Origin of the sequence: Streptomyces sp. NPDC090032 (genome assembly GCF_044748025.1) — a bacterium.
Taxonomy (GTDB): domain Bacteria; phylum Actinomycetota; class Actinomycetes; order Streptomycetales; family Streptomycetaceae; genus Streptomyces.
In genome coordinates this window covers 333,514-447,952 of sequence record NZ_JBIVFF010000003.1, presented here as the reverse complement: position 1 = coordinate 447,952, position 114,439 = coordinate 333,514, and the positions used below count along the sequence as shown (strand labels likewise).

The following is a 114,439-nucleotide window of genomic DNA, read 5'->3' as shown; positions in this document are numbered from 1 at the left end:
TCGGCGACCGTCGCGCGGGAGTTCTCGAAGAGGTCGGTCGACAGCTGCGAGAGGTATCCGGCACCGCGGTGCACGCTGCCGTAGTACGGCGCGTAGGCCGCCACGTCGTCCCAGACCCGCTGGAGCGCCGGGGCGCTGGCCGCGTAGTCGAGGGCCGCGTAGGTGACCTCGCCCCCGGTGACGAGCGGAACGGTGACATCCCGGCCCAGAACCGGCAGGGACCCGGAGATTTCACGACAAAGCGACTGGTCGGCGGCAGCGGTGGGGACAGACATGGCGAACTCCCGTGAGAGGCAAGCGAATTGACCGCACCGGAGCCGATGGCTCGACGGCGCAGCTGAAAAGGAAAAGGGTGTGCGGAGGTGGGGCGGAGATGCCCTATCGCATTCGCTTGCTCACGAGACTGCTCCCTTGAGGACCAGGACCCCAGGGTGTGCAGGGGTCCGCGCTTGCAGCGCACCTTGCTGTGCACTGCCTGGTCTTCACCCGGGGCACCCCGCCACGGACGGAGGGTTGCCGGACAGCGAGCCGGGGCCTAATCGCTGTCACTCATGACCTGCCGTGAAGTATGCCAGCTGATCGCTTCATCGCAACAGCGTGTCCGCATCCCGGACGCAGCGTGGTGGGGAGGCACCGGCCGGCACCTCCCCACCACGTCCGTGCCGCGCGCCTACGCGTTGCTGGCCGCCACCCAGCGCTCCAGCGTCCGCTTCGCCGAGCCCGAGTCGATCGACTCCGCGGCGCGGGCCATGCCGGCCCGCAGCTGCTCGGTCAGCGGGCCCTCGCCCGGCGTGAGAGCGACGAGCGCCGCCGCCGAGTTGAGGAGGACCGCGTCCCTTACCGGACCCTCCTCACCGTCCAGGAGGCGGCGGGCGACGTCCGCGTTGTACGACGCGTCCGCACCCCGCAGCGCGGACACCGGCACCAGGTCGATGCCGACGTCCCGCGGGTCGAAGGCCTCCTCGCGCACGGCGCCGTCCCGGACCACCCAGATCCGCGAGGTGGCCGTCGTCGTCAGCTCGTCCAGGCCGTCGTCGCCGCGGAAGACGAGGGAGGAGTGGCCGCGCTCCGCGAAGACGCCCGCCACGATGGGGGCCATCCGCGCGTCGGCGACACCGACGGCCTGGGCCCGCACCTTGGCCGGGTTGGTCAGCGGGCCGAGGAAGTTGAACGTCGTCCGGATGCCCAGCTGGCCGCGCGCGGCCGCCACGTACCGCAGCGCCGGGTGGAACTTCACGGCGAAGCAGAACGTGATCCCGGCCTCGTCCGCGACCTCGGCCACGCGCTTCGGCGTCAGCTCCAGGTTCACGCCGAGCTTCTCCAGGACGTCCGAGGCGCCGGACGCCGACGAGGCGGCGCGGTTGCCGTGCTTGACGACCTTGGCGCCCGCGCCGGCGATGACGATCGCGGACATCGTGGAGATGTTGACCGTCTTGGCGCCGTCGCCGCCCGTGCCGACGATGTCGACCGTGTCGCCCGGGACCTCGATCACGTTCGCGTGCTCGTACATCGCCCGTACGAGACCGGAGATCTCCTCCACGGTCTCGCCCTTGGCCCGCAGCGCCACCGCGAACCCGGCGATCTGCGCGTCGGTGGCCTCGCCGCGCATGATGCGGTCCATCGCCCAGGCGGTGTCGTCCGCGCTCTGGTCACGCCCGTCGAGCAGGCCGTTCAGTACCGAGGGCCAGGAACGGCCCGCCGCGGTATTGCCTCCTGCGGGGGTCACAGCATTCATCTGCCGCTCCTGGTTTTCAGTGTGTAAGGGAACAAGGCCACCCTATCCACCCCTGGGAGCGGCAAAGAGCCCCGTCCAGTGCCTGGACGGGGCTCTCACCGTGGCGACCATGGGGGTCGGATCAGGTGATCAGTGGTGGCCGTGGCCGCTGGTGATCTCCTTGTACTCCTCGACAGTCGGCTTGGGGATCTGGCTCTCCTCGCCGTACATCCCCTCGGAGAGCCTGGCCCGCAGCTTCTGCGTACCGGACACCTTGCGCTCCACACCGTTCTCGTCGACCGCCGGGCCGACCTCGAGCGGCGCGTACTGCTCGTGCGCGGTGAGGGTGTGCAGGGCCTCGGGCCCGAGCGGCTCGTGGACCTCGATGAACTCACCGTGCGGCAGGCGCTTGATGAGGCCGGACTCGCGTCCGTGCAGCACCTTTTCCTTGTCACGGCGCTGGAGGCCGAGGCAGATCCGCTTGGTGACGATGAAGGCCAGCACGGGCACGACGAAGAACCCGATGCGCACGAACCAGGTGATCGCGTTGATCGACAGGTGGAAGTGCGTGGCCCAGAGGTCGTTACCACCACCGAGGAGCAGGACGAAGTACCAGCTGATCCAGGCGGCACCGAACGCGGTCCGGGTCGGGACGTTGCGCGGGCGGTCCAGGATGTGGTGCTCGCGCTTGTCGCCGGTGATCCAGGACTCGATGAACGGGTAGACCGCGATCACCACCAGGACCAGCGGGAAGATCATCAGCGGGATGAACACACCCAGGACGAGCGTGTGACCCCAGAGGTTGATCTCCCAGCCCGGCATGAAGCGGATCAGGCCTTCGGAGAAGCCCATGTACCAGTCGGGCTGCGCGCCGGTGGAGACCTGGTCGACCCGGTACGGGCCCATGGCCCAGATCGGGTTGACCGACGCGATCGCGGCGACGACCGCGATGACACCGAAGACCAGGAAGAAGAAGCCACCCGCCTTGGCCATGTAGACCGGGAGCAGCGGCATGCCGACGACGTTCTTGTTCGTCTTTCCGGGGCCCGCGAACTGCGTGTGCTTGTGGTAGAAGACCAGGATCAGGTGAGCGACCACGAGACCGAGCATGATGCCCGGCAGCAGCAGGATGTGGACCGAGTAGAACCGCGCGACGAAGTCGCCGCCCGGGAACTCGCCGCCGAAGAGGAAGAACGACAGGTACGTGCCGACGATCGGCACGGACAGGACCGCGCCCTCCATGAAGCGGACACCGGTGCCGGAGAGCAGGTCGTCCGGCAGCGAGTAACCGGTGAATCCGGTGAACATGCCGAGGACGAACAGCAGGAAGCCGAACACCCAGTTGACCTCACGCGGCTTGCGGAACGCACCCGTGAAGAACACGCGCATCATGTGCACGAACATGCCGGCGAGGAAGATCAGTGCCGCCCAGTGGTGGATCTGCCGGATCAGCAGACCACCGCGCACCTCGAAGGAGATGTGCATGGTCGAGTTGAACGCCTCGGACATCAGCTGTCCCTGCAGCGGGACGTAGCTGCCGTGGTACTCCACCTCGTTCATCGACGGGTGGAAGAACAGCGTCAGGTACACACCCGTGAGGATGATGATGATGAAGCTGTAGAGGCAGATCTCACCGAGCATGAAGGACCAGTGGTCCGGGAAGATCTTGCGCATGTTGGCCTTGGCCAGGGAGTAGATCCCGAGCCGGCCGTCCGCCCAGTCGGCCACCCGCTCACCGGCGGGCGCCTTCTCGCGCGAGGACGCGTCGTTGGTCGTCGAAGTGCTCATCCGCGCTCCCAGAAAGCAGGACCGACGGGCTCTGCGAAGTCGCCGAGCGCCTGCAGGTAACCCTCGCCGTTCACGCCGATACGCAGCTGCGGGAGCGCGTGGCCGGCGGGACCGAAGATGACGCGGGCGCCGTCGGAGAGGTCGAAGGTGGACTGGTGACAGGGGCAGAGCACGTGGTGCGTCTGCTGCTCGTACAGGGAGATCGGGCAGCCCACGTGGGTGCAGACCTTCGAGTACGCGACGACACCCTCGTGGCCCCACGCGAGCTCTTGCTTGTCCTTGATCTCGTCCGGCTGGATCCGGACCAGCATCAGGGCGGCCTTGCCCATGACCTGCTGGAAGTCCTCGTCGTGCTCCTCCACGCCCTCGGGCTTGGCGAAGGTGAGCGAGCCGACCACGATGTCCGAAGGACGCAGCGGCTCGTTCGTGTTCATGTTGACGAGGAGCTTGCCCTTCTTCCACGCGGTGTGCCGGAGCTTGTCCTCCGGCAGCGGACCGAGGTCGCGGAGAAGGACGATGCCGGAGAGCGGGACCATCGCGACCGCGCCGAAGAGCGTGTTGCGGATCAGCTTGCGCCGGCCGAACTGCGACTCCTTGGCGCCCTGCTTGAAGTCCGCCAGGACCTTCGCCTTGACCTCGGGCTCGGCCGAGATCGCGTGACGGTCGTCGGCGACCTCCACGTCGGACATCAGGGTGCGGGCCCAGTGGACCGCGCCCGCGCCGATGCAGAACAGCGCCAGGCCGAGGGTCATACCGAGCGCGAAGTTCAGCGCGCTGATGTGCCCGATCGGCCAGATGAAGACGCTCTTGTCGGCCTTGATCGTCACGAACGCGGCGATGAAGGCGACAGTGGAGAGCATCGACAGCATGAACAGGAAGGCGACCACGCGCTCGGAGCGCTTGGCGGCCCGCTCGTCGATGTCCTGGATCCGGTGCTCGTGGGGCGGCAGCCCCGGATCGGCGAAGGGGTCTTCCTTCACCGCGACCGAGCCGTGCGGCTGGTCGGCGTCCTGCGCGCTGGGCAGGTTCTCTTCTGGAATCTCTTGACTACTCATGACTTCTTGGCCTTTGCGGTCCGAGCGGCGACCCAGACGGCGACGGCGACCAGGGCGCCGAGACCGAAGACCCAGGCGAACAGGCCTTCAGTGAACGGGCCGAGCCCGCCCAGCGTCAGCCCGCCGGGGCTCTCGGTCTCGTTGCCGTTGACCGCGTTGATGTACGCGATGATGTCCTTCTTGCTCTTCTCCGGCATCGTGGTGTCGGGGAAGGACGGCATGTTCTGCGGGCCCGTCTGCATGGCCTCGTAGATGTGCTTCGGGCTCACGTCCTCCAGGTTCGGCGCGAACTTGCCGTGTGTCAGCGCGCCGCCCTCACCGGTGAAGTTGTGGCACTGCGCGCAGTTGGTACGGAACAGCTCGCCACCGTTGGCGATGTCCGCACCCTCAGGGCTGACCTGGTTCTTCGTCGGGACGGTCGGACCGGCACCGAGCGAGGCGACGTACGCCGCGAGCTGGTCGATCTCGGCCTGCGAGTAGATGACCTTCTTCTTCGGGATCTGCGCGCCGGGCTGCTGCGCGGGCATGCGCCCGGTGCCGACCTGGAAGTCGACGGCCGCGGCGCCCACGCCAGTCAGCGGCGGACCGTCACTGGATCCCTGACCGCCGGTGCCGTGGCAGCTGGCGCAGCCCACGGCGTAGAGCTTCTTGCCCTCGTCAATGGCGAGGGACTGGGCGGTTTCGTCGGCCTGCGCCTTGCTCGCGGGTGCGAACGCGGCGTACAGCCCCCCGGTGACCGCCAGCGCGAGGAGTAGGACGACGACCGCCGCCAGCGGATGGCGTCGTCGTGCGGAGAGCTTTTTCACGGATTACCCCGGTGTCAGGATCTTCTGCGTCGGTGCTTACTGGACGAGTCGGTACGTCGGGATCGACGTAGCGGCTACTTGATCAAGTAGATCGTGGCGAAAAGGCCGATCCAGACGACATCGACGAAGTGCCAGTAATAGGACACGACGATGGCCGCGGTCGCCTGCTCATGGGTGAACTTGCTGGCCGCGTAGGTGCGGCCGAGGACGAACAGGAAGGCGATGAGGCCGCCTGTCACGTGCAGTCCATGGAAGCCAGTCGTCAGGTAGAACACGGAGCCGTACGGGTCGGAGGACAGCGAGAGACCGTCCTTCTTGACCAGCTCGGTGTACTCGAAGATCTGACCGCCGATGAAGATCGCACCCATGATGAAGGTGACGATGAACCATGTCCTGAGCTTCTTCACATCCCCGCGCTCGGCGGCGAAGACGCCGAGCTGGCAGGTCAGTGAGGAGAGCACCAGGATCGTGGTGTTCGTCGCTGAGAACGGAACGTTCAGCGACTCGGCCATTTCCTTCCAGTGATCTGGTCCGGTCACCGATCGCAGGGTGAAGTACATCGCGAAGAGGGCCGCGAAGAACATCAGCTCGGAACTCAGCCAGATGATGGTTCCGACGCTGGTGAGGTTCGGCCGATTGACCGACGGGTGCGCGTGCCCGGTTTCTACTGTCGTTGCTGTCGCCACGACCGACATTATGTCGGTCGCTTATCTCGCGCTCACTCCGGGGGGTGCCGTTCGGAGTGTCTGTGGGGTGTGTCCAGCCCGTATGGCCCATCAGGGCAGCGTCCGAACCGGTGTTGACGGGGTGTCGGGAGGAGTAGGCTCCGCGCAACGCTTCCCCACCTTGATGAGTCAAAGACGCCGAAGTCTCGGAGGAACGATGCAGTCGACCGCGACGGTCCTGGTCTACAGCGACAACGCAAGCACCCGCGAACAGGTCCGCCTCGCGACCGGGCGCAGGCCCGCCGCCGATGCCCCAGAAGTCGAGTTCGTCGAGTGCGCCACGCTCCCGGCGGTCCTCAAGGAGCTGGACCGCGGCGGCATCGACGTCTGCGTCCTGGACGGCGAGGCCGTTCCCGCGGGCGGCATGGGCGTCTGCCGGCAGATCAAGGACGAGATCTTCCACTGCCCGCCGGTCCTGCTCCTGATGGGCCGCCCGCAGGACGCCTGGCTGGCCACCTGGAGCCGCGCCGAGGCCGCGGTGACCCTGCCGGTCGACCCGGTCGAGTTCGCGGGCGCACTGGCCTCCCTGCTGCGCTCCCGGCGCGCCGTGGAGGCGTAGGGCGCTCAGGTACGCCGACACGGCGGCTCGCAGCGCTGCTGCGGGCCGCCGTGTGTGTTCCGGAGTCAGAAGTCTCACACCTCGGGACTCAGCCGGGCCGTCTGGACGGCGTTGCGGCCGTCGCCCGTGGCGACCGCCTGTACGGCGCTGCCCTTCTCCCACTTCTGCCAGCTGAGGTTCCAGTCGCCGAAGCCGTTGCCGAACGGGTCCATCTGGGCGCCGTTGCTGTTGACGACCTTCACGACGTCGCCGGTGCGGACGGTGTTGAAGAACCACTCGGCGTTGCTCATGCTCATGCCGGTGCAGCCGTGGCTGACGTTGGCGTACCCCTGCGAGCCCTGGGACCAGGGCGCGGCGTGCACGTATTCACCGCTCCAGGTCACCCGGGTCGCCCAGTACACGGGCATGTCGTACGACTCTGACGAACCCGCGGCGATGCCGATGCTGGTGCTGCGCATGCGTACGAAGCGTTCCTTGCCGAGTACGACCTTGACGCCGTTGCGGGTCTCGAAGCCGGGCTTGCCGGTGGTGACGGGGATGGTGTTGATCACTCGACCGTTGCGGTACACGGTCATCTGGTGCGAGCTGGCGTCGGTTATGGCCTCTATTCGGTCGCCGATGGTGAGGCGAAGCGACTTGGACGCGCCGCCCCAGAGGCGGTCACCGACCTTGATGCCGTCGAGGTTGCTGTGCGCCTCCACGGTGGCGCCTGCGGGCCAGTACTCCTGCGGGCGGTAGTGCAGCGTCTTGTCGTCCACCCAGGTCCAGGAACCCGACACGGCGGGCTGTGACTCGACCTTCAGGGACCGCTCCACGACGGCCCGTGCGGCCTTGTCCTTGACGGGGGCGCTGAGTTCGGCCGTGACCGGCTGTCCGACGCCGTACTTGCCGGCCTCGGGGCCGAAGGTGACCTTCAGGGCCTTCTTCTTGTCCGGGTGGGCCGTGTCGAAGGTGAGCACCTTTCGGCCCTGCGCGCCGTCTTCGTCCTCGGTGCTCACCTGCACCGTGTAGTGAGCGTCGGCGGCGAGCGGGGCCGTGCTGTGCCACCTGCTTCCGTCGGCGGACAGTTCGCCCACTACATAGCGGCCTATCGCATCGGTGGCCGTGACGTCGGTGATGCGTGCGTCGTCCTCCGAGGTGACTTCTATGGGCTTGTCCGGGTCGACTTTCTTGCCCCCGGACGGGGCGCTGAAGCTGATCTCGCCCGCCGCGTCGTACGGCTTGGCGGTGAGCGGGTGACTGGAGCTGCCGCAGGCCGTGGCGCTCGCACCGAGTGCGGCCACCAGCAGAGTGCAGCTCATTACCGTGCGAATTCTCGGTGAGTTGTTCATGAGACTCACGGTATGAACCATCACCGCTTCCGGCGCGCCGATTGGGCCGTCCGTGGCGCGGCCCGTACGGGACACGGGAAAGGGCCCGGACACTCCGTCAGGAATGTCCGGGCCCCTTCGGCGTCGGCCGGGCCCTACTGGGTCCGGTTCTCGCCGCGGTAGTACTCGAAGACCCAGCCCCACAGGCCGATCATGATGACCGGAGCCGAGAAGTACAGCAGCCACCAGCCGAAGACGACGCCCATGAAGCCGAGCGCACCACCGATGGCCAGCGCGAGCGGCTGCCAGCTGTGCGGGCTGAAGAAGCCCACCTCACCGGCGTCGTCCGCGACCTCGGCCTCCTTGTTGTCCTGCGCACCGGTGTCGAGCCGCCGGGCCGTGAAGGCCAGGTAGTAGCCGACCATGATGCACAGGCCGAAGGCCAGGAAGAGCGCCGTGGTTCCGGCGGGCTCCTTCGACCACACGCCGTAGACGATCGCCATGGCGAGCACGAAGACGCTCAGCCAGATGAACATCTTGCCTTGGACCTTCACTTGCCGGCCTCCTTGCCACCAGAGAGAGCCTTGTCCCCGTGGCCGCCGTTCTGGAGCTGGTCCATCGCGGCGATCTCCGGGTGGTGCAGGTCGAACGCCGGCGATTCACTGCGAATGCGCGGCAAGGTGAGGAAGTTGTGCCGCGGCGGCGGGCAGGACGTCGCCCATTCGAGCGAACGGCCGTAGCCCCACGGGTCGTCGACCTCGACCTTCTTGCCGTACTTGGCGGTCTTCCACACGTTGTAGAAGAACGGCAGGATCGACAGACCGAGCAGGAACGAGGAGATCGTCGAGATCGTGTTCAGCGCGGTGAAGCCGTCGGCCGCGAGGTAGTCCGCGTAACGACGCGGCATGCCCTCGACGCCCAGCCAGTGCTGCACCAGGAACGTGCCGTGGAAGCCGATGAACAGCGTCCAGAACGTGATCTTGCCGAGCCGCTCGTCGAGCATCTTGCCCGTGAACTTCGGCCACCAGAAGTGGAATCCGGCGAACATCGCGAAGACCACGGTGCCGAAGACGACGTAGTGGAAGTGCGCGACGACGAAGTACGAGTCCGAGACGTGGAAGTCCAGCGGCGGGGCCGCCAGGATGACGCCGGTCAGACCACCGAAGACGAAGGTGATCAGGAAGCCGATCGTCCAGAGCATCGGTGTCTCGAAGGACAGTGAGCCCTTCCACATCGTGCCGATCCAGTTGAAGAACTTCACACCTGTTGGTACGGCGATGAGGAACGTCATGAAGGAGAAGAACGGCAACAGCACGCCACCGGTGACGTACATGTGGTGCGCCCACACGGTCACGGAGAGACCCGCGATCGCGATGGTCGCGCCGATCAGGCCCGAGTAGCCGAACATCGGCTTTCTCGAGAACACTGGGATCACTTCGGAAATGATTCCGAAGAATGGCAACGCGATGATGTACACCTCTGGGTGTCCGAAGAACCAGAAGAGGTGTTGCCATAGCAACGCGCCGCCATTACTGGCGTCGAACACATGGGCACCGAACTTGCGGTCCGCCTCCAGGGCGAACAGCGCGGCGGCCAGGACCGGGAAGGCCAGCAGGACCAGCACACCGGTCAGCAGCACGTTCCACACGAAGATCGGCATACGGAACATCGTCATGCCGGGAGCGCGCATGCAGATGATCGTGGTGATGAAGTTGACCGAGCCGAGGATCGTGCCGAAGCCGGAGAAGGCCAGACCCATGATCCACATGTCGGCGCCGATGCCCGGCGAGCGGACGGCGTCCGAGAGCGGGCTGTAGGCGAACCAGCCGAAGTCGGCCGCACCCTGCGGGGTGAGGAAGCCGCCGACCGCGATGAGCGAGCCGAAGAGGTACAGCCAGTACGCGAACATGTTCAGCCGCGGGAACGCCACGTCGGGCGCGCCGATCTGCAGCGGCATGATCCAGTTCGCGAATCCGGCGAACAGCGGCGTCGCGAACATCAGCAGCATGATCGTGCCGTGCATCGTGAACGCCTGGTTGAACTGCTCGTTCGACATGATCTGGTTGCCGGGACGAGCGAGTTCGGCGCGCATGAAGAGCGCCATGATTCCGCCGATGCAGAAGAACGCGAACGACGTGACCAGGTAGAGCGTGCCGATCGTCTTGTGGTCAGTGGTGGTCAGCCACTTGACGACGACATTCCCCGGCTGCTTGCGCCTGACCGGCAGCTCGTTCTCGTACGAGTCGTCAGCTGCGGCGGCACCCTGAGGTTCGTTGAGGATGCTCACAGGTTGTTCGTCTCCCGGTTCTTCTCGTGGCTCGTCTGCGCGATGCCGGACGGGATGTAACCGGTCTGCCCCTTCTTCACGAGGTCCTTGAGGTGCTGCTGGTAGCGCTCAGGAGAGACGACCTTCACGTTGAACAGCATGCGCGAGTGGTCGACGCCGCAGAGCTCGGCGCACTTGCCCAGGAAGGTGCCTTCCCGGTTGGGAGTCACCTCGAAGGCGTTGGTGTGGCCAGGAATGACGTCCTGCTTCATCAGGAACGGCACCACCCAGAAGTCATGGATGACGTCGCGCGAGGTGAGGACGAACCTGACCTTCTCGCCCTTGGGGAGCCAGAGGGTGGGGCCGGGGTTCTTCGTCTGCGGGTTCACGGAGGCAGGCGTACCGGCCTCGTAGACGCCGCCGGCGTTCGCCGGGAAGTCCTCGATGAAGCGGTCCGGAATGCCGGCCAGTTCCTTCGAGGTCTTCGCGTCACCCGTGGAGCCGGGCACGTTCTCGACGTAGTTGAAGCCCCAGCTCCACTGGTAGCCGACCACGTTGATGGTGTGGGCCGGCTTGTCGTCGAGGCTGAGGAGCTTCGTCTCGTCTCGCGCCGTGAAGTAGAAGAGGACCGAGACGATGATGAGCGGTACCACCGTGTACAGCGCCTCTAGCGGCATGTTGTACCGCGTCTGCGTAGGTACCTCGATCTTGGTGCGGCTGCGCCGGTGGAAGATGATGCTCCACAGGATCAGGCCCCAGACAAGGACACCCGTGGCGAGCGCTGCCGCCCACGAGCCCTGCCAGAGGGAGAGGATCCTGGGACCTTCTTCCGTAACCGGGGTCGGCATACCAAGACGAGGAAAGTCCTTGTATGTGCAACCAGTAGCGGTTACCAGGATCAGGCCCGCAGTCAGCACCTGCGGCAGCTTCCGCCGCATCGGGCGCCGCGACGAGCGGTCGGAGCCGTTGGGACTCACGTAGCGCCTTCCCGAGAGTCTCGCCCGCGCTGGTTGGCTACGGCCGTCTCGCTGGTCGCTCGCCGCCCTGGCACACGGGCAGGGGTTTGGATGTTTATGCGGACCAAACCCTACTGGACGCTATTTGGGGTCGCGCGGGGAGGGTGCCTAACGCGCCGCGGGTCACTCAGAAGGGGTGGAACTTGCTGTTCCGGGGGGATCTGACGGGGGGTCGGGGGGATGTTCGGTGGGTGGTGGGCCCGGTGGTCGGGTGGGCGGCGGGCGCGGGTGGTCCGGGGAGCGCGGGCCCGGGTGGTCCAGGGAGCGCGGGCCCGGGTGGTCCAGGGAGCGCGGGCGCGGGTGAGGCGGCGCGTGCGGGCGCGGGGTGACGATGGCGGCCCAGGGTGAACTGCCACCCCGTTCTCCCGGCGCCCCTTGCGGGACACCGCGCTCACCCGGGGCTTTACCGTTGCGGTGTGTCCTACTTCGACGCTGCCTCCTCCGCCCCCCTGCACCCCGTGGCCCGGCAGGCGCTGCTCGCCTCGCTCGACGAGGGGTGGGCCGACCCTGCCCGGCTCTACCGCGAGGGGAGGCGGGCCCGGCTGCTGCTCGACGCCGCCCGCGAGGCCGCCGCCGATGCCGTGGGCTGCCGCCCGGATGAGCTTGTTTTCACCCCTTCGGGGACGCGCGCCGTACATTCCGGGATCTCCGGAGCGCTCGCGGGACGTCGGCGTGCCGGCCGGCACCTGGTGGTTTCCGCGGTCGAGCACTCCTCGGTACTCCATTCGGCTGCCGCGCTGGAGGCGGACGGGGGTTCGGTGACCGAGGTAGGCGTGGACCGGGCCGGTGCGGTCTCCCCCGCCGCGTTCGCCGACGCGCTCAGGCAGGACACGGCGCTCGCCTGTCTCCAGTCCGCCAACCACGAGGTGGGGACGGTGCAGCCGGTGGCCGAGGTCGCCGCGGCGTGCCGGGCCGCCGGGGTGCCGCTGCTCGTGGACGCGGCGCAGTCGCTGGCATGGGGTCCGGTCGAGGGTGGCTGGTCGCTGCTCGCGGGCAGCGCGCACAAGTGGGGCGGCCCGGCGGGGGTCGGGCTGCTCGTGGTGCGCAAGGGGGTGCGGTTCGCGGCCCAAGGCCCGGCGGACGAGCGGGAGTCGGGGCGGGCGGCCGGGTTCGAGAACATTCCGGCCGTCGTGGCGGCGGCGGCCTCGCTGCGGGCGGTGCGGGCCGAGGCGGCGGAGGAGGACGCGCGGCTGCGGGAGTTGACGGAGCGGATCCGGGCGCGGGTGCCGGGGCTCGTGCCCGATGTCGAGGTGGTGGGCGACCCGGTGCGGCGGCTGCCGCACGTGGTCACCTTCTCCTGTCTCTATGTCGACGGAGAGACTCTGCTGCACGAGCTGGACCGGGCCGGTTTTTCTGTTTCGTCCGGATCGTCGTGCACGAGCAGCACGCTGACGCCGAGCCATGTGCTCAAGGCGATGGGGGTGCTGAGCGAGGGGAACGTACGGGTGTCGCTGCCGCTCGGGACGGCGGCGGACGACGTGGAGAGGTTCCTCGAGGTGCTGCCGGGGACGGTCGCTTCGGTACGGGAGCGGCTCGGGGCGACGGCCGTGACCGCGCCCGCTCCCGCGCCGGCGAGCGCTCCCTCGCTCGTGGTCGACGCGCTGGGGAAGCGGTGCCCGATCCCCGTCATCGAGCTGGCGAAGGTGATCGGGGACGTGCCGGTGGGCGGGACCGTGACCGTGCTCGCCGACGACGAGGCGGCCCGGCTCGACATCCCGGCGTGGTGCGAGATGCGGAGTCAGGAGTACGTCGGGGAGGAGCCGGCGGAGCGCGGTGCCGCCTATGTGGTCCGCCGGCTCTCCTGAGGGGGCTACTTCAGGTGCTGCCGCACGTCGGCCGCGGCCTCATGGCCGTACGCCTTGGTGAAGCGGTCCATGAAGGAGCTGCGGCTCAGCTGGTACTCCTGCGTGCCGAGGGTCTCGATGACCAGCGTGGCGAGCATGCAGCCGACCTGGGCGGCGCGCTCGTGGCCGACGCCCCAGGCCAGGCCGGAGAGGAAGCCCGCGCGGAACGCGTCGCCGACGCCGGTCGGGTCGACCTTGGCCTTCTCCTCGGCGCAGCCGACCTCGATCGGGTCCCCGCCGGTGCTCTCGATCCGGACGCCGCGCGAGCCGAGGGTGGTGACGCGGTGGCCGACCTTGCCGAGGATCTCCTCGTCGGTCCAGCCGGTCTTGCTCTCGATGAGGCCCTTCTCGTACTCGTTCGAGAAGAGGTACGTGGCGCCGTCCAGGAGCGTGCGGATCTCGTCGCCGTTCATCCGGGCGATCTGCTGCGAGAAGTCCGCGGCGAACGGGATGGAGCGCGAGCGGCACTCCTCCGTGTGGCGGAGCATGCCCTCCGGGTCGTCCGCGCCGATCAGGACCAGGTCGAGGCCGCCGACGCGCTCGGCGACGGACTGGAGCTCGATGAGGCGGGCCTCACTCATGGCGCCCGTGTAGAAGGAGCCGATCTGGTTGTGGTCGGCGTCCGTGGTGCACACGAAGCGGGCGGTGTGCAGGACCTCGGAGATGCGCACGGAGGCGGTGTCCACGCCGTGCCGGTCGAGCCAGGCGCGGTACTCGTCGAAGTCGGAGCCCGCGGCGCCGACCAGGATCGGGTCCGTGCCGAGCTGCCCCATGCCGAACGCGATGTTCGCGCCGACACCGCCCCGGCGGACGTCGAGGTTGTCGACGAGGAAGGAGAGGGAAACCGTGTGCAGCTGATCCGCGACCAGCTGGTCGGCGAAGCGGCCGGGGAAGGTCATGAGGTGGTCGGTGGCGATGGAGCCGGTGACTGCGATACGCACGGCGTGGTCACGTCTTCCTGAGCGGAGGGGGTTGACGCTTTACGCTACCGGGTCACGCCCCGTCCGGCCGAAGCGGCAAAACTACCCGATAGTAGGGCTTTCTTCGCAGGGCCGTACCTGCTTAGCGTTCCTCTATGACGAACCTCAAGGTCCGCACCGCGTCCGCACCGCTCGACCTCGAAGGCGGCCTCGCCTCCCTGCGCGGCGACTGCGCCCGAATGGCCCCGCACTGGAGGGCCCCCGCCAAGGACAAGCAGACCCCCGTCGCCCCCTCCCGCATCCACGGCGTCGTCGTGCCCTCCAAGTCCGCGCGGCTCATCGACTCGATGTCCGAATACGGGGACTAGAGGGGACTGCATACGGGCCTGCTCGGCCCCCGGGGAGCCGGGAGGGAACCGCACGCTCCCCCGCCGCGTCCCATCGCTGTCCCCCGTAAAGGGGATACGGCGTACGACGCGACAGGCAAAGGAGCGATGCGGTGAGCACCGAGCAGACGCAGGATCGACACCGGGGGCGGTCTCCGCTGGCCGTCGCCTCGGTCGCGGCAGCGGTACTCCTCGTCGGTGGCGGTGGCGCGTATTTCGCGGCGACCTCGGCCGACGGCAGTGGCCGCGGCGGCACCCCGGCGGCCGGCGACGACTCCACTCCCCCGCCTCTCGCCCTGGACGGTTACCGGGCGGGCGGCACCGGCTCCACCTCGGGAATCGCGCCGGGTGAGCCCGACCCGAACGGCACCCGCTACCGGGCCGACGGCAAGCTCCCCACGGGTCCCGGCGACGCCCCCGTCTACCGGACCGAGGGCAAGGTGACCGCGGCCGATGTCGCCGCACTCGCCAGGACCCTGGACGCGCAGGGCACCCCGCGCCTGGAGAACGGCGCCTGGAAGGTGGGCCCGGCGAAGGACGGCTCGGGTCCCTCACTCCAGGTGACCGAGCGGGCACCCGGCGCCTGGACGTATGCGCGCTACGCACCGTCCGCGGGCCACAAGTGCGCGAGCCCGACGAAGTGCACCGAAGCGCCGGGGAACGGCAGCACCAAGGACGCCGTGAGCGAGGCCGCCGCGAAGGAGGCGGCCACCCCCGTCCTCAAGGCGCTCGGACAGGACGACGCGAAGCTCGACGCGCGCCAGCTGATGGGCGCGATACGGGTGGTGAACGCGGAGCCCCGCGTCGGCGACCTGCCCACCTACGGCTGGACCACGGGCGTCCAGGTCGGCCCGGACGGTCAAGTGGTCGGCGGCAGCGGCCAGTTGAAGGAGCCGGCCAAGGGCGACACGTACCCCGTGATCAGCGCGCAGAAGACGCTCGATCTGCTCAACTCCGCGGCTGTCGGGGCCGGTCGCGTCGGTATCGGCGGCTGCGCGAGTCCGGCGCCGGTGAAGGAGCGGGACGAGGCACCGTGCAAGGCGCCGACGAAGCTGCCCGCGGCGGAGCCCGTCCATGTCACGGGCGCGACGTTCGGGCTCTCGGCGCAGTTCACGCGGGGGCGGCAGATCCTCGTACCGTCGTGGCTGTTCCAGGTGAAGCCGCAGGGCGGGCAGGCGGCCTTCACGGTGACGCATCCCGCGGTGGACCCGAAGTTCCTGACGTCGCCGCACGCGCCGAAGCCGGCGGACAAGCCGAGCCCGCGGCCGAGCGTGCGGCCCGGCGACCCGGGGACCACCACCCGCGACGTGCGCCCCGACGGCTACACCGTGGACGGGCGGACGCTCACGGCGCACTTCACGGGCGGCGTGTGCAGCACCTACACGGCCTCGGCGACGCAGCAGGACGGCAAGGTCGCCCTGAAGGTCACCGAGACACAGAAGAAGGGCGCGGTCTGCGTCGCGATGGCGAAGTTCTACACGCTGCCGGTGACGCTGGACGAGCCGCTCGACGGCCGTAAGGTCGTGGACTCGAAGGACAAGGCGGTGCCGCACGCGGACAGCGGACGCGGGCACGAGCCGGCTCCGCAGAGCTGAGCGCGTGACAACACACGAAGCGGCGATTCCCCCTCGAGCAGGGAACCGCCGCTTCGTGTGTGTACAGGCTCAGGCTCAGCTGAACGAGTCGCCGCAGGCGCAGGAACCCGTGGCGTTCGGGTTGTCGATCGTGAAGCCCTGCTTCTCGATGGTGTCGACGAAGTCGACGGACGCGCCGCCCAGGTACGGGGCGCTCATGCGGTCGGTGACGACCTTGACGCCACCGAAGTCCTTGACGACGTCCCCGTCGAGGGAGCGCTCGTCGAAGAAGAGCTGGTAGCGCAGGCCGGAGCAGCCTCCGGGCTGAACGGCGACGCGCAGCGCCAGGTCGTCGCGCCCTTCCTGGTCAAGGAGGGCCTTGACCTTGGCCGCGGCGGCGTCGGACAGGAGGATGCCGTCGCTCACGGTGGTGGTCTCGTCCGATACGGACATCTGCTTCTCTCCAGGGTTGTACGGAGACTGCTTGCCGACGTTCCAACCGGCGGGGCCGCGGATTCATTCCGGCCCTGGCGCTCGTGTTTCGCCTCTCGGCGAGTTCGGCTTCCTTGCCCTTTCATGCTCGCACACCCCGCGCGCGGCGGACACGGGCCGGTCCACGCGGATTGCGTCACATCGACACGATGGCCATCGTCATTCTGACGTGAAGCAGTTATGATAGATAGCGTCATTTCGACGAGAAGCCTCGCCGCACGAATGTCATAACAAGAAAGGGTGCGTGACGTGACCACGGCCCAGACCCCCGTTGACCTGGACGTCCAGCCGACTCCGCTGGCTCTCCTGCTGCTCGGCCGCGAGGCCGACCCGCGGAGCGAGCGCGGCGTGGAGTGCCCTGGAGACCTGCCCTCCCCGTCCGACCCGGACCTGGTGGAGCGCGCCCGCGCGGCCAAGGAGAAGCTGGGGGACAAGGTCTTCGTGCTCGGCCACCACTACCAGCGCGACGAGGTCATCCAGTTCGCGGACGTCACCGGTGACTCCTTCAAGCTCGCCCGCGACGCGGCCGCCCGGCCGGAGGCCGAGTACATCGTCTTCTGCGGTGTGCACTTCATGGCCGAGTCCGCCGACATCCTCACCGGCGACGACCAGAAGGTGGTCCTGCCCGACCTGGCCGCCGGGTGCTCCATGGCCGACATGGCCACCGCCGAGCAGGTCGCCGAATGCTGGGACGTGCTGACCGAGGCCGGCGTAGCCGAGCAGGTCGTGCCCGTCTCGTACATGAACTCCTCCGCCGACATCAAGGCCTTCACCGGCAAGCACGGCGGCACGATCTGCACCTCGTCGAACGCGAAGAGGGCCCTGGACTGGGCCTTCGAGCAGGGCGAGAAGGTGCTCTTCCTGCCGGACCAGCACCTGGGCCGCAACACCGCCGTGCGGGACATGGGCATGTCCCTGGAGGACTGCGTCCTGTACAACCCGCACAAGCCGAACGGCGGCCTGACCGCCGAGGAGCTGCGGAACGCGAAGATGATCCTGTGGCGCGGGCACTGCTCGGTGCACGGGCGCTTCTCGATCGACTCGGTCGACGACGTCCGCGAGCGGATCCCCGGCGTACGCGTCCTGGTGCACCCCGAGTGCAAGCACGAGGTCGTCGCCGCGGCGGACGAGGTCGGCTCGACGGAGTACATCATCAAGGCCCTCGACGCGGCCCCGGCCGGGTCGAAGTGGGCGATCGGCACCGAGCTCAACCTGGTGCGGCGCCTCGCCAACGCGCACCCCGACAAGGAGATCGTCTTCCTCGACAAGACGGTCTGCTTCTGCTCGACGATGAACCGCATCGACCTGCCCCACCTGGTGTGGACCCTGGAGTCCCTGGCCGAGGGCAACCTGGTCAACCGGATCGAGGTCGACCGCGAGACCGAGCAGTTCGCCAAGCAGGCGCTGGAGCGGATGCTGGCGCTGCCGTAGGCATGAGCGCCTGAAAAGCCCGGAGCCCGGGTCCCGCCTCTCGGTGGGACCCGGGCTCCGGGCTTTGTGCCGGGTGCGTCAGACCTGGGCCGGCTCCGGCTCGCCGGACTCGGCCTCCGAGGCCTGCGCGGCCTCCTGCTCGGCCGGCACGCCCGCCTTCTTCGCCCGCTTCGCCTCACGCTTCTTGCTGCGCCGCTCCTTGCGGAGCTCCAGCATCGCGTAGAGCGTCGGGACGAGGAGGAGCGTCAGGAGCGTCGACGTGATCAGACCGCCGATCACCACGACCGCGAGCGGCTGGGCGATGAAGCCGCCCTCGCCGGTGACGCCGAGCGCCATCGGGAGCAGGGCGAAGATCGTCGCCAGGGCCGTCATCAGGATCGGGCGCAGACGGTGGCGGCCACCCTCGATGACCGCCTCGATCGTGCCGTAGCCCTCCTTGCGGTACTGGTTGATCAGGTCGATCAGGACGATCGCGTTGGTGACCACGATGCCGATGAGCATCAGCATGCCGATCATCGCCGGGACGCCCATCGGGGTGCCGGTGGCGACGAGCAGGCCGATCGCGCCGGTCGCCGCGAACGGGATCGAGACCAGCAGGATCAGCGGCTGGGCCAGCGAGCGGAACGTGGCGACCAGGAGCATGAACACGATCGCGATCGCGGCCAGCATCGCGAGGCCGAGGTTCTTGAACGCGTCGTCCTGGTCGGACGTGACGCCGCCGATCGTGGCCGTCGCGCCCGCGGGCAGCTTCAGCGCGTTGATCTTCGTCTGCAGGTCGGCGCTGACCGCGCCCGTGTTGTCACCGGTCGGCTTGGCCGTGATCGTCGCGGCGCGGGCGCCGTCGATCCGGGTCATGGAGACCGGCCCGTCGACCAGCTTCACGGTGGCGATGTCGCCGAGCTTCAGACCGCCGGGGCCCATCGGGAGCTTCTTGAGCTCGTCCATGGTGGTGGCGGGCTTCGCCGACTTCACGACGACGTCGCGCTCGGTGTCGTCGAGGATCGCCTTGCCGCTGGTGGTGCCGCGCACGGCCTGGCCGACGGCCGCGCCGAGCGTGGTGTCGTTGAACCCGGCCGCGGCGGCCTTGGAGTTGGCCTTGACCGAGATGCGCGGGACCGACTGCGACAGGTCGCTGGTGACGTCCGTGACGTCGTCCAGCTTGGCGACCTCGTCGCGTACCTCGTCGGCCGCCTTGCGCAGGACCTGACCGTCGGCCGCCTTCACGACGACGCTCAGGTCCTGGCTGCCGAAGCCGTCACCGGCCGCGATGGTGGTGCGGCCGACCCCGGTGAGCTCCCCGAGGCCCTTCTCGATGCGGTCCTGGGTCTTGTCGTACGACGCCTTGTCCTTCAGCGTCACCTGGTACGACGCCTGGTTGGTGTCGGTGCCGCCGCCGAAGGCCGCCATGAAGCCGGACGAGCCGATGGTGACCTGGTAGTCCTTGACCGAGTCGATGCCGTCGAGCATCCCCTCGATCTTCTTCGCCGCGGCGTCGGTCGCCGCCAGGCTGGTGCCCGGCTTCAACTCCTGCTTGATGGACAGGACTTCCTGCTCGCCCTGGTCGAAGAAGTTCGTCTTCAGCATGGGGGCCATGCCGAACGTGCCGACCAGGACCACGACCGCGATGAGGACGCTGGTGAGGCGGCGACGGGTCGCGAAGCGCAGGACGGGGACGTAGATCCGCTGGAGCCAGGAACGCGCCTCCTTCTCCTCGGCCTTGCGGCGCGCCTCCTCCGGGTCGACGCCCTTGATCGCCTTCGGCGGGCGCAGGAACCAGTACGACAGGACCGGCACGACCGTGAGCGAGACGATCAGGGAGGCCAGCAGGGCCGCCGTGACCGTCAGCGAGAACGAGCCGAACAGCTCGCCGACCATGCCGCCCACCAGGCCGATGGGCAGGAAGACGGCGACGGTGGTCAGGGTCGACGACGTGACGGCGCCCGCGACCTCGCGGACCGCCTTGAGGATCGCCTCCTGGCGCTCCTCGCCGTAGCCGAGGTGCCGCTTGATGTTCTCCAGGACGACGATGGAGTCGTCCACGACACGGCCGATCGCGATGGTCAGCGCGCCGAGCGTGAGCATGTTGAGCGAGAGGTCGCGGGTCCACAGGACGATCAGGGCCAGGACGACCGAGAGCGGGATCGAGACCGCGGTGACCAGGGTCGAGCGGATCGACGCCAGGAAGACCAGGATGACGAGGACCGCGAAGAGCAGACCGAGCGCGCCTTCCGTGGTCAGGCCGTCGATGGACTTGGAGACGGCGGGGCCCTGGTCGCTGACGACCGTGAGCTTCGCGCCGGTGCCGAGGTCCTTGCGCAGGCCGGGGAGCTTGTCCTTGACCGCGTCGGAGATGGCGACCGCGCTGCCGTCGTGGTCCATGGTGACCATGACGGCGAGGCTGGGCTTGCCGTCGGTGCGGGTGATCGAGTCGGCCTTGGCGGGCTGCTGCGCCACCTTGGCGACGTCACCGAGGCGTACGGGCTTCCTGACGCCCTCGCCGGTGACCATCAGGTCCTGGATCTGCTTCAGGGAGGTGAAGCCGCCGCCGACCTGGACGGTGCGGTTGCTGCCGCCCTCGTCGAAGGAGCCGGCCGGCACGGTCGCGCCACCCGCTTGGAGGGACTGGCCGAGCGCGGCCTGGCTGATGCCGGCCGCGGCGAGCTTCTTGTCGTCGGGGGTGACGGTGACCTGGAGGTCGCGCACACCGTCGACGGTGACCTGGCCGACGCCGTCGATGTCCTTGAGGGAGGGGACGACGGTCTTGTCGAGCTGGTCGGCGAGCGCCTGCTGGTCCTTGTCGGACGTGACGGCGAGGACGACGGTCGGTATGTCGTCCGTGGAGCCCGCGATGACCTGCGGGTCGACGTCGTCGGGGAGCTGGGCGCGGGCCCGGTTCACGGCCTGCTGGACGTCGGCGACGAGCTGCTTGGAGCCGTTGCCGTAGTCGAACTGGGCCATGATCACGGCGTTGCCCTCGCTCGCCGTGGAGGTGATGCCGGTGATGCCGTCGACCGCGTCGATGGTCGACTCGAGCGGCTCGATGACCTGCTTCTCGACCACGTCGGGAGAAGCGCCCTGGTACGGGGCCAGGACGGACACCATGGGCAGTTCGATGGAGGGCAGCAGCTGCTGCTTGAGCTGAGGGATCGCGATGGCGCCGAAGACGATCGCGATGATCGACATCAGCCCGATCAGGGCCCGTTGAGCGAGGCTGAATCTCGACAGCCAGGACATGGTGTGGGTCTCTCTCTGTGGCGAGCGCGGCAGGAGGAGGCCCCGGGAGTCCGGGGGACGCGGCTGCATCCTGAGAACGCGGTGCGTCCGCGGACATGTGCGGGGCCCCCTACACACTCAGTCATGCGCGAGGGTGGTTCCGTCGCTCCCAGGTCCCGTTCTTATGCGCCGCATACTGCGCCCGTAGTACGCGGAGGCCCCGGCTCACTCCACCCTTGGACGGACCAGGCCCGATTCGTACGCGATTACTACGAGTTGGGCACGGTCGCGCGCGCCGAGCTTGGCCATGGCCCGGTTCACATGGGTCTTGACCGTGAGGGGGCTGACCTGGAGGCGCTCCGCGATCTCGTCGTTCGAGTGGCCGCCGGCGACCTGGACGAGGACCTCGCGCTCGCGGGTCGTGAGCGCGGCGAGGCGTTCGCCGTGGGCGCCGCCGGGGCGCGCCCCCTCCTCCCAGTCTCCGTAACCTTCGCCCTGCGCGAGGAACTTGGCGATCAGCCCCTTGGTCGCGACGGGCGACAGGAGCGCATCACCCGCGGCGGCGATCCGCACGGCGCCGAGCAGTTCCTCGGGTTCGGCGCCCTTGCCGAGGAAGCCGGAGGCGCCCGCGCGCAGCGACTGGACGACGTACTCGTCGACCTCGAAGGTCGTGAGCATCACGACGCGTACGTGCGCGAGTTCGGGGTCGGCGCTGATCAGACGGGTCGCGGCGAGTCCGTCGGTGCCGGGCATCCGGATGTCCATCAGGACCACGTCGGCCTTCTCGGACTTGGCGAGGCGGACCGCCTCCGCGCCGTCCGAGGCCTCGCCGACGACGAGCATGTCGGGTTCGGAGTCCACGAGGACGCGGAAGGCGCTGCGCAGCAGGGCCTGGTCGTCGGCGAGCAGTACCCGAATGGTCATCCAGCGTCCCTCGTGTCCGTGGCACGGCCCCCGGTGACGTGGGCCTGGACGGGCAGGATCGCATGGACGCGGAACCCGCCCCCGTACCGCGGTCCCGCCGAGCAGCTGCCGCCGATCGCGGCGGCGCGCTCGCGCATGCCGAGGAGACCGTGGCCGCCGCTGTCGGCCGAGGGCTGCGCGGTGCCCGGCCCGTTGTCGAGGATCGTGACCTCGATGTTCGGGCCTACGCGCACGACGCTGACCTCGGCCTTGGCCTCGGCGCCCGCGTGCTTGCGCACATTGGTGAGGGCCTCCTGGACGATGCGGTAGGCGGCCAGGTCGACGGCGGCCGGCAGATCGACGGCCCGGTCGGCGCAGGCGACCTCGACGGGCAGGCCCGCGTTGCGGAACGTGCCGACGAGGTCTTCGAGGCGGTCGAGTCCCGGGGCCGGTTCGGTGGGGGCCTCGGGGTCGCCGGACTGCCTCAACAGGCCCACGGTGGCGCGGAGTTCGTTGAGCGCGGAGCGGCTCGCCTCACGCACGTGCGACAGCGCCTCCTTGGCCTGGTCGGGGCGCTTGTCCATGACGTGCGAGGCGACGCCCGCCTGGACGTTGACCAGGGCGATGTGGTGCGCGACGACGTCGTGCAGGTCGCGGGCGATGCGCAGGCGCTCCTCGGCTACGCGGCGCCGGGCCTCCTCCTCCCGCGTGCGCTCGGCCCGCTCGGCCCGCTCGCGGATCGCGTCGACGAACGCGCGCCGGCTGCGCACGGCGTCCCCGGCCGCGGCGGCCATGCCGGTCCAGGCGAAGACGCCGATGTTCTCCTGCGAGTACCAGGGCAGCGGGCCCGCCAGCATGGCGGCGGCGGTGAGGACGGTCATGGTGGCGAGGCCGACGCGCCAGGTGGTGGGGCGGTCGGTGGTGGCGGCGACGGTGTAGAGCGCGACGACGGCGCTCATCGCGACGGGCGCGCGGGGGTCGCCGGTGATGAGCTCGGCGAGGGTGACGGCGGATGTGGCCGCGAGGACCGCCATGGGGGCGCGGCGCCGCAGGACGAGGGCGGCCGCGCCGAGCACCATGAGGACGACGCTGAGGAGCTGGGGGCTGCGGGTGCCCCAGGTGGGGGTGCCGTCGTGGCCGCCGTTCGGATCGACGAAGGATGCGGCGACCATGCAGAACAGCACCGCTGCCGCGAGGGCCGCGTCCATGGCCCGGGGGTGGGCCCTGGCCCAGCGTACGAAGGGGGTCACCGGCGTCACGGTATCGCCCCCTCGTCCGTGCGCGGCACGCCCGTCCACTTGCGGAGAACGTGGCATTCCGCGTACTGCCGCCGGTGGCTCAGCCAGGGATCAGACCCTCGTCGCTCAGCATCTCCCGGACTTCTTCCAGCGTCGCGTCCGCGGACGGAAGGATGAGTTCCGAGGGTTCCAGGGACGCGTCGGGCAGCGGGGTGCCAAGGGAGCGCACCCTTTCGAGCAGGGCGTTGAGCGTGCGGCGGAAAGCGGGACCGTCCCCGTTCTCCATCTCGGCCAGGAGCTCGTCGTCGAGCTTGTTGAGCTCGGTGAAGTGGCTGTCGGCCAGCTCCACCTGCCCCTCCCCCATGATCCGTACGATCATGACGCCCTCCTCGGCGTGGCTACTGCTTGTCGAAGCGCGGGGTGTCCTGCGGCGTCTGCGCCGGGGACTGCTGGCCCTGCCCGCCCTCGATCGCCTGCTGCGAGGAGGAGCTTCCGCCGGACAGCTCGGCCTTCATCCGCTGGAGTTCCAGCTCTACATCCGTACCACCGGAGAGGCGGTCCAGCTCGCTCTGGATGTCGTCCTTGGCGAGGCCGGACTGGTCGTCGAGGGCGCCGGAGGCGAGCAGCTCGTCGATCGCGCCGGCGCGGGCCTGGAGCTGCGCCGTCTTGTCCTCGGCACGCTGGATGGCCATGCCCACGTCGCCCATCTCCTCGGAGATGCCGGAGAAGGCCTCGCCGATCCGGGTCTGCGCCTGGGCCGCGGTGTAGGTCGCCTTGATCGTCTCCTTCTTCGTACGGAAGGCGTCGACCTTGGCCTGGAGGCGCTGCGCCGCGAGGGTGAGCTTCTCCTCCTCGCCCTGAAGGGTCTGGTGCTGCGTCTCCAGGTCGGTGACCTGCTGCTGGAGGGCGGCCCGGCGCGAGAGCGCCTCGCGGGCCAGGTCCTCGCGGCCGAGCGCGAGCGCCTTGCGGCCCTGGTCCTCCAGCTTGGACGACTGGGTCTGGAGCTGGTTGAGCTGCAGCTCCAGGCGCTTGCGCGAGGTCGCCACGTCGGCCACGCCGCGGCGCACCTTCTGGAGCAGCTCCAGCTGCTTCTGGTACGAGTAATCGAGGGTCTCGCGCGGGTCCTCGGCCCGGTCAAGGGCCTTGTTCGCCTTCGCGCGGAAGATCATCCCCATACGCTTCATGACACCGCTCATGGGCTTCGCGCGCCCCCTTCTGACAGATCCAGCAGACGTCCAGCACCAGCACTGCGACAGAACCCACAGTACGGGTCCTGCCTCTATTACCGCACTGTTCAGGCGCGGATGCGCTCATCCCCAAGGACGACTGCGTCCGGTGCCGCTCCGGCGCAGGGAGTAGGTGTCCCCCTGGGGGCCGGATCGACGAGCACGCGGTGCAGCCGCCGGGAACGCTCAGCAACACTGACGCAGGGTGTTGCCGGATCGTTCCCCACTCGCCTCTGGTCCATGCGGCCGTACCCCGTACCCTTGGGTTTTGTGTTCCGTAGCCGATCCAAGGACGAGAAGGCCCAGGCCGCCAAGGCGCCGGTGACCGACTCCACGCAGCCCCGTGACCCGCAGGCCCCCAAGGGCCGCCCCACGCCCAAGCGCAGCCAGGCCCAGACCCAGCGCCGCAGCGTGGCCAATACGCCGACGAACCGCAAGGAGGCGGCGAAGCGGCAGCGCGAAGACCGCCGCACCGCGATGGAGAGGCAGCGTCAGGCCCTCGCCAACGGTGACGAGCGCTACCTTCCCGCTCGCGACAAGGGTCCGGTGCGCAAGTTCGCGCGCGACTTCGTCGACTCCCGCTTCTGCATCGCCGAGTTCTTCCTGCCGCTGGCGGTGATCATCCTCGTGATGACCATGGTCCGGATCTCCAGCCTGCAGAACATCGCGCTGCTGCTCTGGCTCATCGTGATCGTGCTGATCGTGCTCGACTCGGTCGTCACCGCGTTCCGCCTGAAGAAGCGCCTGGCCGAGAAGTTCCCGAACGAGCCGAAGAAGGGCGCCGTCGCGTACGCCCTCATGCGCACGCTCCAGATGCGCCGGCTCCGTCTGCCCAAGCCCCAGGTCAAGCGCGGGGAGCGGCCCTGAGCACGGAGGCCTTCTCCGGCGGCGCCGCGGCGTCCTGGCTCGGCAGGCTCGACGGTCTGCGCAACGCCGTACGCCAGGAGCTCGTGGCCCGGCAGCTCGACGAGCAGCTGGCCGCGCGCTACCCCATAGGCCGGCGGCTGCGGATTCTCGACGTCGGCATGGGCCAGGGGACGCAGGCCCTGCGCCTGGCGCGGGCCGGACATCAGGTGACCGGGGTCGAGCAGGATCCCGGGATGGTCGCCGCCGCGCGGGCCGCGCTCGCCGGGGAGCCCGAGGGCATCCGCGGCCGGGTGCGCCTCGTGGAGGGCGACGGCCGCGAGACCGGGGTGCACTTCCTGCCCGGCAGCTTCGACGTGGTGCTGTGTCACGGGGTCCTGATGTACGTCGAGGACCCCGACGCGCTGCTCGCGGGCCTGGCGCGGATGCTGGCCCCCGGCGGCCTGCTCTCGCTCCTCGTGCGCAACGGTGACGCGCTCGCCATGCGGCCCGGCCTCGCCGGGGACTGGCAGGCGGCGCTCGGCTCCTTCGACTCGCTCGCGTACCGCAACCGGCTCGGGCTCGACGTACGGGCCGACCGGCTCGACGCCCTGACCGCCACGCTGGCCGGGATCGGGGCTCCGCTGCACGCCTGGTACGGGGTGCGGGTCTTCACGGACACGGCGGGGGACGAGGCGCCCGTGCCGCCGCCCGGCGAGTTCCACACGCTGCTCGCGGCCGAGGAGCGGGCGGGCCGCACGGAGCCGTACCGCCGGGTGGCGGCGCTGCTGCACCTGTGCGGCGTGCGGGGCTGACCGCTCCGGGATCGTCTGCGACGACAAGGGGCACGTCGTCACCAACACCGACGCGCTCGTGGTCGGCGACAGAGGACAGAGGGGGCGGCGACCCGTTGCGGGTCGCCGCCCCCTCCTCCGCGTCCCGGAAGGGCTACGGACCTACAGGCGCGCAGGCCTACGCCGGCGCGTCCTCCGCGTGCAGGCCCATCGGGCCGTAGATCACCGCGTCGTCCTCGAAGAGGGTGACCTGGTCGGCGCCGCCTTCCGCGAGGGCCTTCCAGAACTCGCCGATCCACGACTCCGCGTCGCCCTGGGTCGTGAACTCCTCCGGCTGCACCGCCGGCTGGACCTCCGTCCCGTCCGACTTCTCGAACCTCCACGTCCACGCCGCCATGTCAGCCTCCAGAGAGTCAACGGACCAGCTCACCGTCTCAACTGCTGCCCGGAAGCCTAGCCGGGCGAGCGCCGCTCGCGGTGGCGCGGGAGGATCTTCCCGTGGAACTCACTCTGCTCGGCACCGGCGCACCCACCGGCCTGCCCCGCCCGGACTGCCCCTGCGCGGCCTGCGCCACCGCCCTCGGGCCGGGCGCGCGCGCCGCGACCGCGCTCCTGATCGACGGCGTGGTGCTGCTCGACCTCACGCCGGGGGCGGCGTTCGCGGCCGCCCGCTCGGGGCACAGTCTCAGCGGCGTACGGCAGGTGCTTCTCTCGCATCCGCACGACGGGCCGCCCGTCGAGGTTCCGGCGGGGCTCGTGTCGCCGGTCCGGGTACCGGACGGGAGCGAGCTGGCGCTGCTGACCGGGCACCGGGTGCGGGCCCTGCCGACGGACTCGCCGGGGACGGCCTACGAGGTGACCGGGCCGGACGGCGAACGGCTGCTGTATCTGCCGCCGGGCGCGGCGCCCGCGGGCTTCGAGGAGGCCGAGCGGCCGTACGAGATGGTGCTCGCCGACATCGTGGACCGCCCGGACGCGGCGGCACGGCTGCGGGCCGTCGGGGCGATCGGCGCGACGACCGATGTGCTCGCGGTCCACATCGACCACGACGTGCCGCCGGGGCCGGAGCTGACGCGCCGTCTGGCGGCGGCGGGCGCACGGGCCGTGCCGGACGGGACGACGCTCGTCGTGGGGGCGTACGAGGACGTACCGGACGTGCCCCGCAGGACGCTGGTCCTCGGCGGGGCCAGGTCGGGGAAGTCGGTCGAGGCCGAGCGGCGGCTCGAGGCGTTCCCGGGCGTGCTGTACGTGGCGACGGGCGGCACGCGGGGCGGGGACACCGAGTGGTCGCAGCGGGTGGCGCTGCACCGCGAGCGGCGTCCGGGCTCCTGGAACACGACGGAGACCTGCGACCTCGTGCCGCTCCTCGCGCAGGACGGGCCCCCGCTGCTCATCGACTGCCTGTCGCTGTGGCTGACGTACGCCATGGACGAGGTGCAGGCCTGGGACGACGCGGAGTGGGCGGGCGGCGGGGAGCGGGCGCTGCGGGAGAAGGTCGCGGCGCTGACGGAGGCCGTGCGCAACACCCCGCGCACGGTCGTCGCCGTGTCGAACGAGGTCGGGTCGGGGATCGTCCCGGCGACCGCGTCGGGCCGCCGCTACCGGGACGAACTGGGGCGCCTGAACGCGGCGTTCGCGGCCGAGTGCGAACAGGTGCTGCTCGTCGTGGCCGGGCAGGCGCTGGTGCTGCGCGGCTGACACGGGGCGATCGGCCGGGGTTCAGGCAGGGCTCGGTCCCGCTCGGGTCAGGGTCGCGGGCGTCTGCCGGGTCCTGGGGTGTTCTTGCGGGCGACGACCCGGTAGGCGTTGGAGAAGCGGGTGCGGCCCGCGAGCGGGGCGAGCAGCTGGTCCGCCGCGTAGGCCGCGGCGACGAGGGGCACGACGGCGTACGTCAGTGCCGTGCGCAGCCTGCGCTGGAGGGAGGTCGGGGCCTTGCTGCGCCAGGGGGCGTCGGCGCTCGGCAGCCAGTGGCCGAGGAACAGGGCGAGGCCTGCGGTGAGGTCGAGCGGGACGTGGGCCTCGCGGCGGTCGGTCGCGACGACGGTGTAACCGAGGCGCTCCAGCTCACGGCGGAGGTTGTCCATCGGGATGAGGTGCAGGTGCTGGGGCTGGAAGTACGACACCCACCACTTGCCGAGCAGCTTCGCGTAGCGGCTCTCGGGGTCGGGGACCTCGATGAGGAGGTGGCCGCCGGGGCGCAGGACGGTGCGGGCGGCCTTGAGTTCCTCGCGCGGGTCGGTGGCGTGCTCCAGGTAGTGGAACATGCTCAGCGCGTCGTAGCGTCCCGCGAGCGCGGGGGCGAGTTCGGTGAGGGTGCCACGGTGGGCCTCCTCGACGCGGCCGGCCCGGCGGCCCTCCTCGACGGCGGCTCCGGTGTCGAGCCCGTCGAAGGCGGTGTACGGGTGGACCTCCTTGGCGGCCGCCGGGAAGTGGCCCTGCCCGGTGGCGACGTCCAGCCAGCTCTCCGGCTCGACGAGGGCCAGCAGAGTGCGGGCGGCGGCACGGTGGCGCCGGACCGAGCGCCGTGCGGAGTGCTGGGCCTTCAGGAGTCGGGCGGAGTGGCCTGCGTTGAGCCCGTCGTAGAAGTCCCGGTAGTAGAAGGCCAGGCCCTCGGGGGTCAGGCGCGGGTTCTGGAAGGAGTGCGAGCAGGCGCGGCACTGGTCGACGACGAAGCTGCCCGGCTTGTGCTGGAGGAGGTCGGTGGTCCGCAGCCGGGTGCGCAGCCGGCTGGAGCCGCACCAGGGGCAGTCGGTCCTGCGCGGCTCGTGGAACCGGTCGGTGCCCTGGGCGAGTTCGGTGAGATAGGCGGGCCGCCGCTCGGCGACGGCCTCGGTCGTGGGGGTCATCACGAACTCCTGTGGGACGGTCCGGGGGGCGCCACACCACCCTGGGGCGATACGACAATCCGGGGCATCCAGGAACGTAAAGGATCACGGAGAGACCCGCAATGACGCTGCGGATCCGATGCATCGCATGGCGTAACACCACGTCATGCGCCGTGTCGGGGAACGGCCGGTACTGTTCGGCGAATGAGCTCGCTGAATCTCGACGACTTCACCGATCTGATCGAGCGCCCCGACGGCGGGACGCGTCGCGACGCCGAGGAACGCCGTGCCCGCTTCGCGGTGCCGACCGGCGCTCTGGGCCGCCTGGACGAGCTGGGCGAGTGGCTGTCGGCCGCCCAGGCCGCGGTGCCGGTCAAGCCTCTCGAGCGGCCGCGCGTCGTGCTGTTCGCGGGCGACCACGGGGTCGCCGGACTCGGGGTGTCGGCGCGGCCCGCCGGCAGTGCCGCGGCGCTGGTGCGCCAGGCCGTCGAGGGCGCGAGCGCGTCGGCGATCCTCGCGCGGCGCCTGGGCGTTCCGGTGCGGGTGGTCGACATGTCGCTGGACTGCGAGCCCGGCGAGCTGCCCGCCGAGGTCGTACGGCACCGGGTGCGCAGGTCGTCCGGGCGCATCGACATCGAGGACGCGCTGACGCCCGAGGAGGCGGAGGCCGCGTTCCGTGCGGGCATGGCCGTCGCCGACGAGGAGGCGGACTCGGGCACGGACCTGGTGGTGCTCGGCGATCTCAGCGTGGGCGGGACGACGGCGGCCGCGACGCTGATCGCCGCGCTGTGCGGGACGGACGCGTCCGTGGTGACCGGGCGCGGCGGCGCGCCGATCGACGACCTGGCGTGGATGCGTAAGTGCGCGGCCGTGCGGGACGCCCTGCGGCGGGCCAGGCCCGTGCTCGGCGACCAGCTGGCGCTGCTCGGCGCGGTGGGCGGCGCGGACCTCGCCGCCGCGACCGGGTTCCTGCTGCAGAGCGCGGTGCGGCGCACGCCGGTGATCCTTGACGGTGTGGTGTCGGCGGCGTGCGCGCTCGTCGGGCAGCGGATCGCGTTCCGGGCGCCGGACTGGTGGCTGGCGGGTCAGTCGAGCGGGGAGCCCGCTCAGGCGAAGGCGCTGGACCGGATGGCGATGGAGCCGCTGCTCGACCAGGGCGTCACGGTGGGCGAGGGAGCGGGGGCGCTGCTCGCGCTGCCGCTGGTGCAGGCCGCCGCGGCGCTGGCCGCGGAGCTGCCGGAGGTCCCGCAGGCCGCCGACGAGCCGGAGATCGCCGAGGCGGATGCCGAGGAGCCGGAGACCGCCGACGCGGGCGAGTAGGGCACCGGACACGCCTTTTTGACGGCGGGTTGCGGCGGGTTCGGCCCCGCCGCGACCCGCCGTTTCGCGTCCCGGCGACGTCAACCCGCCTAGCCCTGAATGCCCCATATGCTCCCTGCCTATGGCAGATGAACAGACGTCCGCTCCACCCGCGCGCCCCGCCCACGCCTCCACCCCCACCACGAAACGGGCGGCCGCCTTCCTCGTCTGGTACCTGCGCGTCGTCACGTTCATCAACTTCCTGAGCGCGGTCTGGGTCTCCCTCGGCCAGGACCTGCAACGGCACAACACCGACGACTACTTCACCCCGTACCTGCTGACGGCCGGGTTCGCGTCAGGGGTCTTCACCTGGTTCCTGGCGATCACCATGCGCCGCCGCAAGCGCGCCGCGTGGATCCTCAACCTCGTACTCAGCGGGCTCTTCCTGCTCCTGTTCATCGTCGTGATGTTCTTCCCCGAGGTGAGCCGCTACCCGCAGAACTGGATCTCGCTCGTCCTGACCGCCGCGTTCGTCGCCGCGCTGCTGCTCGGGCGGCGGGAGTTCTACGCGAAGGGGGACCGCTCGAACGCGAAGCTCGCGGCCGCGGTCGGGATCGGCGGACTCCTCGTGACGTCCCTGTTCGCGGCGTTCCTCGTGACCGTCACCAACCAGGCGCACGACGGCCACCACTCGACGTTCCTGGAGCGCTGGCGCTACGGCACCCTGCGCCTCATCTCGGTCGCCACCGACGAGTCCCGCTTCCCCGGCATCACGTCGCCGAACTGGGTCAACGTCGTCATCAACATCCTGAGCACCCTCCTCCTGCTCGCCGTCGCGTACGCCGCGTTCCGCTCCCGCAAGGCCGTCGACCCGATCACCCCCGACGACGAGGCGAAGCTGCGCGCGCTGCTCGACAAGGTCGGCGACCGGGACTCGCTCAGCTATTTCGCGCTGCGCCGGGAGAAGAGCGTCGTGTGGTCGCCGACCGGCAAGGCGGCCGTCGCGTACCGCGTCGTCGGCGGCGTCTCGCTCGCCTCGGGCGACCCGATCGGCGACCCCGAGGCCTGGCCCGGCGCCATCGCCCCCTGGCTCGTCCAGGCGCGCGAACACGGCTGGATCCCGGCCGTGATGGGCGCGAGCGAGGAGGCGGGCACCATCTACGCGCGGCACGGCCTCGACGCCCTCGAACTCGGCGACGAAGCCATCGTCGAGACGGGCGAGTTCACGCTGGAGGGGCGGGCCATGCGCACCGTCCGGCAGGCCTACAACCGGGTCAAGCGCGCGGGTTACGAGGTGCGGATCCGGCGCCACGAGGACATCCCCGCCGACGAGATGACGTACCTGCTCCAGCGCGCCGACGACTGGCGCGACGGAGCGACCGAGCGCGGCTTCTCGATGGCGCTCGGGCGGCTCGGCGACCCCGGCGACGGGCGCTGCGTGATGCTCGAATGCACCGACGGGAAAGACGAGTTGAAGGCGGTGCTCTCGTTCGTCCCGTGGGGTCCCGAAGGGCTCTCGCTCGATCTGATGCGGCGTGACAGGGACTCCGAGAACGGGCTGATGGAGTTCATGGTCATCGAACTGCTCCAGCGCGCCGAGGAGATCGGGATCACGCAGGTGTCGCTCAACTTCGCCATGTTCCGGTCCGTCTTCGAACGTGGCTCGCGGCTCGGCGCGGGCCCGGTGCTGCGCCTGTGGCGCTCGCTGCTCAGCTTCTTCTCACGGTGGTGGCAGATCGAATCCCTGTACCGGGCCAACGCGAAGTACCGGCCCATCTGGGAACCCCGCTTCCTGCTCTTCGAGAAGAGCGCCGACCTGCCGCGGATCGGCCTCGCCTCCGCGCGCGCCGAGGGCTTCCTGGAGGCGCCGGGCCTGCCGAACTGGATGCACCGCAGACATCTGGAGCCGCGCCCGTGAGATCCCCGGCCGCCCTGGCCCGCGCCGAGTGGGGCCCGCTGTGGTCGACGGTGCGCAGGGGGCTCGTCACGAAGCGGTGGCGGGCGGCGCCGATGACGCTCGGCGCGGTCTGCCTGGCGGCCCTGTTCCACTACGCCCAGAACCAGTCCTGGGGCTATCGGTTCGTGCAGGACATCGGCTCCGTACGGGCCGAGGACCCGCTGTGGCTGTCCCTGCTGCGCACCCCGCTGTCCCTCTTCGTGCCGGCGCTCGACCTGCCCGTGTGGGGCGCCCTCGCGCAGATCCTGATCGTGTTCGGCATCGCGGAGATCTGCCTCGGCCGGCGGGTCACGCTCGCCGTCGGATACGTCGCCACCCTCGCCGGCACCCTCTACGCCCGCCTCGGCACCACCCTCGGCCCCGACGGCCCGCTCGGCCTGCCCGCCTCGGACGCGCGGATCGTCGACAACGGCCCGTCGGCGGCGGTCGTGGGGCTCGCCGTGTACGTGTGCTGGCGCTACGGCGCCCGGTGCACGGCGGTCGTCGTGGTCGCCCTCATGGTGACCGAGGCGGCCGTGAAGCCGAACCTCGCCGGCAAGGAGCACCTGGCGGCGATCACCGCGGTCGCCCTGGCCGGCGCGGCGCGGGCGGCGTATGCCGCCGTATGTCACCGGGGCGCCGAGCGCTCCGGGTCGGGCGTGCCGCCGATCAGGTCCTGAAAGCCCCGGCTCAGCTTCGACCAGCGCCGGTCGTGCCGGTAGGCGCGCAGCCGCGATCTGGCCCTGGCCTTCGGGCGCCGCCGGTACCAGCGCTTCGCCCACGCCGACCCGGGCCGCGCGAGCCTGACGGCCCCGAACAGCGCGACGAACGGCACGAGTACGCCGACGACCGCGAGCCGGGGCTTCCCCTTGAACATGGCCAGCACGACGAACAAGAGGTTCACCAGGACCGTGGCGATCGCGGTGCCGCGCCCCTGTTCCTCCTGTCCCGTCACGTCGTTCACGCCGAGCGGCGAGAAGCCGCTGAGGACGAGGAGCCCCAGCGCCGCCGCGAGGACCACCACCTCGACGCTCTGCCGGCCCTGTTCGGTCCAGTAGACGTCGGCGAGGTGCAGGATCAGGGCGAACTCGTCGAGGACCAGGCCCGCGCCGATCCCGAAGATCACCGCACAGATCGAGGCGCCGACGCCGTGCCGCCCGCTGCCGACGGCCCCGAACCCGCCGATGACGGTGAGGATCACGCCGGGCACCACGTGATGGATGTGCATGCCGCCCGGGGCGACGTTGCGGAACGGTCCGCGCCCGGCGCGGATGAGGCGCGTGATCGTACGGGTCGCCGCGAAGGTCAGCAGGAACGCGGCGAGGGCGAGCAGCAGCGGCAGCTTCCCCGGCTCGCCGATGTTCCGGTACCACCACTCACCCATGCCGCCATCCTGCCGCCGGGGCCCGGGCGCCGCCCGCTGTGCTGGGCCCCCCGGGTAGCCTGCCGGGATGCCTGCAACCCCGGCCGACGGCCTCCGCTTCGCCTTCGGCACCCTCACCGTGCTCCCGGTCGAGGTCACCCGCTGGGACCGCGAGGCGGCCCGCGCCGGAATGCTCTGCGCCCCCGTCGCCGGGCTCGTCGTGGGCCTGGCCGCCGCCGCGCTCGGCGGGCTCCTGACGCTGCTCGGCGCCGGTCCGCTGCTCGCGGCCGTGGCGAGCGTGAGCGTCCCGGCCGCCCTGACCCGTGGACTGCACCTGGACGGCCTCGCCGACACCGCCGACGGCCTCGGCAGCGGCAAGCCGGCCGAGGACGCGCTGCGCATCATGAAGCAGTCGGACATCGGCCCGTTCGGCGTCATCACGCTCGTGCTCGCGCTCCTCGCCCAGGTCGCCGCGCTCGCCGAGCTGTACGCGGATTCGTGGGCCCGCGGCGCGCTCGCCGCCGTCGTCTCGGCGCTCACCGCCCGGCTCGCGCTCATGCTGGCCTCGCGCGCCGGTGTCCCGCCGGCCCGGCCCGAGGGCCTGGGCGCGGCCGTCGCCGGGACGGTGCCGGTGCGCGGGGCGCTGCTCGCCGCCGCCGTCACCGTGTGCGCCGCCGGGGCCGCGGGCGCCGTCACCGGCTCCGCGTACGGCGCCGTGCGCGGCGCAGCGGCCGCCGTCCTGGCCTGCTGCGCGGCCGAACTCCTGCTGCGCCACTGCGTTCGACGCTTCGGCGGAGTGACCGGTGACGTCTTCGGCGGCGTCGCCGAGACCGCCGCCACCGCCGCCCTCGTCGTCCTCACCTTCGGCTGACACGGCCCGCGGTCACCTACCGCGAGGCGCACCCGCGCGTACACGGGCGTAGGCTCCCCAAGGGGCCATACACCCCACGGCCCGTCAGAACTCGTTCAGACACCATGAAAGTAGGGACCTCACCACCGTGACTGCTCTGACTCTCAGCACCGCCGCCGCGTCCGGCCTGCGTGCCGACGCGATCGTCGTCGGTGTGGCGAAGGGTGCCGCGTCCAAGTCCGGAGGGCTCGTCGTCGCCCCCGGCGCGGAGGCCGTGGACAAGGCCTACGCCGGCAAGCTCGCCGCCGTCCTGGAGACCCTCGGCGCATCCGGCGGTGAGGGTGAGGTGACGAAGCTCCCCGCCCCCTCCGGTTTCAAGGCCCCGGTCGTCCTGGCCGTCGGTCTCGGTCCGGTGCCGGAGAAGGACGAGTCGTACGACCCGGAGGCCCTGCGCCGCGCCGCCGGTGCCGCCGCCCGCGCGCTGACCGGCGCGAAGAAGGCCGCGTTCGCGCTGCCCGTCGAGGACTCGGGTGACGCGGGCGCGATCGCGGAGGGCGCCCTGCTCGGCGCGTACTCCTTCGACGCCTACAAGGAGTCCGCCCAGGACGGCGGCAACGGCAAGGCGCCGCTCGGCGAGATCGCCCTGCTCGGCGCCAAGCCGCGCGACAAGGCGTTCAAGGCCGCCGTGGAGCGCGCCCTCGCCGTGACCGAGGAGCTCAACCGCGCCCGCGACCTGGTCAACACCCCGCCGAACGACCTCACTCCGGAGGCCTTCGCCGCCGTCGCCTCGGCCGCGGCCAAGGAGCACGGCATCAAGGTGCAGGTCCTCGACGAGAAGGCGCTCGTCAAGGGCGGCTTCGGCGGCATCCTCGGCGTCGGCGCCGGCTCCGAGGCCCCGCCGCGCCTGGTGAAGCTCTCCTACACGTCGTCGAAGGCGGACAAGCACCTCGCCTTCGTCGGCAAGGGCATCACGTACGACTCGGGCGGCATCTCCCTCAAGCCGGCCGGTCACAACGAGACGATGAAGTGCGACATGGCCGGCGCCGCCGCCGTGTTCGCCGCCGTCGTCGCCGCGGCCCGTCTCAAGCTGGACGTGAACGTCACCGGCTGGCTGGCGCTCGCCGAGAACATGCCGTCGGGCTCGGCCACCCGCCCGGGTGACGTCCTTCGCATGTACTCCGGCAAGACCGTCGAGGTCCTGAACACCGACGCCGAGGGCCGTCTGGTCCTGGCCGACGCCATCGCCAAGGCCTCCGAGGAGACCCCGGACGCGATCGTCGACGTCGCCACGCTGACCGGCGCGATGATGCTGGCGCTCGGCAACCGCACGTTCGGCATCATGGCGAACGACGACGCCTTCCGTACGACGATCCACGAGGTCGCCGGGGAGGTCGGCGAGCCGTCCTGGCCGATGCCGCTCCCCGCCGACCTGAAGAAGGGCATGGACTCCCCCACCGCCGACATCGCCAACATGGGCGAGCGCATGGGCGGCGGCCTCGTGGCCGGCCTCTTCCTCCAGGAGTTCGTCGGCGAGGGCATCACGTGGGCCCACCTCGACATCGCGGGCCCGGCCTTCAACGAGGCCGGCGCGTTCGGCTACACGCCCAAGGGCGGCACCGGTTCCGCGGTCCGTACGCTGGTGCGCCTCGCGGAGCGCACGGCCGCCGGTGACCTCGGCTGACGCGTAAGGCACGACTCGACAGCCCCCGGGTGCGACGGCACCCGGGGGCTGTTCGCTTTCGACGAAATCCGCAGCCTGCCGGACCTCCTCGGCCGGGTTTCAGGTGTAACCGCCGTCTCACCCCCGGGCCCGGCGTCCCGTCCGCCGTCGACAAGTGCGAGGATGGCCTCGGCAGGATAGGGCCCCCACCACAGGGCCGAAGCATAAAAAGCGGCCGGACACCAGCCGCCGCCCGGTCACCGCAGACCGGCGTACGGCGCACATGCATGGAGGACGTGACGTGGCGAACGACGCCAGCACCGTTTTCGACCTAGTGATCCTCGGCGGTGGCAGTGGCGGTTACGCCGCGGCCCTGCGCGGAGCGCAGCTGGGCCTGGACGTCGCCCTGATCGAGAAGAACAAGCTCGGCGGCACCTGCCTGCACAACGGATGCATCCCGACGAAGGCCCTGCTGCACGCCGGCGAGATCGCCGACCAGGCGCGCGAGGCCGACCAGTTCGGTGTCAAGACCTCCTTCGAGGGCATCGACATCGCGGGCGTCCACAAGTACAAGGACGACGTGATCTCCGGCCTGTACAAGGGCCTGCAGGGTCTCGTCGCCTCCCGCAAGGTGACGTACATCGAGGGCGAGGGCCGCCTGTCGTCCCCGACCTCCGTGGACGTGAACGGCCAGCGCATCCAGGGCCGCCACGTGCTCCTCGCGACCGGCTCCGTGCCGAAGTCGCTGCCGGGCCTGGAGATCGACGGCAACCGCATCATCTCCTCGGACCACGCGCTGACGCTGAACCGCGTCCCGCAGTCCGCGATCATCCTGGGCGGCGGCGTCATCGGCGTCGAGTTCGCCTCCGCGTGGAAGTCCTTCGGCACCGACGTCACCGTCGTCGAGGGCCTCAAGCACCTCGTGCCCGTCGAGGACGAGAACAGCTCCAAGCTCCTGGAGCGCGCGTTCCGCAAGCGCGGCATCAAGTTCAACCTCGGCACCTTCTTCGACAAGGCCGAGTACACGCAGGACGGCGTCCGCGTGACCCTCGCCGACGGCAAGACCTTCGAGGCCGAGGTCCTCCTGGTCGCCATCGGCCGCGGCCCGGTCTCGGCCGGTCTCGGTTACGAGGAGCAGGGCGTCGCGATGGACCGCGGTTACGTCCTGGTCGACGAGTACATGCAGACCAACGTGCCGACCATCTCGGCCGTCGGTGACCTCGTCCCCACCCTCCAGCTCGCGCACGTCGGCTTCGCCGAGGGCATCCTGGTGGCGGAGCGGCTGGCCGGTCTCAAGACCGTCCCGATCGACTACGACGGCGTGCCGAAGGTGACGTACTGCCACCCCGAGGTCGCCTCCGTCGGTATCACCGAGGCCAAGGCCAAGGAGATCTACGGTGCGGACAAGGTCGTCGCTCTGAAGTACAACCTCGCGGGCAACGGCAAGTCCAAGATCCTCAAGACCGCGGGCGAGATCAAGCTCGTCCAGGTCAAGGACGGTGCCGTGGTCGGCGTCCACATGGTCGGCGACCGTATGGGCGAGCAGGTCGGCGAAGCCCAGCTGATCTACAACTGGGAAGCGCTGCCCGCCGAGGTCGCCCAGCTCATCCACGCCCACCCGACGCAGAACGAGGCGCTCGGAGAGGCCCACCTGGCCCTCGCGGGCAAGCCGCTGCACTCGCACGACTAGGTCAGGCCGCAGGCTGGACCCAGTCGCCCCTGTCGTCCCCTGGGCGCGACGACCGACCACAGACTTCCGCACTCCCCCAAGCTCTCAACTTCGCTCGAGCAGGGGAGACCCCACTAAGGAGCAACAGAAACCATGTCGGTTTCCGTATCCCTTCCGGCGCTCGGTGAGAGTGTCACCGAGGGCACCGTCACCCGCTGGCTGAAGGCCGAGGGCGAGCGCGTCGAGGTCGACGAGCCGCTGCTCGAGGTCTCGACCGACAAGGTCGACACCGAGATCCCCTCGCCCGCCGCCGGCATCCTGGCCTCCATCAAGGTCGCCGAGGACGAGACCGTCGAGGTCGGCGCCGAGCTGGCCGTCATCGACGACGGCACGGGCGCGCCCGCCGCTGCCGAAGCCCCGGCCGCTGCCGAAGCCCCGGCCGCTGCCGAGGCCCCGGCCGCCGCTCCGGCCCCCGCCGCCGAGGCCCCCGCGGCTCCGGCCGCCGCCCCGGCCGCTCCGGCCGCCCCCGCCGGTGCCGCTTCCGGCACCGACGTCGTGCTGCCCGCTCTCGGCGAGTCCGTCACCGAGGGCACCGTCACCCGCTGGCTGAAGGAGGTCGGCGAGGAGGTCGCGGAGGACGAGCCCCTGCTCGAGGTCTCCACGGACAAGGTCGACACCGAGATCCCCTCCCCCGTCGCCGGCGTTCTCCTGGAGATCTCCGTCGCCGAGGACGAGACCGCCGAGGTCGGCGCCAAGCTCGCCGTCATCGGTGCTCCCGGTGCCGCCGCTCCGGCCGCCGCGCCCGCCGCCCCGGCTGCTCCCGCCGCCGCTCCGGCCCCGGCTCCGGCCGCCCCCGCAGCTCCGGCCGCCCCCGCAGCTCCGGCTGCTCCGGCTCCGGCTCCTGCTGCCGCTCCGGCCCCGGCGGCTCCGGCCGCCCCGGCTCCGGCCGCCACCCCCGCTCCGGTCGCCCCCGCTGCCCCGGCCCCCGCCGCGGTCTCCGGTGACGACGGCGCGTACGTGACCCCGCTGGTGCGCAAGCTCGCGTCGGAGAACGGCGTGGACCTGAGCACCGTCAAGGGCACCGGCGTCGGTGGCCGTATCCGCAAGCAGGACGTCATCGCGGCCGCCGAGGCCGCGAAGGCCGCCCCGGCCCCCGCCGCCGCTGCTGCTCCGGCCGCCGCGAAGGCCCCGGCCCTGGAGGTCTCCCCCCTCCGCGGCCAGACGGTCAAGATGACCCGCATGCGCAAGGTCATCGGCGACAACATGATGAAGGCGCTGCACTCGCAGGCCCAGCTGACCTCGGTCGTCGAGGTCGACATCACCAAGCTGATGAAGCTGCGCGCCAAGGCGAAGGACGCGTTCGCGGCCCGTGAGGGCGTCAAGCTCTCCCCGATGCCGTTCTTCGTCAAGGCCGCCGCCCAGGCGCTGAAGGCCCACCCGGTCGTCAACGCCCGGATCAACGACGACGAAGGCACCATCACGTACTTCGACTCGGAGAACATCGGCATCGCCGTTGACGCCGAGAAGGGTCTGATGACGCCGGTCATCAAGGGCGCGGGCGACCTGAACATCGCCGGCATCTCGAAGAAGACCGCCGAGCTGGCCGGCAAGGCCCGCGGTGGCGGCCTCACGCCGGACGACATGTCCGGCGCGACCTTCACGATCTCCAACACGGGCTCGCGCGGTGCGCTGTTCGACACCGTCATCGTGCCGCCGAACCAGGCCGCGATCCTGGGCATCGGCGCCACGGTGAAGCGCCCGGTCGTCATCAACCACCCGGACCTCGGCGAGACCATCGCCGTGCGGGACATGACGTTCCTGTCGCTCTCCTACGACCACCGTCTGGTGGACGGCGCGGACGCCGCCCGCTACCTGACCACGGTCAAGGCGATCCTGGAGGCCGGCGAGTTCGAGGTCGAGCTCGGCCTGTAACGCTCGTCTCATCAGCGCGTACGCCCCTGTCCGGAGGTCTTCCGGACGGGGGCGCCGCCGTATTGTCTAGAGGTCACCGCACCTTGGGGTCCCCGCCCCCTCTGGAGGAGCCATCATGACCGCGCCCGTCGTCCACTCGCTGCGCGAACAGATCCGCGAGCACATCGTCGAGGGGATCGTCAGCGGACGCTGGAAGCCGGGCGAGCGCATCGTGGAGCGCCGCATCGCGACGGAGTTGGAGGTCAGCCAGACGCCGGTGCGGGAGGCCCTGCGGGAGCTGGAGAGTCTGCGGCTGATCGAGTCCGCCCCCAACAAGGGCGTCCGGGTGCGGAATCTGACGGCCGCCGACCTGGAGGAGAGCTACCCGGTCAGGGCCGGCCTGGAGGCCATCGCGGCGGAGCTCGCGGCCGGGAAGCTGGCCGAGGACTGCTCGGCTCTCGAACCCCATGTGGCGGCCCTGTACCGCGCAGACCAGGAGGCCGACGGGACGGGCCAGGTGCGGCACACGGTCGGGTTCCACCGCGAGCTGGTGCGGGCCGCGGGGAACTCCGTACTGCTGCACACCTGGGAGGGCCTCGGCATCGAGGTGTTCACGGCCCTGTCCATCCGGTGGCTGGGCACCGTCCAGCAGTCGTACGCGGAGGAGCACGAGGCGCTCGTCGCCGCGTTCCGGCGCCGGGATCCGGCGATCGCGGAGCTGGTGAAGGCGCACGTGCTCGGCTGCGCCCCGCGCGCCTGAGCCACACCCCGCTCAGACGTCGTGGTGCCACCCCTCCCACCTGCATGAATTCGCGGTTCCGCCTTCGAAAACAAGGCACCCGGTGCCCCGTTCAATGGCACCGGATGCCCACTTTCTCCGTCTGAGGAAGTTTTCCCCTTCAACCCTTTGATCGATCATCGATCAGGGAGTTAGAGTCGCCGACGGGTCTCCACCAGGGACCCAAGCCCTGTCCTGCCAAAGACCTAGGGCACCCCCACCCTTTCCGCTAAGGGAACCCCCCTCCGACTCAGGAAGGCGGCGCAATGACCGACCCCTCCGCAATCCAGCCGAGCGAGCTCGACCAGCTCCCGGACCGCGACCCCGAGGAGACCGCCGAATGGCAGGCCTCCCTGGACGCCGTTACCAAGGCGGCCGGGCCGCACCGTGCCGCGTACCTGATGCGCCGCACGCTGGAGCGCGCCGAGGGCTCAGGCCTGGCGCTGCCGAAGCTCCTCGAGACCGACTACGTCAACACCATCCCGACCGCCGCAGAGCCGGCGATCGAGGGTGACGAGGCGCTGGAACTGAAGATCGCCGCGTGGAACCGCTGGAACGCGGCCGCGATGGTGACCCGTGGCTCCAAGTACGGCGTCGGCGGCCACATCGCGACGTTCGCCTCGGCGGCCTGGCTCTACGAGACCGGCTTCAACCACTTCTTCAAGGGGAAGGAGGGCGACGGCTCCGGTGACCAGCTGTACATCCAGGGCCACGCCTCCCCCGGCATCTACGCCCGCGCCTTCCTCGACGGCCGCCTGAGCGAGCAGCAGCTCGACCACTTCCGCCAGGAGTCCGGCGGCGACGGCCTGCCGTCGTATCCGCACCCGCGGCGCCTGCCCTGGCTGTGGGAGTTCCCGACCGTCTCCATGGGCCTCGGCCCGCTGTCGGCGATCTACCAGGCGCGGTTCAACCGCTACCTCACCAACCGCAAGATCAAGGACGTCTCCGCCTCGCACGTGTGGGCGTTCCTCGGCGACGGCGAGATGGACGAGCCCGAGGCCACCGCGGCCCTGGCGCTCGCCTCGCGTGAGGGTCTGGACAACCTGACCTTCGTCATCAACTGCAACCTGCAGCGCCTCGACGGCCCGGTCCGCGCCAACTTCCGCGTGGTCCAGGAGCTGGAGGCACAGTTCCGCGGCGCCGGCTGGAACGTCATCAAGACGCTCTGGGGCTCCGCCTGGGACGAGCTGTTCCAGCTCGACACGACCGGCGCGCTCGTGCGCCGGCTGCGCGAGGTGCCGGACGCCCAGTTCCAGACGTACGCGACGCGCGACGCCGCGTACATCCGCGAGCACTTCTTCGGCTCCGAGCCCGCGCTCGTCGAGCTGGGCCGGCTGCTCACGGACGACAAGATCGCCGAGTGCTTCAAGGTCTCGCGCGGCGGCCACGAGCCCCGCAAGGTGTACGCGGCCTACCGTGCGGCCCTGTCGCACGAGGGCGCGCCGACCGTGATCCTGGTCCAGACGGTCAAGGGCTTCACGCTCGGCAAGGGCTTCGAGTCCAAGAACGCCAACCACCAGATGAAGAAGCTGACGGTGGACGAGTTCAAGGACATGCGTGACCTCCTTGAACTGCCCATCTCCGACAGCCAGTTCGTCGACGGCCAGGTCCCCTACGGCCACCCGGGCGCCGACTCCCCCGAGGTCCGCTACCTCCAGGAGCGCCGCGCCGCCCTCGGCGGCCCCGCCCCGGCCCGCCGCACGCACGCCATCGCCCCGCTGCCGGCCCCGGCCGACAAGGCGTTCGCGTCCTTCGACAAGGGCTCAGGATCGCAGTCCGTGGCCACGACCATGGCGTTCGTACGCCTGGTCAAGGACCTCGTACGCGACAAGGAGACCGGCAAGCGCTGGGTGCCGATCGTCCCGGACGAGGCGCGCACCTTCGGCATGGAGTCGCTGTTCCCGTCGCTCGGCATCTACTCCCCCAAGGGGCAGACGTACGAGCCGGTCGACCGCGACCAGCTGATGTACTACAAGGAGGCCACGGACGGCCAGATCCTCAACGAGGGCATCACCGAGGCCGGCTCCATGGCGGACTTCATCGCCGCCGCCAGCGCGTACTCCACGCACGGCGAGGCGATGATCCCCTTCTACATCTTCTACTCGATGTTCGGCTGGCAGCGCACGGCCGACCAGATGTGGCAGCTCGGCGACCAGCTGGGCCGCGGCTTCCTGGTGGGTGCCACCGCGGGCCGTACGACGCTGACGGGTGAGGGTCTGCAGCACGCGGACGGTCACTCGCCGGTCATTGCGGCGACCAACCCGGCCGCGCTGTCCTACGACCCGGCGTTCGCGTACGAGATCGGCGCGATCGTCAAGGACGGTCTGCGCCGCATGTACGGCGAGGCGGCCCCGGGCGAGGACCGGGACGTCTTCTACTACCTGACGGTCTACAACGAGCCGATGCCGCAGCCGGCCAAGCCCGAGGGCGTGGACGAGGGCATCCTCAAGGGCCTGTACCGCTTCAACACCGCCGAGTCGGCCGGGGTGAACGTCGCGGCCGCCAACGCCCCGCGCATCCAGCTCCTCGGTTCGGGCACCGCCATCCACTGGACCCTCGAGGCGCAGAAGCTGCTCGCCGAGGAGTGGGGCGTGGCCGCCGACGTGTGGTCCGCCACCTCCTGGACCGAGCTGCGCCGCGACGCCCTGGAGGCGGACGAGGCGGTCCTGCGCGGCGAGGAGCGCACTCCCTACATCCGTACGGCGCTCGACGGCGCCCAGGGCCCGGTCCTCGCGGTCTCCGACTACATGCGCCAGGTCCCCGACCAGATCGCGCAGTGGGTCGAGCAGGACTACTCCTCGCTCGGTGCGGACGGCTTCGGCCTCTCCGACACCCGTGAGGCGGCCCGCCGCCACTTCGGCATCGACGCGCAGTCGATCGTCGTCGCGGCCCTGGCCCAGCTCGCCCGCCGCGGCGAGATCAAGGCCTCGGCCGTGAAGGAGGCGCGCGAGCGCTACGGCCTGTAGTCCCCCTTGTCATGCGTGCCCCGTCCCGATTGCCGGGGCGGGGCACGCATGCGTGAATGAGGAGGAGTCCGCAGGAGTTCCAGGGGGACGCCGTTCAGGGGAGATGTACGTCCATGAAGATCTCCAAAACCCCGTCAGCGCCTTGCTGGGCGGACCTCTCGACGTCCGACACCGACGCGGCCCGGCTCTTCTACGAGGGTCTCCTAGGCTGGCGCAGCGAAGTGGCGGACGGCTACGGCATCTTCAGGTCCGGCGGCGAGCCGGTCGCCGGCGTCGGCCCGCTCACGGGGCCGAAGGAACCGTCGGCGTGGCTGCCGTACTACCAGACGGTCGGGGTCGACGCGGTCATCGCGCGCGTGAAGGGCAACGGCGGCACGGTGGTCACGGACCCGGTGACCATCGAGGAGGACGGCGTCTTCGCGGTCTGCCGGGACCCGGCGGGCGCCGCGTTCGGCCTGTGGCAGCCGATCACGAACCCGGGCTTCGGCGTCGTGAACGCGCCGGGAAGTTTCTGCTGGTTCGAGCTCCTGACCCGCGATCCGGACGGGTCCAAGGACTTCTACCAGTCCGTACTGGGCTGGGGCACGAAGCAGCACCCCTACGGGGGCGGCGGCACATACACGGAGTGGAGCGTCGACACCGAGCCCTTCGGCGGCATGCTCGACACGACGTCGGACTCGTTCCCCGAGGAGCTGCCCTCGCACTGGATGGTGTACGTCGCCGTCGAGGACACCGACGCTACGGCGGCCCGCTGCAAGCAGCTGGGCGGGCAGATCCTGGTGCACCCGACGTCCATCGAGCCGGGCCGGTTCGCGGTGCTCGCCGATCGGCAGGGCGCCTCGTTCGCGGTCATCACGTACACCCCGCGCTGAAGGGCCCGCATCATGGGCGTATGCGCGCTGCCCGCCTGATCAAGATGGTGTTGCTGCTCCAGTCCCGGCCGTCGATGACGGCGGGTGAGCTGGCGCGCGAACTGGAGGTCTCCGAGCGGACCGTGACCCGGGACGCGCAGGCGCTGTCCGAGGCGGGCGTGCCGGTGTACGCGGACCGGGGCAGGGCGGGCGGGTACCGGCTGATCGGCGGGTACCGGACGCGGCTGACCGGCCTGGCGCGCGGCGAGGCGGAGGCCCTGTTCCTGTCCGGGGTGCCGGGCGCGCTGCGCGAGATGGGCCTGGAGGACGCGGCGTCGGCGGCGCGGCTGAAGGTGTCGGCGGCGCTGCTGCCTTCGGTGCGGGACGCCTCGCGGACGGCGGCGCAGCGCTTCCATCTGGACGCGCCGGGCTGGTTCAGGGAGCCGCGGGCACCGGAGCTGCTGCCCGCGGTGGCGGACGCGGTGTGGGACGACCGGGTGGTGCGCGCCCGCTACCGCCGTGAGGAGGCCGGGGCCGAGGTCGAGCGGGAGCTGGAGCCGTACGGGCTCGTCCTGAAGGCGGGCGTCTGGTATCTGTGCGCCCGTGTCGCCGGCGGTGGGACCCACCGGGTGTACCGGATCGACCGGTTCACCGGCGTCGAGGCGGGCGGGGAGCGCTTCGTACGCGACGAGGAGTTCGATCTGCCGGGGTTCTGGGAGGAGCGGGCCGAGCAGTTCGCGCGGTCCATCCTGCGCGCGGAGGTCGTCCTGCGGCTGTCCCCGGCGGGGCTGCGGCAGCTTCCGTACGCGACCGATCCCGCGTCCGTGCGCGCGGCGCGGGAGTCGGCCGGCGAGCCGGACGGGGAGGGGTGGGTGACGGTGACGCTGCCGGTCGAGTCGGAGGACATTGCGTTCGGGCAACTGTTCGGGCTCGGTCCCGAGGCGGAGGTCGTCGCACCGGCTGCGCTGCGCGAGCGGTTCGCCGAGGCCGCGCGGCGGCTGGCGGACCGCTACCGGTGAGCCCCGGGCGCCGTGCCGTCGGCATGTGCGCGCATAACGAACTGACGCAGCTCCGGCACTCGGCGTGCGTCCCCGATCCCCAAGGCAGATGCTTGTCCCGTGATGGACGAGACGGAGTTCTGGGAGATCGTGGACCGCACCCGCGAGGCCGCCGAGGGCGACCCCGAGGACCATGCCGAGCTGCTCGTCGACCGGCTGCTCCAGGCCGATCCCGACGCCGTGCTCGACTTCGCCCGTCACTTCGAGTCCCGCTACCACCGCGCCTACCGCTGGGATCTGTGGGGCGCCGCGTGGGTGCTGCTCGGCGGGGCGAGCGACGACGCGTTCGACTACTTCCGCTGCTGGCTGATCGGCCAGGGCCGGGAGGTCTTCGAGGGCGCGCTGCACGAGCCGGATGCGCTGGCCGATCTGCTGGGGGACTTCGACGAGGAGATCGACGGTGACGGCGAAGAACTCGGCTACGCGGCGGACGAGGCGTACGAGGAGCTGACCGGGGCGGTGGCGCCGGACCTCGGCATTCCGGCCGCGCCCGCGGAACCGGAGGGCACGCCGGTCGACTTCGAGAACACGGCGGAGCTGGAGCGGCTGTACCCGAAGCTCTCGGAGCGCTTCGGGTCGCAGGTGCCGTAGGCGTCGCAGGCGTCGCAGGTGCCGTAGGCGTCGTAGGCCTTCGGCCGGTTCACTTCCCGGCCGCCCGGATCGATTCCTCGATGCCGGGGAAAGCGAAGGTGAAGCCGGACTCCAGGAGCCGGACCGGCACGGCCCGCGTGCTGCCGAGGACGTCGCCCGCCATCTCGCCGAGGACCATGCGCAGGGCGGGCGCGGGCGCCGTGAACAGGGTCGGGCGGTGGAGCACGCGCCCCATCGCGGCGGTCACCTCGCCGTTCGTGACGGGGTGCGGGGCGGTGAGGTTCACCGGGCCCGACAGCTCCTGCGTGTCGATGATGTGGCGCACGGCCGCGATCTCGTCGTGCAGCGCGATGTACGACCAGAACTGGCGGCCGTCGCCCATGCGTCCGCCGAGCCCGGCGCGGAACAGCGGGAAGAGCCGCGCCCAGGCCCCGCCGGCCCGGGACACGACGAGCCCGGACCGCGCGAACACCGTGCGGACACCGGCCTCCTGGGCGGGCGCCGCGGCCTCCTCCCACTCCACGCACAGCTGGGGCAGGAACCCGTCCCCGGGCGGCGCGCTCTCGTCGACGACGCGCGTGCCGGTGTCGCCGTAGTAGCCGACGGCGCTGCCGTTGACGAAGACACGCGGAGGCTCTTCCAGGGTGGCGACGGCCTCGGCGAGCGTCGCGGTGCCGAGGACCCGGCTGTCGCGGATCTTCTTCTTGTACGCGTCGGTCCAGCGGTGGTCGCCGACGCCCGCGGCGGCGAAGTTGAGGACGGCGTCGCATCCGCAGAGCGCGGCCGCGTCGACCGTCCCCCGCTCCGGGTCCCAGCGGACCTCGTCCGCGGCAGCCGGCTCTCTGCGGACCAGGCGGACGACGTCGTGCCCGTCGGCGCGCAGGGACCGGGTCAGGGCGGAACCGATGAGTCCGGAGGCGCCGGCGACGGCGAACCGGGAGCGTCGTGCGGGTGCGGAATCGCTCTGGGTCATGGATCCATCCTGCCGCGTGAATCGCGCGGCGGCCGGTCGTGACCCGGTCGTACAGTGGCCCCCATGTCACAGCCGCACATACGGTTCGCCCGGGTCGACGACGAGGACGGGCTCGCCCGGCTCGACCGCGCCGCCTGGTCGACGCTGCACGCCGTCCAGCCGAAGCCGCTGCCGCCGTACGACCCCTTCTTCTCGGAGCGGTTCGGTCCGCGGGACCATCTGGTCGCGGAGCTCGACGGGCGGCTCGCGGGTTACGTACGCATCGCCTATCCGACCGCGCTCGCCGCCAACACCCATGTGCGGCAGATCCAGGGCCTGGCGGTCGCCGCGGATGCGCGGGGCGCCGGGATCGGCCGGGCGCTGGTCCGTGCGGCGCTGGAACACGCCCGCAAGGCCGGCGCGCGCCGCATGACGCTGCGGGTGCTCGGGCACAACGCCCCAGCGCGGGCGCTGTACGAGTCCGAGGGGTTCACGGTCGAGGGCGTCCTGCCGGAGGAGTTCCTGCTCGACGGGACGTACGTGGACGACGTCCTGATGGGCCAGGCCCTGTGAGCGGGGCACCCGGGTTCTGACGGACCACCCGGCGTGCGGCGACGGTCCTCCCGTAGGAGCGTGAAGGGGTCCATGGGAAGGAGCCCGCCGATGACCGGGGCGTTGCCGCGTCGCCACGACGGCAAGGAGCGGGCCTGGCTTCGCGGCGCGCCGCCCCCGCGCTGGGTGCGATGGCTGCCGATCGTGCTCCTCCTCTCGCTGTGCGCGGCCCAGCTGCTCACCGAGGAGAAGCTGGACCTCGGTTTCCTGCTGGGGGCGATCCCGCCGCTGGCCGCCCTCACCTACGGGCCCGCCGCCACGGCGCTGCTCGGCGGGATCGTGATCGTCCTGCTGAACGTGCCCTTCATGAACCTCGGGCACCCCGGCAACAGCGACGTGCTCACGGTCTCCTTCGTGGCGCTGCTCAGCGTGCTGATCGGCTGGGTCCGCAGCAGACGCGACGCCCAGCTCGTCACCGTGCGCACGGTCGCCGAGGCGGCCCAGTTCGCCGTCCTTCCGCCGCTGCGCGACCGGGTCGGCACGGTGCGCTGCGCGGGCCTGTACCGGGCGGCCCAGCGCGGGACGCTGGTCGGCGGTGATCTGTTCGACGTGCGCAGGGGGCCGACGAGCGTGCGGGCGGTGATCGGCGATGTGCAGGGGCACGGTCTGTCCGCGGTGGCCACGGTCGCCGGGCTGCTCGGCGCGTTCCGTGAGGCCGTGCTCGACCAGTCGGATCTGTTGGGGGTCGCGGCGCGCCTCGACCGCAGGCTCGTGGTCGACTCGGCCGAGGTCGAGCACGCCGAGCTGTTCGCGACCGCGCTGTTCCTCGAGTTCCCCGACGACTCCCCGGTGGTACGGGCCGTTTCGTACGGCCATCCGCGGCCGCTGCTGCTGCGCGGCAAGGAGGTCATCGAGCTGCCGGTGCCGTCCGGAGCGCCGCTCGGGCTGGGGATCTCGGGCCTCTCGCCGCCGGAACAGATCACGGTGCGGCTGCGGTCCGGAGACCGGCTGCTGGGGCTGACGGACGGACTGATCGAGGCCCGGGACCCGTCCGGCGCCTTCTATCCGCTGCGGGAGCGCCTGGTCCAGTTCAGCGCGGACGACCCGGCGGAGCTGACGGACGCGCTGTGGCGGGACGTGGTGCGGTTCGCGGGGACGGTACGGGACGACCTGACGCTGCTCGTGTTCGCTCCGGAGATCGACCCGGCGGACGACTGAGCCCTTATCGGGCTCCGCCCGTGCCTTCCCCCAACAGGCTGATCCCGCCCGTCAGTTCGCGCAGGCAGCGGAGCGCGAGGACCGCCGGGGAGCCGGTCGCGCCCGTCGCGGGGGCGTCGGTGACGGCCCAGGCCTCCAGGGCGATCCGGATGGCGTCGGTGGCCGCGGCGGCGGCGAGCCGTACGTCGAGGGGGTCCGCCTGCTCTCCCGCGAGCCGGGCGAGGACGGGGACGAGGCGCTCCTCCGACTCCTGGTTGACCCGGTACCAGACAGCCCGCAGCGCCGCGTCGTCCTGGGCCGCGCGCAGCAGCCCCCTGGTCGTCTCCAGCTGTTCCCTCCCGTGGTCGCCGGGGGCGGAGAGCGTGGCGGTGACGGCCGTCTCCAGGGTGATGCGCAGGTCGGCGCCGGGCTCCGCGTCCGCGAGGAGGGCGCGCCAGGCGTCGCCGCCCGCGGCGAGGAGCGGTCCGACCGCGTCCTGCTTGCCCCGGAAGTAGCGGTAGAAGGTGCGCAGCGCGACGCCTGCCCGCTGGGCGATGTCCTCGGCCGTCGTGCCGTCGGGGCCGTGCTCGGCGAAGAGTTCGGCGGCGGCGCGGGCGATGTCCAGCTGGGTGGCGGCCTTGCGCCGCTCGGTCAGGGAGGGCTGCGGACTGCGCTGATCGTTCGTGGGGCTCACCGGGGAAGCCTATGCGCCAGGGAACAAGTCTGCACGTTATGACGTTATGGCAAAATGTGCCACCTAGGCGTACGGTGGACAGGGAGTCGCAGCGATCACCGGGATCACGGCGGATTCCAACGGAACCCGGCGATCCCAGTGCCGCGGATCGCGAAGAGAACGAAGTGGAGTAGCACATGAGCCCGAACCTGAACCGCTACGAAGGCCGTCGCGTACTCGTCACCGGCGGTGGCTCCGGCATCGGCCAGGCCACCGTGCTGCGCGTCCTCGCCGAGGGCGCCCGCGCGGTCGCCGCCGACGTCAGCGAGGCGGGCCTGAAGGACACCGTCGAGAAGGCGACCGCGGCGGGCACCGCGGACCGGCTGACCACGGTCGTCGTGAACGTCGCGGACGAGGCCTCCGTGCGCGCGGGCGTCGCCGCCGCCACCGAGGCGCTCGGCGGCCTGGACGTGCTGGTCAACGCGGCCGGGATCCTGCGCTCCTCGCACACCCACGAGACCTCACTCACCGACTTCAACCAGGTGCTCCAGATCAACCTGGCCGGCACGTTCCTGATGATCCGTGAGTCGGTCCCGGCCCTCCTCGCCGGCGACGGGGCCGCCGTCATCAACTTCAGCTCCACGTCGGCGACCTTCGCGCACCCCTACATGGCGGCGTACGCGGCGAGCAAGGGCGGCATCCAGTCCATGACGCACGCCCTGGCGAGCGAGTACAGCAAGCAGGGCATCCGGTTCACGGCCGTACAGCCCGGGTCCATCTCCTCCGGCATGACCGACGGCTCCGGCGCCAGCCGCCAGAGCAGCGGCCCCGGCCTGCCCGAGGACGCCGACATGAGCCTGTTCATGAAGCTGGCCCCGGCGATAGGCCAGGGCTTCGCGGGGCCCGAGAGCGTGGCGTCCGTCGTCGCGATGCTCGGCTCGGACGACGGCAGGTTCATCACCGGCACGGAGGTCAGGGTCGACGGCGGCACGCACTTCTGACCAGCGACGGGGCCCGCACGGATCCACTCTTACGGCGCACCATGTGAAGCGGGCCCCGGCCGCACGGCGGAGAGTGTCACGTATGCGCGTCTTCCGTATGACGTTGTGCTGCGCACCAGCGGCCACGGCCTTCGGCCTGCTGCTGATGTGTGCCGTGACCGTCGGGCCCGGGGACGGCGGTTCAGCGGCGAAGTCGGGCCGGGCGGCGGGCCCCGCCCCCGCCGACCGGGCCGCGCCGGTGCTGCCGCCGGCCGCCGCACCGGTGAGCCGGCCGCCGGTACTGTCCGTACCGGTGCGCCGGCCTGCCGGCCGTCCGCACGCCGCCGCTCTGCCCCGGATCGTGCCGCGAGCCGCCTGGCTGGCGGATGCCGCCTACCACAGGCCGCCCGCCCGGTACGCCGACCGCGTCACGGCGGTCTTCATCCACCACACGGACTCGCCGAACGGCTACGACTGCGCCGACACGCCCCGCATCATCCGCTTTCTGTACGCGGGCCAGGCGGGCGGCCAGAACTGGGACGACATCGGCTACAACTTCCTCGTCGACAGGTGCGGCACGATCTACGAGGGCCGGGCGGGCGGCGTCGACAAGGCGGTCGTGGGGGCGCACGCCCAGGGCTTCAACCAGGGCACGGCGGGCATCGCAGCCATCGGCACCTTCACCGCGGGCATCCCGGTGCCGTCTTCCATGGTGAAGTCCATCGCGGCGCTCTCCGCCTGGAAACTGGGCCTGGCGGACATCGACCCGCGCTCCCGCGTCCGCCTCACCTCGACCAACAGCCGCAGCCGGTTCCCCGAGGGCAGGACGGCGGAGTTCAACGCCATCGCCGCGCACCGGGACGAGTTCGAGACGTACTGCCCGGGCCAGGCCCTGATGGCCGCGCTCCCGGAGATCAGGCAGCGGGCGGCGGCGCTCCAGGGGCGGTAGGGCTTCGTTCGCTCCGTTCCGATCGGGCCGGCCTCGCGTCCGGCGGCCCCGGGCGCCCCCCGTGCGACCGTGCCCGGGTCACGCGCGACTCCCCCGGCCGGGGCCCGGACCTACCCTCGACGGACTCGGGTACAGCCCGGGTGTGCGGAGCCGTACGCGGGTTCGCCGGGGGGTAGGACGCCTTCGGGGCCCGCCTTCGTGCGCCGGCCGGACGGCCCGGGACACGAGCGACGGCTCTCACCAGCCGCACAACCGCCAGGGAGGCGCACGTGCCTGAGCCCGCACAGCAAGCGGACGTCGTCATCGTGGGAGCAGGGGTCGCGGGACTCCTGGCCGCCCACCGCCTGACCAGGGCGGGCGTACCCACGCTGGTCCTGGAGGCCGCCCCCTGTGTGGGCGGCCGCATGTCCACCGAGAAGGTCGACGGATTCCGGCTCGACCGGATCGGCCGGCTCCTGTGCACCTCGTACCCCGAACTGCGCCGCACCCCGGGCCTGGACACGCTCGTCCTGCGCCCCTTCTCGCCCGGGGTGCTGGTGCACAGCGACGGCCGCCGCCATCGCGCCGGGGAGCCCGCGACCACACGGCGCGCGAAGGGCGCACTCACAACGGCGCGCGCCCTCGCGAGCGCCCCGAGGGTGCCCCGCCCCCGCACCGCCAGGAGCCCGCGCCCCGCCGCCCCGCTCGGCAGCCCCCTCGACCAGGCCCGGCTCGCCAGGGCCCTGGCCCGCCTTGCCGCGACACCGGTCCCCCGCGTCCTCGCACGCCCCGAACTCCCCGCCGCCGACGCCCTGACCGGCCGTGGACTGCCGGCCCGCACCCTCGACGGCTTTGTGCGCCCCCTCCTGTCGGCGCTCCTGTGCGACCCGGACCTGACCTCGTCGAGCCGGTGCGCGGACCTCGCCCTGCTCGCCTACGCCCGTGGCCGCCTCTGCGTCCCCGAGGGCGGCGCCGACGCGCTGCCGGAGCTGCTCGCCGCCGGTCTCCCGCCGGGCACGGTCCGCACCGGCGTCCGCGTCAGCGCCATCTCCGCGAACTCGGTGGCGACCGAGGAACACGGTGAACTCCGGTGCCGCGCAACACTGTTGGCGACCGGGGCGCGCGCCGCGGCGGAGCTGCTCCCGGGGCTGCGGGTGCCGGACTTCCAACCCGTCACGGTCGTCCACCACGCGGTCCCCGAGCCGCCGCTCACCGACCCGGCGCTGCTCCTCGACGCCGACCGCCTCGGCCCCGTCGCGTACACCGCGGTGATCAGCCAGGTCGACCCGACCCGCGCCCCGGCCGGCCGCGCGCTCGTCTCCTCGACGGTCCTCGGCCCGCCGCCGCCCGAGCGCGAGCTGCGGGCCCAACTGGCCGCTCTCTACGGCACATCGACCTCCGACTGGGAGACCCTCGCGGTCCACCACGACCCGGAAGCGGTCCCCACGATGCCGGCCCCGCACGACCTGCACCGTCCGGTCCGGCTCCTCGACGGGCTCTATGTGTGCGGCGACCACCGCGCCACGAGCTCGGTGCAGGGCGCCCTCCACTCGGGCCGCCGGGCCGCGCAGGCGATCCTCGCGGACCTGGGAGTCCAACTGTCCCCGAAGGCAGGCGCGTTGCCGGCCGCCGCCTGACCGACCCGCACGACTACCCCGGATAACCCGAACCGTACGGGTCAAGCCGTACGGGCCAACCACAGCCCAGCGACAGGAATCCCCAGCTACCCTCATCACACATCCGACCTCTACAGGTCCCCCATACGCGCCCGTCTCCGTGGCACATTCCGGAGGCGGGCGCTCTCATTTCCCTCACGCGCACTCTTGCCACCCCAGCAACTCCCCTCTACGGTCCCCACGTCCCCACCCCTGCCCCTGGAGGCCGCAGTGCGAAGAACGGCGTCAGCCCTGCTGTTCGTCCTAGCCCTTGTCGCTGGATTCATCGGATCTGTAGTGCCGTCATCCGCAGTCCAGCCCGAGGAGCAGTCCCCCCAACCGCTCACCGGGCAGCCCTCCGTGGTCCCCCGCCCCACCGATTGGACGTCCCTCGGCGGCACGGTGGAGATCACCCCCCGCACCCGCGTCCTGGTCGACCCGCGCGCCCGCACCGAGTCCGCCCTGCCGGCCGGCCGCGCCGAGTTCCCCGGTCCGGCCCGCCAGAACGTGCAGCAGCTCGCCGCCCAGCTGCGCACGGAGCTCGGACAGGTCTCCGGTATCTCGCCGCGCATCGCCGGCGACGTGGCCCACGCCGGGCCCGGCGACATCGTCCTCGGTCTCGCCGACGACCGTGAACTCGGCGCGGAGGGATACCGGTTCGACAGTTCGGACGGCGCCGTGCGCATCCGGGCCGCCTCCACGCACGGCCTCTTCTACGGCACCCGCACGCTCCTCCAGCTCCTTCGCTCCACCGCCGACGACCACCGCGCGCTGCCCCGGGCCCGCGCGAGCGACGTCCCCGCGCAGCCGGTCCGCATGGTCCACCTGGACGCCGGCCGCAAGTTCTGGAAGATCCCGTACCTGGAGAACCTGATCCGCAGGATGGGCGACCAGAAGCTCAACACCCTGCTGATGCACCTCTCCGAGTCGGAGGGATTCCGCCTCTACAGCCCGAAGTTCCCGGGCCTCGCGGACCCCGCGCACAGCTACAGCCGCGCCGACATCGAGCACCTCAAGTCCTTCGCGGCGCGTCACCACGTACAGCTGATGCCGGGCCTGGAGATTCCCGGCCACGCGACGGCGATCAGCGACGCGTTCGGCATCGGCTTCGGGTCTGGTACGAACCCCTGCACGGCCGCGCACACGCACTCCCACCTCACGCCCGACTGGATCATCGACATGACCAGCGAGAAGGCGGTGGCGAAGACGAAGCAGATCGTCGACGAGTTCACCGGCTGGTTCGACGCGCCGCTGTTCTCGATCGGCGCGGAGGAGGTCCCCGGGCAGCTGGCCGACTGCCCTCGCGTCAAGGACTACCTGGCGTCCGCGCCCGACGTGTCGACGCTCGGAGACCTGCTCAACCGCTACATCAACACCCTTGACGACGTGGTGACTTCGCACGGAAAGCGCACCGCCGTGTACAACGGCTCCGAGCACCTGGCCGCGCCCCAGCAGACCGTCCACGGCCCGGTCGTCTTCCTCACCTGGGAGGGCACCGGCGCGGAGCCGGAGATCCCGGGACACGACGAGATCGCCATCGGCCCGTTCTACGTGACGCCGAACAACTACCACCACCTGTACCCGGACGAGCCCTGGATGTACGACACCTGGGCCCCGAGCAGCTCCCCCGACATGCTCGGCTCCGGCCTCACCAACTGGGCCGATTACAACTTCTGGTCGGACGACGCGTACTTCGAGCAGCAGATGGCCGGCGCGCGGGCGATCCTCGCCGACCGGGCCTGGAACCTCTCCGCGACCCCGGACACCCTCGCCGACTTCCGGGCCCGCGCGGCCCGCATCGGCGACCCGCCCGGCATCACGCCCACGCCCGTGAAGCCGCGGGTGGACGACGGCCGGCCGAGCCACCACTGGACCTTCGACCCGGCCGCGTACCCGAAGGGCTGGACGTACGCGGGCAGCCCTGGCAACACGATCTTCGCCAAGGACACGGCGGGTGACCTGCCGGGCACGTCGTACATCATCAACAACCCGGCGCCGGTGGCCGACGGCGTGCGCGGGCAGGCGTGGCGCTTCGACTCGGACCGGGACGGCGTCGGCTTCGGCGGCCTGGACGTCGCCGAGCCGTGGACGGTGTCGGTGCAGGTCCGCCCCACGGCCCGCACCGCCGACCAGGTCCTGCTCAGCTCGAAGGCGGGCGCGCTCAAGCTGATGCAGTACGGCACGGGCAAGGTCGGCTTCACCCGGTACGGCTCGGCCGACCTCAGCTTCGACTACACGCTGCCGCTGGACCGCTGGACCCGGCTGACCTGGGTGGCGACCCCGGGCCACACCACGCTCTACGCCGACGGGAAGCGGGTCGGCACGGTCGACGCGTCGATCCCCCTGCCCCTGCGCTCGATCGGCACGGAGAAGGCGAGCCTCCGCGGCGACCTCGACGAACTCACCACCTGGGACGAGCCGTTGACGGCCGACCAGATCGCCGACCTGTCCGGGAAGGACACCAAGTGACACACCTCAGACCGCGCCCCGCGCGAAACGCCCGGCGCCGCGCCTGTGCCGCCGTCCTCGCGGCAGCCTGCGCCGCGCTGCTCGGCCTGCCCGCGACGGGCGGCCCCGCGGCCGCCCAGGACGCACCCCCGGCCAAGGACTACGAGCCCACCGTCGACTCCCTCAACAGCCATACGACGCCGAGCTGGTTCGAAGACGACAAGTTCGGCATCTTCATCCACTGGGGCGCGTACTCCGTGCCCGCCTGGGGCCCGCGCGGCAGCTACGCCGAGTGGTACTGGGCGTACATGAACGACGCGGGCAGCCCCACCAACCAGTACCACAAGGACACCTACGGCACGGCAGCGAACTACGACGACTTCATCGGGCAGTGGAAGGCTCAGAAGTACGACCCCGACGCCTGGGTGAAGCTCTTCAAGGACGCCGGCGCCAAGTACTTCGTGCTGACGTCCAAGCACCACGAGGGCGTGGCCCTGTGGGACTCGAAGGTCAGCGGGCGCGACACCGTCGACCTGGGCCCGCACCGCGACCTGGCAGGCGACCTGTTCAAGGCGGCGCGCAAGGAGAAGGGCCTCAAGGCCGGCTTCTACTACTCGCTCTACGAGTGGAACAACCCGTCGTACACCGGCCACCCGGTCACCAACCCGTACACGGGCGCCCCCGTCCCGTACACCGGGGCACCCGCGGTCAAGGACTACGTGGGCGACTACATGGCGCCCCAGATGCGGGAGCTGGTCGACCAGTACGACCCGGACCTGCTGTGGTGCGACGGGCAGTGGGAGAAGCCCGCGTCCTACTGGAAAACCGCTCCCGTCCTCGCCCATTACTACAACCAGGCGAAGAACCGGAAGCACCCCAAGGAGGTGGCGGTCGCCAACCGCTGCAAGATCGACACGGGCGCCCTCGACTCCACCGAACTCGACTTCCAGACCCCCGAGTACACGGTCAAGTCGGACATCGACCCGAACAAGTGGGAGGCCAGCCGCGGCATCGCGCACTCCTACGGCTACAACCAGAACGAGCCGGAGGAGGACTACCTCACCTCCGACCAGCTCGTCGACTCGCTCAGCGACATCGTCAGCAAGAACGGAAACCTGCTGCTCGACATCGGACCGCGCGGGGACGGCACGATCCCCGAACTCCAGCAGCAGCGCCTGATGGACATCGGCGCCTGGCTGAAGACCAACGGCGAGGCCGTGTACGGCACCACGTACTGGCACCACGCCGAGGAGCCGGCCTCCGACGACACCGTCCGCTACACGGTCAAGGACGGCGCGCTGTACGCCACCGCTCTGAAGTGGCCCGGCGAACAGCTGACGCTCGGCGCCGACACCCCGGTGAGGAAGGGCACGCGCATCTCGCTGCTCGGCTCGGACGCGGGGCCGCTCAAATGGCACAAGGACGAGCGCGGCCGGGTCGTGGTGGACACCCCCGCCGAGACCGGCAAGTACGCGTACGTCTTCAAGATCGAGACGCCGGGCGTGCACAGCCTCGCCCGCACCCGCACCGAGCTGCCGAAGGAGCTGAACCCCGGCCGCACCGCCGACGGCACGCTCATCGTCACCAACACCTCCCGCAAGAAGGCACCCGGCACCCAGGTGACCACCGGCGCCCCGGACGGGTGGACGGTCACCCCGAAGGCGGCCGGCGTTCCGCCGCAGGACCCCGGCGCCTCCGCCGAGGTGCCGTTCAAGGTGACGCCGCCGCGGTCCGCGAAGCCCGGCACGTACGAGCTGCCGATCACGCTGCGGCACGCGGGGATGACGGTCACCACGACCGTGAAGGCGACGGTCGCCGCGGAGAACCTGGCGCTCGGCAAGAGCGCCACGCAGAAGTCCACCGCCTGGGACGCCCCGGCCTCGCGTGCCGTCGACGGCAACACGGACGGCACCTTCGGCGCGGGTTCCGTCAGCCACACCGCGGAGCCCTCGAACCAGGCGTGGTGGCAGGTCGACCTCGGCGCGAAGGCCGATCTGAGCAGCATCGACATCTGGAACCGCACCGACTGCTGCGCCGAGCGCCTGTCCGACTTCTGGGTCCTCACCTCGGACTCCCCGATCACCGCGGACAGTCTCGACGAGGCCCGCAAGAGCCCCGGCGTGACGGCCGTACGGATCGCGGATCAGGCGGGCAAGCCGTCGAACGTGGCGCTGCCGTCCGGGACGACGGGCCGCTATGTGCGCGTACAGCTGGAGTCCGCGGCCGACCCGCTGTCCCTGGCGGAGGTACAGGTGCGCGGGAGCGCTCAGCCGTAGTCGACCGGCGGGCAGGGGCGGATGCGCACCGCCCCCGTCCCGTCAGTGACTGAGGGCGGCGATGCGGTCCCGGTATCCGCGTACCGGGGCCGCGTCGCGATAGGGCTCCAGGCGCCGCTCGAACTCCCGCACGTACTCGTGCGCCCGCACGGAGCGCATCTCGGAGGCGGCCTGCGCGGCCTCGGCGCCGAGCACGCACGCCTGGTCCAGCTCGCCGAGCCCGAGCCGCGCGGAGGCGAGCACCACCCGGCAGAACAGCCGGCTGCGCGCGAACCCGGGCGCCCGCAGCTGGAGCGAACGCTCCGCGTGCTGGGCGGCCGCGCGGTACTGCTGGAGATCCCGGTGGCAGTGCCCGAACTCGTCGGCCAGCTGCGCCTCGTCGAAGAACCGCGCCCAGTGCGGCACGTCGTCCCCGGTCCGCACCCCCTCCAGGGCCCGCTCGGCCCGCACCAGCGACGCCGTGCACGCGCGCACCTCGCCGAGCACGCCGTGCCCGCGCGCCTCGGCCGCGTGCAGGAGCGCCTGCACGGCGGGCGGCGCCGAGGACCCCACGCCCTGCTGGGCGACCCGCGCCAGCTGGACGGCCTCGCGCCCGTGCCCGAGATAGACGGCCTGACGGCTCATCGTGACCAGGACGTACGCCCCGTACGTCCGGTCCCCGGCCGCCTGCGAGAGCCGCAGCGCCTGCACGAAGTACCGCTGCGCGAGCCCGTGCGCGGCGATGTCGTACGAGGTCCAGCCGGCGAGCCGGGTCAGATCGGAGACGGCCGCGAAGAGCCGCCGGCCGGCCTGCTCCCCGTAGGCGCCCCGCAGCATCGGCTCGGCCTCGTGCTCCAGGTAGCGCACCAGCGCCTGGCGGGCGTGGCCGCCGCCGTAAGCCTGGTCGAGGGAGCGGAAGAGTTCGCCGACGGAGCGCAGGGCCGCGATGTCGCCCGCGGTGACCCGCTGGCCGGGCCCGCGCTCGGCCTGGCCGCGCTGCCGGGGCAACGGAGGCACCCCCTGTTCGAGCCCGGCCTGGACTCTGGCCGAAGGGCGTCCCTGGGCAGGGATCCGTACGCCGCCGGGACCGCCCTGGTCCCCGTGGGCCACCCGGTCGTCGGCCCGCCCGATCAGCCAGTCCCGGCTGGGCACGACGAGCCCCGCCGGGGTGAACGCGATCTTGCGGAGCTCGGCATGGCTGCCCGAGTCCTTGCGCCACAGGCCGCTGACGATGTCGACGGCCTCCTCGGGCGAGGCCGCGAACTCCAGGCCCGCGTAGACCGGGGAGCAGGCGTCGAGGCCCAGGTCCTGGGCGGAGAGCCGGCGTCCCAGGCGCCGGGTGAACACCTCGGCGATCAGAGCGGGGGTGGTGCCACGGGGCTGCTGACCGCGCAGCCAGCGCGTCACGGATGTCTTGTCGTAGCGCAGGTCGAGACCGTGCTCCAGGCCGAGCTGATCGACTCGGCGGGCCAGTCCGGCGTTGGAGAACCCTGCCTCCGCGATGAGCGCGGCTAGCTGGCGGTTGGGCGTGCGCTGCGGAGGTCGTTCCGTCATCAGCTGTGCGGTCTCCTGCCTTCCGGGCCTTTGGTGCAGCCCACATGGAACGGCGCGAATGTAACGGCCATCACAGGCCCCATCCTGGCCTTCGGCATCCCTTCATCCGATCGTGTGACGATTGGCCGGAGAACTGACGAGAAGAGTCGGCCCGTACAGTGGCTGGGGCGCGATATGTGCATGCTGAAGGTTCTAGGGAGGCACTGACCGTGAATGAGTTGCGGTTCGTCCGCTTGGGTTTCGGAGCGGACTCGGTCGACTACCAGGAGGCCTGGGACGAGCAGCGCCGTGTGCACGCCGCCCGTTTCGCCGACGAGGTCCCCGACACCTGCCTGCTTCTCGAACACCCGCCGGTCTACACCGCGGGCCGCCGCACCGCGCCCGAGGAGCGCCCGCTGGACGGCACTCCGGTCGTGGACGTGGACCGTGGCGGCAAGATCACCTGGCACGGTCCGGGCCAGCTCGTCGGCTACCCGATCCAGAAGCTGCCGCGCCCCGTGGACGTCGTCGCGCACCTGCGCCGCCTCGAAGACGCGATGATCGCGGTCTGTGCCGAGTTCGGCGTGGAGACCTCCCGCGTCGAGGGCCGGGCGGGCGTGTGGGTGCTCGGCGACCCGGTCGAGCAGCGCCCGAAGCTCGGCGGCCTGTCGCTGGACTTCGACCCCCGGGTGAACGACTCCGAGTTCGACCCCCGCCTCAACGGCCCTGAGTACGCGCCTTCGAACGCGGGCCAGCGCCGCGAGGACCGCAAGATCTGCGCCATGGGCATCCGCGTCGCCAAGGGCGTCACGATGCACGGCTTCGCGCTGAACGTGAACCCGGACACCTCGAACTTCGACAAGATCATCCCGTGCGGCATCCGCGACGCGGGCGTCACCTCGCTCTCGTACGAGCTGGGCCGCGAGGTCACGATCGACGAGGTCCTGCCGGTCGTGGAGCGCCACTTGCGCGACGTCCTGGAGAACGCGGCCCTCGCCCCGCGCGTCATCGAGCAGGCGCCCGAGAAGGAGCCCGACAAGGCCACGGCCTGAGCGGGAATGCACCCCGAAGGCCAGAGGTTGGCCACACGTAAGGCCCATGAAGACCACGGGCGTACCCTGAGGTACGCCGAAGAATCAAAGCTGTAGGGAGCCGGTCGTGTCCGCAGTCGCACCCGACGGACGCAAGATGCTGCGCCTGGAGGTCCGCAACAGCCAGACCCCCATCGAGCGCAAGCCCGAGTGGATCAAGACCCGGGCGAAAATGGGTCCCGAGTACACGAAGATGCAGGGCCTCGTGAAGAGCGAGGGCCTGCACACGGTCTGCCAGGAGGCGGGCTGTCCGAACATCTACGAGTGCTGGGAAGACCGCGAGGCCACCTTCCTCATCGGCGGCGACCAGTGCACGCGGCGCTGTGACTTCTGCCAGATCGACACGGGCAAGCCCGAGGCGCTCGACCGTGACGAGCCGCGCCGCGTCGGTGAGTCCGTCGTCACGATGGACCTGAACTACGCCACGATCACCGGCGTCGCGCGCGACGACCTGGAGGACGGCGGCGCCTGGCTGTACGCGGAGACCGTGCGCCAGATCCACGCGATGACGGCCGAGCGCGCCGAGGGCTACACCAAGGTCGAGCTGCTCATCCCGGACTTCAACGCCGACCCGGACCAGCTGGCCGAGGTCTTCTCCTCGCGCCCCGAGGTTCTCGGGCACAACGTCGAGACGGTGCCGCGCATCTTCAAGCGGATCCGTCCCGGATTCCGGTACGAGCGCTCCCTCGAGGTCATCACGAAGGCCCGCGAGGCCGGCCTGGTCACCAAGTCCAACCTGATCCTGGGCATGGGCGAGGAGCGCGCCGAGGTCAGCGAGGCGCTGCGCCAGCTGCACGAGGCGGGCACCGAGCTCATCACCATCACCCAGTACCTGCGCCCGACGCCGCGCCATCACCCCGTCGAGCGCTGGGTGAAGCCGGCCGAGTTCGTGGAGCTGAAGGAGGAGGCCGAGCAGATCGGTTTCTCCGGCGTCATGTCGGGCCCGCTGGTCCGCTCCTCGTACCGCGCCGGACGCCTCTACCAGATGGCCGTCGAGAAGCGCGGCGCGTACGTGGCCTCGCAGGCGGTCTGATCCACTCGCACCCGCACGGCCCGCCAGCCGTGTGAAATCACGCACAAGTAGCTACCGGCCGGTAATGGCCGAGAGAACGCGGCCCTGACAGTCCCCGCAGATGGGGGCACCGTCAGGGCCGCGTCATCGTTCGGCCCTGCCGCATCAAGGCTTCATAGGCGTTTGACCCTTCGGTCACGCACTGGTAACACCAAACAGTGACGCTGTACTCACGCCACGTACGCCCGTAGCCAGAGCTGCTCCCGAGGGGGATCTCCCAATGCAGGCCGCGCCCGTTCGCGCCACCGCCATCCCGACCTTCACCGACGCCCTGCGCGCGGTCGAGTCGCTGCTCATGAGCAGCGGACAGCGCACCGCACGCCGCAACGCCTGGACCTCCGTGCTCGACGACCGCCGCCGCGCCAAGGACCGGGTCGAGGCGCAGCGGGTGCTCGAGGAGGCTGTGGCAGCCCGCACGTCGTAGCCACTTGCCCGGACACGTAGACTTCAAGGCATGGCGAGGAAGGAAACCGCAGCGGACGCTGCGAACCCCGGGCGACTCAAGCAGATCGCTCTGACCTTTAAGATGACCCGCAAGGCCGATCCGATGATCGCTCTTGTACTCGCGGCTGTGGGAATCGTCACCTTTGGTGTGTTCCTCGCGATCGGTTTCTTGATCGGTCACCCGGTATATCTCGGAATTCTCGGCTTCCTGCTCGCCTTCCTCGCGATGGCGATCGTCTTCGGACGCCGTGCCGAGCGAGCAGCCTTCGGGCAGATGGAGGGTCAGCCCGGCGCGGCTGCCGCGGTACTCGACAACATCGGCCGTGGCTGGACCACGACCCCGGCCGTGGCGATGAACCGCAGCCAGGACGTCGTCCACCGGGCGGTCGGCAAGGCCGGCATCGTCCTGGTGGCCGAGGGCAACCCGAACCGGGTGAAGACGCTCCTCGCGGCGGAGAAGCGGAAGATGGCCCGCATCGTCTCCGACGTCCCGGTCCACGACATCCTCGTCGGCAACGGCGAGGGCCAGGTGCCGCTCAAGAAGCTCCGCACGACGATGCTCAAGCTCCCCCGCGTTCTCGCCGGCCCGCAGGTCACGACGACCAACGACCGCCTCAGGGCGATGGGTGACCTGATGAGCAACATGCCGCTCCCCAAGGGCCCGATGCCCAAGGGCATGCGGATGCCGCGCGGCGGCGGCAAGGGACGCTGACCCTTCTTCTACTACGACGATGAGGCCCCGGAACCGATCGGTTCCGGGGCCTCATCGTCGTAGTGGCCGGGCTCATCGTCGTCGCAGTAGGGCGCGCTCGGCGTCCTGGTGGGGGCCGGTGTCAGGTGAGACCCGGACCGCCGGTGTCAGATGCGGACCTGGACCGCGCGGGCCAGGCGGTCGTGCAGGCCGCGGCCGTCACGGTCCCAGATCAGGGCGGGGACGGCGACGCACACGAGCAGCGTGCGGACCAGGACGCGGCCGAGGCCGAGGCGGCCGGAGCCGTCCTGCGCGACGACGCGCAGCCCCATGATCCGCTTGCCCGGCGTGAAGCCGACCGTGCCGACGGTGAGCAGGCCGAGGGCGAAGAAGATCACGAGGGCCCAGTTCCCCGTCGCCTGGTTGTAGCCGTGCGTGAGGAGCCCGTATGCGATCAGCATGCACAGGGCCCAGTCGATGACGAGGGCGACGATGCGCCTGCCGGGGCGGGCGATGGAGCCCGGCCCCTGTTCGGGCAGCCCCAGCTGCTCACCGCGGTACCCGAACTCGACACCCGCGTCCTCCGCCGCCGCCCGCGGTCCGGAGAGCCACGATCCCATTACTTGCCTGTTGTCCACCCGTCCACGGTACTGCGCTCGGCCACACGGCCCGTCCCGGCCCCCGGCCCGGTTAACTTCGGCGAAACAAATGGGTCATGCTTGAGAAATCCCCCGTCCCTATGGTCGGGTCCCAGCGTGTGCCACCGCACTGGCCGCACCACCGAGCTGCAACCCCGCCCCTCCCCGGGTGGGAGTAGGAGGAGTTGGATGTTCCAGAACGCCGATGACGCCAAGAAGTTCATCGCGGACGAGGACGTCAAGTTCGTCGACGTCCGGTTCTGCGACCTGCCGGGTGTGATGCAGCACTTCACGGTGCCGGCCGCGGCGTTCGACCCCACCGAGGAGCTGGCCTTCGACGGATCCTCGATCCGGGGCTTCCAGGCCATCCACGAGTCCGACATGGCGCTCCGCGCCGACCTGTCCACCGCGCGCGTCGACCCCTTCCGCCGCGACAAGACGGTCAACATCAACTTCTTCATCCACGACCCGATCACGGGCGAGCAGTACTCCCGTGACCCGCGCAACGTCGCGAAGAAGGCCGAGGCGTACCTCGCCTCGACCGGCATCGCCGACACCGCGTACTTCGGCCCCGAGGCCGAGTTCTACGTCTTCGACTCGGTCCGCTTCGAGACGTCGGCGAACCGCTCGATCTACGAGATCGACTCCGAGGCCGGCGCCTGGAACACCGGTTCGGAAGAGAACAACCGCGGCTACAAGGTCCGCTACAAGGGCGGTTACTTCCCGACCCCGCCGGTCGACCACTTCGCCGACCTGCGCGCCGAGATCTCCCTCGAGCTGGACAAGAACGGCCTCCAGGTCGAGCGCCAGCACCACGAGGTCGGCACCGCCGGCCAGGCGGAGATCAACTACAAGTTCAACACGCTGCTCGCCGCGGCCGACGACCTGATGCTCTTCAAGTACATCGTGAAGAACGTCGCGTGGCGCAACAACAAGACCGCGACCTTCATGCCGAAGCCGATCTTCGGTGACAACGGCTCGGGCATGCACGTCCACCAGTCCCTGTGGGCGAACGGCGACCCGCTGTTCTACGACGAGCAGGGCTACGCGGGCCTGTCGGACATGGCGCGCTACTACATCGGCGGCATCCTGAAGCACGCCCCGTCGCTGCTCGCCTTCACCAACCCCACGGTGAACTCGTACCACCGCCTGGTCCCGGGCTTCGAGGCGCCGGTGAACATGGTCTACTCGCAGCGCAACCGCTCCGCCGCGATGCGCATCCCGATCACGGGCTCGAACCCGAAGGCCAAGCGCGTCGAGTTCCGCGCGCCGGACCCGTCCTCGAACCCGTACCTCGCCTTCTCGGCCCTCCTGATGGCCGGCCTCGACGGCGTGAAGAACAAGATCGAGCCGGCCGAGCCGATCGACAAGGACCTCTACGAGCTGGCTCCCGAGGAGCACGCGAACGTCCAGCAGGTCCCGACCTCCCTGCCGGCCGTCCTGGACGCCCTGGAGGCCGACCACGAGTACCTCCTGGCCGGTGGTGTCTTCACCCCCGACCTGATCGAGACGTGGATCGACTACAAGCGCACGAACGAGATCGCCCCGATCCAGCTCCGCCCGCACCCGCACGAGTTCGAGCTGTACTTCGACATCTAAGAACGCCACAGGTCGGAGCGGATTCCGCTCGCCTGGGACGTCTGTGGGCCGTCGGCCGTGTTCTTCCACCCCTGGAAGGCACGGCCGGCGGCCTTTTGCGTGGGTGCTGTTCAGGCTGCGAGACCGAGGGCAGCGCCTGCACCGCCGGAGGCATGGCGAGGCCGGTGCACCCGTCGTCCCGTGACATCAGCCACACGGACTTTTGGCTCTCAGGGCATCGAATAGTAGATCGAGGCTTGACGGCATAGAGCGTTTTATCCGTCTTGATGCAGACATTCTCCGAGCCGCGTCGAGCGGTGTTCGGCCCGCTCAACACTTTCGCCCGTTCGGCTGGCGAGCAAGGGCTTCTGACGGACCGACGGATTTCTTCGCGGCCCGGGGAGCCGGACCAGCACGCCTGCGCGCCCGTTTCAAGGGCCGTCCATGACTACGAGCCGAGGTAGTACCACCGCTTGTTGCCGCGCCCCGACACCAGTTCCAAGAATGTCGGCCGCAAGGCGTCTCCGCGGCCCTGGTGCAGGGACTGGGCAGAGTCGGACCCCCTGGGGGCGCTCCGCGATCACCGAACGAGGTCACGCATGAGTAAGCACCGCAGGAAGTCGCACCGCCGGCCAATAGCCATCGCTGTCATCGCCGTAGGAGCCGTGGGTGTGCCCTCCGCCGCCATGGCCTGTATGGGGAATCAGGACGATGCGGGCGGTCGCCCCTCCGGCCACTGGGAGAAGGTCAGTTCCCATCAGCGGTGGACGGGCTCGTCCTGGGGTCACGGGGGTAATGAGCCGACTGCGGGAGCGTCGAAGAGCCCCACCGCGACTCCCAGCGCACGGCGGACCACCGCGACTCCCAGCGCACCCCGGACCACTGCGTCTCCCAGCGCACCCCGGGCCACCCCCTCTCCCAGCGCACCGAAGACCACCACGACCCCCAGCGCGCCCGCCACGGCCGCACCGGCATCCGGGGACGCGGCTCGCGTACTGGCGCTCGTCAACAGCGAGCGCAGCAAGGCCGGATGCTCTCCGCTGACGATGAACGCGAAGCTGACCAAGGCCGCTCAGGACCACAGCAAGGACATGGCATCCCACGCGAACATGTCCCACACGGGCTCCGACGGGTCGGCGCCCGGCGACCGGATCACGCGTGCCGGTTACAGCTGGAGCTCCTACGGCGAGAACGTCGCCTACGGCTACTCCACGCCCGAGAAGGTCATGGACGGCTGGATGTCCAGCCCGGGCCACAAGCGCAACATCCTCGACTGCTCGTTCAAGGAGATCGGCATCGGCCTCGCGCAGCCCAACAGCTACTGGACCCAGGACTTCGGCACGGCCCGATAGGAACACTGCAGGGACCGTCGCCTCCTTCGGGAGGGGCAGGAGCTTCGTTCTGCGGAGGGTCGCAAACGCTCATAAACTCGGGCGAAGTTGAACAGACTTCCGAGGAGTGTCGCATGAGCAATCTGTTCGTCGTCGCCTATGAAGACCTCGCCACGGCCCATCAGGTGCGCGAGAAAATGCTCGATCTGGCCAAGCAGCACCTCGTCGAGCTCGAGGACATCGTGGTCGTCGAGCGGCGCGAGGACGGGAAGATCAAGCTGCATCAGGCCGTGAACTACACGGCGACGGGTGCGGCCGGCGGGGCCTTGTGGGGCGGTGTCATCGGGCTGCTCTTCCTCGTGCCGCTGCTCGGCGCGGCCGTCGGTGCCGCGGCCGGGGCCGCCGGTGGTGCCGTGACCGACACCGGCATCAACGACGACTTCATGAAGGAGCTGAGCCAGAACCTCCGGCCCGGTGCCGCCGCGCTGTTCGTCCTGGTGAAGCAGGCCTCTCCGGACAAGGTCATCCCTCAGATCGCGTCCTTCGGCGGTCAGCTCGTCCAGACCTCGCTGAGCAACGACGAGGAGGAGCAGTTGCGGGCGGCGCTGAAGGCGGCCAAGGGGGAGGCGGCGGCACAGGAGGCCTCGAACGGGGCCTCGGAGGAGGCCTCGAAGGAGGCCTGACGTATCCGTACGGTCCTGTTGGTGCGGCCGCTCCCGTCCGGGGGCGGCCGCACCGGCGTTCTCAGACGCCCGGAGCGATCGTGATCAGGCCCTCCGACGCCGCCTTGCGCAGGGCCGTGTGGTCGATGGCGTTCTGGTCGGCGTAGCGCAGCGCGAAGTCGGCCACGGCGCGGTCGAAGATGTCGGTGCGGCCGAGGTAGCCGGCGATGGCGATGCGGTCGCCCGAGCGGGCGTGGGCGCGGGCCAGGGCGGTGCCGCACAGTTCGGCGTAGGCGCGCAGATCGTCCGGGCCGAGGCCTGCGACGTCGGCGGAGCCCTTCATGTCGCGCAGCTGACGCCAGTAGAAGGCGCGGCCCTGGGGGCCGGTCATCCAGCCGAGGAAGATGTCACCGGTGGCCTGGAGCAGGCGCTGGCCCGCGACGACGCGGTGGCCCGGGTGGACGTAGGGGCCCTGCGGCAGGTGTTCCTCGATGACGGACCGGGTGGCCTCCTTGATCTGGAGGAACAGCGGGTCGTCGGCGTCGCGCCCTTCGAGCAGCACGATGAAGCAGCGGGTGCCGACGCTGCCGACGCCGACGACTTTGCGGGCGGCCTCGATGAAGCGGTAGCGGTCGAGGAGGCGGCGGCGTTCCTCGGCGAGGGTGGAGCGGTAGTCGCTGAACAGTTTGCGCACCGTGGCCGTGTCGGGGGTGCTCGCCGGTTCGAGGAGCGGCGGGTCCTGGACGATGCGGCGGCGCCCGTCGACGACCTCGGTGAGTTTGCCGAGCGCGTGGAGGCTGGTGCGGCGGGTGGCGCGGGCGAGGGTCGCCTGGACGCGGCGGCGGCTGCTGCCTGAGCGGATGAGGGGCAGCAGCTGGTGCGCGTTGGTGTGCTCGTACCAGACGGCGAGTTCGCCCATCCCCGCGAGCCGGTGTATCGCCGTGCGGTACGCGGCGGCGGCCGCGCCGGCCGATCTGAGGGCCTGGGTGTCGGTGTGCCCGTTGTCGCGGGCGGCGACGGCCACGCTCGCGGCCAGCCGTTTCACGTCCCATTCGAAGGGGCCCGGGCTGGTCTCGTCGAAGTCGTTGACGTCGAAGAGCAGGGTCCGTTCCGGGGACGCGAACAGACCGAAGTTCAACAGGTGGGCGTCGCCGCAGAGTTGGACCGTGAGGCCGGTGGCGCGCTGGGTGGCCAGGTCGGCGGTCATGACGGCGGCGGCGCCGCGCAGGAATGCGAACGGCGAGGCCGCCATCCGTCCGTACCGGATGGGCAGCAGTTCCGCGACGCGGTCGGCGGCCTGCCGTTCCAGTACGACGACGGGGTCGGTGCGGTCGGCGGCCGGGATCCACGCCCCGTGCGAGGAGCGTGACGCGCGCTTGCGGGCCGCCTTGCCCAGGGCGGCCCGGGCGTTCGGGGTGGTCACGCGGCACCGTCCGCGTGGCGGGCGGGGGCGGCCACGGCTAGTGCCGCAGCGCTCTGCCGACGTCCGCTTTCACGTCGCCGGTGAGGGTGCGGTTGCTGCGGGCCGTCGCCTTCTTGGACTTGCCCTTGTCTACGTCGTCGATCGTCACGACGACCGTGTCGAGGAGGTTGCCGCCGCTGTCGCGGAAGTTGACCTGTACCGCGTACGAGGCCTGGGAGCCGGAGCTGTTGGTGGCGGTGACGGGAACCGTGCTCCGGTCGCCGTCCTTCGCCACGGTGCCGAGGCCGATGTCGCCCTTGGCGTTCACGCCGCCCTTGACGCGGTCCAGTTCCTCCTGGGCCCTGGCCGTGGCCGAGGCGACGACGTCACCGGCCCGTGACCCCACGGACGACGCGGCGGACGCGGCCTTGGACACCGCGTCGGAGGGGCTGGTGTCGCTGCCCGAGCACCCGGCCGCCGCCAGCAGCACCGCCGCCACGAGCAGCCCGGCCTCCGCACCGCCCCGTATGCCACGTCTCGACATCACGCCTCCCGCTGCTCGTTCCGCTCCCCGTCAGCTCAGTCAAGGCGGCCAGGGCCCGGGCGGCATGCCGGATACGGCAAACGGGTGAAGCCGTGGGGCCCCGGGGGCAGGATGGGGGCACAGTCGAAGCACAGCTCTGGGAGGTCCTCTTGAGTGGTCGGCGGCGGCACATCGGGGCGCCTGAGCGGCGGGCCAGGCTCGCGGCCGGGCAGCGGCTCGCGCCCGCCGCGCGGGCCGGGTCCGCCGAGGAGGTCGCCGGGTCCCTCGTGGCGCTGCACGGCACGGACCCCGCCACCGTGTACCTGGCGGTCGGCGCACGGCTGCGGGACTCCTCGAAGACGGTCGCCGACGTGGAGCGCGCTCTGTACACGGACCGCTCCCTGGTGCGGATGCACGGCATGCGGCACACGGTGTTCGTGTTCCCCGCCGCGCTCGCCGCCGTGGTGCACGCGTCGACGGGTGTGGCGGTCGCCGCGCGGGAGCGCGCCTCCTTCGTCAAGCATCTGGAGGCGGGCGGCGAACACGACGCGGCGTGGCTGGCCGACGTCGAGGCGGGCACCCTGGCGGCGATGGCGGCGCGCGGCGAGGCGACCGCGGCGGAACTCGCCGAGGACGAGCCGCGGTTGCGTACGCAGCTGCTGTACGCGCCGGGCAAGAAGTACGAGGCGTGGCAGTCGATCTCGACGCGGCTGCTGCGCGTGCTCGGCATGGAGGGGCGCGTCGTGCGCGGGCGGCCCCGCGGGTCGTGGACGTCCAGCCAGTTCCGGTGGGCGCTCATGCCCGCGCACGCCGAACTCCCCGTGGCCGAGGCCCAGTCGGAGCTGCTGCGCCACTGGCTCGGCTCGTGCGGTCCGGCCACGGAGGCCGACCTGAAGTGGTGGACGGGGTGGAAGGTCAGCGACGTGCGCAAGGCGCTGGCAGCGGTGGGGGCGGTCGAGGTGGAGCTGGACGAAGGGGCCGGGTTCGTGCTCCCGGATGCCGTCGAGCCGGTCACCGCCGACACCGCGCCGTGGGCGGCCCTGCTTCCCGGGCTCGACCCGAGCCCGATGGGATGGCAGCAGCGCGACTGGTATCTGCCGCCGGAGCTGCGCGCGCCGCTCTTCGACGGGGCGGGCAACATCGGCCCCACCGTGTGGTGGGACGGGCGGATCGCCGGCGGGTGGGCGCAGGGCAAGGACGGCACCGTCCGGTGGCGGCTGCTCGCGGACGTGGGCCGGGAGGCCGCGGCCGCCGTCGAGGCGGAGGCCGCGAGGCTCCAGGAGTGGGTGGGCGAGGCCCGCGTCACGCCCCGCTTCCGTACACCGCTGGAGAAGGAGCTGGCGGGACCGGCGGCTCCGGCAGAGAAGTGACTGAACTGCCGTGCGCCGCCCGCCCGTTGGGCAAGACCACGGGCGGGCGGCGCACCTGGCCGTCAGCAGCTGAGGCGGATCAGCGGCCGTGGCGCATCAGCGGCTGTAGCGCATCAGCGCGCGCACCATGTGGCAGGTGATGTCCGACGGCGGATGGATACCGACGCGCTCCGCCGTGCTCCGTATCGTCCGGTTGTGGGCCTGGTTCGGGAGGTAGACGCCCGAGTCGAGCAGGGCGATCGCGAGGCGCATGGCCTTGAGGCGGCGGTTGTGCGCGATGTACCAGTCACGCGGCCGCCCCGCGGGCAGGGCCTTCTTTTCGAGCTTTTCGAGCTTTCCGAGTGGCTTGCAGGGCAGGTCGACGAGCATCGGTGCGGCAGCGGGCACAGGCATCCTCCTGTCGCGGGAGGGAGACCTTCCGAGGCCCTCCGCGGCCCCGGACGCTCCCTCGAACACTGCTTCAATTCTACTGCCGGGCACTGACAATAGCCGCTGGCCAGAAGGCCTTTCCCGTACCTTTGGCCCCATGGAGATCTGGATCAACCCCGCCTGTTCGAAGTGCCGCAGCGCGCTCACCCTGCTCGACGCGGAAGGCGCCGACTACACGGTGCGGCGCTACCTGGAGGACGTGCCGTCCGAGGACGACATCCGCGCCGTCCTGGAGCGGCTCGGGCTCGAACCGTGGGACATCACGCGGACACAGGAGGCCGACGCGAAGGAGCTCGGCCTGAAGGACTGGGCGCGGGACGCGGGTTCGCGCGACCGGTGGATCGCGGCGCTCTCCGCGCACCCGAAGCTCATCCAGCGGCCGATCATCACGGCGGAGGACGGTACGGCCGTGGTGGCGCGCAGCGAGGACGCCGTCCGGGACGCGCTCGGCCGCAAGTGAGCCGCTGCCGGGAGGCGGCGGGGTCGCCGCCGGGCCCTCGCCGAGACGCGGCCGGGTCGCCCGGATCCCAACTCTCATGTGACGTACGTTACTTGAGCTTCCCTTGGGTCAGTTGAGTTCCACCCTCCGGTTACCCGTACGTATCGGTGCGCGCACCGACGTTCGTAACGACGGCAGGAGGCGGACATGTCCCGCAGGAGAAGGATGGGCCCCCGGAAGAAGGCCGCGCTCGCCGTGAGCGCGGCCCTCGTCGCCGGTGGGGCGGCATTCGCGTTCGCGAGTACGGGCAATGCGGCGCCGGTCGCGCAGAACGCCCAGGTCTGCCAGGGCCTGGAGACCGCGATCGCCAACAACCAGAAGTTCATCGACGGGCAGCGGGCCGCCCCGGACGCGCAGTCCGAGGCCCGCATCGCCAACCGGGAAGCGGTCATCGCGGAGATCCGGCGCAAAGAGGCGGCGTCCGGCTGCGAGGCCGGAGCGGGGGCCGATGACGAGGCAGGGGCCGGGGCCGGTGACGGAGCAGGGGCCGGAACCGGTGCCGGTGACGCGGCCGGCGGTATGGAGACGGTGACGGCCGCACCCCCGGCCACGGTCACCGCCGCCCCCGACCCCGAATCCACCGACGCCGCCGCCGGAGGGGACGCCGCCGGTGAGCAGGTCTGTGCCGGTTCGACCGTGACGCTCTCCGGTGAGGGCGGCGCGCCCGCCGCGTCCAGCGGTCAGTTCCCGGCGGGGACGAGGCTCAAGGTCACCAACCTCGACAACGGCAAGTCCACGTCCGTCGAGGTCACGTCCGCCTCCGGGAGCTGCGTCCTGCTGAACAACACGGCGTTCGAGCAGGTCCGCGAACCGGGCAAGTTCCTCATCCGCAACGCACGTGTAGAGAAGGTGGGCTGACCTCAAAGGCAACACCAAGTCCACCAGGTCCAGAAGGCCCACCAGGCCCCGGCCCCGGCCCGCGCGCGTGCCCCCATGACGCGTGCGGGCCGGGGCCGTCCGGCGAAATGAAACGAAACGTGACTCCGGCCACAAAGGGCCCGGGTAACACGGGGTTCACATTCGGGCAACGGACGGGAAATCGCCTGTTGACAGTCTGCGGAGCAGCACACAGAGGCGCCGCACCCGCACATGTCCGCGCCGTACAGACCCACCCGAAGGATGTGGCCCCCCGTGACGTTCAAGGCTGAGTACATCTGGATCGACGGCACCCAGCCGACGGCCAAGCTCCGTTCGAAGACGAAGATAATCGCGGGTTCCGCGCCGGCACTCGAAGAGCTGCCGATCTGGGGCTTCGACGGTTCGAGCACCAGCCAGGCCAAGGGCCACGCCTCCGACCGTGTGCTGCGTCCCGTCGCCTCCTACCCGGACCCGATCCGCGGCGGCGACGACATCCTCGTCATGTGCGAGGTCCTGAACATCGACATGACGCCGCACGAGTCCAACACGCGTGCCGCGCTCGCCGAGGTGGCGGAGAAGTTCGCCGCACAGGAGTCGATCTTCGGCATCGAGCAGGAGTACACGTTCTTCGAGGGCGAGCGCCCGCTCGGCTTCCCCGTGGGCGGCTTCCCCGCCGCGCAGGGCGGTTACTACTGCGGCGTCGGCGCGGACGAGATCTTCGGCCGTGACGTCGTCGAGGCGCACCTGGACAACTGCCTCAAGGCGGGCCTCGGGATCTCCGGCATCAACGCCGAGGTCATGCCCGGCCAGTGGGAGTTCCAGGTCGGCCCGCTCGCCCCGCTCGAGGTCTCCGACCAGCTGTGGGTGGCCCGCTGGCTGCTGTACCGCACCGCCGAGGACTTCAACATCTCCGCGACCCTCGACCCGAAGCCGGTCAAGGGCGACTGGAACGGCGCGGGCGCGCACACCAACTTCTCCACCAAGGCGATGCGCGAGGGTTACGAGGCGATCATCACCGCGTGCGAGTCGCTCGGTGAGGGCTCGAAGCCGATGGACCACGTCAAGAACTACGGCGCGGGCATCGACGACCGTCTGACGGGTCTGCACGAGACCGCCCCGTGGAACGAGTACAGCTACGGCGTCTCCGACCGCGGCGCCTCGGTCCGCATCCCGTGGCAGGTCGAGAAGGACGGCAAGGGCTACATCGAGGACCGCCGTCCGAACGCGAACGTCGACCCGTACGTCGTGACGCGCCTGATCGTCGACACCTGCTGCACCGCCCTGGAGAAGGCCGGCCAGGTCTGATCCGCGGCTCCAGATCGCCGAAGGGCGCCCACCGGTCCGGTGGGCGCCCTTCGCGTTGCCGCGCACCTCGGGGAACGGTTGCGGCGCACCTCGGGGAACGCTGGAACGTCAAGTTCGCGCCAAGGTGCCGTCCGACCGGTGAGAGGGGGGTCCTGCCCCGCGAGCCCGTCTGCTTCAATGGGTCCATGGCCAGCTTCCAGAACACCGCGCCGGGTCGCCACGACCTGGAGCCTTTCTGGCCTTCCCGTCAGCACCACGACTTCGACCGGGTGTGTTGCCGCGCGGAGAACGCGCAGGCCCTCTAAAGCCGACTCACCCCGGCGTTCGGTCCGCGCGCACGACGCAGGTCCTTCTGTGACCTCGCAGTTCTCGACGATCTCGATGACTCCTCGCGCGAAAGAGTTGACCACTCATGGCGAACACCCGTTCCTTCTCCACCGCTTCCTCCGCGACCGCGGCCCCCTCCCCCGTCGTCTCCGGCCGCCACCGGCTGCGCGCCGTCGACCGGGACGAGGTGGTCGACGTCGCCGACTTCCTGCCGCCGGGCGCGACCTGGCTGCCCGCTCCCCCGCACACCCTGCCCACGCTGCCGGGCCGGCCCCCGATGATCGGCTACCTGGTCCTCGTACCCGCGGACCAGCAGCCGCTGCTCCCGGTACCCGACGAGCCCGAGCGGCAGCTCGCGGACGCTTCGCAGGACCGCGGCAACGGCAGCAGCAACCACAGCAATGGCAGCGACGCACTCGTCCGCATCGACGGCGTGCAGCGCACCGCGCGGGTCGACGGACGCCAACTCGACCTGACGTACCTGGAGTTCGAGCTGCTCGCGCACCTCGTCGCGCATCCGCACCGGGTGCACACCCGCGACCAGCTCGTGACCACCGTGTGGGGCTACGGGCACGTGGGCGACGGACGGACGGTCGACGTCCATGTCGCGCGGCTGCGCCGCAAGCTCGGGGCCGAGCACCGTCAGGCGATCCAGACGGTGCGGCGGGTCGGGTACAAGTACGCCCCGCCGGCCACGCGTTGACCGACGGGCGAAGCTCCGCCCCCTGGCCCCACCCGGCCTCCCCGGCCGAATCGTTCTCCCCCGGGCAGAAACGGATTCCCTGACGCGCCACGAGCGGGCAGAGTCACCGGTATGAGACTTCTGGTGCTCGGCGGTACGGAATTCGTGGGGCGCGCCGTGGTGGAGGCCGCGGTCGCCCGGTCCTGGGACGTGACGGTGTTCCATCGCGGGCGGCACGCGGCGCCCGAAGGGGTGCGGTCCCTGCACGGGGACCGCACCCTGTCGGACACCGACGGCGGGCTCACCGCGCTCGCGGAGAGTGAGGGCGAGTGGGACGTCGTCGTCGACACCTGGGCGGCGGCGCCCCGTGTGGTCCGCGACTCCGCCCGGCTGCTCGCGGGGCGCGCGGGCCGCTACGTCTACGTGTCGAGCTCGTCCGTGTACGCGTGGGCGCCCCCGCCCGGCTACACCGAGGACGCGCCGGTCGTCGACGGTGCCTCGCCCGACGCGGAGCAGACTGACTACGCGCGGGACAAGCGCGGCGGTGAGCTCGCGGCGGTCGACGCGTTCGGCGCCGGGCGTTCGCTGCTGGTGCGGTGCGGGCTGATCCTCGGCCCGTACGAGAACATCGGCCGGCTCCCGTGGTGGCTGGCGCGGATCGCGCGGGGCGGCCCCGTGCTGGCGCCCGGCCCCCGCGACCTGCCGCTCCAGTACATCGACGTACGCGATCTCGCCACCTGGGTCCTCGACGCGGCGCAAGCCGGCCTGAGCGGCCCGTACACCGTGATCAGCCCCTCCGGACACACCACCATGGGCGGGCTGCTCGACACCTGTGTCCAGGTCACCGGGGGCGACGCCGACCTGCGCTGGACCGCCCCCGAGGTGATCGCCGCGGCCGGGATCGAGCCGTGGATGCAACTGCCGGTGTGGGTGCCGCCGGGCAGTGACATGCATGCCGCGCTGCACAGCGGCGTCGTGGCGAAGGCGGTCGCGGCCGGGCTGCGGTGCCGGCCCGTCGAGGAGACCGTCGCCGACACCTGGGCGTGGCTCGAATCCATCGGCGGGGCGGCCCCGCAGCGCCCGGACCGTCCGGTGCTCGGCCTCGACCCGGCGACGGAGGCCAAGGTCCTGGAGGGCTGAGGCCCGAGGGCCAACGAGGGGCTGAGGCCCGGGGGTCAACGGGGGGGCTTAGGCCCGGGGGTTCCTGAGGGAGGCCGACGCCCGCGGGTCCTTGGGGTGGTGCCAGATACACCCCCAGCCGGGTGCCTCACCCCATGCCCCGTACGGTCCCGGCCGGGGAGACTGGGGGCGTACGGGTCGGGCGGTGGACGGAGAGCGGGATGGACGCGTCGAGTGCGTTCGGCGGGCGGGCGCGGCGGGCCCTGGTGGCGGGGGCGCGCGGACTGGCGCTCGCGGTGGTGGGGTTGGCCGGGTCGCTCACCCTCTTCGTGCTGTCCGTCCTGTCGATCGTGTTCATCGTCCTGGGTGTCGGCGTGCTCACCACTCCTGCCGTGCTCTCCCTGGTCAGGTCCTGGGCGAACTGGCGGCGCGTCCTCGCCGCCGAGTGGTACGGGATCCGCGTCCCGGCGCTGTACCGGCCCTTCCCCGCCGATGTGCGGACCGGGCTCGTCGGGCAGGCGGAGCGGTGCCGGCTGATGCTCGGTGATCCGGCGACCTGGCGGGACCTGCTGTGGCTGCTCGTCGACATGACGGCCGGGTTCGTGACCGCGCTCCTGCCGGCCGCGGTCGTCTTCTATCCGCTGGAGGGGTACGCCCTCGCGGCCGGCCTGTGGCGGGTCTTCACGGACGGCACGTACGTCGGCTGGTGGTACGGGTTCGTACCCATCAGCGGTCAGGGCTCCGCGTTCCTGGCCGCCGCTCTCGCCACCGCGCTGCTCGTGGCCGGATACTTCACGGCCCCGCTCCTGCTGCGTGCCCACTTCCAGCTGACGCGGGCGATACTCACCCCGGACGAGGGTGAACTGGCCGCCCGCGTCGAGGTGTTGACGCAGACGCGGCGCGACGCGGTCGACACCTCGGCCGCGGAGCTGCGCCGCATCGAGCGCGACCTGCACGACGGCGCGCAGGCCCGCCTCGTCGCCATGGGCATGGACCTCGGCACGATCGAGACGCTGATCGAGAAGAACCCGCAGAAGGCCAAGGAGCTGCTCGCGCAGGCCCGCAGGTCCTCCGCCGACGCCCTCACCGAGCTGCGCGACCTGGTCCGCGGCATCCATCCACCGGTCCTCGCCGAGCGCGGCCTCGGTGACGCGGTGAAGGCGCTCGCGCTGCGGCTGCCGGTCGCCACCGACGTCGACGTGGACCTGCCGGGCCGCGCCGAGGCGCCCGTCGAGTCGGCTGCGTACTTCGCCGTCAGCGAGGTCCTCACGAACGCCGTCAAGCACTCGGAGGCCGACCGCGTCTGGGTCGACGTGCACCACACGGGGGCGACGGGCATGCTGCGGATCTCCGTCACCGACAACGGGAAAGGCGGCGCGAGCGTCGGGGCGGGGTCGGGGCTGAGCGGGATCGAGCGCCGGCTCGGTACATTCGACGGCGTCCTCGCCGTCAGCTCCCCCGCGGGCGGTCCGACCATGGTGACGATGGAGCTTCCTTGCGCGTTGTCCTAGCCGAAGATCTCTTCCTGCTCCGCGACGGCCTGGTGCGGATGCTGGAGGCGTACGACTTCGAGGTCGCCGCGGCCGTCGAGAGCGGGCCCGAACTGACCAAGGCACTGGCCGAGTTGGAGCCGGACGTCGCGGTCGTCGACGTCCGGCTGCCGCCCTCGCACACGGACGAGGGGCTGCAGTGCGCGCTGGCCGCGCGGCGGGCGCGGCCGGGACTGCCGGTCCTCGTCCTGTCGCAGCACGTGGAGCAGCTGTACGCGCGCGAGCTGCTCGCCGACGGGAACGGCGGGATCGGCTATCTGCTGAAGGACCGGGTGTTCGACGCGGACCAGTTCGTCGACGCGGTGCGCCGGGTCGCCGCGGGCGGGACCGCGATGGACCCGCAGGTGATCCAGCAACTCCTGTCGCGGCGGGCCGCGGACGAGCCGCTCGGCGGTCTGACACCGCGCGAAATGGAGGTTCTGGAACTCATGGCGCAGGGCCGGTCGAATGCGGCCATCGCGGGCCAACTCGTCGTCACGGAACGGGCGATCGCGAAACACACCTCCAATATCTTTCTGAAGCTGGGACTTCCGGTGTCGGACGACGACAACCGGCGCGTTCTCGCCGTCATCGCCTATCTGGATCAGGGCCGTTGAGAATCCGCCGGGAAATCACCGGCGCTCTCTTTGAACAAGGGGCCCGTGTGTTGCGTACGTAGCTCCATGGGACGCACATCACGAAAACGGCGCTCGTCACTCGCGACGCGCATGACGGTCGCGTCGGCCGCACTGCTCCTGGGTGGAGGAGGGCTGGTCGCGGTGAACGTCTACGCGTCCGCCCACGAGGAGAACCCGGCGCAGCGCGGCGACGGCGCGCAGCAGCAACAGCAGCAGGTCGCCACCATCGACTGCCCCGACGTGGGCAACGGGCTCTCCGACGTACCGGACGCCGCGCGGTCGGAGGTCGACGGCGAACTGGCCACGATGGACAGCCAGATCACCGAGTCGTACCAGCGCCTCGCGGCCTCGCGGGACGCGGCGGCCCGGGATCCGCAGTTCGTACAGAACAGCATTCTGCAGCCGTTGAAGGAGCGGCGTTCGAACCTCATCGACCGGATCGGCCTGGAGATCAGCCGGGCCGGCGGCACGGCGCCCGAAGGCATGAAGGACCTCGCGGCCTGTACGGCCAGGTCGGCCGGCACCGACGGCAGCCCCCCGGCCGGCTCCGCCGCACCGTCCGCCCCCGCGGACGGCGGCCAGCAGAACGGCGGTCAGCAGGACGGCGGTCAGCAAGGGGACGGCGGTCAGCAGGGCGGCGGACAGGACGGCGGACAGCAGGGCGGCGGCCAGCAGAACGGCAACGGCCCCGACGCCTCCGACTTCGTCGACATCAACTCCGTCCAGCCCAACGTGCAGACGCCGCCCAACCAGCAAGCCGCCTCCCGCGGCACGTTCACCACGAAATGCGGGCGGAACGAGAACGGCAAGTTCAATCCCGACAACGTCATCGTGGCGCCCGGTGTGAGCAATGGCGCGCACCATATGCACGACTACGTGGGAAATCAGGCGAACGACGCTTTCGCCAGTGACGACGATCTTGCGAATGGCGACACGAGCTGCCGCAATCAGGGTGACAAGTCGACCTATTACTGGCCTGTTCTGCGCCTTCAGAACGGAAAGGACGAGAACGACGCGCAGGCCGACGGCGGCGGCAAGGACCAGAATGTCGGCGAGATCCAGACCCCGGCCTCGGTCACGCTGAAGTTCGCGGGAAATCCGGCCGGCAAGGTCGTCGCCATGCCGCGGTTCCTGCGCATCATCACGGGTGACGCCAAGGCGTTCACCAACGGCGACGCGAACGCGAACGCGTCCTGGAGCTGCACCGGTTTCGAGGACCGTCAGCTGAAGGACAAGTACCCGATCTGCCCTGAAGGCAGCAAGGTCGTGCGGTCCTTCAAGTTCCAGAGCTGCTGGGACGGGCGCAACACCGACAGCGCCAACCACCGCACGCACGTCGCCTTCGCCGACCCGAACAGCGGCGCCTGCCCGCAGGGCTTCCAGGCGATCCCGCAGCTGCAGCAGCGCATCGTGTACGACGTGCCTCCGGGCCCCGGCTTCGCCGTCGACTCGTTCCCCGAGCAGCTGCACAAGCCCGTGACCGACCACGGCGACTTCATCAACGTCTTCGACGACGGCCTGATGAAGCGCGTCGCGAACTGCATCAACCGGGGTCAGCGCTGTACCTGACGGCCTGACCCCCCGTCGACTGCTGCGCGGTCAGCTCGCGCGGTGACCGTTGTGCCCGGAGTGCCCGTCCGCCTCGTGACCCCCACCACCGCTACTCCCCATGTGGTGCGAGGAGGACTTCTCCACGGTCCCGCCGAGCCGGCCGCGCAGCGCTGTGACCGCCTTGTCGTCGCCGACGGCGATCCAGCGGCGGCCGACCAGATACGTGCCGCCGTAGTCGTCGGCCTGGTCGAGCCACTCGGCCTGGCCGCGGTCGGTGGCGAAGGTCGCGAGGATGTAGCGGTCCCGGCCGTCGCCGCAGGTGGCCTGGCGCAGCTCCTCGGCGTCCGTCTGGATGTCGGGCCTGCACTTCGCCTTGGCGGCGAGCTGTTCCAGGCTGCCGGTCGCGGTCTTCGGCACGCTGTCGCCGCCTGATCCGCAGCCGGTCAGGACCGCCAGAGAGACCATCGCCCCGGTCACCCATATGGGTCGCATGCGTCGCGTCATTCCCGTCGTTTCCTTGCCTCTCGTGCGGCGACACGAACTCGCCGGCTGCGTACACACCGTTGAGCGAAGGGGGTCACAGCGTTACCGTGCGCCGCATCATCCGACGCAGGGGGCACACCTATGACCGCACCGTCGCGACGTTCCGTCCTCGGCACCGCCGGCGCCATCGGCCTGGGAGCCGCCGCGGGGTTCCCTCTCACGGCTCGCGCCGCCGAGGGCCCTGCCTTCGATACGGCTCCCGTACGCTCCGCACTCAACAGACTCCTCCCGGAACACGCGGACCAGTTCACCCTCAGGCTCCTCGCTCCGCAGGGCGGCGACCGGTTCCGGGTGACCGGCACCCGGGGAAAGATCGCGGTGTCCGGCACGACACCGGCCGTGCTGCTCACGGGAGTTCACTGGTATCTCAAGTACGTCTGCGGGGCGCACATCGCGTGGAACGGCAGCCAGCTGGACCTGCCGAAGACCCTGCCGGCGCCCCCGCGCCCGCTGGAGAGATCCACCGCGCTCCCCCACCGTTTCGCGCTCAACGACACGAACGACGGCTACACCGCGCCGTACGCCGACTGGCCGTACTGGGAGCGGATGATCGATGTCCTCGCGCTGCACGGCTGCAACGAAGTCCTCGTCATCGCGGGCACGGAGGCCGTGTACGAGCGTGTCCTCAAGGACTTCGGGTACAGCGACGCGGAGTCGCGCGCCTGGCTGCCCGCGCCCACGCACCAGCCGTGGTGGCTCCTGCAGAACCTGTCGGGGTACGGCGGACCGCTCTCGCCCGAACTCATCGCGAAACGCGCGGAGCTGGGCCGGAAGATCACCGGCAGGCTGCGCGAGCTCGGCATGTCGCCCGTGTTCCCCGGCTACTACGGGCATGTCCCCCACGGCTTCGTGGAGCGTAACGGCGGCGACGCGCACGTCGTGCCGCAGGGCACCTGGCACGGCTTCGACCGGCCCGACTGGCTCGACCCGCGCACCCGGTCCTTCGCGGACGTCGCCGCCTCCTTCTACGGGCACCAGCGGGACCTGTTCGGCGCGGCCGGGCACTTCAAGATGGACCTGCTGCACGAGGGCGGCACAGCCGGTGACGTGCCCGTGCCGGACGCGGCGCGCGGCGTCGAGAAGGCCCTGCAGAAGGCGCACCCGGGAGCCACGTGGGTGATTCTCGGCTGGGAGGCCAACCCGCTGCCCGCGCTCATCGACGCGATCGACAAGAAGCGCATGCTGATCGTCGACGGTGTCTCCGACCGCTTCACGACCGTCACCGACCGCGAGAAGGACTGGGGCGGCACGCCCTACGCGTTCGGCACGATCCCGAACTTCGGCGGGCGGACCACCATCGGCGCCCGCGCCCACATCTGGAACGAGAAGTTCTTCGCGTGGCGCGACAAGGCGGGCAGCGCGCTCACCGGCACGGCCTTCATGCCGGAGGGCACCGACCGCGACCCGGCCGCCTTCGAGCTGTTCTCCGAACTCGCGTGGACCGACGGCAAGGTGGACCGGGCGGCCTGGTTCTCCGGGTACGCCGACTTCCGCTACGGCGGCCGGGACGCGGACGCGCGGGCCGCCTGGAGCGCCCTGCACGACACCGCGTACCAACACACGGCGGTGGAGCGCAGCGACGCGCACGACTCGCTGTTCTGTGCCCGGCCCGACCTCGCCGCGAACCGGGCCGCCGAGTACGCGCCCCGCGCCCTGGCCTACGACCCGGGCCGCTTCGACGCGGCCCTGAGCGGGCTGCTCGGCGTGGCCGGCGGGCTGCGGAGTTCCGCCGCGTACAAGTACGACCTGGTGGACGTGGCCCGGCAGGCGCTCGCGCACCGCTCGCGCCAGCTTCTGCCGCAGCTGCGGGCCGCGTATGCGAGGAAGGACCGGGACGCCTTCCGGAGCCTGGCGACGCTGTGGCTGAAGCTGATGCGCCTGTCCGACGACGTCACGGGGACGCATCCGGCGTTCCTGCTCGGGCCGTGGATCGACGATGCGCGGCGGCTGGCGACGAGCGACGGCGAGCGCGCCGAGTTCGAGCGCACGGCGAAGGTGCTCATCACGGTGTGGGGCGACCGCGCCACGTCCGACCCGGGGAACCTGCACGAGTACGCCAACCGCGAGTGGCACGGCCTGATGTCCGACTTCTACGTGCCGCGCTGGCAGAAGTGGCTGGACGCCCTGGAGGACGCGCTGGCCACGGGGTCGGCGCCCGCGGCCGTCGACTGGTACGCGTTCGAGGAGCCGTGGACCCAGGAGCGCAAGGACTATCCGCTGCGGCCCGTCGGGGACGCGTACAAGACGGCCGCGCGCGTACGTGACGTGCTCGCGCGGGCGCCCTACCAAGGCGCGCTGACCGTCACCGCCCGGCCGACCGCGTTCCCTCCCGGCGGGCACGCGCGCGTGGAGGCCGCTTTCCGTAACGTCAACGGGCTGCGGGCGACCGGGCGCGTGGACTTCACGCTGTCCGGCATCGACGCCGCGCCCGAGGGCCCCACGTCCCTCGCGAGCGTCGCGCCCGCGGGCACGGGCAGGGTCCGCTGGCAGGCGAGCGCTCCCGGAACGCCCCTGGACCGGCCGCTGCGCCCGCTGCCGTACGAACTCGCCGTGCGGTACGGGCCGCAGGGCGAGGACCGGGTGACGTCGGTCCACGCGGGGACACTCTTCGAGGCCGGGCCGCTCGACGGCACCTGGCGGACCGTCACCGACAACGGCGCCGTCTTCGGGCAGTTGGGCGACCGGTACGCGATCGACGGGGCCGGCGCCGACCTGTGGAAGGGGACCACGGAGTTCGGCTCGGCGTACCGCGAGGGCGTCTTCGCGGGCGGTTCGTCGGCACAGGTGAAGGTGGTCTCGCAGGCCGTCACCGGCCCGTGGGCGCGGGCGGGGCTCATCGTCCGTAACTCCCTGGCGGTGCCCGGCTCCCCGGGGTTCCTGAACCTGTCCGTGACGCCGTCCACCGGGGTCGTGCTGTCGTACGACACGAACGGGGACGGGACGCTCGACACGTACAAGCGCGTCACCGGGATCAAGGCGCCGGTGACGCTGCGGCTGAGCCGGTCCGGCGGCTCGTACACGGGTGAGTTCTCTACGGACGACGGGGCGACCTGGCGGACCGTCGCGACCGTGGCGGTGCCGGGGTCGGCGGCGGCGCAGGACGTGGGGCTCTTCATGACGGCGACGAACGGGGGCGGCGGGGCGCGCGGCACCGTGGAGTTCGAGGGCTGGCAGCTCGGGTAGCGGCGGGCCCTGGGCCACAATGGGCGGGACAAAAGCCGTGAATACGGTCACGGCTACGACCCCTGGAGTCCCGCCCATGCCCGCGATCCCCGCCACCACCGTCGCCAACCTCCGTGACCTCGGCGGGATCCCGCTGTCCGGCGGCCGCACCGTACGGCCGGGCCTCGCCCTGCGGTCCGGGCAGCTCGACCGGCTCGACCCCGGCGCCGATACGGAGTTCGCCGCGCTCGGCATCCGCACGATCGTGGACTTCCGCACGAACGCCGAGCGCGCCTCGCACCCCGATCACGTCCCCGAAGGCGTCCAGGTCCTGGTCGCGGACGCGCTCGCCGACAAGATCGCCCAGACCGGGGCCGCGCCCGCCGCCGCGCAGCTCAAGCACGTCCTGTCCGACCCTGCGCTCGCCGACGAGAAGCTCGGCGGCGGGCGCGCCGAGACACTCTTCGCCGACACCTACCGCTCCCTCGTCTCGACGAAGTCGGCGTGTGCCGCCTACCGCACGCTCCTGACCGAACTGGCCGACCCCGACGCGGGCCCGCTGCTCTTCCACTGCACCGCGGGCAAGGACCGCACCGGCTGGGGCGCGACGGTCGTCCTGACGCTCCTCGGCGCGGACGAGACCGCCCTGGAGGCGGAGTACCTGTCGGTCAACTCGGCGGTACGGGAGGCCTTCGCACCGCTCGTCGAGGGGTTCACCGCGCAGGGCGGCGACCCGGAGATCGCGCTCGCGCTCATCGGCGTACGGGCGTCGTACCTGCACGCCGCGCAGGACGAGGTGGCGGTGCGGTTCGGGGACTTCGAGACGTACGTGCGCGAGGGACTCGGAGTGCCGGACGAGGCCGTGAAACGGATCCGGCAGCGGCTGGTGGCCGGGTGACGCGAGGCTCGTAGAGCTCGTGAGGAACCCCTGTACCGCGTGGGCGCATCCGTGCCAAGGTGACCCGATGAGCAGCGAAGACTGGGAAGCGCGCCTGGCCGCGGCATGGGCGAGCATCGACGACTACGACGAGTCCACCGCGGGCGACTTCCGCGCCGCCATCGACGCGCTCGTCGCCGAGCTGCCGGACGTCAGCCCGGTCGGCCCCTTCGAGCGCGGCAGCGCGTTCGACTCGACGGGCCACTCGGACCGGGCCGTGCCGCTGTACCAGGAGGCCCTGAAGCTCGGCCTGTCCGGCTACCGGGGCCGCCGCGCGAAGATCCAGCTCTCCAGCTCCCTGCGGAACACCGGCCGCCCCGAGGAAGGTGTGGCGCTCCTCACCCCCGAACTCGACGCGCCTTCCGACGAGTTGGACGACGCCGTGCGTGCCACGCTGGCACTGTGCCTGTCCAGCCTGGGCCGGGACCGCGAGGGCCTGTCGCTGGCGCTCGGCGCGCTGGCGCCCCATCTGCCCCGGTACCAGAGGTCGATGGCGAACTACGCCCGCCTGCTGGTCGAACCGGAGCCGGAGCCGGGGTGACACCGTGAAGTGACCATCCGACGATTCGCTCGTTCAGATGAACGTGCAGTCGAAGGTGCAGTCACAGGATGTCGTCCCCCGTCCCGGTCCGGTCGTCGACGTGGAGCAGGCCGAGGCCGCTCTCGTCGAGCACTACCCGCGGCTCGTCCGGCTCGCCTATCTGGTGCTCCCGCCCAGCCTCGGCCGTAACCGCCGGGTGCTCACGGCGCACTCCCTGACCCAGCGCGCCCTGCCGCGCGCCCGCACCTCGGCCGACGCCGCGGCCGTCCCGGCACCCCGCACCGCCGAGGGGCGGGGTGGCGATCCGGGCTACGGCTTCGTACGGCTCAGGGTCCTGCGCACCGCGCTCGACGCGGGCCGCCCGCTGCGGCGCACGGCCTGGCCCCGGCGCTCCCAACTGCCTCCGCTGCTCCCCCAGGTGTGGGGCCTGCGGCTCTTCCCGCGCTCGGGCGGGGCCGATGAACTGGCCCTGGACCAGGGGCTGTCCGCGCTCAGCGGCCCCGGCCGCGCCGCCTTCGTCCTGCGCGGCCTCGAACGGCTCGACGACAGCGCCGTACGGAACATGCTGGCCGCGGCCGGTGCCGAGGACCCGGACGCGGCGCTCGCCGAGGCGGACGGCGTGACCATGCCGGCGGGGAAGGACGCGCTCGCCCTCCTGGAGTCGACGGAGTTCGACCCCTGCTCGCTCCAGGCCAGGCCGCCGGACCTGATGCGGCGCAGGCAGCACGTGAAGGCCGTGATCGCGGCAGCCGCGGCGACGCTGGTGTGCGGGGCGCTGCTCGGCCTGCCGGGCGGCGGCTGGGGCCCCGAGGGGGCCGCGGCGCCCGCGTACGCGCGGAACCCGGCGGGCGTGGCCGCCCTGGATCCCGGCAAGTTGACGAGGGTCCCCGCCACGGCGTGGCAGACGTCGGCCCGCACGGACTTCTCCGTGTGGCCCGCGCGCGGCTCCCTGACCGGCGACCGGCCGCTGCTGCGGCGCGCCCTCGCGGTCTGGGCGCGGCCGGGCGGCTCCGTGCAGGTCTCCGCGACACCGGGCACCCAGGCCGGCGCCCCGCCCGGACCTCCGCAGCTGCTGTACGCGGGCGAGGTCGACCAGGCGCGGATCGTGCTGTTCTACGACGGTCTTCGCATCGTGCGGTACGCGGAGCCGAAGGACGGCACGAGCGGCGCCGCGCTCGACTTCGCGCGGGCGGACGGCGCCACGGGCCCGGAGTCGGGCGCCCTGGTCGTGGACCGGGCCGACGGCAACGTCCGCTATCTGACAGCCCCTTGGGTACGCGCCGCCACCGTACGGAACCTGCTGGATCCGGCGGCGGCGCCGATGCCGCTCGACCGCGCGCCGGACGGCGTGACGGCGCCGTTCGCCAGCCCCGCGCTCGCCCGCGACTGCGCGTCGTGGAACGCGCTCGCCCTGCGGGACGACGCGGGCACCCGGCTCTCCACCGACCTCGGCGAGCTCGTGCCCGCGCATCTCACGGCGGGCCGTCCCGGCGCGCCGCGCGAGGCGGTCGCGGCCGACTGGCAGCACTCGGCGTGCTCCCTCACCTCCGTACGCTCGCACGGCGTGCGCACCGTCAACTCCTGGGCGTACGCGCGTCAGCAGCTCCCCGAGGGCAACGGCGCCGCGGACTGGGCGTGCGCGCGGGCCGACACCTGGCGGGGCGGCGGGGCACGGACGCTGGCCCTGTTCACGGCGCCCGGCGGGACGACGGCGGCGGTCGCCGCGAAGTCGGAGGGGACCCCGGCCTGCGGCAGCCGGGACCCGCTGGTCCTCGCGGGTGTGCTGTGGAAGTCGCGGGGCGGCGCCTGGTACGTGGTGGCCGCCGCGAGCAAGCAGGTCACGTCGATCGCGTCGTCGGGCGGCGCCCGTGCCGCGGACAACGTCCTGGCCGCGCCCACCCGGCACGGAGCCAGGACCAAGCTGACCGGCCGCACGGCGACGGGCCGCGAGGTGAGCGCCCTGCGCTGAACCCCCGGCGCCCCGACGGGAACAGCCGACCGGAGCCCCCGGGACACCCCTTGCTGACACCTCCGTAAAGAAAACGGTGCGCGAGGGGTGTACCCACTCCCTACCCGTCAGTACATTGACGCCATGTCTAATACGCAGAGCCGGGCACCGCGGCCCGTCGCTGACGAGCGCGTCGCGCTCAAGGCACGCAGGGTCTCCTTCTCCTGGGACAGGACTCCGCTGCACTGGATCCCGGACGACCCGTTCACCACGCACACGATCAACGTGCTGCATCTCCTGCTGCCCGCCGGAGAGCGCTGGTTCGTGCACGTCTACAAGCAGGTCCTGCCGTACATCTGCGACGACCGGCTCCGCGAGGACGTGATCGGGTTCATCGGCCAGGAGGCCATGCACTCGCAGGCCCACGACGAGGTGCTGCCGCACCTGAAGGAGCAGGGGCTCGACCCGACCCCGTACACCGCGCAGGTCGACTGGTTCTTCGAGAAGCTGCTCGGTGACCGGACCCTGCCGCCGGGGCGGGCGCGCGAGTGGTGGCTGATGGAGCGGGTCGCGCTCATCGCCGCGATCGAGCACTACACGGCGTTCCTCGGCGACTGGGTGCTGAACGCGGACGAGCTGGACCGCAAGGGCGCGGACCCCACGATGCTGGACCTGCTGCGCTGGCACGGTGCGGAGGAGGTCGAGCACCGCTCGGTCGCCTTCGAGGTGTTCGAGCACGTCGACGGCGGCTACCGGCGCCGGGTGCGGACCTGGGCGCTCGCGTTCTCGGCGCTGATGTTCCTGTGGCAGCGCGGAACGCGCTTCTTCATGGAGAACGACCCGACGGTGCTCGACGGCAAGGCGTCGTTCAAGGAGTTCTACCAGGGCGGGAAGCGGGGCGTCCTGCCCTCCACGGGCGCCATGGTGAAGTCCATCCCGCGCTATCTCAGCCGCTCTTACCACCCCTCCCAGGAGGGCAGCACCGCGCAGGCCGTCGCCTATCTGGCCACCTCCCCCGCCGCGACGGCGGCGGACGCCCGGACCTCGAACGGAGCCGTCTGACCATGCCCCGCCCGATCACCCCCCGGCTGCGTACCGTCCTGCTCGTCACCGGATCCGCCCTGCTCGCGCGCCGCGCCCTGCGCCGCCGCGTCCAGGCGTCCCCGCTGTGGCCGATGCCCGCCCTCGCGGAGCCCGTCTCCGGCCGGCCGCGCGCGCGTGCCCTGCGGCTCCTCGTCACGCGGCACGAGTCCGTCGCCGACGGTGTCGTCCAACTGCGCCTGGAGGGGCGGGACCTGCCCGCCTGGGAGCCGGGCGCGCATCTCGACCTCGTCCTGCCGTCGGGGCTGATCCGGCAGTACTCGCTGTGCGGTGACCCCGAGGACACCTCGTCGTACACCGTGGCGACGCGGCTCGTCGAGGACGGCAGGGGCGGCTCGCGCGAGGTGCACGAGCAGCTCCAGGAGGGGTCGGAGGTCGAGGTGCGCGGCCCGCGCAACCGCTTCCCCCTCACCGCCGGCGCCCCGTCGTACGTGTTCGTCGCGGGCGGCATCGGCATCACGCCGATCCTGCCGATGCTGCGGACCCTCGAAGCCCGTGGCGCGGACTGGCGGCTGCTGTACGCGGGCCGCACGCGCGCGTCGATGCCGTTCCTGGAGGAGGCGGAGAAGCTCGGCGGCGAGCGGGGCAGGGTGCGGGTCGTCGCCGAGGACGAGGACGGACGCCCCGATCTGGCCGCCCTGCTCGCGGACGCGGCGACGGAGACCGCGGTTTACTGCTGCGGGCCCGAGGGGCTGATGGAGGCGGTGGCCGCGGCGCTTCCCGGCCACTGCGAGCTGCATCTGGAACGGTTCGCCCCGCACACGTCGGCCGACGGGAACGGTCCGTTCGAGGTCGAACTGCGCCGCAGCGGCCGTACCGTGCCCGTACCGGCGGGCACTTCGGTGCTCGCGGCGGTGCGCGCCGAGGTGCCGAATGTGTCGTACTCCTGCGAGCAGGGGTTCTGCGGGACGTGCCAACAGCGGGTCCTGGAGGGCGAGATCGACCACAGGGACGAGCTGCTCACGGACTCGGAGCGTGACGACTCGATGCTGATCTGTGTCTCCCGGGCGCGCGGTGAGCGCCTCGTGCTCGACCTGTGACCCACTCGTGCGGACCGGCTCCGCACGGGGCCGGAATCGCTCGGTAGGGTGTTCGTATGACAACCGGGGTGCGCCGCAGGATGGGAGTCGAGGAGCGGCGGCAGCAGTTGATCGGGGTCGCACTCGAACTGTTCAGCCACCGCTCCCCCGACGACGTCTCCATCGACGAGATAGCCGCGGCCGCGGGCATTTCCCGGCCGCTGGTCTACCACTACTTCCCGGGCAAACTCAGCCTGTACGAGGCGGCGTTGAGGCGCGCGGCGGAAGATCTCGCGCAGCGCTTCGTGGAGCCGCACGACGGCCCGCTCGGGGCGCGGCTCGTCCGGGTCATGGGGCGGTTCTTCGACTTCGTGGACGAGCACGGTCCCGGCTTCTCGGCGCTGATGCGCGGCGGGCCCGCCGTCTCCACGGGCGGGGCCTGCTCGATCAGCACGGCGTCGACGACCAACGCGCTCATCGACTCGGTCCGGCAGGCCGCCTACGTCCAGATCCTCGCGCACCTCGGCGTCACCGACCCGCCGCCCCGCCTCGAACTGGTGGTGCGCTCGTGGATCTCGCTCGCCGAGTCGACGGCGCTGCTCTGGCTGGACGGGCGGCGCATCCCGCGTGGCGAGCTGGAGGCGCAGCTCGTGCACGACTTCGCGGCGCTGACCGCGGTGAGCGCCGCGTACGACGAGGAGATGGCGGGGCTGCTGCGCCACATCCTGGCCGACGAACCGGCCGACGGGACGTTCGGCGACCTCATCACCCGGCTTGTCGCGCTCGCGCCCGCTCCCGCCCCTTCGGGATCCTGACTCCATGACGCCGCGACTCACGTTCCGCAGGGCAGCCGACGGACCCGACGACCTCGCCGCGCTCGTCACCCTGTACGACGGGGCGGCCCGCTGGATGGTGCAGCAGGGCATCGACCAGTGGCAGCCCGGCGAGAAGACCGAGGACCACTTCCGCCTCCGGATCAAGGAGGGCGAGGTGTGGTTCGCCGACGACGCGCCTTCTGAAGAGGTCGGCGCGTACGAGCTGTGGTGGGACGACGAGCCCGCGTGGGGTGCCCGGCCGCCCGAGGCCGGCTATGTGCACCGCCTCATGGTGCGCCGCGGCGCCCCGGCCGGTACGGGCCGCGCGCTGCTCGCGCACGCCGAGGAGCGGGTCGCCGCCGCGGGCCGCGCCCTGTGCCGCCTGGACTGCGTGTCGACGAACCCCCGGCTGCGGGCCTACTACGAGAGCGCGGGCTACGCGGTCGTGGGCGAGCAGCCGTTCAAGTCGGGCGCGGGCGGCAGCAAGTACGCGGTGACGCTCATGGAGAAGCGGCTCGGGTGACGCGAACGCCCGGTACGGCAGGGCGTGCCACCCCTGTCGCACCGGGCGCCCGGCCTTTCCTCCGGTCAGCGCGTGAACACCGCCACCGTGCGTGCCGGGACCTGGAACGTTCCCGAACCGGCGTCGTACGAGGCCGACTTCACTACCCGATCGGCGCCCGCCGCCTGCACGGGATGCAGCCGGTACGAGGTGCCCGCGACCGTGCCGACGCGCTGCTCCTGTGTCTTCGGCGTGGCGTTGAAGACGACGACGAGGTCACCGAGGCGCATGGTGATCACCCCGGGTGTCTCGTCCTTGCCGGAGAGCGGGAAGGACAGCTTCTCCTGCACCTGCCCGGCCGTGGCGAGGTCGAATGCCGGCTCCGTGGTGCGGATCTTCAGCAGGCCCCGGTACGCGGACGAGGTCCCCTCGATGTCCGCGCACTTGGCGGCGGGCACCGAGGTCAGCAGGGGGGTGGCGTAGGGCCACTTGTCCTTGTTGTCGGCGGCCGGGGGCAGTCCGCGTCCGAAGCCGTTGCCGTCGCGGCAGTCCCAGTGGATGGCGTTGAACCAGTCGCCGCTGTCGAAGGAGTTGCGGTCGAGGGACTTGGACCGCAGGAGGTCGGTGCCGGCCTGGGACAGCGCGGGTCCCTGCGAGAGCGCGGCCGTCGCGAGGGCGAGGACCTGCATGCGCGAGCGGTCCGCCGGGGCGGTGGCGGCGGGCAGCTTGTAGGTGAGCGCGTCGTAGAGGGACTCGTTGTCGTGGGCGTCGGCGTAGGCGAGGGCGTCGCCCGGCGCGTCGGCGTATCCGGCGGGAGCGCCGTTGTAGTCGACGTCCGCGCCCTTGACCGTGCGGCCGTCGCTGGCGGTGAAGGTGTAGGCCGCGAGGTTCCCCGTCAGGCCGACCTTGATCAGGTCCTGGTAGTGCAGGAGGCGGGCCTTCTGCTCGGCCTCTGTGCCGTTCGCCTTCGAGGAGTTGGGGTCGGTGTAGAGGCCGGAGGCGAAGCCCTGGACGCCGGGGTCGGCGTCGAAGGGGCTGCCGCCGCGCACGGCGTCGCGGGCCCGGTCGGAGAAGGTGGCGATGCCGGTGCCCGCCATGTTCTTCTGCGTGGCCTGCACGAAGCGGGCGTCGTCGGCCACCTCGCCGAAGTTCCAGCCCTCCCCGTAGAGGATGATCTTCTTGCCGTCGACGCCGTCCTTCGCGACGGTGAGCGCGTCGAGGGCCTTCCTGACGGCGAGGATGTTGGCCTTGGGGTGGTGCCCCATCAGGTCGAAGCGGAAGCCGTCGACCTTGTACTCCTTGGCCCAGGTGACGATCGAGTCGACGACGAGCTTGCCCATCATCACGTTCTCGGTGGCCGTGTTCGCGCAGCATGTGGAGGTGGCGACGGAGCCGTCGGCGAGCAGGCGCTGGTAGTAGCCGGGCACGATGCGGTCGAGCACCGACGTCTTCGCCTGGCCGCTCGCGGCCGTGTGGTTGTAGACGACGTCCATGACGACGCGCAGCCCGTCCCCGTTCAGGGACTTGACCATCTGGCGGAACTCGACCGTGCGCGCGGTGCCGTCCGGGTCGGTGGCGTAGGAGCCTTCGGGGACGGTGTAGTGGTACGGGTCGTAGCCCCAGTTGTAGGCGTCCTTGGCGGCGCTCTCGCCGACGCACTCCTGCTGCCGCTCGGAGGCTGCGTCGAAGGAGTTCAAGTCACAGTCCGGGGTGGCCTGTTCGGACTTCTTCTCGGGGATCGTGGCGATGTCGAACGCGGGCAGGAGGTGCACGTACGAGGTGCCGGCCTTCGCCAGTTCACGCAGGTGCTCGCTGCCCTTGCTGTCGCGGTCGGTGAACGCGAGGTAGGTGCCGGGGTGCTTGGCGGTGCGGTCCTCTACGGAGAAGTCGCGGATGTGGAGCTCCTGGATCTGCGCGTCGCGCAGCGGCACGGCCTTCGGCTTCCTCAGCGCCGACCAGCCGGACGGGGCAAGGGACTTCGCATCCAGGTCGACGACGAGACTGCGCTCGGAGTCGGCGGTGAGGGCGGTGGAGTACGGGTCGGTGACCTTGTTCGTGACGACCTTCTGGACGCTGGGCGCCCAGACCTTCACGGAGTACCGGTACGGCTTGCCCTGCCAGGAGCGCGGACCCGTCACGGACCAGACGCCGGTCGCGCCGTCGCGGCGCATGGCGACGGCGCGACCGCCGAGGTCGAGGGCCACGGCCTGAGCGGTGGGCGCCCAGACGGACAGGGTGGCTCCACCCTTCGTGAAGACCGGACCGAGTGACGCCTTGCCGGCCCTGTGCGCGTACAGGTCGTCGAGAACTCCCGCCGTCTGTACGCCCGTTGCGGTGACGAGGGCGCCGTCGGCGATGCGGCGGGTGAGGATCAGCTGGCCCTTGAGGGCGTCGCCGACCCGGTCACGGTCGCGGGGGTCGACGGTGTAGGCGTCGTAATTCTTCAGCTGCGGGAAGCGGGCGAGCTGGGCGTCGGTGAGCCCGCCGGTGGCCTTGTGCAGCCGCAGCCGCCGCCCTTCGCCGCTGAGCGCGCCGTCCTTGACGGTGATGCCGCCGTCGCGGTCGTACACGAGCTGGGCGGACAGGGCCGCCGTGCTGTCGGCGGGCAGGGCGACCGTGTCGCGGTCGATCCACTGCGCCTCGGACTTCGTCAGGTCGAGGTCGGTACTGCTCGCGGAAGCGGCGGCGGGCCGTGCGTCGGACGGGGGTGCGGGCGGGTTCTGTGCGGCGGCCGCCTGGGGCAGGGCCGGGGCGAGGGCCGCACACAGGGCGGCTGCGAGGACGGCCGCTGTTCTTCGCGGCAGGGCGGGGCGTATCACGGGAAACTCCTCGGCGGGTAGGCGGCGGAAGTGACGCGGGGCGCGCGGACAGGGCCGCCCGGCGCGAGCGGGGAGGACGCGCCGGGCGGCCGGAACGGGGGTTACGGATAGGGGGCCGTGGTCCGGGTCAGCAGCCGGACTTGCCGGCGTACAGGGCGAGGGCCGTGTTAGAGGCGAGCGTCGCCGTGAACTGGCCCGAACTGTTCACGCTCACCGCCTTGTTGCTCTGCACGTCGCAGTACGTGCCCGCGGCGAGCGACGTCTGGTAGGTGCGGGTGAGCGCGGACGACTCGTGGTTGATCGCGACGTAGCCCTTGCTGCCGCGGCCGAAGGCGACGGCGTCCGCGCCGTTGTCCCACCAGTCGGTGACGGACTGGCCGCGGGTGGTGTTGCGGAAGGCGACCATGGACTGGATCTCGGGCCAGGCGTGCTGGCACTTCCAGCCGTCCTGCCAACAGGCGTTCACCGTGCCGCCGTTGGGCGGTCCGGCGTCCTTGTCGGTCCATTCGTAGCCGGAGTTGATGTCCGGCGATCCGTAGGGCCAGGCCAGCATGAAGACGTTGGCCAGGGTGTAGTCGGCGCCGTCCTTGTAGTTGAGGGTGTCGCCGCCGCGCTCGGTGTCGTGGTTGTCGACGAAGACGGCGGACTGGCCCGATGCCATGTAGCCCCAGCCCTCGCCGTAGTTCTTCAGGTAGGCGAGGTTCTCGCTCTGGAAGACGCGCTTGAGGTCGCGGGCGTAGCGGAACTCCTGGACATCGCCGGTGCCGAGGTACTCGCTGGGCGAGACGGCCTCACCGGCGCCGTAGATCGCCTCCTGTTTCCAGTAGGCGTTCGGGTTGCTGAGCCGCGACTTGATGTTGGCGAGGTCGGCGGCGGCGATGTGCTTGGCGGCGTCGATCCGGAATCCGTCGACGCCGAGCGAGAGGAGGTCGTTCATGTACGCGGCGATCCGGCCGCGCACGTACTCCTCGCCGGTGTCGAGGTCGGCGAGGCCGACGAGCTCGCACTCCTGGACGTTGAAGCGGTCCTGGTAGTTGCTGATCTGCGCGGTGCAGTTGTCCATGTCGGCGGCGGAGTAGGTGCCGGGGTAGTCGTACTTGGAGTACGCGGAGCCGCCGGTACCGGTCCCGGATCCGGCCGCCATGTGGTTGATCACGGTGTCCGTGACGACCTTGACGCCGGCCGCGTGACAGGTGTCGACCATGTTCTTGAAGGCCGTACGATCCCCGAGCCTGCCCGCGATCTTGTAGCTGACGGGCTGGTACGAGGTCCACCACTGGGAGCCCTGGATGTGTTCCTGGGGCGGCGAGACCTGGACGTATCCGTAGCCCGCGGGGCCGAGCCGGGCGGTGCACTCCTTCGCCACCGAGTCGAACCGCCACTCGAAGAGGACGGCGGTGACGTCCTTGGTGCCGGGCGGGGCCGCCTGGGCCGGCCCGGCGGACCCCAGGCCGGAGCCTATGAGGGTGCCGGCCGCGAGGGCGAGCGCGGCCGCACGCGATCTGATAGCCATGTTTCCTCCTGCACGTCGGTGTGCTGATGAGGTGTCCCTGCCAATCGCAGGGGGCTGTGGGGGGATGCTCTCCCCGGCCGAGCGGGGGCCGGGGAGAGCGGTTCAGAACGTCAGACGGTCCACCACACGGTCGTGTCGGCGGGAACGACCGTGTGACCGTCGCCGTTCTCGATGGCGTCGGCGTTCTCGATGGCGTCGGCGGCCGAGCTGGTCAGCAGGATCCGGCCCGGCACGGCCATGCGCACCGCGGCGCCCGTCGTGTTCGCGACGCACACGAACGCCTCGCCGCCGTGGCCCGGCTCCCGCCGGAACGCGAGCACGCCCTCGGGCGCCTTCAGCCACTCGACGGAGTCACCCGCGCCGAGCGCCGGGTGCTCGCGCCGCACGGCCAGCGCGGAGCGGTACATCTCCAGCGTCGAGCCGGGCACCCCGGTCTGTGCCTCCACGCTCAGCGCGCCCCAGCCCGCGGGCTGCGGCAGCCACGAGCCGCCCGCCCCGAAGCCGTACGAGGGTCCGTCGACGGTCCACGGGATCGGCACCCGGCACCCGTCCCGGAAGCCGTCCTGCCCGGCCGCGCGGAAGAACGAGGGGTCCTGGCGCACCTCGTCCGGCAGGTCGACGACGTCGGGCAGGCCGAGCTCCTCGCCCTGGTATACGTACGCGGAACCGGGGAGCGCCAGCATGAGCAGGGTCGCGGCGCGGGCGCGGCGCAGGCCGAGGGCCGGGTCCGCGGCGACGCGCTGCTGGGTGCCGAGGCCGGGCGGGTTGGCGTAGCGCGTGGTGTGCCGGGTGACGTCGTGGTTGGACAGGACCCAGGTGGCGGGGGCGCCGACCGGGCGCATCGAGTCCAGCGAGCGGTCGATGATGTCGCGCAGCTCGACCGCGTCCCAATAGGACGACAGGTACTGGAAGTTGAAGGCCTGGTGCAGTTCGTCGGGGCGTACGTAGTTCGCGGTGCGCTCGACGGTCGGGGTCCACGCCTCGGCGACGAAGATCCGCTCGCCGGCGTACTCGTCGAGGATCAGGCGCCACGCGCGGTAGATGTCGTGCACGCCGTCCTGGTCGAAGAACGGCATGACGTCGTTGCCGAGCAGCTTCAGCTGTTCGTGGGCGCCGAGGTCAGGCAGGCCCGCGGCCTTGACGAGGCCGTGCGCGACATCGATGCGGAAGCCGTCGACGCCCATGTCGAGCCAGAACCGCAGGATGGAGCGGAACTCGTCGCCGACGGCGGGGTGTTCCCAGTTGAGGTCGGGCTGCTCGGGCGCGAACAGGTGGAGGTACCACTCGCCGTCGGCGACGCGGGTCCAGGCGGGGCCGCCGAAGATGGACTCCCAGTCGTTGGGCGGCAGTTCGCCGTCCGCGCCCTTGCCCTCCCGGAAGTGGTAGCGCTCGCGCAGCGGCGATCCGGGCCCCTCGGCGAGGGCCCGCCTGAACCACTCGTGCTGGTCGGACGAGTGGTTGGGCACGAGGTCGACGATGACGCGCAGGCCGAGTCCGTGGGCGTCGCGGATCACGGCGTCCGCGTCGAGGAGGGAGCCGAACATCCGGTCCACGGCGCGGTAGTCGGCGACGTCGTAGCCGGCGTCCGCCTGTGGGGACGCGTAGAACGGGCTGAGCCACACCGCGTCCACCCCGAGGTCTCTGAGGTGCGGCAGCCGGGCGCGGATGCCTTCGAGGTCACCCATACCGTCGGCGTTGCTGTCGGCGAAGCTGCGCGGATAGACCTGGTAGATCACCGCGTCGCGCCACCAGCCGGTGGACGCCTGCGCGGGAACGGAGGTCGGGGCGGAGGCCGCGCCGGCCTGCGCCGTGTCGGCAGTGTGCTGACTCATGGTGTCCTTGCTGCGTCAGGGGTTTGCGTACATACGGAGGGGGGCGGGGCTCAGCCCTTGGTGCCGCCCGCCGTGAGGCCGGTGACCAGGTTCCTCTGGACAAGGTAGAAGAACGCGGACACCGGAATGGCGATCAACACCGCGGTCGCCGCCATGTAGTTCCACTGCGCGTCGTGCTCGCTGACGAAGCTGCGCAGACCCACGGCGAACGTGTACTTCTCGTCGTCGAGCATGAACGTGGAGGCGAAGGCGACTTCGCCGAACGCGGTGATGAAGCTGTAGAACGCGGCGACCGCGAGGCCCGGCTTGGCCAGCGGGACGATGAGGCGCGCGAAGGTGCCGAACGGCGAGAGTCCGTCGATGCGGCCGGCCTCGTCGATCTCGTACGGGATGGTGTCGAAGTAGCCCTTGAGGAGCCACGCGCAGTACGGGACGGCGGTCGAGCAGTACACGAGGATGAGGCCGCCGTAGGTGTCGATCAGGCCGAGGTCACCGAGGATCTCGTACATCGGCACGATCAGGACGGCGATCGGGAAGGCCTGCGTGAGCAGCAGGACCCACATCAGCTTGCGGTAGCCGGGGAAGCGCATGCGCGAGACGGCGTAGCCGGTGGTGGCGGCGAACAGGACGCCGACGACCGTCGTGCCCAGGGACACGATCAGCGTGGACTGGAGCCACTTGAAGAAGTTGGTGTGCTCCAGGACGAACGAGTAGTTCGAGAAGGTCGCCTTGTCGAGGATGCGCCCGGGGTGGAGGTAGTCGTCCTTGTCCGGGCCGAGCGACAGATAGACCAGCCAGGCGATCGGGAACAGGGCTATCAGGCTCGCGACGCTCAGGACGCCGTGCGACAGGAAGGTCGCGAGGCGGCTGCGCTCGCCGCGCCGGCGCATCCGGCGCGGGCGGACGGCTTCGGTGACCGGCTGCGCGCCGGTCGCCGGGGTGTCGACGGTCGTGGTGCTCATGGGGGCGGCTCCTGCGGCGTCAGGCGAGCTGCTCATTGCGGTTCAGCCAGCGGTAGTAGAAGGACGTGAAGACGGCGAGGAGCGACAGGAGCAGCACGCCGTACGCGGCGGACTGGGCGTAGTCGCGCGGCTGTTGGCCGAAGCCCAGGTAGTAGGCCCAGGTGACGAGGATCTGGGCGTCGGGCGCGGTGTTGCCGAACAGCAGGAAGATGACGTTGAACTGGTTGAACGTCCAGATGACGCCGAGCAGTACGACGGTGGAGCTGACCGACCGCAGGCCGGGCAGTGTGACGTTCCAGAAGCGCTGCCAGGGGCTCGCGCCGTCCATCTCGGCGGCCTCGTAGAGCACCGGGTCGATCGACTGGAGGCCGCCGAGCAGCGACACCATCATGAACGGCACGCCGCACCAGGTGTTGACCAGGACTGCGGCCGAGCGCTGGAAGAAGGTGTCCTCCAGCCACTGCGGCTGCGGCAGATGCAGCGAACCGAGCACGGAGTTGATGATCCCGGAGTCGGACAGCATGATCCGCCACGAGAACACGGTGACGAACGTCGGCACGGCCCACGGCAGGATGAGCAGCAGCCGGTAGAAGGTGCGCCCGCGCATCTTCTGGTTGAGGAGCATCGCGAGGCCGAGCCCGATGACGTAGTGCAGGGCGACGCAGAGCGCCGTCCACACGATCGTCCAGATGAAGTGCGACCAGAAGCGGTCGTAGGAGGTCGGGCCCCACAGGATGTCGGCGTAGTTGTCGAGCCCGATGAACCGGTACGTGGCGTCGATGTGGTTGACGCCGATCGTGCGCGCCGAGTTGAGACTGTCGGCGTCGGTGAGCGTCAGGTAGAAGCCGCGCACCAGGGGATAGATCACGAGGACCCCGAGCACGACGACGACCGGCGCGATCATCGCGTACGCGTACCAGTGCTTCTGGTACGAGCGCCGCAGGCGCTTGAGCGGGCCGGGGCGCGGCGCGCGGCCGCCGCGCGTCTTGGCGGCCGTGCTGTCGACGGCGACTGTCATGGTTCGGCACCTTCTGGGGATCGGCTGCTCAGTGCGTGCGGCGCGGCGCCGCCGGTTCCGCCCGCCCCCTCGCGGGCGGAACCGGCGGCAGCCGTCAGGACGGGGTCACTTGCTGAAGTCGGGGACCAGCTTCGCGAACGAGGTCCGCGCGTTGCCGATGCCCTTGTCCAGGGAGTCCTTGCCGGTGGCGACCTTGGGCCACTCGGTGTCGAGCGGGGCCCACAGCGAGCTGTACTCGGGCAGTTCGGGGCGCGGCTGGGCGCTGGTGAGGACCTTCTGGAAGCCGGCGATGCCCGGGTCGGTGACGACCTTCGTGGTGTACGCGTCCTGGCGCGTGGGCAGCGTCGAGTTCTTGAGGGCGATCTGCTCCTGCGTCTTCGCGGAGGTCATCCACTTCACGAACTTGAGCGAGGCGTCCTGGTGGGCCTTGTCCGAGCCGGCGTAGACCGAGAGGTTGTGGCCGCCGGTGGGGGCGCCCGCCTTGCCGGTGGAGCCGGCCGGGACGGTCGCGATGCCCAGGTTCTCCTTGTCCTTGAACGCGGAGCCCTTGTAGAAGTTGGTGATCTCCCACGGACCCTGGATGATCGCGGCGACCTTGCCGTTCACGAACGCGTCCTGGATGTGGGCGTACGCGTCGGCGGTGGCGTCGGCCTTGTGCAGGCCCTTGCCGTCGAAGAGGCCCTGCCAGGCGGTGAGGCCCTTCTTGGCCTCGGGCGAACCGATGGTGATCTTCTTCGCGGTGGCGTCGACGGTGTCACTGCCCTCGCCGTACAGGAACGGCATGGAGTAGTAGCCCTGCGTGGAGCCCCAGTAGCCGTCGACGCCCGTCTTCGACTTGATCTTGGCGGCGTCGGCCTTCAGGTCGGCCCAGTTCGCGGGCGGCAGGTCGATGCCGGCCTTCTTGAAGAGGGCCTTGTTGTAGACGAGCGCCAGGGTGTCGGTGACCAGCGGCGTGCCGTACGTCTTGCCGTCGAACTGGGCCTGCTTGATCAGGCTCGGCTGGAACTTGTCCTTCTCGGCGAGGGCCTCGGTGCCGTCGAGCGGCAGGAGGTAGCTCTTCTTCGCGAAGGCCGGCGTCCAGCCGACCTCGGCGCGCAGCACGTCGGGGGCACCCTTGGCGCCCGCGGCGGTGTCGAACTTGTTCTGCGCCTGGTCGAAGGGGACGTTGACGTACTTGACCTTGATGCCGGAGTTCGCCTTCTCGAACTCCTTGACCAGGGCCTGGTACGTCGGTGCCTCGTTGGTGGCGTTCGACGTGTCCCACCACGTGATGGTGACGGGGCCCGACGCCTTGTCGCTGCCGCTGTCGCTTGTGCCGCAGGCCGTCGCCGCGAGGGCGAGGGACGCCACCAGCGCGGTGGCCGCTATGCCACGCCGCATGAGATCTCCTTGAGGGTGAAAGCCCGAAGTGGTGGGAGACGGTCCCGCCCGTACCCCTTGCCGACTCGCCGACCGCACCGTTGCCGCCGCCGGGCGACGTGAACGTAACAGCGTTGCAAGCACGGCGAAAGACCTTGCAGAAAAATATTGCAAGGAGATCCAGCCGGTTATCGGTCTGTGACCTGCGCTCCGGTGCGTGCGGGGACCTTGCCGGGCCTGACAGGCCATGGATGCCTTGTGCAAGAATCTGCAAGCTCTTGCTACACCGGGCCGGCGCGGGGATCATCGAGACCCCATGGGCCCCACGCGAGCCACATGCCAGTCACACGAGGGAGCGCCATGACGCAGCAGTCCGCAGCGGGCCGTTCAACTGCCCGCCCGCGGCGACCGGTTGACGGTGGGCAGTCCGGCGCGCGGCCGGTACAGTCCCATCCCGTGACCGCGCGACTGGCCGACATCGCAGCGCAGGCGGGGGTCAGCGAGGCGACGGTCAGCCGGGTGCTCAACGGCAAGCCGGGGGTGGCCGCGGCCACCCGCCAGTCCGTGCTTGCCGCGCTCGACGTCCTCGGCTACGAGCGGCCCGTGCGGCTGCGCCAGCGCTCCGCCGGACTGGTCGGCCTGATCACGCCGGAGCTGGAGAACCCCATATTCCCGGCGCTCGCCCAGGTCATCGGCCAGGCCCTGACGCGCCAGGGCTACACCCCGGTCCTCGCCACCCAGACCCCCGGGGGCTCCACCGAGGACGAGCTCACGGAGATGCTCGTCGACCGGGGCGTCTCCGGCATCATCTTCGTCTCCGGACTGCACGCCGACACCTCGGCGGACATGCAGCGCTACGAGCAGCTGCGCGCGCAGGGCGTGCCGTTCGTGCTGGTCGACGGCTTCTCGCCGAGGGTGCAGGCACCTTTCATCTCGCCGGACGACCGGGCCGCGATGCAGCTCGCCGTCACCCACCTCGTCTCGCTGGGGCACACCCGCATCGGACTCGCCCTCGGCCCCAAGCGGTTCGTGCCGGTCCAGCGGAAGATCGAGGGCTTCGTACGCACGATGCAGGACCTCCTGCCCCTGTCCGCCGAGGAGATCGAGCGCGATCTGGTGCAGCACTCGCTGTACACACTGGAGGGCGGGCAGGCGGCGGCCACGGCGCTCATCGACCGCGGCTGCACGGCGGTCGTGTGCGCCAGCGACATGATGGCCCTCGGCGCCATAAGGGCGGCGCGGCAGCGGGGCCTCGACGTCCCCTCCGACATCTCGGTCGTCGGTTTCGACGACTCCCCGCTGATCGCCTTCACGGACCCGCCCCTGACCACCGTGCGCAAGCCGGTCCCGGCGATGGGCCAGGCCGCCGTCCGCACGCTCCTGGAGGAGATCGGCGGAACGCCCGCACCGCACAGCGAATTCGTCTTCATGCCCGAACTGGTGGTCCGCGGTTCAACCGCTTCGGCGCCCGGGGAACGTGTGGCGCGCCCCTAGGTATCGCCCCGGCCGCGTCCCTAGGTAACGGGTCGTCCGCAGGGTGTAGGGCATGCGCGGATGACCCACCCGAGGGATGATCGGACGCGGGGGCGGTATCTGGCAGACTCTGTCTCTATGGGTGAATCGACCGTGACGACACTGGAAGGCCAACAGGGGCCCGCCGCATCACCCATGGCGGACGACCGCCGCGGTGGGCGGGGACTCCTCGGCCGCATGCGCGCACCGCGTCGTCCCAGACTCTGGTTCGAGATACTGCTGATCGCGGTGAGTTACTGGACGTACTCCCTGATCCGCAACGCCGTTCCGGAGCAGCGCGCGAAGGCTCTGAGCAACGCCGACTGGATCTGGCGGACGGAGCACCATCTGTCCATCGCCATCGAGCAGAGCATCAACCACGCCGTGAATTCGGTGACATGGCTCATCGTCGGCATGAACTACTACTACGCGACACTGCACTTCATCGTCACGCTCGGTGTGCTCGTGTGGCTGTTCCGCCGCCATCCGGGCCGCTACGCGGCGGCCCGGCTCACGCTCTTCGCGACGACGGCGGTCGCCCTGGTCGGCTACTACCTGTTCCCGCTCGCCCCGCCCCGCCTGATGAACGGCTCGCACTTCGTCGACACCGTCATGGTCCACCACACCTGGGGCTCGATGGCGTCCGGCGACCTGAAGCACATGTCGAACCAGTACGCGGCGATGCCGTCCATGCACATCGGCTGGTCACTGTGGTGCGGCCTGACGATCTTCGCCCTCGCCTCGGCGCCGTGGGCGCGGGTCCTCGGACTCCTGTACCCGGCACTGACGCTGGTCGTCATCGTCTCGACCGCGAACCACTTCTGGCTGGACGCGGTGGGCGGCATGACCTGCCTCGCGTTCGGCTTCGGGCTGGCGCGGGTCTGGTACGGGGCGCTGCCCCACACCATGCCGCGCCTCGTGCCCGCGCCCGCCACGTCCGGCGTCAGGCCCCCCGGTACGTGACGTGACCGCCGACCGCCGTCAGACGGACCGGCGCCTCTGCCACCTCGTCGGCCGGCGCGTCCACCGGGTCGAGGCCGAACGCCGTGAGGTCGGCCCGCAGGCCGGGGGCGATACGCCCGGCGTCCTCACCGGCGGCGCGCGCCGCGTGTGACGTGCAGCCCTCCAGCGCCATGAGCCCCGTCAGCCCCTGCCCGGGACCCGCCGCGCCCTCCGGCACCCGGGCCATGGACAGGACCCGGCGCACGTCGTAGTGCGCGATCGGCCAGTCCGAGCCCAGGGCCAGTACGGCGCCCGCGTCCCGCAGGTCCCTGATGCGCCAGGCGCGCGAGGCCCGTTCCCTGCCGAGCCGCTTCGACCACTCGTCGCCCTGGTCACTGCGGGTGTACGCGGTGTGCGGCGGCTGCATCGACGCGGCGACGCCCAGGGCGGCGAACCGCGGGATCGTGTCGTCGGGCACCGTCTCGATGTGCTCGATGCGGTGCACGCCCCGGCCGCTCTCGCCCAGGGACTCGACGGTGTCCAGGACGTGCCGGACGGCCGCGTCCCCGATCGCGTGGGTCGCGGTGCCGACGCCCGCCGCGTGCAGGTACCGCACGGCGTCCGCGTACGCCTTCGGGTCCGGCCAGAACGCGTCGGTGCCCTGGCCGTGGCAGTCGGCGTGCTCCAGCCACGCGGTGCCGCCCTCGACGGTGCCGTCCATGAAGAACTTGACCCCGCCGACCCGCCAGTGCCGCCCGGCCTCGCGCTGGACGGCGATCAGCTCGTCCAGGCCGGCCTTGTCCACGCCCGGCATGCACCAGGGCGCGAGCCGCAGCCGCAGTGGCAGCACGGCCTCCTCCTCGACGGAGGCCAGCAGCTGCGGTACGTCGCCGTGCCCGAGGTCCATGACGTGGGCGCCGGTCAGGCCCGTGGCGGCCATGTCGGAGAGCAGCGCGAGCAGCCCGGCGCGGCGCTCGGCGAACGAGGGCCTCGGGATGACGGCGAGCATCAGGTCCATCGCGGCGTGCTCGACGAGGTGCCCGGTCGGGCGCCCGTCCGCGTCACACACGATCTCCGCGCGCTGGACGAACTCGCGCGGCCCGGTGATCCCGGCCGCCGCCAGTGCGGCCCCGCTGGCCAGCGCCGAGTGCCCGTCGTAGAGGCGGACGAAGGCGGGTGCCCCGTCGAGTACGTCCTCGATCAGTGCGCGGTCGACGAGGCGGCCGCCGAAGGCGTTGTGGTCGAGGCCCCAGGCGACGATCCAGCCGTCGACGCGGGGCGCCGCGCGCAGGGCCGCCCGCAGCTCGTCCAGGTTCCGTACGCCGGACAGGTCCGCGCCGGTCGCCATCTCCAGGCCCCACACCGGGTGGCTGTGCGCGTCGACGAGGCCGGGCACGAGGGTCGCCCCCGTGAGGTCGACGCGCTCGGTGTCCGGTCCGCTCCAGTCGCGTACGACGTCCTCGGTGGCGCCCACGGCGGCGATCAGGCCGTCGCGGACGGCCACGGCGGTCGCCTCGGGGTGCGCGGGGTCGAGGGTGCGGACGCGGGCGCCGGTGAGGAGGAGGTCGGCTGCGGGCATGGGGGTGAACTCCGTTCGGGGTGGGGCTGTGTTCCGTAGGGGCGGGCGCAGGGGCTAGGCGGTTTCCGCGTCGTCGGACGGTTCCGCCGCGAAGCGCTCGTACACGTCGGGCCTGGTGCGGCGCAGGCGGCGGGCGAGGGCGATGCCGAGGACGAAGACGGCGGGGGCCACGCCCATCAGGACCATGTTGACCAGGGAGGACGCGCCCGTGAACAGGTCGAGGTGGGTGCAGACCAGCACGATCGCGACGCTGAGCAGCACCGTCGCCGCGATCGGCGCGACGACCGTGCGCAGCACGCCCTCCTCGTGGGTGATGCGGCGGAAGTAGAACGGCACGGCGATCGCCGCGAGGAGCTGGAGCGCCATCAGGCCGATCATGCCGGGGGTGTTCACCCACAGGAGCAGCTGCGCGTACGGGTCGGCGCCCGCGGCCCAGAAGGCGAGGACGACGGCCGCGCCGAGCACGGTCTGCGCGACACCGGCGACGTACGGGGAGCGGTGCTTGGCGTGGACGGTGCCGAAGGCCTTCGGCAGGACACCCTCCTCGGCCAGCGCGAGCCCGTAGCGGTTGATGGCGTTGTGGAAGGCGAGGAGCGAGGCGAGGACGCTGGTCACGATGAGGATGTGCATCAGGTCGGCCGCCCAGCCGCCCACGAAGGTGGTGATGGCGGAGAAGAACAGGCCGACCGGGTCGCTGCCGGCCGCCGCGACGACGTGGGCGTCGCCGAAGGCCTGGATCACGGTCCAGACGATGAACGCGTAGAACAGGCCCAGGAAGGCGACCGCGATGTAGGTGGCGCGGCGCACCGTGCGGCCGGGGTCGCGGGCCTCGCGGCGGTAGATGACGGTCGACTCGAAGCCGGTGAACGCGGCGAAGGCGAAGGCGAGTACGGCGGCGGTGCCGGGGACGAGCACGTTGCCCGGCGCGAAGGACGCGGCGGACAGGCCGTGCGCGCCGCCCTCGAGGAGGACGCCGCCCGCGAGCAGGACGAGGATGCCGGTCTCGGCGCAGAGCAGGACGCCGAGGAGTTTGGCTCCGAAGTCGATGGACCGGAAGCCGCCGTACCAGATGAGTACGAGTCCCGCGAGGGAGACGGGCAGCCAGGGGATGTCGATGCCGAAGAGGGCGTGCAGGGTGTCCTGCGTGGCGGTGCCGAGCAGGCCGTAGACGCCGATCTCCATGCCGTTGTAGCCGACCATGGCGAGCAGAGCGGCGCCGATGCCGACGGAGCGGCCGAGGCCGCGGGTGATGTAGGCGTAGAAGGCGCCGGCGCTGCGGACGTGGCGGCTCATCGTGGTGAAGCCGACGGCGAAGACGGCGAGTGTCAGGCCGGCGAGGAGATAGCCGACGGGGGCGCCGATGCCGCCGAGCGCGATGGCGATCGGGGCGACGCCCGCCATGACGGTGAGCGGGGCGGCGGCGGAGACGACGAAGAAGGCGATGTCGGCGGTGCCGAGGGTGCCGGCGCGCAGGGTGGGTTCCGCTGCGGCGGCGGTGGCGCTGTCCTGAGTCTGCGGTGAGGTCACGGGCATGGAGAGGGAAGCCCTTCTGGCGGCGGGGGACGGGGGTCCCGGAGGCATCGTCCCGGTGGCCGGGAAGCGAAACCTAAAGGCTTTCGGTTTCGGCAATGTAGCCTCCCTTTGGGCATTCGGGAAGACCTCAGATTCGGGGAGCGCGCGATGGGACGGCCGAGCAAGCCGCTGCTGGACAGGGAGCGGATCACCACGACCGCGCTCGAACTCGTCGACGAGAAGGGCGACTTCAGCGTTCCGCGGATCGCGAAACGGCTCGGCGTCCAGACAGGATCCGTGTATCACCATGTGGACGGCCGGGACGGGATCGTGGAGCTTCTGCGCGAGCGGGTCGCCGTCGCGATCGACCCCGCGACGCTCACCGGCGAGCGGCCGTGGGCCGAGGCCCTCGCGGCCTGGGCCCGCTCCTACCGGGCCGCCTTCGCCGCCCACCCCAAGGCGATCCCGCTGCTCACCACGTCACCCGTGCGGGCCCAGCGCGTCCTCGACCAGTACGAGCTCGCGGCCGGGCTCCTGCTCGACGCCGGGTTCGCCCTGCCGGACGTGATGCCGGTGATCATCGGCCTGGAGAACGTCGTCCTCGGCTCCGCCCTGGACATGGCGGCGCCGGAGACGATGTGGGAGCTGGCCGACGAGACGGCGACGCCGCGCCTGGCGGCGGCCCTGGCCGCGATGGGCGCGGGCCACGCCGACGCGGCGTTCGAACTGGCCCTGACCGGGTTCCTCGCCCACGTCTCCGCGCTGGCCGGGTGACTCCGCCGGGCACCCCCTACGCCCCGTAGAAGCGCTCCTCCATCACCGCGCGCGCCCGGCGCGTCATGCGGCGGTAGTCCTCCAGCATGTCGCCGACGTGCCCGGGGTCGTAGCCCAGGTACCGTCCCACCGCCGCGAGTTCCCGCCCGTCGGACGGGAAGGTGTCGCCCGGACGGCCGCGCACCAGCATGACCGCGCCGCGCACGCGGGACGCCAGGATCCACGCCTCGTCGAGGATCGCCGCCTCCTCGCCCGGGATCAGCTCCGCCGCGCACGCCGCGGCGAGCGCCTCCCGCGTGCGGGTCGTGCGCAGCCCCGGCTCCGCCCACCCGTTCTGGAGCTGGAGCAGCTGGACCGTCCACTCGACGTCCGAGAGCCCGCCGCGGCCCAGCTTCGTGTGCAGCGTCGGGTCCGCGCCGCGCGGCAGCCGCTCGGACTCCATGCGCGCCTTGAGCCGCCGGATCTCGCGCACCGCGTCCTCCCCGAGCCCTTCGGCGGGGAACCGCAGCGGGTCGATGAGGTCGATGAAGCGACGTCCCAGGTCCAGGTCGCCCGCGACCGGTTCGGCCCGCAGGAGTGCCTGCGACTCCCACACCAGGGACCACCGGCGGTAGTACGCCTCGTAGGACTTGAGGCTGCGCACCAGCGGCCCGGACTTGCCCTCGGGGCGCAGGTCGGCGTCGATGAGGAGCGGCGGATCCGCGCTCGGCAGGGCGAGCAGCCGGCGCATCTCGGACACGACGCGGTTCGCGGCCTTCGCCGCCTCCTGGTCGTCGACGCCCTCGCGCGGCTCGTGCACGAACAGCACGTCGGCGTCCGACCCGTAGCCGAGCTCGTGCCCCCCGAACCGCCCCATGGCGATGATCGCGAACCGGGTGGGCAGCTCGTCGCCCCACCCCTCGCGCACGACGGCGCGCAGCGTCCCGGCGAGGGTCGCGGCCGTGATGTCGGAGACCGCGCCGCCGACGCGGTCCACCAGTGCGCCCTGGTCGGCCTCGACGGGCGTGTCCTCGGTGCCGTACGAGGCGATGATGTCGGCGGCCGACGTACGGAACAGCTCGCGCCGCCGTACGCCACGGGCCGCGGCGACGGCCTGCTCGGCGCCGTTCGCGCGCCCGACCGCGGCGAGCACCTCCTGCTCCAACTGGGCGTGCCCGCGCGGTTCGAGGCCCCGCTGGTCGCCGAGCAGGGCGACGGCCTCCGGCGCGCGCATCAGCAGATCGGGCGCGAGCCGCCCGGCCGACAGGACCCGGGCGAGGTTCTCCGCGGCCGCGCCCTCGTCCCGCAGCAGCCGCAGGTACCAGGGCGTCTTGCCGAGCGCGTCGGACACCTTGCGGAAGTTGAGCAGTCCGGCGTCCGGGTCGGCGGAGTCGGCGAACCAGCCCAGGAGCACCGGCAGCAGCGTCCGCTGGATCGCCGCCTTGCGGGTCACACCGGAGGCCAGCGCCTCCAGATGACGCAGCGCGGCGCTCGGGTCGTGGTAGCCGAGGGCCACGAGCCGCTCCCGCGCGGCCTCGGTGCTCAACCTGGACTCGCCGGAGGCCAGTTGGGCCACGGCGTCGAGCAGCGGCCGGTAGAAGAGCTTCTCGTGCAGGCGGCGCACGACAGAGGTGTGGCGGCGCCAGGCGCGGTGCAGTTCGGTGATCGGCTCGGTCCGCATGCCCATGGACCGCCCGGTGCGCCGCAGGTCCGCGTCCCCCTCGGGGACGAGGTGCGTGCGCCTCAGCTTGTAGAGCTGGATGCGGTGTTCGAGGGTGCGCAGGAACCGGTAGGCGTCGTCGAGCTGGACGGCGTCGACCCGTCCCACGTATCCGCCGTCGGCGAGTGCGGCCAGCGCGTCCAGGGTGGTGCCGCTGCGCAGCGAGAGGTCGGCCCTGCCGTGCACCAACTGCAGGAGCTGTACGGCGAATTCGACATCCCTGAGCCCGCCGGGCCCCAGCTTCAGCTCCCGGTCGACCTCGCCCGCGGGGATGTTCTCCACGACGCGCTTGCGCATCTTCTGCACGTCGGGCACGAAGTTCTCGCGCTCGGCGGCCTGCCAGACGAGGGGCGAGAGCGTCCTGACGTACGCGTCGCCGAGTTCGAGGTCGCCGGCGACGGGCCGCGCCTTGAGCAGCGCCTGGAACTCCCAGGTCTTGGCCCAGCGCTGGTAGTAGGCGAGATGCGAGGAGAGCGTCCGCACGAGGGGGCCGTTGCGTCCCTCGGGGCGCAGGTTGGCGTCGACCGGCCAGATGGCGCCTTCGACGGTCGTCTCGGAGCAGATCCGCATCATGTGCGAGGCGAGCCGGGTCGCCGCCTGGATCGCCTTGCCCTCGTCGGCGCCTTCGACGGCCTCGCCGACGAAGATGACGTCCACGTCGGAGATGTAGTTGAGTTCGTGGCCGCCGCACTTGCCCATCGCGATGACGGCGAGCCGGCACAGCGCGGCGTCCCCGGGCGCGTCCGCCTCCGCCAGGGCGAGGGCGGCGCGCAGGGTGGCCGTGGCCAGGTCGGCGAGTTCGGCGGCGGTCTGGGCGACGTCGGTCGTCCCGCACACGTCACGGGCGGCGATCGACAGGAGGCAGCGCCGGTAGGCGACCCGCAGGGAGTTCGGGTCGACGACGTCCGCGAGGCCCCGCTCGAACTCCTCCACCCCGGGGTGCAGGTCGGACGGCTCGTAGGTGACGAGGGCCTGCCAGTCCAGCGGGTGCCGGGCCAGATGGTCGGCGAGCGCCTCGGACGCGCCGAGCACGCCGAGTAGCCGGTCGCGCAGCGGCTTGGCTGTGATGAGCGTGTCGAGGAGCTCCCGGCGCTCGGGGTCACCGGCCTGCGCCTCGACGAGCCGGACGAGCCCGAGGAGGGCCAGATCGGGGTCTGCGGTGGCGCTGAGGGCGTCGAGAAGCATCGGGTCGGAGCGCACGGCCGACAGGCCCGGCACGTCCAGGAGCCGCTCGGCGGCGGAGGGATCCGTGAATCCGTGCCGCAGCAGCCGCGTGAACGTACTGCTCCTGCGCCCTTGGGGCACCGACATCGCACGGCCTCCTGTTCGATCACGCACTGGTCCAGAGCCTAGGGCCTGTCCGGCGGATCAGGTCGGTTCAGGTTGCCGGAAACAGTCCGCGCCCCCGGCACGATCCACCGGACAGGCCCGAAGGCCTCGCCGGTGAGTTCCGTCCGCGTGCGCGGTCTGCCCTTTGACGGGAGCATCGGGGTGGCCGGGGCGGAGAGAAGACCGCCGCGGCCGAGCTGTTCCGGATCCCGACGGTACGGCCGGACGGGCGCCCCCGCTCACGCCGCCGCCCGCCCGTGTGGCGGGAAACCTCAATCCGAAAGGGAACACCCATGGACTGGACCCTCGAAGTGATCGTCGTGCCCGTCTCGGACGTCGACCGGGCGAAGGACTTCTACGAGAACCGGGTCGGCTTCAAGGTCGATGTCGACCAGGTCGTCACGGAGGGCGTCCGCATCGTCCAGATGACGCCGCCCGGGTCGCGCTGTTCGATCACCCTGGAGGAGGGCGTTCCGGGGGCGCCGGGGCAGCGGCCTATGCAGCCGGGCTCGCTGACCGGCGTCCAGATGTGCGTGACGGACATCGACGCCGCGCGGGTCGAGCTGCTGGAGCGGGGCGTGGACGTGAGCCCGGTGCAGCACGTGGGGGCCACGGGGTGGGAGGACGGGCCCGGCGACGTATGGAACTCGTTCATGTTCTTCGCCGACCCGGACGGCAACGGCTGGACGGTGCAGCAGGCGCCGGCCCCGCTGTCGGAGCGCTGAGGGTTCACCGCCCCTTCACATGTGCGTGGGACAGGGGCATCTTGGCGTGTGCATGCTCTAGCCGCACCGCCGCCGTCTCTCCCCCCACCGGAGGTCTCACGTGCTTGGCAGATCACTGTTCCGACGCAGCCGCACCGCGGCGCTCGCGTCGGCCTTCGCCCTGACCGCCACCGCGGTCGCGCTCTGGTCCGGCGTGGGCGGCTCGTCCGCGCAGGCCGCTGCGGGCGTCCCCACCCCGGACCACACCGTGGTCGTGGTCTTCGAGAACCACGCCTACAACCAGGTGATCGGCTCCTCCAGCGCCCCGTACATCAACAGCCTGAAGACGAACGGCGCCGGCCTCTCCGCGTCGTACGCGCTGACGCACCCGAGCCAGCCGAACTACTTCGCCCTGTTCTCGGGCGCCACGCAGGGCATCACGGACGACGGCTGCTACACGCCGGGCTTCTCCTCGCAGCCCAACCTGGCCTCCGAGCTGATCGCCGCCGGCAAGACCTGGGGCAGCTACAACGAGGGCCTGCCGAGCCAGGGTTCGACCACCTGCTCGTCCGGCGACTACGCCCGCAAGCACAACCCGTGGTTCGGCTTCAGCAACGTGCCCACGTCCACGGCGAAGACCTTCGCGCAGTTCCCCTCGGACTACTCGACGCTCCCCCAGGTCTCGTTCGTGGTCCCCGACCTGTGCAGCGACATGCACGACTGCTCGGTGTCGACCGGTGACACCTGGCTGAAGAACAACCTGTCCGCGTACGCGACCTGGGCGAAGGCGCACAACAGCCTCCTCGTCGTCACCTTCGACGAGGACAACCGCCTGGCCGGCAACAAGATCCCGACGGTCCTCTACGGCCAGCAGGTCACCCCGGGCGCCACCTCGGCGACCACCTACAACCACTACGACGTCCTGCGCACGATCGAGGACATGCACGGCCTCCCGCACGCGGGCAACGCGGCGTCCGGCAAGGACATCACGGGCATCTGGACGTCCTGACATGTACGTAGCGGACAGCCGCCCCCAAACACGGGGGAACTCCAGCGCGGCGTCCGCGGAACCCGCCGCCCGGCCACCGGCCGGGCGGCGCGGCACCGCGATCGCCACCACGGTCCTGGCCCTCGGCTCGGTCAGCCTGATCACCGACGTCTCGTCCGAGATGGTCACGGCGGTCCTGCCGCTCTACCTGGTCGCGGGCCTCGGCCTCTCCCCCCTCGGCTTCGGTCTCCTGGACGGCGTCTACAACGGCTTCTCGGCGCTGGTCCGCCTCGTCGGCGGCCACTTCGCGGACCGCGGAGGCGGCCGCCACAAGACCGTCGCCCTGTTCGGCTACGGCCTCTCGGCGCTCTGCAAACCCCTGCTCCTGCTGGCCGCCACGCTCCCCACGATCGGCATGGTCCTGGCGGCCGACCGCACGGGCAAGGGCCTGCGCACGGCGCCGCGGGACGCCCTGATCTCCCTGAGCAGCACCCCGGCCACCCGCGGCAGGGCCTTCGGCGTGCACCGGGCGATGGACACGACGGGCGCCCTCCTCGGCCCCCTCGCGGCCTTCCTGATCCTGCGCGCGACGACGGACGGCTACGACGCGGTCTTCACCGTCAGCTTCTGCGTCGCGGCAATAGGCGTACTGGTCCTGTTCCTCTTCGTCCCCCACCGCCACGAAGCCGAGCAGGTGACCACCAAGCACAGTCGCCCTGCACCCTCGCAGGAGTCCGCCGAGGAGAGCCGCCCCGCACCCGCACACGAGCCCACCAAGGACGGCCGGCCCGCCGCGCCCCCACGCCCCACCTTCCGGTCCGCGCTCGCGCTCCTGCGCCGCCGCGAGGTCCGCCGCACCACGGTCTGCGCCCTGCTCCTGGGCCTCGCCACGGTCAGCGACTCCTTCATCTACCTGCTCCTCCAGCGCCGCCTGGGCGTCCCCGACCAGTGGTTCGCGCTGCTCCCCCTGGGCACGGCGGCCGCGTTCCTGCTCCTGGCCGCGCCCCTGGGCCGGCTCGCGGACCGCGTCGGCAGCTGGCGCGTGTTCCTCGCCGGCCACGCCGCGCTCCTCACCGCGTACGGCCTGCTGCTCTCGCCGTGGCACGGCACCGCCCTGCCGTACGCGGTCCTGGCGCTGCACGGCTGCTTCTACGCGGCGACGGACGGCGTCCTGATGGCCGCGGCCTCCACCGCCATCCCCCAGGAGCTGCGCTCGTCGGGACTCGCCGTCGTGCAGACCGGCCAGGCGCTCGCGCGCTTCGTCTGCTCCATCGGCTTCGGCGCCGCCTGGACGGCGTGGGGCGACCGCACGGCTCTGGGCGCGGCCACGGTGGCGCTGGCGGCGGGCGCCGCGGTGGCGTACGCGTTCCGGCCCACCGCCCCCACCCCCGCGGAGGTAGTACCCGCATGACGCCACGTAACAGGCTGCTCGTCCTCGTCGCCGCGGTCGTCGCCCTGGCGGCCGTCGCGACGGCCTCGGTCCTGCACGCGGCGGCGCGCGCCGACCGCAGGAACGAGGCGCACGCGGGCGGCCCGACGGTCACGGCGGGCCGGGTCACCCTGCCGGCCGAGTCCACCGCGGCCCCCCGCCACCTCGTCTTCCGCAACATGGCGTGGGGCCCCCACCGGGACGAGCTCACCACGGTCCCGGCGGGCCGCCCGGACGCGCCCCGCACCGCGTCGGGCGTCAAGTGCCTGCGTTTCTACGCCGCTTCGGGCACGGCCATCTGCCTGCGGGCCGAGCGGGGTGCGATGCAGGACACGTACACGGCGCGCGTCCTGGACTCGCGGCTGAAGGAGAAGGCCCACTACGCGCTGCCGGGCATCCCGTCCCGCGCCCGTGTCTCGCCGAGCGGGCGGTACGCGGCGTGGACGGTGTTCGTGGGCGGCGACAGCTACGCGGGCACGAACTTCTCGACGCGGGCGGCGATCGTGGACACCCGCACGGGTCGCCTCACGCCGACGCTGGAGGACTTCCGGGTCGTCAAGGACGGCCGGACCTACCGCGCGGCGGACATCAACTTCTGGGGCATCACGTTCGCGGCGGACGACCGCCACTTCTACGCGACGCTCGCGACGCACGGACAGACCTACCTCGTACGGGGCGACCTGCGGACCCGCACGCTCACCACCGTCCACCAGAACGTCGAATGCCCGTCGCTCTCCCCCGACGGCACCCGCATCGCGTACAAGAAACGCGTGAAGGGCCTTTCGGCGGACGCCCCTTGGCGGCTGTACGTACTCGACCTGCGCACGCTGCGCGAGACACCTCTGGCGGAGACCCGCAGCGTGGACGACCAGGCGGTCTGGAGCGACGCGCACACCCTGACCTACGCGCTGCCGGGCGACTACGGCGCGGACCTCTACACGGTCCCGGCGGACGGCACGGGAGCGCCGCACCGCCTCACCAAGGCGGCGGTGTCTCCGGCGTACCTGTGACCCCGGGCGATCCGGAACCGCTGATACCGATGGCGGACGGGCCTGCCGCCCGCAATGCTCACGGCTCCGGGATCAGCCGCACCACCGTCACGACCAGGATCGACCCGGAGACGTAGTACCGGACGATGACGCCGCGCACGGTCGCCTCCCTGCGGTCCGCCCACCGGCCGATGGGGAGGGACCCGTGCCCGTACGGGTCGACGCCGAGGGTGCGTTCCAGCTCCGCCCTGAACGGCACGGGTCCCGCCATCTTCGCGAGGGTGTCGTCGGCGGGCGGGGCGTACGCGATGCGATGGCGGCGGCGATGACGAGGGCTCACGCGGCTCCGGCCCTCTCCGCTTCCTCACGGGCGAGCCGCTCCATGATGGCGTCGGCGGCCGGGTCGGGCACGGCCTCCAGCATCCAGTGCCGCATCACGGCGTGGATCTCGTGCACCCCGGCCGCGTTGATCTCCCGGTCGAACTCCTCGCGCCGCTCCCGCGGCAGGGCGTCACGGATGGCGGGGATGCTGTTGGGCACCTCGACCTCGACCCCGTCGACGAGGGTCTTGAGCGGCTCGGCCATGCTGCGCTCCCTTCTCGCTCACCGCCCACGGTAGCGACCGGGGACCGCAAAAGGGGCGGGACGCATCAAGCGCCCCATGGTTCTGCTCCTCCCTCTCAGCTCCTCCTTCTCAGCGCATTTGCTCGGCCAGTCCGACGATGATGCCCTCCGGGCCGCGGAGGTAGCAGAGCAGATAGCTGTCCTCGAACCGGGCGATCTCGCCGACGAGTTCGGCGCCGTGAGGGCGCAGGCGCGCAACGGTGTCCTCGATGTCGTCGACGGCGAACATGACGCGGTGCGTGCCCAGAATGTTGTGCGGCCGGTTGCGCGGCCCGGCGCTGATCACCGCGGGGCTGCGGTACTTCGACAGTTCCAGCCGGCTGTGACCGTCCGGGGTCCGGAGCATCGCGATGTCGCAGCGGACACCGTCGAGTCCGGTGCACTGGTCGGCGACGAGGCCCTCGACCTCCGCCCTGCCCTCCAGCTCCATACCGAGTTCCACGAAGAACGCGATGGCGGCATCCATGTCCTCGACGACGATGCCGACGTTGTCCATCCGCTGAATCGCCATGCTGGTTCTCCTTCTTCCCGTGCGGCCGGTGGTGGCCGCTGATGTCCCTGGGACGGAGCCGGTGCCACGTTCTCGACATCCACAGCGCACGCGAAGGGGCCGCCGGTCAACGGACCGACGGCCCCAGAGGCTCGGCGCGGCGCGAAACCGAGCGCTTCCTCGCTTATGCACCGCTTCTTGCGCAGGAACTGCAGGGCGAGCGCCACCAGGCCGCCCGTGTCAGTGACTCGCGGGCCGGAGCGACTTCCCCAATGCCACCCCGGCGGGGGCGTTGCCAACGGGGATCGGGGAGCCCACGACGGTGTTGGTCTTGGTGTCGATCACCGACACGCTGTCCGAGAGGGAGTTGGTCACGTAGGCGCGACCGCGGAGGGCGTCGGTGGCCACCCAGGCGGGTCCGTAGCGGACGAGGATCGGGGAGCCGACGACCGCGTTGGTCCTGGTGTTGATCAGCGACACGGCGTACGAGTCGGAGTTGGTCACGTAGGCGCGGCCCCGGAGGCTGTCGACAGCCACCCCGGCAGGGCCTTTACCGACATGAATCCGCGAGCCCACGACAGCATTGGTCTTGGTATTGATCACCGACACGGCGAACGAGTGAGCGTTGGTCACGTAGGCGCGACGACGGACGCTGTCCACAGCCACCCCGGCAGGGCCCTTACCGACATGAATCCGCGAGCCCACGACAGCATTGGTCTTGGTATTGATCACCGACACGCTGTCCGAGCCAGAATTGGTCACATAGGCGCGACCACGGACGCTATCGACAGCCACCCCGGCAGGGCCTTTACCGACATGAATCCGCGAGCCCACGACAGCGTTCGTCTTGGTATTGATCACCGACACGCTGTCCGAGCCAGAATTGGTCACATAGGCGCGACCACGGACGCTGTCCACAGCCACCCCCGCAGGGCCCTTACCGACATGAATCCGCGAGCCCACGACAGCATTGGTCTTGGTATTGATCACCGACACGCTGTCCGAGCCAGAATTGGTCACATAGG

General features: G+C 71.1%; 99 protein-coding genes and 1 riboswitch (1 of these 100 cut by a window edge). Of the genes, 58 read left to right on the top strand and 41 right to left on the bottom strand.

Features of this window, described 5'->3' with window-relative positions; all coding sequences use genetic code 11:
• From ACIPWY_RS09065 to ACIPWY_RS09040, 6 genes are all read right to left on the bottom strand, one after another.
• Window positions 1-275, bottom strand: the 5' portion of a protein-coding gene (locus ACIPWY_RS09065; RefSeq protein ID WP_362899978.1) for an aminotransferase class V-fold PLP-dependent enzyme. Its footprint begins 1,099 nt before the window's first position; only the first 275 of its 1,374 coding nucleotides appear in the window; its start codon is at window positions 273-275; its stop codon lies beyond the left edge, outside the window.
• 165 nt (window positions 276-440) lie between these two features.
• Window positions 441-557, bottom strand: a riboswitch (SAM riboswitch).
• A gap of 113 nt (window positions 558-670) precedes the next feature.
• A complete protein-coding gene (trpD, locus tag ACIPWY_RS09060) occupies window positions 671-1,735 on the bottom strand; it encodes an anthranilate phosphoribosyltransferase (protein ID WP_393698430.1) in 1,065 nt (354 codons plus the stop codon).
• A gap of 129 nt (window positions 1,736-1,864) precedes the next feature.
• A complete protein-coding gene (locus ACIPWY_RS09055; protein ID WP_362899974.1) occupies window positions 1,865-3,502 on the bottom strand; it encodes a cytochrome bc complex cytochrome b subunit in 1,638 nt (545 codons plus the stop codon).
• Window positions 3,499-4,557 (bottom strand): Rieske 2Fe-2S domain-containing protein, encoded by a 1,059-nt coding sequence (locus ACIPWY_RS09050; protein WP_362899972.1) that lies wholly within the window; start codon window positions 4,555-4,557, stop codon window positions 3,499-3,501. The genes ACIPWY_RS09055 and ACIPWY_RS09050 overlap by 4 nt, the downstream gene beginning before the upstream one ends.
• Window positions 4,554-5,363 (bottom strand): c-type cytochrome, encoded by an 810-nt coding sequence (locus ACIPWY_RS09045; RefSeq protein ID WP_362899970.1) that lies wholly within the window; start codon window positions 5,361-5,363, stop codon window positions 4,554-4,556. Before ACIPWY_RS09045 ends, ACIPWY_RS09050 begins: the two co-directional genes overlap by 4 nt.
• A 74-nt stretch (window positions 5,364-5,437) precedes the next feature.
• The gene (locus tag ACIPWY_RS09040; RefSeq protein WP_362899968.1) at window positions 5,438-6,058 is read right to left on the bottom strand and encodes a heme-copper oxidase subunit III; all 621 of its coding nucleotides are present in this window, start codon (window positions 6,056-6,058) and stop codon (window positions 5,438-5,440) included.
• 187 nt (window positions 6,059-6,245) lie between these two features.
• On the opposite strand from ACIPWY_RS09040, the gene ACIPWY_RS09035 reads away from it, so the two are divergent.
• Window positions 6,246-6,647: a hypothetical protein gene (locus tag ACIPWY_RS09035; RefSeq protein ID WP_116502521.1), complete on the top strand. Its 402-nt coding sequence runs from the start codon at window positions 6,246-6,248 to the stop codon at window positions 6,645-6,647.
• A gap of 74 nt (window positions 6,648-6,721) precedes the next feature.
• Here ACIPWY_RS09035 and ACIPWY_RS09030 read toward each other — a convergent pair whose 3' ends face one another.
• From ACIPWY_RS09030 to coxB, 4 genes are all read right to left on the bottom strand, one after another.
• A complete protein-coding gene (locus tag ACIPWY_RS09030) occupies window positions 6,722-7,978 on the bottom strand; it encodes an Ig-like domain-containing protein (RefSeq protein WP_362899966.1) in 1,257 nt (418 codons plus the stop codon).
• Between the two features lie 134 nt (window positions 7,979-8,112).
• Window positions 8,113-8,511, bottom strand: a complete 399-nt coding sequence (locus ACIPWY_RS09025; RefSeq protein WP_362899964.1) for a cytochrome c oxidase subunit 4 — start codon at window positions 8,509-8,511, stop codon at window positions 8,113-8,115.
• Window positions 8,508-10,244, bottom strand: a complete 1,737-nt coding sequence (gene ctaD, locus ACIPWY_RS09020; RefSeq protein ID WP_362899962.1) for a cytochrome c oxidase subunit I — start codon at window positions 10,242-10,244, stop codon at window positions 8,508-8,510. Before ctaD ends, ACIPWY_RS09025 begins: the two co-directional genes overlap by 4 nt.
• Complete coding sequence (gene coxB, locus ACIPWY_RS09015) at window positions 10,241-11,200, bottom strand: cytochrome c oxidase subunit II (RefSeq protein ID WP_362899960.1); 960 nt, start codon at window positions 11,198-11,200, stop codon at window positions 10,241-10,243. Before coxB ends, ctaD begins: the two co-directional genes overlap by 4 nt.
• Before the next feature lie 455 nt (window positions 11,201-11,655).
• Here coxB and ACIPWY_RS09010 point away from each other — a divergent pair, with 455 nt between their 5' ends.
• Entirely contained in the window at window positions 11,656-13,044 is a 1,389-nt protein-coding gene (locus tag ACIPWY_RS09010) for a cysteine desulfurase/sulfurtransferase TusA family protein (RefSeq protein ID WP_393698426.1), read from the top strand.
• A gap of 5 nt (window positions 13,045-13,049) precedes the next feature.
• Here the strand turns inward: ACIPWY_RS09010 and ACIPWY_RS09005 are convergent, their stop codons facing one another.
• Window positions 13,050-14,024, bottom strand: coding sequence for a carbohydrate kinase family protein (locus ACIPWY_RS09005; protein ID WP_362899956.1), 975 nt, complete (start codon window positions 14,022-14,024; stop codon window positions 13,050-13,052).
• 134 nt (window positions 14,025-14,158) lie between these two features.
• Here ACIPWY_RS09005 and ACIPWY_RS09000 point away from each other — a divergent pair, with 134 nt between their 5' ends.
• Window positions 14,159-14,371 carry a hypothetical protein gene (locus ACIPWY_RS09000; protein WP_362899954.1) on the top strand — a complete coding sequence of 71 codons (213 nt, stop codon included), beginning with the start codon at window positions 14,159-14,161 and terminating at the stop codon, window positions 14,369-14,371.
• Window positions 14,372-14,502: 131 nt separating this feature from the next.
• Entirely contained in the window at window positions 14,503-15,984 is a 1,482-nt protein-coding gene (locus ACIPWY_RS08995; protein ID WP_393698423.1) for a hypothetical protein, read from the top strand.
• 75 nt (window positions 15,985-16,059) lie between these two features.
• Here ACIPWY_RS08995 and ACIPWY_RS08990 read toward each other — a convergent pair whose 3' ends face one another.
• Window positions 16,060-16,416, bottom strand: coding sequence for an iron-sulfur cluster assembly accessory protein (locus tag ACIPWY_RS08990; RefSeq protein ID WP_100592151.1), 357 nt, complete (start codon window positions 16,414-16,416; stop codon window positions 16,060-16,062).
• A 279-nt stretch (window positions 16,417-16,695) separates the two neighbouring features.
• Here ACIPWY_RS08990 and nadA point away from each other — a divergent pair, with 279 nt between their 5' ends.
• Window positions 16,696-17,886, top strand: coding sequence for a quinolinate synthase NadA (gene nadA / locus ACIPWY_RS08985; RefSeq protein ID WP_362899951.1), 1,191 nt, complete (start codon window positions 16,696-16,698; stop codon window positions 17,884-17,886).
• 78 nt (window positions 17,887-17,964) lie between these two features.
• Here the strand turns inward: nadA and ACIPWY_RS08980 are convergent, their stop codons facing one another.
• The 5 genes from ACIPWY_RS08980 to ACIPWY_RS08960 all read right to left on the bottom strand — a co-directional run bounded on the left by ACIPWY_RS08980 (window position 17,965) and on the right by ACIPWY_RS08960 (window position 24,436).
• Window positions 17,965-21,120: an efflux RND transporter permease subunit gene (locus ACIPWY_RS08980; RefSeq protein ID WP_393698420.1), complete on the bottom strand. Its 3,156-nt coding sequence runs from the start codon at window positions 21,118-21,120 to the stop codon at window positions 17,965-17,967.
• Window positions 21,121-21,324: 204 nt separating this feature from the next.
• Window positions 21,325-22,023: a response regulator transcription factor gene (locus ACIPWY_RS08975; protein ID WP_362899947.1), complete on the bottom strand. Its 699-nt coding sequence runs from the start codon at window positions 22,021-22,023 to the stop codon at window positions 21,325-21,327.
• Window positions 22,020-23,210, bottom strand: coding sequence for a sensor histidine kinase (locus ACIPWY_RS08970; RefSeq protein ID WP_362900093.1), 1,191 nt, complete (start codon window positions 23,208-23,210; stop codon window positions 22,020-22,022). The genes ACIPWY_RS08975 and ACIPWY_RS08970 overlap by 4 nt, the downstream gene beginning before the upstream one ends.
• Window positions 23,211-23,340: 130 nt before the next feature.
• Window positions 23,341-23,619, bottom strand: coding sequence for a hypothetical protein (locus tag ACIPWY_RS08965; protein ID WP_362899945.1), 279 nt, complete (start codon window positions 23,617-23,619; stop codon window positions 23,341-23,343).
• Between the two features lie 19 nt (window positions 23,620-23,638).
• Complete coding sequence (locus ACIPWY_RS08960; protein WP_362899943.1) at window positions 23,639-24,436, bottom strand: PspA/IM30 family protein; 798 nt, start codon at window positions 24,434-24,436, stop codon at window positions 23,639-23,641.
• A gap of 270 nt (window positions 24,437-24,706) precedes the next feature.
• Here ACIPWY_RS08960 and ACIPWY_RS08955 point away from each other — a divergent pair, with 270 nt between their 5' ends.
• Both ACIPWY_RS08955 and ACIPWY_RS08950 read left to right on the top strand, forming a co-directional pair.
• The gene (locus ACIPWY_RS08955; protein WP_362899941.1) at window positions 24,707-25,333 is read left to right on the top strand and encodes a DUF3043 domain-containing protein; all 627 of its coding nucleotides are present in this window, start codon (window positions 24,707-24,709) and stop codon (window positions 25,331-25,333) included.
• Window positions 25,334-25,416: 83 nt separating this feature from the next.
• Window positions 25,417-26,124, top strand: coding sequence for a class I SAM-dependent methyltransferase (locus ACIPWY_RS08950; protein WP_393698417.1), 708 nt, complete (start codon window positions 25,417-25,419; stop codon window positions 26,122-26,124).
• Between the two features lie 157 nt (window positions 26,125-26,281).
• Here the strand turns inward: ACIPWY_RS08950 and ACIPWY_RS08945 are convergent, their stop codons facing one another.
• Window positions 26,282-26,500, bottom strand: a complete 219-nt coding sequence (locus ACIPWY_RS08945) for a hypothetical protein (protein WP_362899937.1) — start codon at window positions 26,498-26,500, stop codon at window positions 26,282-26,284.
• Between the two features lie 101 nt (window positions 26,501-26,601).
• On the opposite strand from ACIPWY_RS08945, the gene ACIPWY_RS08940 reads away from it, so the two are divergent.
• A complete protein-coding gene (locus ACIPWY_RS08940) occupies window positions 26,602-27,801 on the top strand; it encodes a bifunctional adenosylcobinamide kinase/adenosylcobinamide-phosphate guanylyltransferase (protein ID WP_393698415.1) in 1,200 nt (399 codons plus the stop codon).
• Window positions 27,802-27,848: 47 nt separating this feature from the next.
• On the opposite strand, the gene ACIPWY_RS08935 is transcribed toward ACIPWY_RS08940, so the two are convergent.
• On the bottom strand, window positions 27,849-28,949 hold the full coding sequence (locus ACIPWY_RS08935) for a class I SAM-dependent methyltransferase (RefSeq protein WP_393698413.1): 1,101 nt from the start codon (window positions 28,947-28,949) through the stop codon (window positions 27,849-27,851).
• A 183-nt stretch (window positions 28,950-29,132) separates the two neighbouring features.
• Between ACIPWY_RS08935 and cobT the strand changes: the two genes are divergently transcribed.
• The 3 genes from cobT (at window position 29,133) to ACIPWY_RS08920 (ending at window position 32,843) form a co-directional block, all read left to right on the top strand.
• The gene (gene cobT, locus ACIPWY_RS08930; RefSeq protein WP_393698411.1) at window positions 29,133-30,248 is read left to right on the top strand and encodes a nicotinate-nucleotide--dimethylbenzimidazole phosphoribosyltransferase; all 1,116 of its coding nucleotides are present in this window, start codon (window positions 29,133-29,135) and stop codon (window positions 30,246-30,248) included.
• Window positions 30,249-30,369: 121 nt separating this feature from the next.
• The gene (locus ACIPWY_RS08925; protein WP_393698409.1) at window positions 30,370-32,145 is read left to right on the top strand and encodes a phosphatidylglycerol lysyltransferase domain-containing protein; all 1,776 of its coding nucleotides are present in this window, start codon (window positions 30,370-30,372) and stop codon (window positions 32,143-32,145) included.
• On the top strand, window positions 32,142-32,843 hold the full coding sequence (locus ACIPWY_RS08920) for a hypothetical protein (RefSeq protein WP_362899928.1): 702 nt from the start codon (window positions 32,142-32,144) through the stop codon (window positions 32,841-32,843). Before ACIPWY_RS08925 ends, ACIPWY_RS08920 begins: the two co-directional genes overlap by 4 nt.
• Here the strand turns inward: ACIPWY_RS08920 and ACIPWY_RS08915 are convergent.
• Entirely contained in the window at window positions 32,792-33,547 is a 756-nt protein-coding gene (locus ACIPWY_RS08915; RefSeq protein WP_362899927.1) for a hypothetical protein, read from the bottom strand. The genes ACIPWY_RS08920 and ACIPWY_RS08915 overlap by 52 nt on opposite strands.
• A 67-nt stretch (window positions 33,548-33,614) precedes the next feature.
• Between ACIPWY_RS08915 and ACIPWY_RS08910 the strand changes: the two genes are divergently transcribed.
• The 9 genes from ACIPWY_RS08910 (at window position 33,615) to ACIPWY_RS08870 (ending at window position 45,860) form a co-directional block, all read left to right on the top strand.
• Complete coding sequence (locus ACIPWY_RS08910) at window positions 33,615-34,397, top strand: adenosylcobinamide-GDP ribazoletransferase (RefSeq protein WP_393698406.1); 783 nt, start codon at window positions 33,615-33,617, stop codon at window positions 34,395-34,397.
• Window positions 34,398-34,524: 127 nt separating this feature from the next.
• Window positions 34,525-36,057 (top strand): leucyl aminopeptidase, encoded by a 1,533-nt coding sequence (locus tag ACIPWY_RS08905; RefSeq protein WP_393698404.1) that lies wholly within the window; start codon window positions 34,525-34,527, stop codon window positions 36,055-36,057.
• Window positions 36,058-36,337: 280 nt separating this feature from the next.
• Window positions 36,338-37,726 carry a dihydrolipoyl dehydrogenase gene (lpdA, locus tag ACIPWY_RS08900; RefSeq protein ID WP_362899921.1) on the top strand — a complete coding sequence of 463 codons (1,389 nt, stop codon included), beginning with the start codon at window positions 36,338-36,340 and terminating at the stop codon, window positions 37,724-37,726.
• 132 nt (window positions 37,727-37,858) lie between these two features.
• Entirely contained in the window at window positions 37,859-39,637 is a 1,779-nt protein-coding gene (gene sucB / locus ACIPWY_RS08895; RefSeq protein WP_393698402.1) for a 2-oxoglutarate dehydrogenase, E2 component, dihydrolipoamide succinyltransferase, read from the top strand.
• Between the two features lie 115 nt (window positions 39,638-39,752).
• Window positions 39,753-40,376, top strand: coding sequence for a GntR family transcriptional regulator (locus tag ACIPWY_RS08890; protein ID WP_362899917.1), 624 nt, complete (start codon window positions 39,753-39,755; stop codon window positions 40,374-40,376).
• Window positions 40,377-40,660: 284 nt separating this feature from the next.
• Window positions 40,661-43,360 carry a pyruvate dehydrogenase (acetyl-transferring), homodimeric type gene (gene aceE, locus ACIPWY_RS08885; protein WP_362899915.1) on the top strand — a complete coding sequence of 900 codons (2,700 nt, stop codon included), beginning with the start codon at window positions 40,661-40,663 and terminating at the stop codon, window positions 43,358-43,360.
• A gap of 113 nt (window positions 43,361-43,473) precedes the next feature.
• The gene (locus ACIPWY_RS08880) at window positions 43,474-44,232 is read left to right on the top strand and encodes a VOC family protein (protein ID WP_393698397.1); all 759 of its coding nucleotides are present in this window, start codon (window positions 43,474-43,476) and stop codon (window positions 44,230-44,232) included.
• A gap of 20 nt (window positions 44,233-44,252) precedes the next feature.
• The gene (locus ACIPWY_RS08875; RefSeq protein ID WP_393698395.1) at window positions 44,253-45,230 is read left to right on the top strand and encodes a helix-turn-helix transcriptional regulator; all 978 of its coding nucleotides are present in this window, start codon (window positions 44,253-44,255) and stop codon (window positions 45,228-45,230) included.
• Between the two features lie 99 nt (window positions 45,231-45,329).
• Window positions 45,330-45,860, top strand: coding sequence for a DUF4240 domain-containing protein (locus ACIPWY_RS08870; RefSeq protein ID WP_383896025.1), 531 nt, complete (start codon window positions 45,330-45,332; stop codon window positions 45,858-45,860).
• 49 nt (window positions 45,861-45,909) lie between these two features.
• On the opposite strand, the gene ACIPWY_RS08865 is transcribed toward ACIPWY_RS08870, so the two are convergent.
• Window positions 45,910-46,833, bottom strand: coding sequence for a TIGR01777 family oxidoreductase (locus tag ACIPWY_RS08865; protein WP_393698393.1), 924 nt, complete (start codon window positions 46,831-46,833; stop codon window positions 45,910-45,912).
• A gap of 63 nt (window positions 46,834-46,896) precedes the next feature.
• On the opposite strand from ACIPWY_RS08865, the gene ACIPWY_RS08860 reads away from it, so the two are divergent.
• Together ACIPWY_RS08860 and ACIPWY_RS08855 are read left to right on the top strand one after the other, a co-directional pair.
• Window positions 46,897-47,385: a GNAT family N-acetyltransferase gene (locus ACIPWY_RS08860; protein WP_393698391.1), complete on the top strand. Its 489-nt coding sequence runs from the start codon at window positions 46,897-46,899 to the stop codon at window positions 47,383-47,385.
• Between the two features lie 90 nt (window positions 47,386-47,475).
• A complete protein-coding gene (locus ACIPWY_RS08855) occupies window positions 47,476-48,582 on the top strand; it encodes a PP2C family protein-serine/threonine phosphatase (protein WP_362899905.1) in 1,107 nt (368 codons plus the stop codon).
• 4 nt (window positions 48,583-48,586) lie between these two features.
• On the opposite strand, the gene ACIPWY_RS08850 is transcribed toward ACIPWY_RS08855, so the two are convergent.
• Window positions 48,587-49,255 carry a TetR family transcriptional regulator gene (locus ACIPWY_RS08850; RefSeq protein ID WP_362899903.1) on the bottom strand — a complete coding sequence of 223 codons (669 nt, stop codon included), beginning with the start codon at window positions 49,253-49,255 and terminating at the stop codon, window positions 48,587-48,589.
• A 176-nt stretch (window positions 49,256-49,431) separates the two neighbouring features.
• On the opposite strand from ACIPWY_RS08850, the gene ACIPWY_RS08845 reads away from it, so the two are divergent.
• The 5 genes from ACIPWY_RS08845 to ACIPWY_RS08825 all read left to right on the top strand — a co-directional run bounded on the left by ACIPWY_RS08845 (window position 49,432) and on the right by ACIPWY_RS08825 (window position 57,521).
• Entirely contained in the window at window positions 49,432-50,235 is an 804-nt protein-coding gene (locus ACIPWY_RS08845) for an SDR family NAD(P)-dependent oxidoreductase (protein WP_362899901.1), read from the top strand.
• A gap of 82 nt (window positions 50,236-50,317) precedes the next feature.
• Entirely contained in the window at window positions 50,318-51,163 is an 846-nt protein-coding gene (locus ACIPWY_RS08840) for a peptidoglycan recognition protein (RefSeq protein WP_393698388.1), read from the top strand.
• Window positions 51,164-51,432: 269 nt separating this feature from the next.
• Window positions 51,433-52,779, top strand: coding sequence for an NAD(P)/FAD-dependent oxidoreductase (locus ACIPWY_RS08835; protein WP_393698386.1), 1,347 nt, complete (start codon window positions 51,433-51,435; stop codon window positions 52,777-52,779).
• Between the two features lie 315 nt (window positions 52,780-53,094).
• Window positions 53,095-55,266 carry a family 20 glycosylhydrolase gene (locus tag ACIPWY_RS08830; RefSeq protein ID WP_393698384.1) on the top strand — a complete coding sequence of 724 codons (2,172 nt, stop codon included), beginning with the start codon at window positions 53,095-53,097 and terminating at the stop codon, window positions 55,264-55,266.
• Window positions 55,263-57,521 (top strand): alpha-L-fucosidase, encoded by a 2,259-nt coding sequence (locus ACIPWY_RS08825; protein ID WP_401532529.1) that lies wholly within the window; start codon window positions 55,263-55,265, stop codon window positions 57,519-57,521. The genes ACIPWY_RS08830 and ACIPWY_RS08825 overlap by 4 nt, the downstream gene beginning before the upstream one ends.
• Before the next feature lie 42 nt (window positions 57,522-57,563).
• On the opposite strand, the gene ACIPWY_RS08820 is transcribed toward ACIPWY_RS08825, so the two are convergent.
• Complete coding sequence (locus ACIPWY_RS08820; protein ID WP_401532527.1) at window positions 57,564-59,054, bottom strand: regulator; 1,491 nt, start codon at window positions 59,052-59,054, stop codon at window positions 57,564-57,566.
• Between the two features lie 209 nt (window positions 59,055-59,263).
• On the opposite strand from ACIPWY_RS08820, the gene lipB reads away from it, so the two are divergent.
• The 4 genes from lipB to ACIPWY_RS08800 all read left to right on the top strand — a co-directional run bounded on the left by lipB (window position 59,264) and on the right by ACIPWY_RS08800 (window position 62,352).
• The gene (lipB, locus tag ACIPWY_RS08815; protein WP_393698379.1) at window positions 59,264-60,085 is read left to right on the top strand and encodes a lipoyl(octanoyl) transferase LipB; all 822 of its coding nucleotides are present in this window, start codon (window positions 59,264-59,266) and stop codon (window positions 60,083-60,085) included.
• A 106-nt stretch (window positions 60,086-60,191) separates the two neighbouring features.
• A complete protein-coding gene (locus ACIPWY_RS08810) occupies window positions 60,192-61,157 on the top strand; it encodes a lipoyl synthase (RefSeq protein ID WP_100592116.1) in 966 nt (321 codons plus the stop codon).
• A gap of 259 nt (window positions 61,158-61,416) precedes the next feature.
• The gene (locus tag ACIPWY_RS08805; protein ID WP_362899887.1) at window positions 61,417-61,620 is read left to right on the top strand and encodes a hypothetical protein; all 204 of its coding nucleotides are present in this window, start codon (window positions 61,417-61,419) and stop codon (window positions 61,618-61,620) included.
• A 30-nt stretch (window positions 61,621-61,650) separates the two neighbouring features.
• Window positions 61,651-62,352, top strand: a complete 702-nt coding sequence (locus tag ACIPWY_RS08800) for a DUF4191 domain-containing protein (RefSeq protein WP_362899885.1) — start codon at window positions 61,651-61,653, stop codon at window positions 62,350-62,352.
• Window positions 62,353-62,498: 146 nt separating this feature from the next.
• Here ACIPWY_RS08800 and ACIPWY_RS08795 read toward each other — a convergent pair whose 3' ends face one another.
• Window positions 62,499-62,969: an RDD family protein gene (locus ACIPWY_RS08795; protein WP_362899883.1), complete on the bottom strand. Its 471-nt coding sequence runs from the start codon at window positions 62,967-62,969 to the stop codon at window positions 62,499-62,501.
• Window positions 62,970-63,158: 189 nt separating this feature from the next.
• Between ACIPWY_RS08795 and glnA the strand changes: the two genes are divergently transcribed.
• The 3 genes from glnA (at window position 63,159) to ACIPWY_RS08780 (ending at window position 66,561) form a co-directional block, all read left to right on the top strand.
• Window positions 63,159-64,568 carry a type I glutamate--ammonia ligase gene (gene glnA / locus ACIPWY_RS08790; RefSeq protein ID WP_362899881.1) on the top strand — a complete coding sequence of 470 codons (1,410 nt, stop codon included), beginning with the start codon at window positions 63,159-63,161 and terminating at the stop codon, window positions 64,566-64,568.
• Between the two features lie 578 nt (window positions 64,569-65,146).
• Window positions 65,147-65,899 carry a CAP domain-containing protein gene (locus ACIPWY_RS08785; protein ID WP_393698375.1) on the top strand — a complete coding sequence of 251 codons (753 nt, stop codon included), beginning with the start codon at window positions 65,147-65,149 and terminating at the stop codon, window positions 65,897-65,899.
• 113 nt (window positions 65,900-66,012) lie between these two features.
• Window positions 66,013-66,561, top strand: coding sequence for a DUF1269 domain-containing protein (locus ACIPWY_RS08780; protein ID WP_362899877.1), 549 nt, complete (start codon window positions 66,013-66,015; stop codon window positions 66,559-66,561).
• A 61-nt stretch (window positions 66,562-66,622) separates the two neighbouring features.
• On the opposite strand, the gene ACIPWY_RS08775 is transcribed toward ACIPWY_RS08780, so the two are convergent.
• Window positions 66,623-67,963, bottom strand: coding sequence for a DUF2252 domain-containing protein (locus tag ACIPWY_RS08775; RefSeq protein WP_362899875.1), 1,341 nt, complete (start codon window positions 67,961-67,963; stop codon window positions 66,623-66,625).
• A 37-nt stretch (window positions 67,964-68,000) separates the two neighbouring features.
• Complete coding sequence (locus ACIPWY_RS08770) at window positions 68,001-68,486, bottom strand: hypothetical protein (protein WP_393698372.1); 486 nt, start codon at window positions 68,484-68,486, stop codon at window positions 68,001-68,003.
• Window positions 68,487-68,635: 149 nt separating this feature from the next.
• Here ACIPWY_RS08770 and ACIPWY_RS08765 point away from each other — a divergent pair, with 149 nt between their 5' ends.
• Window positions 68,636-69,835 (top strand): winged helix DNA-binding domain-containing protein, encoded by a 1,200-nt coding sequence (locus tag ACIPWY_RS08765; RefSeq protein ID WP_362899872.1) that lies wholly within the window; start codon window positions 68,636-68,638, stop codon window positions 69,833-69,835.
• A 96-nt stretch (window positions 69,836-69,931) separates the two neighbouring features.
• Here ACIPWY_RS08765 and ACIPWY_RS08760 read toward each other — a convergent pair whose 3' ends face one another.
• On the bottom strand, window positions 69,932-70,228 hold the full coding sequence (locus tag ACIPWY_RS08760) for a hypothetical protein (protein WP_393698370.1): 297 nt from the start codon (window positions 70,226-70,228) through the stop codon (window positions 69,932-69,934).
• 133 nt (window positions 70,229-70,361) lie between these two features.
• Between ACIPWY_RS08760 and ACIPWY_RS08755 the strand changes: the two genes are divergently transcribed.
• From ACIPWY_RS08755 to ACIPWY_RS08720, 8 genes are all read left to right on the top strand, one after another.
• Window positions 70,362-70,724 carry an arsenate reductase family protein gene (locus ACIPWY_RS08755; RefSeq protein WP_362899870.1) on the top strand — a complete coding sequence of 121 codons (363 nt, stop codon included), beginning with the start codon at window positions 70,362-70,364 and terminating at the stop codon, window positions 70,722-70,724.
• Between the two features lie 186 nt (window positions 70,725-70,910).
• Window positions 70,911-71,621, top strand: a complete 711-nt coding sequence (locus ACIPWY_RS08750; RefSeq protein ID WP_393698367.1) for a hypothetical protein — start codon at window positions 70,911-70,913, stop codon at window positions 71,619-71,621.
• 273 nt (window positions 71,622-71,894) lie between these two features.
• On the top strand, window positions 71,895-72,926 hold the full coding sequence (gene glnII, locus ACIPWY_RS08745) for a glutamine synthetase (protein ID WP_362899866.1): 1,032 nt from the start codon (window positions 71,895-71,897) through the stop codon (window positions 72,924-72,926).
• Window positions 72,927-73,338: 412 nt separating this feature from the next.
• Window positions 73,339-73,956, top strand: a complete 618-nt coding sequence (locus ACIPWY_RS08740; protein ID WP_362899864.1) for a winged helix-turn-helix domain-containing protein — start codon at window positions 73,339-73,341, stop codon at window positions 73,954-73,956.
• Window positions 73,957-74,067: 111 nt separating this feature from the next.
• Window positions 74,068-75,075, top strand: coding sequence for an NAD-dependent epimerase/dehydratase family protein (locus ACIPWY_RS08735; protein WP_362899862.1), 1,008 nt, complete (start codon window positions 74,068-74,070; stop codon window positions 75,073-75,075).
• A 200-nt stretch (window positions 75,076-75,275) separates the two neighbouring features.
• A complete protein-coding gene (locus tag ACIPWY_RS08730; protein ID WP_362899860.1) occupies window positions 75,276-76,565 on the top strand; it encodes a sensor domain-containing protein in 1,290 nt (429 codons plus the stop codon).
• Window positions 76,550-77,200: a response regulator transcription factor gene (locus ACIPWY_RS08725; RefSeq protein WP_362899858.1), complete on the top strand. Its 651-nt coding sequence runs from the start codon at window positions 76,550-76,552 to the stop codon at window positions 77,198-77,200. Before ACIPWY_RS08730 ends, ACIPWY_RS08725 begins: the two co-directional genes overlap by 16 nt.
• 66 nt (window positions 77,201-77,266) lie before the next feature.
• Window positions 77,267-78,790 (top strand): DUF1996 domain-containing protein, encoded by a 1,524-nt coding sequence (locus ACIPWY_RS08720; RefSeq protein ID WP_362899856.1) that lies wholly within the window; start codon window positions 77,267-77,269, stop codon window positions 78,788-78,790.
• A gap of 30 nt (window positions 78,791-78,820) precedes the next feature.
• Here the strand turns inward: ACIPWY_RS08720 and ACIPWY_RS08715 are convergent, their stop codons facing one another.
• On the bottom strand, window positions 78,821-79,264 hold the full coding sequence (locus ACIPWY_RS08715) for a hypothetical protein (RefSeq protein WP_362899854.1): 444 nt from the start codon (window positions 79,262-79,264) through the stop codon (window positions 78,821-78,823).
• 132 nt (window positions 79,265-79,396) lie between these two features.
• On the opposite strand from ACIPWY_RS08715, the gene ACIPWY_RS08710 reads away from it, so the two are divergent.
• From ACIPWY_RS08710 to ACIPWY_RS08675, 8 genes are all read left to right on the top strand, one after another.
• Window positions 79,397-82,498: an alpha-N-acetylglucosaminidase gene (locus ACIPWY_RS08710; RefSeq protein WP_401532518.1), complete on the top strand. Its 3,102-nt coding sequence runs from the start codon at window positions 79,397-79,399 to the stop codon at window positions 82,496-82,498.
• Between the two features lie 76 nt (window positions 82,499-82,574).
• Window positions 82,575-83,375, top strand: coding sequence for a tyrosine-protein phosphatase (locus tag ACIPWY_RS08705; protein WP_362899850.1), 801 nt, complete (start codon window positions 82,575-82,577; stop codon window positions 83,373-83,375).
• 67 nt (window positions 83,376-83,442) lie between these two features.
• Window positions 83,443-83,955 carry a tetratricopeptide repeat protein gene (locus tag ACIPWY_RS08700; RefSeq protein ID WP_393698359.1) on the top strand — a complete coding sequence of 171 codons (513 nt, stop codon included), beginning with the start codon at window positions 83,443-83,445 and terminating at the stop codon, window positions 83,953-83,955.
• A gap of 37 nt (window positions 83,956-83,992) precedes the next feature.
• On the top strand, window positions 83,993-85,924 hold the full coding sequence (locus ACIPWY_RS08695; protein ID WP_393698357.1) for a hypothetical protein: 1,932 nt from the start codon (window positions 83,993-83,995) through the stop codon (window positions 85,922-85,924).
• Between the two features lie 123 nt (window positions 85,925-86,047).
• On the top strand, window positions 86,048-86,965 hold the full coding sequence (locus ACIPWY_RS08690; RefSeq protein WP_393698355.1) for a metal-dependent hydrolase: 918 nt from the start codon (window positions 86,048-86,050) through the stop codon (window positions 86,963-86,965).
• A gap of 2 nt (window positions 86,966-86,967) precedes the next feature.
• Window positions 86,968-88,044 carry a PDR/VanB family oxidoreductase gene (locus tag ACIPWY_RS08685; RefSeq protein WP_393698353.1) on the top strand — a complete coding sequence of 359 codons (1,077 nt, stop codon included), beginning with the start codon at window positions 86,968-86,970 and terminating at the stop codon, window positions 88,042-88,044.
• A gap of 56 nt (window positions 88,045-88,100) precedes the next feature.
• Window positions 88,101-88,838 carry a TetR/AcrR family transcriptional regulator gene (locus tag ACIPWY_RS08680; protein WP_362899840.1) on the top strand — a complete coding sequence of 246 codons (738 nt, stop codon included), beginning with the start codon at window positions 88,101-88,103 and terminating at the stop codon, window positions 88,836-88,838.
• A gap of 4 nt (window positions 88,839-88,842) precedes the next feature.
• Window positions 88,843-89,361: a GNAT family N-acetyltransferase gene (locus ACIPWY_RS08675; protein ID WP_393698351.1), complete on the top strand. Its 519-nt coding sequence runs from the start codon at window positions 88,843-88,845 to the stop codon at window positions 89,359-89,361.
• Between the two features lie 65 nt (window positions 89,362-89,426).
• Here the strand turns inward: ACIPWY_RS08675 and pulA are convergent, their stop codons facing one another.
• The 6 genes from pulA to ACIPWY_RS08645 form a co-directional block, all read right to left on the bottom strand.
• Entirely contained in the window at window positions 89,427-92,144 is a 2,718-nt protein-coding gene (gene pulA, locus ACIPWY_RS08670) for a pullulanase-type alpha-1,6-glucosidase (RefSeq protein WP_393698991.1), read from the bottom strand.
• Between the two features lie 142 nt (window positions 92,145-92,286).
• Window positions 92,287-93,672 carry an alpha-amylase family protein gene (locus ACIPWY_RS08665; RefSeq protein ID WP_362899835.1) on the bottom strand — a complete coding sequence of 462 codons (1,386 nt, stop codon included), beginning with the start codon at window positions 93,670-93,672 and terminating at the stop codon, window positions 92,287-92,289.
• A gap of 110 nt (window positions 93,673-93,782) precedes the next feature.
• Window positions 93,783-95,504, bottom strand: a complete 1,722-nt coding sequence (locus ACIPWY_RS08660; protein ID WP_393698349.1) for a glycoside hydrolase family 13 protein — start codon at window positions 95,502-95,504, stop codon at window positions 93,783-93,785.
• A gap of 50 nt (window positions 95,505-95,554) precedes the next feature.
• On the bottom strand, window positions 95,555-96,466 hold the full coding sequence (locus tag ACIPWY_RS08655; RefSeq protein WP_362899832.1) for an ABC transporter permease subunit: 912 nt from the start codon (window positions 96,464-96,466) through the stop codon (window positions 95,555-95,557).
• A 19-nt stretch (window positions 96,467-96,485) separates the two neighbouring features.
• On the bottom strand, window positions 96,486-97,484 hold the full coding sequence (locus ACIPWY_RS08650) for a sugar ABC transporter permease (protein ID WP_362899830.1): 999 nt from the start codon (window positions 97,482-97,484) through the stop codon (window positions 96,486-96,488).
• A 105-nt stretch (window positions 97,485-97,589) separates the two neighbouring features.
• The gene (locus tag ACIPWY_RS08645; RefSeq protein WP_362899828.1) at window positions 97,590-98,864 is read right to left on the bottom strand and encodes an extracellular solute-binding protein; all 1,275 of its coding nucleotides are present in this window, start codon (window positions 98,862-98,864) and stop codon (window positions 97,590-97,592) included.
• A gap of 435 nt (window positions 98,865-99,299) precedes the next feature.
• Between ACIPWY_RS08645 and ACIPWY_RS08640 the strand changes: the two genes are divergently transcribed.
• Window positions 99,300-100,337 (top strand): LacI family DNA-binding transcriptional regulator, encoded by a 1,038-nt coding sequence (locus tag ACIPWY_RS08640; protein WP_362899826.1) that lies wholly within the window; start codon window positions 99,300-99,302, stop codon window positions 100,335-100,337.
• Between the two features lie 117 nt (window positions 100,338-100,454).
• Window positions 100,455-101,318, top strand: coding sequence for a phosphatase PAP2 family protein (locus ACIPWY_RS08635; RefSeq protein WP_393698345.1), 864 nt, complete (start codon window positions 100,455-100,457; stop codon window positions 101,316-101,318).
• Here the strand turns inward: ACIPWY_RS08635 and ACIPWY_RS08630 are convergent.
• Entirely contained in the window at window positions 101,299-102,876 is a 1,578-nt protein-coding gene (locus ACIPWY_RS08630) for an amidohydrolase (RefSeq protein WP_393698343.1), read from the bottom strand. The two genes, ACIPWY_RS08635 and ACIPWY_RS08630, sit on opposite strands and share 20 nt — an antisense overlap.
• 54 nt (window positions 102,877-102,930) lie before the next feature.
• On the bottom strand, window positions 102,931-104,409 hold the full coding sequence (locus ACIPWY_RS08625; RefSeq protein WP_362899820.1) for an APC family permease: 1,479 nt from the start codon (window positions 104,407-104,409) through the stop codon (window positions 102,931-102,933).
• A 147-nt stretch (window positions 104,410-104,556) separates the two neighbouring features.
• Here ACIPWY_RS08625 and ACIPWY_RS08620 point away from each other — a divergent pair, with 147 nt between their 5' ends.
• The gene (locus ACIPWY_RS08620) at window positions 104,557-105,162 is read left to right on the top strand and encodes a TetR/AcrR family transcriptional regulator (RefSeq protein WP_393698341.1); all 606 of its coding nucleotides are present in this window, start codon (window positions 104,557-104,559) and stop codon (window positions 105,160-105,162) included.
• 16 nt (window positions 105,163-105,178) lie between these two features.
• Here ACIPWY_RS08620 and ACIPWY_RS08615 read toward each other — a convergent pair whose 3' ends face one another.
• Window positions 105,179-108,172 carry a bifunctional [glutamine synthetase] adenylyltransferase/[glutamine synthetase]-adenylyl-L-tyrosine phosphorylase gene (locus ACIPWY_RS08615; protein WP_362899816.1) on the bottom strand — a complete coding sequence of 998 codons (2,994 nt, stop codon included), beginning with the start codon at window positions 108,170-108,172 and terminating at the stop codon, window positions 105,179-105,181.
• 311 nt (window positions 108,173-108,483) lie between these two features.
• Between ACIPWY_RS08615 and ACIPWY_RS08610 the strand changes: the two genes are divergently transcribed.
• The 4 genes from ACIPWY_RS08610 to ACIPWY_RS08595 all read left to right on the top strand — a co-directional run bounded on the left by ACIPWY_RS08610 (window position 108,484) and on the right by ACIPWY_RS08595 (window position 112,321).
• On the top strand, window positions 108,484-108,915 hold the full coding sequence (locus ACIPWY_RS08610) for a VOC family protein (RefSeq protein ID WP_362899814.1): 432 nt from the start codon (window positions 108,484-108,486) through the stop codon (window positions 108,913-108,915).
• A gap of 100 nt (window positions 108,916-109,015) precedes the next feature.
• On the top strand, window positions 109,016-109,903 hold the full coding sequence (locus ACIPWY_RS08605) for an alkaline phosphatase family protein (RefSeq protein ID WP_362899813.1): 888 nt from the start codon (window positions 109,016-109,018) through the stop codon (window positions 109,901-109,903).
• Window position 109,904: 1 nt separating this feature from the next.
• Window positions 109,905-111,293 (top strand): MFS transporter, encoded by a 1,389-nt coding sequence (locus tag ACIPWY_RS08600; RefSeq protein WP_401532509.1) that lies wholly within the window; start codon window positions 109,905-109,907, stop codon window positions 111,291-111,293.
• A complete protein-coding gene (locus ACIPWY_RS08595) occupies window positions 111,290-112,321 on the top strand; it encodes a TolB family protein (protein ID WP_393698334.1) in 1,032 nt (343 codons plus the stop codon). The genes ACIPWY_RS08600 and ACIPWY_RS08595 overlap by 4 nt, the downstream gene beginning before the upstream one ends.
• A 58-nt stretch (window positions 112,322-112,379) precedes the next feature.
• On the opposite strand, the gene ACIPWY_RS08590 is transcribed toward ACIPWY_RS08595, so the two are convergent.
• The 4 genes from ACIPWY_RS08590 to ACIPWY_RS08575 form a co-directional block, all read right to left on the bottom strand.
• Entirely contained in the window at window positions 112,380-112,571 is a 192-nt protein-coding gene (locus tag ACIPWY_RS08590; RefSeq protein ID WP_100592578.1) for a hypothetical protein, read from the bottom strand.
• Window positions 112,572-112,636: 65 nt separating this feature from the next.
• Window positions 112,637-112,885, bottom strand: a complete 249-nt coding sequence (locus ACIPWY_RS08585) for a hypothetical protein (RefSeq protein ID WP_362899807.1) — start codon at window positions 112,883-112,885, stop codon at window positions 112,637-112,639.
• Window positions 112,886-112,994: 109 nt separating this feature from the next.
• The gene (locus ACIPWY_RS08580) at window positions 112,995-113,435 is read right to left on the bottom strand and encodes a VOC family protein (RefSeq protein ID WP_362899805.1); all 441 of its coding nucleotides are present in this window, start codon (window positions 113,433-113,435) and stop codon (window positions 112,995-112,997) included.
• A gap of 219 nt (window positions 113,436-113,654) precedes the next feature.
• A partial coding sequence (locus ACIPWY_RS08575; RefSeq protein WP_401532505.1) for a YncE family protein occupies window positions 113,655-114,439 on the bottom strand: 785 nt, incomplete at its 5' end.

Bases quoted from the DNA above. Each gene is read 5' to 3' on its own strand.
- trpD (WP_393698430.1), bottom strand. From the start codon at position 1,735: ATGAATGCTGTGACCCCCGCAGGAGGCAATACCGCGGCGGGCCGTTCC.
- ACIPWY_RS09055 (WP_362899974.1), bottom strand. From the start codon at position 3,502: ATGAGCACTTCGACGACCAACGACGCGTCCTCGCGCGAGAAGGCGCCC.
- ACIPWY_RS09050 (WP_362899972.1), bottom strand. From the start codon at position 4,557: ATGAGTAGTCAAGAGATTCCAGAAGAGAACCTGCCCAGCGCGCAGGAC.
- ACIPWY_RS09040 (WP_362899968.1), bottom strand. From the start codon at position 6,058: ATGTCGGTCGTGGCGACAGCAACGACAGTAGAAACCGGGCACGCGCAC.
- ACIPWY_RS09035 (WP_116502521.1), top strand. From the start codon at position 6,246: ATGCAGTCGACCGCGACGGTCCTGGTCTACAGCGACAACGCAAGCACC.
- ACIPWY_RS09030 (WP_362899966.1), bottom strand. From the start codon at position 7,978: ATGAACAACTCACCGAGAATTCGCACGGTAATGAGCTGCACTCTGCTG.
- ACIPWY_RS09000 (WP_362899954.1), top strand. From the start codon at position 14,159: ATGACGAACCTCAAGGTCCGCACCGCGTCCGCACCGCTCGACCTCGAA.
- ACIPWY_RS08990 (WP_100592151.1), bottom strand. From the start codon at position 16,416: ATGTCCGTATCGGACGAGACCACCACCGTGAGCGACGGCATCCTCCTG.
- ACIPWY_RS08980 (WP_393698420.1), bottom strand. From the start codon at position 21,120: ATGTCCTGGCTGTCGAGATTCAGCCTCGCTCAACGGGCCCTGATCGGG.
- ACIPWY_RS08975 (WP_362899947.1), bottom strand. From the start codon at position 22,023: ATGACCATTCGGGTACTGCTCGCCGACGACCAGGCCCTGCTGCGCAGC.
- ACIPWY_RS08970 (WP_362900093.1), bottom strand. From the start codon at position 23,210: ATGGACGCGGCCCTCGCGGCAGCGGTGCTGTTCTGCATGGTCGCCGCA.
- ACIPWY_RS08965 (WP_362899945.1), bottom strand. From the start codon at position 23,619: ATGATCGTACGGATCATGGGGGAGGGGCAGGTGGAGCTGGCCGACAGC.
- ACIPWY_RS08960 (WP_362899943.1), bottom strand. From the start codon at position 24,436: ATGAGCGGTGTCATGAAGCGTATGGGGATGATCTTCCGCGCGAAGGCG.
- ACIPWY_RS08955 (WP_362899941.1), top strand. From the start codon at position 24,707: ATGCGGCCGTACCCCGTACCCTTGGGTTTTGTGTTCCGTAGCCGATCC.
- ACIPWY_RS08945 (WP_362899937.1), bottom strand. From the start codon at position 26,500: ATGGCGGCGTGGACGTGGAGGTTCGAGAAGTCGGACGGGACGGAGGTC.
- ACIPWY_RS08935 (WP_393698413.1), bottom strand. From the start codon at position 28,949: ATGACCCCCACGACCGAGGCCGTCGCCGAGCGGCGGCCCGCCTATCTC.
- cobT (WP_393698411.1), top strand. From the start codon at position 29,133: ATGAGCTCGCTGAATCTCGACGACTTCACCGATCTGATCGAGCGCCCC.
- ACIPWY_RS08925 (WP_393698409.1), top strand. From the start codon at position 30,370: ATGGCAGATGAACAGACGTCCGCTCCACCCGCGCGCCCCGCCCACGCC.
- ACIPWY_RS08915 (WP_362899927.1), bottom strand. From the start codon at position 33,547: ATGGGTGAGTGGTGGTACCGGAACATCGGCGAGCCGGGGAAGCTGCCG.
- ACIPWY_RS08910 (WP_393698406.1), top strand. From the start codon at position 33,615: ATGCCTGCAACCCCGGCCGACGGCCTCCGCTTCGCCTTCGGCACCCTC.
- sucB (WP_393698402.1), top strand. From the start codon at position 37,859: ATGTCGGTTTCCGTATCCCTTCCGGCGCTCGGTGAGAGTGTCACCGAG.
- ACIPWY_RS08890 (WP_362899917.1), top strand. From the start codon at position 39,753: ATGACCGCGCCCGTCGTCCACTCGCTGCGCGAACAGATCCGCGAGCAC.
- aceE (WP_362899915.1), top strand. From the start codon at position 40,661: ATGACCGACCCCTCCGCAATCCAGCCGAGCGAGCTCGACCAGCTCCCG.
- ACIPWY_RS08880 (WP_393698397.1), top strand. From the start codon at position 43,474: ATGAAGATCTCCAAAACCCCGTCAGCGCCTTGCTGGGCGGACCTCTCG.
- ACIPWY_RS08875 (WP_393698395.1), top strand. From the start codon at position 44,253: ATGCGCGCTGCCCGCCTGATCAAGATGGTGTTGCTGCTCCAGTCCCGG.
- ACIPWY_RS08865 (WP_393698393.1), bottom strand. From the start codon at position 46,833: ATGACCCAGAGCGATTCCGCACCCGCACGACGCTCCCGGTTCGCCGTC.
- ACIPWY_RS08860 (WP_393698391.1), top strand. From the start codon at position 46,897: ATGTCACAGCCGCACATACGGTTCGCCCGGGTCGACGACGAGGACGGG.
- ACIPWY_RS08855 (WP_362899905.1), top strand. From the start codon at position 47,476: ATGACCGGGGCGTTGCCGCGTCGCCACGACGGCAAGGAGCGGGCCTGG.
- ACIPWY_RS08845 (WP_362899901.1), top strand. From the start codon at position 49,432: ATGAGCCCGAACCTGAACCGCTACGAAGGCCGTCGCGTACTCGTCACC.
- ACIPWY_RS08840 (WP_393698388.1), top strand. From the start codon at position 50,318: ATGCGCGTCTTCCGTATGACGTTGTGCTGCGCACCAGCGGCCACGGCC.
- ACIPWY_RS08820 (WP_401532527.1), bottom strand. From the start codon at position 59,054: ATGACGGAACGACCTCCGCAGCGCACGCCCAACCGCCAGCTAGCCGCG.
- ACIPWY_RS08805 (WP_362899887.1), top strand. From the start codon at position 61,417: ATGCAGGCCGCGCCCGTTCGCGCCACCGCCATCCCGACCTTCACCGAC.
- ACIPWY_RS08800 (WP_362899885.1), top strand. From the start codon at position 61,651: ATGGCGAGGAAGGAAACCGCAGCGGACGCTGCGAACCCCGGGCGACTC.
- glnA (WP_362899881.1), top strand. From the start codon at position 63,159: ATGTTCCAGAACGCCGATGACGCCAAGAAGTTCATCGCGGACGAGGAC.
- ACIPWY_RS08785 (WP_393698375.1), top strand. From the start codon at position 65,147: ATGAGTAAGCACCGCAGGAAGTCGCACCGCCGGCCAATAGCCATCGCT.
- ACIPWY_RS08780 (WP_362899877.1), top strand. From the start codon at position 66,013: ATGAGCAATCTGTTCGTCGTCGCCTATGAAGACCTCGCCACGGCCCAT.
- ACIPWY_RS08770 (WP_393698372.1), bottom strand. From the start codon at position 68,486: ATGTCGAGACGTGGCATACGGGGCGGTGCGGAGGCCGGGCTGCTCGTG.
- ACIPWY_RS08760 (WP_393698370.1), bottom strand. From the start codon at position 70,228: ATGCCTGTGCCCGCTGCCGCACCGATGCTCGTCGACCTGCCCTGCAAG.
- ACIPWY_RS08755 (WP_362899870.1), top strand. From the start codon at position 70,362: ATGGAGATCTGGATCAACCCCGCCTGTTCGAAGTGCCGCAGCGCGCTC.
- ACIPWY_RS08750 (WP_393698367.1), top strand. From the start codon at position 70,911: ATGTCCCGCAGGAGAAGGATGGGCCCCCGGAAGAAGGCCGCGCTCGCC.
- ACIPWY_RS08740 (WP_362899864.1), top strand. From the start codon at position 73,339: ATGGCGAACACCCGTTCCTTCTCCACCGCTTCCTCCGCGACCGCGGCC.
- ACIPWY_RS08735 (WP_362899862.1), top strand. From the start codon at position 74,068: ATGAGACTTCTGGTGCTCGGCGGTACGGAATTCGTGGGGCGCGCCGTG.
- ACIPWY_RS08730 (WP_362899860.1), top strand. From the start codon at position 75,276: ATGGACGCGTCGAGTGCGTTCGGCGGGCGGGCGCGGCGGGCCCTGGTG.
- ACIPWY_RS08720 (WP_362899856.1), top strand. From the start codon at position 77,267: ATGGGACGCACATCACGAAAACGGCGCTCGTCACTCGCGACGCGCATG.
- ACIPWY_RS08715 (WP_362899854.1), bottom strand. From the start codon at position 79,264: ATGCGACCCATATGGGTGACCGGGGCGATGGTCTCTCTGGCGGTCCTG.
- ACIPWY_RS08710 (WP_401532518.1), top strand. From the start codon at position 79,397: ATGACCGCACCGTCGCGACGTTCCGTCCTCGGCACCGCCGGCGCCATC.
- ACIPWY_RS08705 (WP_362899850.1), top strand. From the start codon at position 82,575: ATGCCCGCGATCCCCGCCACCACCGTCGCCAACCTCCGTGACCTCGGC.
- ACIPWY_RS08700 (WP_393698359.1), top strand. From the start codon at position 83,443: ATGAGCAGCGAAGACTGGGAAGCGCGCCTGGCCGCGGCATGGGCGAGC.
- ACIPWY_RS08695 (WP_393698357.1), top strand. From the start codon at position 83,993: ATGAACGTGCAGTCGAAGGTGCAGTCACAGGATGTCGTCCCCCGTCCC.
- ACIPWY_RS08690 (WP_393698355.1), top strand. From the start codon at position 86,048: ATGTCTAATACGCAGAGCCGGGCACCGCGGCCCGTCGCTGACGAGCGC.
- ACIPWY_RS08685 (WP_393698353.1), top strand. From the start codon at position 86,968: ATGCCCCGCCCGATCACCCCCCGGCTGCGTACCGTCCTGCTCGTCACC.
- ACIPWY_RS08680 (WP_362899840.1), top strand. From the start codon at position 88,101: ATGACAACCGGGGTGCGCCGCAGGATGGGAGTCGAGGAGCGGCGGCAG.
- ACIPWY_RS08675 (WP_393698351.1), top strand. From the start codon at position 88,843: ATGACGCCGCGACTCACGTTCCGCAGGGCAGCCGACGGACCCGACGAC.
- ACIPWY_RS08665 (WP_362899835.1), bottom strand. From the start codon at position 93,672: ATGGCTATCAGATCGCGTGCGGCCGCGCTCGCCCTCGCGGCCGGCACC.
- ACIPWY_RS08660 (WP_393698349.1), bottom strand. From the start codon at position 95,504: ATGAGTCAGCACACTGCCGACACGGCGCAGGCCGGCGCGGCCTCCGCC.
- ACIPWY_RS08655 (WP_362899832.1), bottom strand. From the start codon at position 96,466: ATGAGCACCACGACCGTCGACACCCCGGCGACCGGCGCGCAGCCGGTC.
- ACIPWY_RS08650 (WP_362899830.1), bottom strand. From the start codon at position 97,484: ATGACAGTCGCCGTCGACAGCACGGCCGCCAAGACGCGCGGCGGCCGC.
- ACIPWY_RS08645 (WP_362899828.1), bottom strand. From the start codon at position 98,864: ATGCGGCGTGGCATAGCGGCCACCGCGCTGGTGGCGTCCCTCGCCCTC.
- ACIPWY_RS08635 (WP_393698345.1), top strand. From the start codon at position 100,455: ATGGGTGAATCGACCGTGACGACACTGGAAGGCCAACAGGGGCCCGCC.
- ACIPWY_RS08630 (WP_393698343.1), bottom strand. From the start codon at position 102,876: ATGCCCGCAGCCGACCTCCTCCTCACCGGCGCCCGCGTCCGCACCCTC.
- ACIPWY_RS08625 (WP_362899820.1), bottom strand. From the start codon at position 104,409: ATGCCCGTGACCTCACCGCAGACTCAGGACAGCGCCACCGCCGCCGCA.
- ACIPWY_RS08620 (WP_393698341.1), top strand. From the start codon at position 104,557: ATGGGACGGCCGAGCAAGCCGCTGCTGGACAGGGAGCGGATCACCACG.
- ACIPWY_RS08615 (WP_362899816.1), bottom strand. From the start codon at position 108,172: ATGTCGGTGCCCCAAGGGCGCAGGAGCAGTACGTTCACGCGGCTGCTG.
- ACIPWY_RS08610 (WP_362899814.1), top strand. From the start codon at position 108,484: ATGGACTGGACCCTCGAAGTGATCGTCGTGCCCGTCTCGGACGTCGAC.
- ACIPWY_RS08600 (WP_401532509.1), top strand. From the start codon at position 109,905: ATGTACGTAGCGGACAGCCGCCCCCAAACACGGGGGAACTCCAGCGCG.
- ACIPWY_RS08595 (WP_393698334.1), top strand. From the start codon at position 111,290: ATGACGCCACGTAACAGGCTGCTCGTCCTCGTCGCCGCGGTCGTCGCC.
- ACIPWY_RS08590 (WP_100592578.1), bottom strand. From the start codon at position 112,571: ATGGCGGGACCCGTGCCGTTCAGGGCGGAGCTGGAACGCACCCTCGGC.
- ACIPWY_RS08585 (WP_362899807.1), bottom strand. From the start codon at position 112,885: ATGGCCGAGCCGCTCAAGACCCTCGTCGACGGGGTCGAGGTCGAGGTG.
- ACIPWY_RS08580 (WP_362899805.1), bottom strand. From the start codon at position 113,435: ATGGCGATTCAGCGGATGGACAACGTCGGCATCGTCGTCGAGGACATG.